67 protein-coding genes (1 of these 67 cut by a window edge) are annotated in these 83,820 nt (G+C 74.2%); 31 read left to right on the top strand and 36 right to left on the bottom strand.

Annotated elements, in window-relative coordinates; translation table 11 throughout:
- Together O2W15_RS22115 and O2W15_RS22120 are read left to right on the top strand one after the other, a co-directional pair.
- On the top strand, window positions 1-393 hold the 3' portion of the coding sequence (locus tag O2W15_RS22115; RefSeq protein ID WP_269181004.1) for a TIGR03943 family putative permease subunit. The gene continues 318 nt to the left of window position 1, outside the view; only the last 393 of its 711 coding nucleotides appear in the window; the start codon falls outside the window, past its left edge; its stop codon occupies window positions 391-393.
- 112 nt (window positions 394-505) lie between these two features.
- On the top strand, window positions 506-916 hold the full coding sequence (locus O2W15_RS22120) for a Fur family transcriptional regulator (protein WP_269181005.1): 411 nt from the start codon (window positions 506-508) through the stop codon (window positions 914-916).
- A 30-nt stretch (window positions 917-946) separates the two neighbouring features.
- Here O2W15_RS22120 and mgrA read toward each other — a convergent pair whose 3' ends face one another.
- The 10 genes from mgrA to O2W15_RS22170 form a co-directional block, all read right to left on the bottom strand.
- On the bottom strand, window positions 947-1,984 hold the full coding sequence (gene mgrA, locus O2W15_RS22125; RefSeq protein ID WP_269181006.1) for an L-glyceraldehyde 3-phosphate reductase: 1,038 nt from the start codon (window positions 1,982-1,984) through the stop codon (window positions 947-949).
- Window positions 1,985-2,012: 28 nt separating this feature from the next.
- Entirely contained in the window at window positions 2,013-2,933 is a 921-nt protein-coding gene (locus tag O2W15_RS22130) for a pentapeptide repeat-containing protein (RefSeq protein ID WP_269181007.1), read from the bottom strand.
- 69 nt (window positions 2,934-3,002) lie between these two features.
- Complete coding sequence (locus tag O2W15_RS22135; protein ID WP_269181008.1) at window positions 3,003-3,677, bottom strand: response regulator; 675 nt, start codon at window positions 3,675-3,677, stop codon at window positions 3,003-3,005.
- Entirely contained in the window at window positions 3,674-4,891 is a 1,218-nt protein-coding gene (locus O2W15_RS22140) for a sensor histidine kinase (RefSeq protein WP_269181009.1), read from the bottom strand. The genes O2W15_RS22135 and O2W15_RS22140 overlap by 4 nt, the downstream gene beginning before the upstream one ends.
- A 2-nt stretch (window positions 4,892-4,893) precedes the next feature.
- Window positions 4,894-5,652 (bottom strand): hypothetical protein, encoded by a 759-nt coding sequence (locus O2W15_RS22145; RefSeq protein WP_269181010.1) that lies wholly within the window; start codon window positions 5,650-5,652, stop codon window positions 4,894-4,896.
- On the bottom strand, window positions 5,649-6,563 hold the full coding sequence (locus O2W15_RS22150) for an ATP-binding cassette domain-containing protein (RefSeq protein WP_269181011.1): 915 nt from the start codon (window positions 6,561-6,563) through the stop codon (window positions 5,649-5,651). Before O2W15_RS22150 ends, O2W15_RS22145 begins: the two co-directional genes overlap by 4 nt.
- Window positions 6,564-6,662: 99 nt before the next feature.
- The gene (locus O2W15_RS22155) at window positions 6,663-6,851 is read right to left on the bottom strand and encodes an RGCVC family protein (RefSeq protein ID WP_269163399.1); all 189 of its coding nucleotides are present in this window, start codon (window positions 6,849-6,851) and stop codon (window positions 6,663-6,665) included.
- Between the two features lie 395 nt (window positions 6,852-7,246).
- Window positions 7,247-7,723 (bottom strand): heme-degrading domain-containing protein, encoded by a 477-nt coding sequence (locus O2W15_RS22160; protein WP_269163398.1) that lies wholly within the window; start codon window positions 7,721-7,723, stop codon window positions 7,247-7,249.
- A gap of 2 nt (window positions 7,724-7,725) precedes the next feature.
- Complete coding sequence (gene pdxY, locus O2W15_RS22165; protein ID WP_269163397.1) at window positions 7,726-8,577, bottom strand: pyridoxal kinase PdxY; 852 nt, start codon at window positions 8,575-8,577, stop codon at window positions 7,726-7,728.
- 33 nt (window positions 8,578-8,610) lie between these two features.
- Window positions 8,611-8,940, bottom strand: a complete 330-nt coding sequence (locus tag O2W15_RS22170) for a putative quinol monooxygenase (RefSeq protein ID WP_269163396.1) — start codon at window positions 8,938-8,940, stop codon at window positions 8,611-8,613.
- Window positions 8,941-9,122: 182 nt separating this feature from the next.
- Here O2W15_RS22170 and O2W15_RS22175 point away from each other — a divergent pair, with 182 nt between their 5' ends.
- Window positions 9,123-11,867, top strand: coding sequence for an endo-1,4-beta-xylanase (locus tag O2W15_RS22175; protein WP_269181012.1), 2,745 nt, complete (start codon window positions 9,123-9,125; stop codon window positions 11,865-11,867).
- 70 nt (window positions 11,868-11,937) lie between these two features.
- On the opposite strand, the gene O2W15_RS22180 is transcribed toward O2W15_RS22175, so the two are convergent.
- Complete coding sequence (locus tag O2W15_RS22180) at window positions 11,938-12,894, bottom strand: carbohydrate kinase family protein (protein WP_269181013.1); 957 nt, start codon at window positions 12,892-12,894, stop codon at window positions 11,938-11,940.
- Window positions 12,895-13,048: 154 nt separating this feature from the next.
- Between O2W15_RS22180 and O2W15_RS22185 the strand changes: the two genes are divergently transcribed.
- Window positions 13,049-13,402 carry a VOC family protein gene (locus O2W15_RS22185; protein ID WP_269163393.1) on the top strand — a complete coding sequence of 118 codons (354 nt, stop codon included), beginning with the start codon at window positions 13,049-13,051 and terminating at the stop codon, window positions 13,400-13,402.
- Window positions 13,403-13,405: 3 nt separating this feature from the next.
- On the opposite strand, the gene O2W15_RS22190 is transcribed toward O2W15_RS22185, so the two are convergent.
- The 8 genes from O2W15_RS22190 to O2W15_RS22225 form a co-directional block, all read right to left on the bottom strand.
- A complete protein-coding gene (locus O2W15_RS22190; RefSeq protein WP_269181014.1) occupies window positions 13,406-14,491 on the bottom strand; it encodes a Gfo/Idh/MocA family protein in 1,086 nt (361 codons plus the stop codon).
- Window positions 14,492-14,500: 9 nt separating this feature from the next.
- Entirely contained in the window at window positions 14,501-16,132 is a 1,632-nt protein-coding gene (locus O2W15_RS22195) for an FAD-dependent monooxygenase (protein WP_269181015.1), read from the bottom strand.
- Window positions 16,133-16,294: 162 nt separating this feature from the next.
- Window positions 16,295-17,542: a DUF3500 domain-containing protein gene (locus O2W15_RS22200; protein WP_269181016.1), complete on the bottom strand. Its 1,248-nt coding sequence runs from the start codon at window positions 17,540-17,542 to the stop codon at window positions 16,295-16,297.
- Window positions 17,532-18,383, bottom strand: a complete 852-nt coding sequence (locus O2W15_RS22205) for a fumarylacetoacetate hydrolase family protein (RefSeq protein ID WP_269181017.1) — start codon at window positions 18,381-18,383, stop codon at window positions 17,532-17,534. The genes O2W15_RS22200 and O2W15_RS22205 overlap by 11 nt, the downstream gene beginning before the upstream one ends.
- Window positions 18,380-19,303, bottom strand: a complete 924-nt coding sequence (locus O2W15_RS22210) for an alpha/beta hydrolase (RefSeq protein ID WP_269181018.1) — start codon at window positions 19,301-19,303, stop codon at window positions 18,380-18,382. Before O2W15_RS22210 ends, O2W15_RS22205 begins: the two co-directional genes overlap by 4 nt.
- An 81-nt stretch (window positions 19,304-19,384) precedes the next feature.
- On the bottom strand, window positions 19,385-19,945 hold the full coding sequence (locus O2W15_RS22215) for a quercetin 2,3-dioxygenase (RefSeq protein ID WP_269181019.1): 561 nt from the start codon (window positions 19,943-19,945) through the stop codon (window positions 19,385-19,387).
- A gap of 100 nt (window positions 19,946-20,045) precedes the next feature.
- Window positions 20,046-21,218 (bottom strand): glycoside hydrolase family 1 protein, encoded by a 1,173-nt coding sequence (locus O2W15_RS22220; RefSeq protein WP_269181020.1) that lies wholly within the window; start codon window positions 21,216-21,218, stop codon window positions 20,046-20,048.
- A gap of 94 nt (window positions 21,219-21,312) precedes the next feature.
- Window positions 21,313-22,119 (bottom strand): IclR family transcriptional regulator, encoded by an 807-nt coding sequence (locus O2W15_RS22225; RefSeq protein ID WP_269163384.1) that lies wholly within the window; start codon window positions 22,117-22,119, stop codon window positions 21,313-21,315.
- A 180-nt stretch (window positions 22,120-22,299) separates the two neighbouring features.
- Between O2W15_RS22225 and O2W15_RS22230 the strand changes: the two genes are divergently transcribed.
- The 8 genes from O2W15_RS22230 to O2W15_RS22265 all read left to right on the top strand — a co-directional run bounded on the left by O2W15_RS22230 (window position 22,300) and on the right by O2W15_RS22265 (window position 35,627).
- Complete coding sequence (locus O2W15_RS22230) at window positions 22,300-23,895, top strand: ABC transporter substrate-binding protein (RefSeq protein WP_269181021.1); 1,596 nt, start codon at window positions 22,300-22,302, stop codon at window positions 23,893-23,895.
- Window positions 23,896-23,995: 100 nt separating this feature from the next.
- A complete protein-coding gene (locus O2W15_RS22235) occupies window positions 23,996-24,937 on the top strand; it encodes an ABC transporter permease (RefSeq protein WP_269181022.1) in 942 nt (313 codons plus the stop codon).
- The gene (locus tag O2W15_RS22240; protein ID WP_269181023.1) at window positions 24,934-26,943 is read left to right on the top strand and encodes a dipeptide/oligopeptide/nickel ABC transporter permease/ATP-binding protein; all 2,010 of its coding nucleotides are present in this window, start codon (window positions 24,934-24,936) and stop codon (window positions 26,941-26,943) included. Before O2W15_RS22235 ends, O2W15_RS22240 begins: the two co-directional genes overlap by 4 nt.
- Window positions 26,940-27,962: an oligopeptide/dipeptide ABC transporter ATP-binding protein gene (locus O2W15_RS22245; protein ID WP_269163380.1), complete on the top strand. Its 1,023-nt coding sequence runs from the start codon at window positions 26,940-26,942 to the stop codon at window positions 27,960-27,962. The genes O2W15_RS22240 and O2W15_RS22245 overlap by 4 nt, the downstream gene beginning before the upstream one ends.
- Window positions 27,962-30,616, top strand: coding sequence for a family 78 glycoside hydrolase catalytic domain (locus tag O2W15_RS22250; RefSeq protein ID WP_269181024.1), 2,655 nt, complete (start codon window positions 27,962-27,964; stop codon window positions 30,614-30,616). Before O2W15_RS22245 ends, O2W15_RS22250 begins: the two co-directional genes overlap by 1 nt.
- Complete coding sequence (locus O2W15_RS22255) at window positions 30,613-33,249, top strand: alpha-L-rhamnosidase (protein WP_269181025.1); 2,637 nt, start codon at window positions 30,613-30,615, stop codon at window positions 33,247-33,249. The genes O2W15_RS22250 and O2W15_RS22255 overlap by 4 nt, the downstream gene beginning before the upstream one ends.
- An 11-nt stretch (window positions 33,250-33,260) precedes the next feature.
- The gene (locus tag O2W15_RS22260) at window positions 33,261-34,757 is read left to right on the top strand and encodes a glycoside hydrolase family 43 protein (RefSeq protein WP_269181026.1); all 1,497 of its coding nucleotides are present in this window, start codon (window positions 33,261-33,263) and stop codon (window positions 34,755-34,757) included.
- Window positions 34,758-34,772: 15 nt separating this feature from the next.
- Window positions 34,773-35,627, top strand: coding sequence for a nucleoside hydrolase (locus O2W15_RS22265; RefSeq protein ID WP_269181027.1), 855 nt, complete (start codon window positions 34,773-34,775; stop codon window positions 35,625-35,627).
- A gap of 48 nt (window positions 35,628-35,675) precedes the next feature.
- Here the strand turns inward: O2W15_RS22265 and O2W15_RS22270 are convergent, their stop codons facing one another.
- Window positions 35,676-36,428 carry an SDR family NAD(P)-dependent oxidoreductase gene (locus tag O2W15_RS22270; RefSeq protein ID WP_269181028.1) on the bottom strand — a complete coding sequence of 251 codons (753 nt, stop codon included), beginning with the start codon at window positions 36,426-36,428 and terminating at the stop codon, window positions 35,676-35,678.
- Window positions 36,429-36,715: 287 nt separating this feature from the next.
- Here O2W15_RS22270 and O2W15_RS22275 point away from each other — a divergent pair, with 287 nt between their 5' ends.
- The 5 genes from O2W15_RS22275 (at window position 36,716) to O2W15_RS22295 (ending at window position 43,950) form a co-directional block, all read left to right on the top strand.
- A complete protein-coding gene (locus O2W15_RS22275) occupies window positions 36,716-39,127 on the top strand; it encodes a glycoside hydrolase family 2 TIM barrel-domain containing protein (protein ID WP_269181029.1) in 2,412 nt (803 codons plus the stop codon).
- A gap of 63 nt (window positions 39,128-39,190) precedes the next feature.
- The gene (locus tag O2W15_RS22280; RefSeq protein ID WP_269181030.1) at window positions 39,191-39,778 is read left to right on the top strand and encodes a DUF1349 domain-containing protein; all 588 of its coding nucleotides are present in this window, start codon (window positions 39,191-39,193) and stop codon (window positions 39,776-39,778) included.
- A gap of 62 nt (window positions 39,779-39,840) precedes the next feature.
- On the top strand, window positions 39,841-42,072 hold the full coding sequence (locus O2W15_RS22285; RefSeq protein ID WP_269181031.1) for a glycoside hydrolase family 3 C-terminal domain-containing protein: 2,232 nt from the start codon (window positions 39,841-39,843) through the stop codon (window positions 42,070-42,072).
- Entirely contained in the window at window positions 42,069-42,860 is a 792-nt protein-coding gene (locus O2W15_RS22290; protein WP_269181032.1) for an SGNH/GDSL hydrolase family protein, read from the top strand. Before O2W15_RS22285 ends, O2W15_RS22290 begins: the two co-directional genes overlap by 4 nt.
- Before the next feature lie 73 nt (window positions 42,861-42,933).
- Entirely contained in the window at window positions 42,934-43,950 is a 1,017-nt protein-coding gene (locus O2W15_RS22295; protein WP_269181033.1) for a zinc-dependent alcohol dehydrogenase family protein, read from the top strand.
- Between the two features lie 4 nt (window positions 43,951-43,954).
- On the opposite strand, the gene O2W15_RS22300 is transcribed toward O2W15_RS22295, so the two are convergent.
- Genes O2W15_RS22300 through O2W15_RS22310 form a run of 3 tightly spaced genes read right to left on the bottom strand, consistent with a single transcriptional unit; the run spans window position 43,955 to window position 47,237 of the window.
- Entirely contained in the window at window positions 43,955-44,902 is a 948-nt protein-coding gene (locus O2W15_RS22300; RefSeq protein WP_269181034.1) for a nucleoside hydrolase, read from the bottom strand.
- 3 nt (window positions 44,903-44,905) lie between these two features.
- Window positions 44,906-46,597 (bottom strand): MDR family MFS transporter, encoded by a 1,692-nt coding sequence (locus O2W15_RS22305; protein ID WP_269181035.1) that lies wholly within the window; start codon window positions 46,595-46,597, stop codon window positions 44,906-44,908.
- 40 nt (window positions 46,598-46,637) lie between these two features.
- Window positions 46,638-47,237 carry an acyl-CoA-like ligand-binding transcription factor gene (locus O2W15_RS22310; RefSeq protein WP_269181036.1) on the bottom strand — a complete coding sequence of 200 codons (600 nt, stop codon included), beginning with the start codon at window positions 47,235-47,237 and terminating at the stop codon, window positions 46,638-46,640.
- Window positions 47,238-47,353: 116 nt separating this feature from the next.
- Between O2W15_RS22310 and O2W15_RS22315 the strand changes: the two genes are divergently transcribed.
- From O2W15_RS22315 to O2W15_RS22370, 9 genes are all read left to right on the top strand, one after another.
- Complete coding sequence (locus O2W15_RS22315; RefSeq protein WP_269181037.1) at window positions 47,354-48,220, top strand: SDR family oxidoreductase; 867 nt, start codon at window positions 47,354-47,356, stop codon at window positions 48,218-48,220.
- Between the two features lie 18 nt (window positions 48,221-48,238).
- Entirely contained in the window at window positions 48,239-49,441 is a 1,203-nt protein-coding gene (locus O2W15_RS22320; RefSeq protein ID WP_269181038.1) for a pyridoxal phosphate-dependent aminotransferase, read from the top strand.
- Entirely contained in the window at window positions 49,438-50,193 is a 756-nt protein-coding gene (locus tag O2W15_RS22325) for a nitrilase-related carbon-nitrogen hydrolase (protein ID WP_269181039.1), read from the top strand. Before O2W15_RS22320 ends, O2W15_RS22325 begins: the two co-directional genes overlap by 4 nt.
- 39 nt (window positions 50,194-50,232) lie before the next feature.
- Complete coding sequence (locus O2W15_RS22330; protein ID WP_269181040.1) at window positions 50,233-51,036, top strand: alpha/beta hydrolase; 804 nt, start codon at window positions 50,233-50,235, stop codon at window positions 51,034-51,036.
- A 120-nt stretch (window positions 51,037-51,156) separates the two neighbouring features.
- On the top strand, window positions 51,157-52,245 hold the full coding sequence (locus tag O2W15_RS24115; RefSeq protein WP_442928886.1) for a cold-shock protein: 1,089 nt from the start codon (window positions 51,157-51,159) through the stop codon (window positions 52,243-52,245).
- Window positions 52,246-52,337: 92 nt separating this feature from the next.
- Window positions 52,338-54,032, top strand: a complete 1,695-nt coding sequence (locus O2W15_RS22355; protein WP_269181041.1) for a long-chain-fatty-acid--CoA ligase — start codon at window positions 52,338-52,340, stop codon at window positions 54,030-54,032.
- A gap of 184 nt (window positions 54,033-54,216) precedes the next feature.
- Entirely contained in the window at window positions 54,217-54,840 is a 624-nt protein-coding gene (locus tag O2W15_RS22360; protein WP_269163361.1) for a hypothetical protein, read from the top strand.
- Window positions 54,841-55,197: 357 nt separating this feature from the next.
- A complete protein-coding gene (locus tag O2W15_RS22365) occupies window positions 55,198-55,437 on the top strand; it encodes a hypothetical protein (RefSeq protein WP_269181042.1) in 240 nt (79 codons plus the stop codon).
- A gap of 782 nt (window positions 55,438-56,219) precedes the next feature.
- Entirely contained in the window at window positions 56,220-58,790 is a 2,571-nt protein-coding gene (locus O2W15_RS22370) for a hypothetical protein (RefSeq protein WP_269181043.1), read from the top strand.
- Between the two features lie 313 nt (window positions 58,791-59,103).
- On the opposite strand, the gene hutH is transcribed toward O2W15_RS22370, so the two are convergent.
- The 10 genes from hutH to O2W15_RS22420 form a co-directional block, all read right to left on the bottom strand.
- Window positions 59,104-60,654 (bottom strand): histidine ammonia-lyase, encoded by a 1,551-nt coding sequence (gene hutH / locus O2W15_RS22375; RefSeq protein ID WP_269181044.1) that lies wholly within the window; start codon window positions 60,652-60,654, stop codon window positions 59,104-59,106.
- A 73-nt stretch (window positions 60,655-60,727) separates the two neighbouring features.
- Entirely contained in the window at window positions 60,728-61,528 is an 801-nt protein-coding gene (locus O2W15_RS22380) for an IclR family transcriptional regulator (RefSeq protein WP_206330524.1), read from the bottom strand.
- Between the two features lie 41 nt (window positions 61,529-61,569).
- The gene (locus tag O2W15_RS22385) at window positions 61,570-62,133 is read right to left on the bottom strand and encodes a dihydrofolate reductase family protein (RefSeq protein ID WP_269163356.1); all 564 of its coding nucleotides are present in this window, start codon (window positions 62,131-62,133) and stop codon (window positions 61,570-61,572) included.
- Window positions 62,134-62,218: 85 nt separating this feature from the next.
- Window positions 62,219-62,596: a nitrite reductase small subunit NirD gene (gene nirD, locus O2W15_RS22390; protein WP_269163355.1), complete on the bottom strand. Its 378-nt coding sequence runs from the start codon at window positions 62,594-62,596 to the stop codon at window positions 62,219-62,221.
- Window positions 62,593-65,226: a nitrite reductase large subunit NirB gene (gene nirB / locus O2W15_RS22395; protein ID WP_269181045.1), complete on the bottom strand. Its 2,634-nt coding sequence runs from the start codon at window positions 65,224-65,226 to the stop codon at window positions 62,593-62,595. The genes nirD and nirB overlap by 4 nt, the downstream gene beginning before the upstream one ends.
- A gap of 150 nt (window positions 65,227-65,376) precedes the next feature.
- The gene (locus O2W15_RS22400; protein WP_269181046.1) at window positions 65,377-67,251 is read right to left on the bottom strand and encodes a hypothetical protein; all 1,875 of its coding nucleotides are present in this window, start codon (window positions 67,249-67,251) and stop codon (window positions 65,377-65,379) included.
- Between the two features lie 16 nt (window positions 67,252-67,267).
- The gene (locus O2W15_RS22405) at window positions 67,268-68,236 is read right to left on the bottom strand and encodes an NAD-dependent epimerase/dehydratase family protein (RefSeq protein ID WP_269181047.1); all 969 of its coding nucleotides are present in this window, start codon (window positions 68,234-68,236) and stop codon (window positions 67,268-67,270) included.
- The gene (locus O2W15_RS22410; protein ID WP_269181048.1) at window positions 68,233-70,803 is read right to left on the bottom strand and encodes an alpha/beta fold hydrolase; all 2,571 of its coding nucleotides are present in this window, start codon (window positions 70,801-70,803) and stop codon (window positions 68,233-68,235) included. Before O2W15_RS22410 ends, O2W15_RS22405 begins: the two co-directional genes overlap by 4 nt.
- Window positions 70,800-71,825: a 3-oxoacyl-ACP synthase III gene (locus tag O2W15_RS22415; RefSeq protein WP_269163350.1), complete on the bottom strand. Its 1,026-nt coding sequence runs from the start codon at window positions 71,823-71,825 to the stop codon at window positions 70,800-70,802. The genes O2W15_RS22410 and O2W15_RS22415 overlap by 4 nt, the downstream gene beginning before the upstream one ends.
- 140 nt (window positions 71,826-71,965) lie before the next feature.
- Window positions 71,966-73,411, bottom strand: coding sequence for a cytochrome P450 (locus O2W15_RS22420; RefSeq protein ID WP_269181049.1), 1,446 nt, complete (start codon window positions 73,409-73,411; stop codon window positions 71,966-71,968).
- Window positions 73,412-73,506: 95 nt separating this feature from the next.
- On the opposite strand from O2W15_RS22420, the gene O2W15_RS22425 reads away from it, so the two are divergent.
- The 5 genes from O2W15_RS22425 (at window position 73,507) to O2W15_RS22445 (ending at window position 79,034) form a co-directional block, all read left to right on the top strand.
- A complete protein-coding gene (locus O2W15_RS22425; protein ID WP_269181050.1) occupies window positions 73,507-74,016 on the top strand; it encodes a 2Fe-2S iron-sulfur cluster-binding protein in 510 nt (169 codons plus the stop codon).
- Window positions 74,013-75,032: an FAD binding domain-containing protein gene (locus tag O2W15_RS22430; RefSeq protein ID WP_269163347.1), complete on the top strand. Its 1,020-nt coding sequence runs from the start codon at window positions 74,013-74,015 to the stop codon at window positions 75,030-75,032. The genes O2W15_RS22425 and O2W15_RS22430 overlap by 4 nt, the downstream gene beginning before the upstream one ends.
- Window positions 75,029-77,116 carry a xanthine dehydrogenase family protein molybdopterin-binding subunit gene (locus O2W15_RS22435; RefSeq protein WP_269181051.1) on the top strand — a complete coding sequence of 696 codons (2,088 nt, stop codon included), beginning with the start codon at window positions 75,029-75,031 and terminating at the stop codon, window positions 77,114-77,116. The genes O2W15_RS22430 and O2W15_RS22435 overlap by 4 nt, the downstream gene beginning before the upstream one ends.
- Before the next feature lie 191 nt (window positions 77,117-77,307).
- Complete coding sequence (locus O2W15_RS22440; protein WP_269181052.1) at window positions 77,308-77,676, top strand: hypothetical protein; 369 nt, start codon at window positions 77,308-77,310, stop codon at window positions 77,674-77,676.
- Window positions 77,677-77,927: 251 nt separating this feature from the next.
- Window positions 77,928-79,034 (top strand): LysM peptidoglycan-binding domain-containing protein, encoded by a 1,107-nt coding sequence (locus tag O2W15_RS22445; protein ID WP_269181053.1) that lies wholly within the window; start codon window positions 77,928-77,930, stop codon window positions 79,032-79,034.
- Window positions 79,035-79,048: 14 nt separating this feature from the next.
- On the opposite strand, the gene O2W15_RS22450 is transcribed toward O2W15_RS22445, so the two are convergent.
- The 3 genes from O2W15_RS22450 to O2W15_RS22460 form a co-directional block, all read right to left on the bottom strand.
- The gene (locus O2W15_RS22450; RefSeq protein WP_269181054.1) at window positions 79,049-80,488 is read right to left on the bottom strand and encodes an NADH-quinone oxidoreductase subunit N; all 1,440 of its coding nucleotides are present in this window, start codon (window positions 80,486-80,488) and stop codon (window positions 79,049-79,051) included.
- Window positions 80,488-81,975, bottom strand: coding sequence for a complex I subunit 4 family protein (locus tag O2W15_RS22455; RefSeq protein ID WP_269181055.1), 1,488 nt, complete (start codon window positions 81,973-81,975; stop codon window positions 80,488-80,490). Before O2W15_RS22455 ends, O2W15_RS22450 begins: the two co-directional genes overlap by 1 nt.
- A 4-nt stretch (window positions 81,976-81,979) precedes the next feature.
- The coding region (locus O2W15_RS22460) for a proton-conducting transporter transmembrane domain-containing protein (protein WP_269181056.1) at window positions 81,980-83,820 on the bottom strand (1,841 nt) is incomplete at its 5' end.

The raw sequence follows: 83,820 nt of genomic DNA on the forward strand, positions 1-83,820 counted from the left end.
GTGCCCGGCCAGCCGTCGTCGCCGGGCATCGGGGCGGACGACCCGGGGACCGACCACCGGACGATGACGCTGTTCGACTACCACGTCTGGTCGCAGGCGCAGGACACCAGCGCCCTGGAGGGGCGCCGGGTGCGGCTGGTCGGCTTCGTCTCGCCCCGGGCGGCCGGCGGCTGGTACGTCACCCGCTTCGACATCAACTGCTGCGCCGCCGACGCCACGGCGGTCCGGGTGGCCGTGCCGGACGGGCCCGCGGAGTTCGAGCCCGACGACTGGGTGGAGGTGGTCGGCACCCACGTCCCGCCGCAGGTCGACCCGGCGGTCGGGTACCCGGAGCCGACGATCGACGCGGCGTCGGTGGTGCCGGTGGAGGCCCCGGCCGAGCCCTACGAGTGAGCCGGCGGCAGGACCCGCAGTCGACAACAGTTCTCACATGCTCCTATCCTCATGCGAAGAACGCCGGGCTCCATCCGCAGGGCGCGGGCCGCCTCGACGAGGAGACGACCAGATGATCCGCAACACCCGCCAGCGCACCGCCGTCAACGCCGTCTTCGACGAGCTCGAGGGCTTCCACAGCGCTCAGGAGGTGCACGCCCGGATGCGCGCCTCGGGGGACTCGATCGGGCTGTCGACGGTGTACCGGGCCGTCCAGGCGCTGGTCGAGGACGGCGAGCTCGACTCGATCCGCACCGACGCCGGTGAGGCCATCTACCGGCGGTGCAGCACCCGGCACCACCACCACCTCGTCTGCCGCGCCTGCGGCCGCACCGAGGAGGTCGAGGGCCCCACGGTCGAGCGCTGGGCCGACCGCGTCGCCGCCGAGCACGGCTTCGTCGACGTCACGCACACGCTGGAGATCTTCGGCACGTGTGCGGCCTGCCACAGCGCCGGGGCGCCCTCGGCCGACCGGCCGGGCTGAACCGCCCGGCCGGTCGCGCCTCGGCGGGCGTCACATCGCACCCTCCCGGGCGGCCTGCCACAGGTCGATGCCGGCGTCGACGGCGTGCTGGTCGATGGCGGTCAGCTCCTCGGCGGAGAACTCCAGGTTCTCCAGGGCGGCGACGTTCTGCTCCAGCTGCCGCACGCTGCTCGCCCCGATCAGCACCGAGGTGACCCGCGGGTCGCGCAGTGCCCAGGCCAGCGCCAGCTGGGGCAGGCTCTGGCCGCGGGCCTGCGCGAGCACGTTCAGCGCCCGCACGTGCGTGACGTACTCGGGGGTGATCATCCCGGGGTCCAGCGACTTGGACTGACCGGCCCGCGAGCCCTCCGGCACGCCGTCGAGGTACTTGTCGGTGAGCATCCCCTGGGCCAGCGGGGAGAAGGCGATGCAACCGGCGCCCACGTCGGCGAGGGTGTCCAGCAGCCCCTCGGTCTCGATCCAGCGGTTGAGCATCGAGTACGAGGGCTGGTGGATCAGCAGCGGCGTCCCCAGGTCGGCCAGGATCTCCGCTGCCTGTGCCGTCATCTCCGGCGAGTAGGAGGAGATGCCCGCGTAGAGCGCCTTGCCCGACTGGACGGCCGTGTGCAGCGCGCCCATCGTCTCCACCAGCGGCGTCGTCGGGTCGGGTCGGTGGCTGTAGAAGACATCGACGTACTCGACGCCCATTCGTTGCAGTGACTGGTCCAAGCTGGACAGCACGTACTTGCGGGAGCCGCCGCCCTGCCCGTACGGGCCGGGCCACATGTCGTAGCCGGCCTTGGTGGAGAGGACCAGCTCGTCGCGGTACGGGCGGAAGTCGTCGGCCAGGTGCCGGCCGAAGTTGGTCTCCGCGCTGCCGTAGGGCGGGCCGTAGTTGTTGGCCAGGTCGAAGTGGGTGATCCCCAGGTCGAAGGCGCGCCGCAGGATGTCCCGCTGCCGGTCGAAGGGGACGTCGTCCCCGAAGTTGTGCCAGAGACCGAGGCTGACGGCCGGCAGGTCCAGGCCGCTGGCGCCGGTGCGCCGGTAGGTCATCGAGTCGTAGCGGGTGCTCTCCGCTGAGTAGGCCATGGGCTGATCGTGCCCGGCGGGCAGCGGGTCAGCGACGACGGGGGCGGCGGCCGCGGCGGCCGGCACCGGCCGGCGGCCCGGTCGAGGTGGCCCAGTGCGCAGGGCGGGTCAGCGACCCGGGCAGCGACGTGCCCGCGTCGCCGACGGCGGCGGTCAGCTGCGGCTGGGTGAGGAAGAGCGCGCCGGTGAGGTCGGCGCCCCGCAGGTCGGCGGCGCGCAGGTCTGCCCCCAGCAGGTCGGCGCGGCGCAGGTCCGCACCCCGCAGGTCCGCCCCGATCAGGTACGCGCCGCGCAGGCTCGCCCCGTGCAGGTCCGCCCCGCGCAGTGCGGCGCCCATCAGGGCGGCGCCGCGGCGGTCCCGGGCCCGACCGGGCACGTCGGCCCGGGCGGCGTCGCTGACCCGGCCGAGCAGCTCGCCGATCTCGCGCCGCAGCGCTGCGGCGTCCAGGCCGGCCAGTTCGTCGGCGGCCGCCCGGGTGAGCTCCTCGGTGCGGGCGTGCGCGATCGCGACCTCGGTGGCCAGTGACCCGGCCGGCAGCAGGGTCCGCGCCTCGGTGAGGTGCCACAGCAGCTCGGTGAGCTGCCGCATCACCGGGAAGACGGCGAACACCGCCGCTGCCGTCGCTGCATCGGTGCGCCAGTCCCGGCCGGGGAAGGTGTCCTCGGTGACCCGCTGGCCGGCGCCGAAGCAGTCGAAGACGACGCAGCCGGGGAAGCCGCGGTCGCGCAGCTCGCTGTGCACGCCGCAGCGGGCGTCGGGCTGCAGGTTCGGGCACGGGGTGCCGGCCGGCTTGTCGATCGCGAAGTCCGCCGAGGCGGCGAAGGCCGGCACCACGCAGCACAGCCCGCTACAGCGACTGCAGTCAGCGGTCAGGTCCCGCCGCGCGCCGGCGAGCTCCCTCGAGGCGTCGAGGACGAGGTCCACCGGGATGCCGGGACGATCGGGCACGGTGCGGTCCTCCGGACGTCGTCGTCCCCGCCGTCCGGCCGGGCGTCCCAGGCTAGGCCGGTCACCGGCTCAGCCGCGCGGCGCCAGCCCCGTCTCGTAGGCGACGATCACCGCCTGCACCCGGTCCCGCAGCTGCAGCTTGTGCAGCAGCCGGCTCACGTGGGTCTTCACGGTCGTCTCCGAGAGCACCAGGCGGGCGGCGATCTCCGCGTTGCTCAGCCCGCCGGCCAGCTCACCCAGCACCTCCCGCTCCCGATCCGTGAGCCTGGCCAGGGCGGGGTGGTCCGGCCCCCGCCGCGGCAGCTGGACCGGTCCGGTGGGGAGCCGGTGTGCGTAGGCGTCCAGCAGCCGCCGGGTCAGGGTGGGCGCCATCACCGCATCGCCCCGGGCGACCGCCCGGACGGCGCCCGCCAGCTCGGCCGGCGGCACGTCCTTCAGCAGGAAGCCGCTGGCCCCGGCGCGCAGCCCGGCGAAGGCGTGCTCGTCCAGGTCGAAGGTGGTCAGGATGAGCACCCGCACCTCCGGGACGAGCGCAGCCAGCCGCCGCGTCGCCTCGATGCCGTCCATGCCGGGCATCCGCACGTCCATCAGCACGACATCGGGCCGCAGCCGCACCGCCTGCTCCACCGCGCTCGCACCGTCGGACGCCTCGCCGACCACCGTCAGGTCGTCCTCGCCCTCCAGCACCAGGGTCATCCCGTGGCGCAGCAACGCCTGGTCGTCGACGAGCAGCAGCCGGATCACGCGACCGCCTCCGCCCGGGCGGTCAGCGGGAGCCGCAGGGCGACCCGCCAGCCTCCGCCGTCGACCGGGCCGGCCTCCAAGTCGGCACCGTGCAGCGCGGCCCGCTGGTGCATCCCCAGCAGGCCGCGCCCCGGCGCCCCCGGCCCGCCCCGGCCGGCACCCGCTGCCACCCCGTCGTCCAGCACCTCGAGCTGCACCGCGGTGGCTCCGACATCGAGCCGTACCTCGGCCCGGGTGGGGGAGGTCGCGTGCCGCAGCACGTTGGTGAGCGCTTCCTGGACCACGCGGTAGACGGTCAGCTGGGACATCGGGTCCAGCCCGTCGGCGGTGCCCTCGACCTGCAGCGAGACGTCCAGCCCGGCCACGCGCACCCGCTCGACGAGGTCGCCGATCCCGCCGATCCCCGGCTGCGGCGCCGGGCCAGGGCCGGAGCCGTCGTCCGGGGCGAGCACGCCGAGCAGGCCGCGCAGTTCCCGCAGCGCCTCGCGGCCGGTCGCGGACACCTGGGCCATCGCCTGGTGTGCGCGCTCCGGGGAGTGCCGGGCCACCACCTGAGCGCCGTCGGCCAGCGACACCATCACGGTCACCTCGTGCGCCACGACGTCGTGCAGCTCACGGGCGATCCGTGCCCGCTCGGCCGCCAGCGCCTGCGCCGTCCGCTCGGCCGCGGCCCGGTTGCGGCCGGACTCCCGCTCCGCCTCCTGTTCGGCCAGCACGAGCCGGCGCTCCCGGGCCAACCGCCCCGCGGCGCCCACGGCGACGGCGGCGACCAGGGCGGCGACGCCGGCCACCAGCCGGTCGGCGGTCACCGCCGTGTCGCTCACGCCGGCCAGACCGGCCAGCCCGAGCACCGCGACGGCCACGGGCAACGCGGTCCGCGGCCAGCTGGACGCCCCGGTGACCGCGGTGCCCAGCGCGACGAGCGCGGCCGCCTCGCCACCCATCGGGCCGATCAGCCCCACGGTGACGACCGCGGTGGCGAGCACGGCGACCAGCGTGGCCAGCGGAGCCAGGCGCCGCCAGACGAGTGGGGCGACCAGCACGAGGTTCGTCAGCGCGCCGAGCCACCGGCCGCCCGGGTGGGTGACCTCGGCGGTGGTGGTGACCGCTGCGGTGAGGACGACGTGGACCAGGGCGGCCACCGACGCGTCCACCAGCAGCGGGTGTGCGCGGGCCCAGCGGAGCAACCGGCCGGCGAACACCTCGAGCGGCACGGTCAGACGTCCCGGCGGCGCAGCACGACGGCCGCGACGAGCACGGCCACGACGGCCTCCCCGACGAGCACCGCGACCGCGGCCATCGGCGGCAACAGGTGGGCGGCCGGCGGCCGGTCGGTGAACACAAGGGCCTCGACCGCGCGGCCGGGCAGGAACGCGGTCACCCGGGGCGCAGTCACCACCACGGCCGGCAGCACGAGCAGGGCCAGGGTCACGCCCACGCCGCCGGCCGGCGAGCGGGTCAGCATCCCCGCTGCGATGCCGAGCGCGACCACGCAGACCAGGGCGAGTGCCGTGCCGGCCGCGGCGCGCAGCACCAGCGGGTCCAGCGGGCTGCCGGCGACCTCCGGCGCGGTCAGCGTCGCCAGCACCGTGCCGGCCGCGGCGCCGAGCACCAGCAGGACGAGCACCGCACCGCCGTGCACGGCGAGCTTGGCGGTGAGCACCAGGGTCCGGCGGGGGACGGCGGTGAACGTCGAGCGGGCCGTCGCCGCGCTGAACTCACCTGCGGCGGCGAGCACGGCCGTCGCGGCGACGAGGAGCTCGGCCAGCAGCAGTGCGGTGAACACCGCGCCGGCGCCGTCGCCGTCCGGCAGGGTGAGCCAGGTGCCGCCGAGCACGGCGAGGACGGCGGCGATCGCCGCGTAGCTCGCCACGGTCGACCGCAGGCTGCGCAGCTTCACCCACTCCGCACGGACGGCGCCGGACCACGCGCCGGCAGCGGTGCCCGTCCTGGCGACGGGGGTCGCGGCGGTCATCGGGACACCCGGCCCGCGTCGAACTCGACGGCGTCCTCGGTCAACGCCGCGAAGGCGTCCTCCAGCGACGGCTGCTCGGGGACCAGCTCGTGCACGGGCACACCGTGCTCCCGGGCCAGCTCGCTGATCTGCTCGGCCGTGGCGCCCTCCACCCGGAGGACGTCGTCGGCCGGGGCGCTCAGCAGCACGCCCGGTGCGGCGAGCAGCCCGCGCAGTCGGCGGGCGTCCGGGGTGCGGACCCGTACGGCCGGCCGGGACACCGACGCCAGCAGCTCGCCCAGCGGGGCATCGGCCAGCAGGCGGCCCCGGCCGAGGACGACCAGGTGATCGGCGGTCGTCGCCATCTCGGCGAGCAGGTGGCTGGAGACCAGCACCGTGCGCCCCTGGTCGGCGAGCTGACGGAGCAGGGCACGCAGCCAGCGGACGCCGTCGGGGTCCAGGCCGTTGACCGGCTCGTCGAGCAGCACCACGGCAGGGTCGCCGAGCAGCGCCGCGGCGATGCCCAGGCGCTGGCTCATGCCCAGGGAGAAGCCGCCGGACCGGCGGTGCGCGACGTCGGTCAGGCCGACCAGGTCCAGCACCTCGTCCACCCGGCGCCGGGGCAGCCGATGGGTGGCCGCCAGCACGTGGAGATGGGCGCGGGCCGTGTGTCCGGGGTGCACCCCACGCGCGTCCAGGAGCGCACCGACCCGGGTCAGCGGCCAGGGGTGGTCGGCGTACCGCCGGCCGTCCACCAGCACCCGGCCGCTCGTCGGCGCGTCCAGCCCGACCGCCATCCGCAGGGTGGAGGACTTGCCGGACCCGTTCGGTCCGAGGAGGCCGGTGACCCGCCCCGGGTGCACGGTGACGGTCAGGTCGCGGACGGCCCACCGGTCCCCGTGGCGCTTGCTCACACAGTCGACGTCGATCACGCGGTCGACGCTAGGGACGCGCGGCCCCCGCGGCGTCCTCCCTGCGGACGATCTCCGGCAGCGGCCGGTACGGCGTGCGGAGGAGGCGCCGCGCGTGGGTCAGCCGAGGCGGCAGACGCAGCCGCGGTCCAGGGCCGCGGCTGCGGTGGCCCGGCAGAAGCGCACGCCGATCGGGTCGTGGGCGTCCATCGAGTGGGCGCAGGCGGGGCAGCCGAGCTCGTCGCCGGTGCGGTCGGCGGGGGCCGCCAGCGCGGGCGCGGACGAGGGGGCGTACGTGGATGCGGTCATGGCGAGGGCCTGACTCCGCCGACGGCGCGACGAGGGTGCCCCGGGAGGGGATCGCCGTCCCGGACGGTTGTCCAGGACCGGCGAGGTGACCGTGACCCCGACGCTACGCCGCACGCGGTCCTGCTGCGTCGGACTCTCCGTCGGCACCCGGCGGAACTGCGCCTCGCCGGCCCCGGAGAGGCGTACCGTCCGGCCCCTGGAGCCGACCGGTTCCCGATGAGGGAGTGGTCATGGTCGACAAGAACGCGTCCAAGAAGTCCGGCTCGAGCATCAAGGAGAAGCGGGCGGCCAAGAAGGCGTCCGCGGAGACCAGCTCCGGCATGGAGAAGCTCACGCACGGCAAGAACTGAGCCCTCGCCCGGTTCCCCGGTCGGGGGACCGGGTGGTCAGGCGGGTCAGGCCGACTGCCGGGTGACCAGCTCGCGCAGCGCGGCGACGACCATCGCGTGGTCCTCCACCTGCGGCAGCCCGGAGACCACCACCACGCCCACCGGGCCCACGTCGCGCACCAGCAGCGGGAAGCCCCCGCCGTGGGCCACGTACTGCTGCGGGTCCAGCCCGAACTGCTCCTCGAACGTCGTCCCGGCCTCGCGGGAGCGCTGGCCGACGTAGAGCGAGCTGTGCCCGAACCGGTGCACGGTGGCGGCCTTGCGGGCGATCCAGGCGTCGTTGTCCGGGGTCGCGCCGGTCATCGCTGCGTGGAAGAGCTGGTGGGAGTGCCGCGAGATCTCGATCGCCACCGGCAGCCGGCCGTCCTGGGCACGGGCCACCAGCGCGGCGCCCAGTGCCCAGGCGTCGTCGTTGGTGAAGCTGCGCAGCTGCAGCTCCTCCTCCTGCGCGGCGAGCTCGGTCAGGGCGGGGAAGTCGCTCATGGTCAGACCTCGGTCACGTCGAAGGTGCGGGTGGGGTTGACGTACTCGTCCTGGGCGGCGACCAGCAGGATCTCGCGCGAGCCGGCGTCGGCGGTGCGCTGCAGCAGGCCGAAGACCGACGCCGCGGCCCGGGCCAGCGCCTCGCCGGCCGACCGGGTGCTCAGCCAGTGCGCCAGGAAGAGCGCGGCGATCGCGTCGCCGGCACCGTTCACCGACAGGTCCAGGCGCGGCGTCCGGACCAGGAAGTGCCGGCCGCCCTCTGACGCCAGCAGGTCCACGGCGTCGTCCGGGGTGTCCTCGGCGACCAGCGAGGTGGTCAGCACCACGCGCGGGCCGAGCGCCTGGACGGCGGCCACCGCGTCCTTGACCGAGCCCAGCGACCGGGTCTCGGTCTGGGAGAGCAGGTCCAGCTCGTAGTGGTTCGGGGTGACGATGTCGGCGGCCGGGACGGCGACCTCGCGCATGAACTCCGGGATGCCGGGCCGGACGAACACCCCGCGCCCGACGTCGCCGATCACCGGGTCGCAGCACCAGACCGCTGCCGGGTTGGCCGCCCGGACCTTGGCCACCGAGCCGAGCACGGCGTGCCCGATGTCGGCCGATCCCAGGTACCCCGAGAGCACGGCGTCGCAGCTGCCGAGCACGCCGCGGTCCTCGATTCCCTGCACGACCTCGTCGACGGCCTGGCCGTCGAACACCCGGCCGGTCCACGCGCCGTAGCCGGTGTGGTTGGAGAACTGGACGGTGTGCACCGGCCAGACCTCCACGCCCAGCCGCTGCAGCGGGAACACCGCCGAGGCGTTGCCGGCGTGGCCGTAGGCGACGTGGGACTGGATCGACAGGACGTTCACCATGCGGCAGAACATCGCACATCGACCCCGGGCGGGTCAGCCGCGGGGCTGGACCTCGCCCATCGGGCCCCAGCCGGCCAGGTCGGGGGAGTCGACGTACATGATCGACGGCGTCGCCGACACCCAGTCGGGCATCTCCGAGATCGCCTTGGTGAAGTGGTCGGAGGCGGTGTGCACCGCACCGGCCTCGGCGTCGCGGAAGCCCTCCACGAGCACCCAGGTGTGCGGCTCCTCGACGCTGCGGGACCACTCGAAGAAGACGTTGCCCGGCTCCGCGCGGACCGCCTCGGTGAACTCCCGGACCAGCTCGGGCCAGCGCTCGTCGAACTCCGGACGGACGGGCCACTTCACCACGATGAGGATCACCCGGCCAGCGTAGGGCGCGTTCGGGGGGTGCACCCGACCGGCGGCGTCCCAGTCCGCGGGACGCCGTTGACCGGTCCGACTGTGGTGGGGTTCACTCTCTCGGGCCAGTACCGGTAATTATCGGAACTGGTCAGGTCACGCAGCAGCGCTGCTCGCGCACCGACCCGAGGAGAACGGGACACATGGGACGACGACGTCTGGGAGCCGGGGCAGCGATGCTCGGCATGGTCGCCACGGCGGGGGTGGTCGCGGCGCCCGCAGCCGGTGCCGCGCCGGCGACCGTGCACACGGCCGACTTCGAGCAGGACACCGGCGGCTGGTACGGGCGCGGCGGTGCGCAGGTCGCCCCGAGCACCGTCGCCGCCCGCAGCGGCGCGCAGAGCCTGGCGGTCACCGGCCGCACGCAGGCCTGGGAGGGGCCAGGGCTGGACGCCAGTGCCCTGCTGCCGGCGGGCGCCTGGGAGGTCGAGGCATGGGTGCGGCTCGCCGACACCACGCCCGAGCCGGAGACCGACCTCGTGACGATGAGCGCCGCGCGCACGCCCACCGGGGGCTCGACCACCTACGACACCGTGGCCTGGCAGGTCGCCGTCTCCGACAGCGCCTGGACCAGGGTCAGCGGCACCTACGAGTTCGGCACCAGCAACAGCGGCCTCGAGCTCTACCTGGAGAGCCCCGACGCGACCCAGGCCTTCTTCGTCGACGACGTGACGATCACCGGCGAGGCCGCCGGTCCGGTCGAGCCGGGCACCCGGGCCGACCTGGCCACCGACTTCGAGGACGGGCTCGGCGGCTGGGTCCCCCGCGGCGAAGCGCAGCTGGCCGCCACCACCACCGACGCCCACGGCGGCAACACCAGCCTGCTGACCACCGGTCGGACGCAGGGGTGGCACGGCCCGGCCGTCGACGTCACCGACGGTCTGGCGCTGGGGGAGACCGTCCAGGTCTCGGTGTGGGCGAAGCTCGCCCCGGGTCAGGCGCCGGCCTCGCTCAACGTCTCGATCCAGCGCGACCGGGGGACGACGACGAACTACGACAACGTCGCCGGCGCCAGCGCGGTCGTCACCGCCGACGAGTGGACCGAGCTGCGCGGCACCTACACCCTCGGTGCGGCGATCGACCGGGCACAGCTCTACGTCGAGGGTGACGCCGGGGTGAGCTTCCTGATCGACGACTTCGCCCTCGCCGGCTTCGCCGAGACGCCGATCCAGGACGTCCCCGGCCTGAAGGACGTGCTCGGTGCGGACGGCTTCGAGCACGTCGGCGTGGCGGTCGACCAGCGGGAGACCGTGGGCCGCCCCGCGCAGCTGGTGCAGCGGCACTACGACGCGATCACCCCGGAGAACGACGGCAAGCCGGCCGAGATCCAGCCGGTGGAGGGCACCTTCACCTTCGGTGACCTGGACGCGCTGCTCGACTTCGCCGACGCCACCGGCACCGACGTCTACGGGCACGTGCTGGTCTGGCACAGCCAGACCCCGGACTGGTTCTTCCGCGACGGCGACCGCCCGCTGACGAACAGCCCGGCCGACCAGGCCCTGCTGCGCGCCCGGATGGATGCGCACATCAAGGCGATCGCCGACCACGTCGACGCCCGGTACCCGGACGGCGACAGCCCGATCTGGGCCATGGACGTCGTCAACGAGGTCATCGCCGACGGCGACACCGCCAACCCGCACGACATGCGGGACAGCCGCTGGTTCCAGGTCCTCGGCGAGGGCTTCGTCGACGAGGCGTTCCGGCTGGCCGACCGGTACTTCCCGGACACCGCGCTGTTCATCAACGACTACAACACCGAGATGCCGACCAAGCGGGTCGACTACCTCGACCTGGTCTCCGCCCTGGTCGAGCGCGGCGTGCCGATCGACGGGGTGGGCCACCAGGCGCACGTCGACTTCGCCCGCCCGGTCGAGTGGCTGGACGACTCGCTGACCGCCGTGGAGGAGCTCAGCGCCCGCACCGGGACGCCGCTGCTGCAGGCGATCACCGAGCTGGACGTGAGCAGCTCGAAGGAGAACAACGGCGCCGACGTCAGCAACGGCACCGTGCCGCAGCACTCGCCGGCGATGGCCGACCAGGACGCCGCCGAGACCGAGCTCGGGTACTACTACCGGGACCTGTTCGACATGCTGCGGGGCCACTCCGACTCCATCGAGGCGGTCACCTTCTGGGGGATCAGCAACGGCCGCAGCTGGCTGCGCACCTGGCCGGCGGCCCGGCCGTGGGAGTCGCCGCTGCCCTTCGACGACGACCTGCAGGTCATGCCCGCCTACTGGGGCATCGTCGACCCGACGCAGCTGGCGCCGCGTCCGGCCGACCAGCTCCCGCCGCGGATCGCCGGCACCGACGACGTGGCCGCCGACTCCACCAGCCCCGCCGGCGCCCGGGTGCAGTACCCGCTGCCGGAGGCCGGGGACACCCGGGACGGCACCGTGACGGCCACCTGCGCGCCCGCACCGGGGTCGCTCTTCCCGATCGGCACGACCGAGGTGAGCTGCACGGCCACCGACGCGGCGGGCAACACGTCGAACCCGAGCACCTTCGACGTGGTCGTCACCCCGCCCGCAACGGAGACCGAGCTGTACCAGCAGATCAACAACGGGCCGGTCGTGCGGGCGAACGCCAAGCAGACCGTCCAGCTGGTCGTGCAGTTCGGCAACCGGGGCGCGGGCGTGCTGCTGGGGGACTCGTTCGAGTACGCCTGCACCCAGACGGCAGGCCCGGCCCTGGCGCTGGACCTGGCGCCGGGGTCGGCCCGGCAGGTGAGCAATCGGGACTACCCGGCCGGCCAGAACGGCAACTTCACGCTGCGGGCCCGCCCCACGCAGGTCGGGCAGGCGACCTTCGACTGCACGATGGAGATGACCGACACCCGGGGTGCCCCGGTGAGCAGCACGACGACGGTCACGATCGACGTCCGACGCTGACCACCGGCTGACCGCACGCACAGAGCCCCCGCTCACCATCTGGTGAGCGGGGGCTCTCTGCGTCCCGGCCTCAGCGGCGCGCGGACGCCAGCTCGGCGAAGGTCGGCGGGTTCGCCCCGGCGCGGGTGCAGGCGAGGGCGGCGACCAGCGCCGCGTCGTCCAGCAGGGCGGTCAGCTCGGGCTCGGGCAGGTCGCGCAGCTGGGCGGACGTGAGCACGCCGGTGCGGGCCAGCCCGGCGAACAGCCCGGCGGCCAGGCTGTCGCCGGCGCCCACGGTGTCGACCACGGTCACCGACGGGGGCTGCACCCGCAGCACTGCGCCGCCGGGGCGGGCCGCCCGCAGGGTGTCACCGCCGTCGGTGACGACCACCAGGGCGGGGCCCTCGGCGGCCCACCGGGCGGCGGCCTCGTCCAGGTCCGCGCCGGGCTCCAGCCACGCCAGGTCCTCGGCGCTCACCTTCACCACGTCGGCGACCCGGCGCAGCTCGGTCACCTGGGCGCGCACCGCCTCGTCGTCGTCGATGAGGGTGGGGCGCACGTTCGGGTCGAAGCTGACCAGCGCGGTGCCCTCGGCGCGCACCCGGCGCACCAGGTCGGCGATGGCCAGCGAGCCGGGCGGGGTCCAGCTGGAGATCGATCCGATGTGCACGATCCGGGTGTCGGCCGGCCAGGCCGCCGCCAGCTCCGCCGCCGTCCACTGCCAGTCGGCGGCACCCACGGTGTGGAAGGAGTAGCTCGCCGACCCCTGCTCGGCCAGCTCGACCACCGCCAGGCTGACCGGTTCGGGGGCGGTGAGCATCGCGTCGGTGGCCACGCCGTTGCCGGCCGCGTGCTCGCGCAGCAGCGCACCGAACGGGCCCGGGCCCACCCGGGACATCAGGTGCGTCGTCGCGCCGAGCCGGGCGGCCGCCACCGCGACGTTGAGCGCGTTGCCGCCGGGGAAGGCGGTGTACTGCGGCGGTGCGCCCGGAGTCGGGTCCCCGGAGGGGATCAGGTCGATGACGAGCTCGCCGCAGACGGTGATCACCGCCACACGGTAGCGGGACGAGCAGGAGCATCCGCCCGGTCACGGAACACCTGACGAGCTCCCGGGGACTCGCCGCCGCTGTTGGCCCTCCGACGAACTCGTGGTCTGCTCACCCTGGGCCGAGCAGCGCACGAACCGTCATCAGGAGGACCGCATGCGGGTCGTCCGCATCCTGACCAACCTCAGCGTGCCCGACCTCGAGGAGGCCACGGGCTTCTACACCGGCTTCCTCGGACTGAGCACCGAGGAGTTCTCCCTCGGCTGGGTCGCCCGGTACACCTCGCCCGACACGGGGGAGAGCGTCCAGCTGGTGACCCGGGACGCCACGGCACCGGAGGACTCCGCGATCTCGGTGCAGACCGACGACGTCGAGGCCGCGTACGCGGAGGCGCAGCGCCTCGGCTACGACATCGTGCACCCGCTGACCACCGAACCCTGGGGCGTGCGGCGGTTCTTCGTCCGCGCGCCGGACGGCACCGTGGTCAACGTCGCCCGCCACGTGACCTGACGGTCAGCGCTCGTCGTTCGGGTAGACCACCCCGAGCTGCTCGCGGGCCCCGTCGAGCAGCCGCATGGTGGCCAGCGAGTGCTCCAGCGGCATCACCGGGCTCTCGGTCAGGCCCTGCTGGAGGCAGCGGGTGACCTCCCGCAGCTCGTGCACGTAGCCCGAGCCGATCAGCGGGAACTCCTCGGTGCGGACGGCGGCATCGCCGACCTGCACGTCCAGCCGGGTGGGCCGGTAGACCGCGTCGGCGCCGTCGGTGCGGATCCAGCCGTCGCTGCCGCAGATCAGCGCGGTGTGCGGTGAACGGGCCAGCAGGGACGTCGTCAGCTGGGCCTGGGCGCCGGAGTCCCAGCCGAGGGTGAGGGCGTTCTGCGCGTCGACCCCCTCGGGGGTGCGCGCGCCGGTGGCCCGCACCGAGTCGGGCAGCCCGAGGGTGCCCCAGGCCCACAGCAGCGGGTAGACGGCGAGGTCGAGCAGTGCGCCGCCGCCGTCGGCCAGGGCCCAGATCCGGGCCGTGAGGTCCAGCGGCGCGGGGAAGCCCACCTCTGCGGCGACCCAGTGCACCGTGCCGATCTCCCCGGACGCGGCGATCTGCAGGGCGCGCTGGTACGCCGGCAGGAACCGGGTCCAGACCGCCTCCATCAGGAACAGCCCCCGCTCCCGGGCCAGGTCGACGAGCTCCTGGGCCTCCCGGGCGTTGATCGTGACCGGCTTCTCGCAGAGCACCGACTTGCCGGCGCTGAGCGCCGCGTGGACCACGGCGGCGTGCTGGGCGTGCGGGGTGGCGACGTAGACGACCTCGACGGCCGGGTCGGCGAGCAGGGCGTCCAGCCCCGACCGCGCCTCGTCGTCGGCGTACCAGGACGCGAAGCCGAGCTGCTCGGCGAAGGCCTGGGCCCGCGCCGGCTCCCGGGAGCTGACCGCCTGCAGCACGGCGTCGGGCAGCAGCGCCAGGTCGGCGGTGACGGTGGCGGCGATCGCGCCGGTGGCCACCACGCCCCACCCGACCGGCCGCCCGGTCGGGGCCAGCGGGTCGGCGTCGAGGAGCTCCGGCCGGGCGATGAACGGCGAGGTGGGAGGCGCGAGGGTCATGCGTTCACGCTAGGGGAGGAGCAGATCGGCCATCTCCCCGGCGCCCACGACCCGGGCGAGCAGCGCCTCGGCGTCCGCCGGCTCCGCGCCGCGCCAGGCGACGTGCTGGTCCGGGCGCACCAGCAGCAGGTCGGCCCCGTAGCGCTCCCGCAGCCCGGGTACGTGCTCGAGGTCCACCACCCGGAACGGCACGTTGCGCCGCGCGGCGGCCGCGGCCAGCCCCTCGGTGGCCGCCGCGCGGTCCAGCCGCAGCAGGGTGAACTCCGCGCCGAGCAGGTCGTACAGCGAACGGCCGTCCGGCAGCCAGGTGTGCGGCAGCCGTGCGCCCGGGTGCGCCGACGGCCGGTACGTGACCAGCTCCGGCTCGGGCACGGGCAGGCCGTCGGGGACGACGACCGGTGAGCCGGGGTAGTCGTAGCCGAGCACCAGCCCGAGGCTGTGGAACTCCGGGTCCTTGACCTGCAGCGCGCGGGCGACCGCGGCGCGCAGGGCGACGCCGTCGGCGGACTCGGCGTCCAGGTCGCCGGTGGCGAAGGACGGCGCGAGGAAGGCCTCCTGCGCACCGGCCGCGGCGATGGTCCGCTCGGCCACCGGCCGGCGCTCGGCCTGGTAGCTGTCCAGCAGGCACTCCGGGGCCCAGCCGCGCAGCACCGCGGCGAGCTTCCAGCCCAGGTTGACCGCGTCGCCGACGCAGGTGTTGAAGCCGTGCCCGCCCCACGGGGGGTTCAGGTGGGCGGCGTCCCCGACCAGGAACACCCGTTCGCCCCGGTAGCGGTCGACCAGCAGCATCCGGGCCGACCAGGGGTCGGTGGCCAGCACCTCCACGTCGACCTCCGCGCCGACCAGCGCCTGCACCAGCCGGACCGGGTCCACCTGCTCGGTCTCCGCGTCGACGCCCTGGACGATCGCCCACCAGGTGCCGTCGAGGTCCAGCCGGCCCATCAGGCCGCCGTGCTCCGCGCCGATCACCCAGTAGTGGACGCCGACCGCGCACAGCTCCCGCTGCTCCAGCTGCGGGGAGCGGAAGGCGATGCTCACGTTCGGCAGGGTCCCCGAGGAGCCGGCGTACCGGGCGCCGATCGCCCGCCGGGTGACCCCGCTGCTGCCGTCGCAGCCCAGCAACCAGTCGGCGGTGACCTGCTCCCGCTCGCCGTCCGCGCCCTCCAGGACGGCCGAGGCCGCGGTGGGGCCGTCGGTGACCTCGACGACGCGCGAGCCGATGAGGACGGTGACCGACGGCAGCTCGGCGACGGCATCCCGGAGGAGCTGCTCGACCAGCGGCTGCGGGGCCTGCTGGCCCGGCTCGGCGTAGTCGTCCCGGCGCTCCGTGGTGAGCCCGAAGGCCTCGGGGAACCGGGTGATCTCGTGCCCGAACAGGCCGGTGCAGAAGACGACGTCCTGCGCGTGGTCCACCGGCAGCGGCGCCAGGGCGCGCAGCCGGTCGGCCAGGCCCCAGCGGCGCAGGTGCTCCATCGTGCGCACGCTGGTGGTCTTGGCGCGCGGGCGGAGCGGGTCGAGGGCGGTGCGCGGTTCGACGACGAGCACCTCGATGCCGCGCCGGCCGAGCTCGAGCGCGGCAGCCAGGCCACTGGGCCCCCCGCCGGCGATCAACACCGGGACGCGGGCTGGCACGGCGGTCATGGGTTCTCCTGTCGTGGGCTGCGGTGCCCGGAGGCTGAGCGGTGCAGGGAAGTGGCGGCGTCCGGCCAGGTCAGCGGCGCGGGACGCACGTCCAGCATCGTGGCGGCCGTCACGTCGCCGTACCCCGATGTCATTGAGTGGCAGAGCGAGACGGGACCGTCGTCAGGACCCGTGCGCGGCCTGCCACTGCCGGACCCAGGCCCGGCCGTAGTCGTTGCCGTGCGGGGTGCGCAGCACGGTGTGCACGTGGAAGGGCTTCGGCGTCCGGTAGTCCAGGAACACGCCGCAGTGGTGGTCGAGCTCGGCGATCAGCACCGGCGACTGGACGCGGTAGTAGAAGACGTCGCCGGGCTCGCAGCCGCCGATCCAGCTGAACCAGGTCTCGTCCAGGTGCGCGGTCACCTCGCGCAGCCGGGCCCGGCGGGGGCCCTCGGGGAGCAGGCCGAGGAACTGCTCGACGACCGCCAGCACCAGCCGCTGCGCCGCCGGTGGCATCTCCGCGACCGGGACGCCCTCGACCGGGATCACCCGGTTGTCCTGGAAGGCGCCGGCCAGGTGCCGCTCGTCGCCGGGGTGCACCCGACCCGGTGGCATGGCCGGGTCGACCATCTGCGCGTAGACGGTCGCCGCCTGCCGTTGCTCCGGTGGCAGGGCGGCCATCACGGCCAGGCCGGCGGCGATCCGTTCGGTGAAGGACTCGGTGCCGGCGTGCGGGCCCGCGTCGATCTCGTTGGGCTCGGCGCCGAGGAAGACCGGGGACAGCTGCATCCGGCCGTCGACGACCAGGCAGTTCAGCGCGCAGTGGTGCCCGAACAGCTGCCACCCCCAGGGGCTGCGCAGGTCGGGGGTGCCGTAGACGGCGATGTTGTAGCTGAACTCGTTGAGCACGTTCGCCAGCCCCACGACCTCACCGAGGAAGCCGTTGATCAGCATCATCGCGTGGGTCAGCTCGAAGCCCTCCGGGGACAGCGAGGCGCGGACCAGCGCCAGCGCCTTCTCCCGCACCTCCGGCGGCTGGAACTCCAGCCGCAGACCGGTGTCGAACTGCATGAACTCCGGGTTGGCCCAGGTCTGCCACTCGGGTGCGTCCACCGGGAAGGCGATCCGGCCCCGGCCGTCGTCGTCCAGGGCGGCGAGCAGGTCCTGCGCCGCGGCCACCATGGCCGCGACCGGCGCCTCCTCGCCCGGCTCGGCCGGGGTGAGCGGGTACAGCCCCTCGCGGAGGGTGCCGTCGGAGGTGACCCCGCGGAACTCCTCCAGGTACAGCGGCGTCCAGCCCTCGACCAGCCCGCCGGTGAAGGTGCCCGGGGTCCGGGCGTGCTCCCGGTAGGCGTAGGGGTCCAGGCCGCGGACCTCGGCCAGCCGGGGGTGGTCGTGCGGGAAGAGGTACTGCCGGAACTCACCGGCCACGGCGCACCTCGTTGCCCACGACCGTGTTGGTCAGCACGCCGAGCTTCTCGACCTCGACCTCGACGACGTCCCCGGGCTCCAGCAGCCACGGGGGCGTCCGGGCGTAGCCGACACCGGACGGGGTGCCGGTGGCGAGCAGGTCGCCGGGCCGCAGGGTGAACGTCCGGGAGATCAGGGAGAGGGTGTCGCCGACGGTGTAGACCATCTCGTCGGTGCGCCCGTCCTGGACGGTCTCGCCGTTGACCCGGGTCTGCACCCGCAGCCCGTCGCGCAGGTCGCCGACCTCGGCGGCACCGACCAGCGGCCCCAGTGGGCCGGAGTTGTCGCCGTTCTTGCCGAGGATCCACTGGCTGGTGAGCTTCTGCGCCCGGCGGGAGGTCAGGTCGTTGAAGGTCGAGTAGCCGACGACGGCGGCCAGCGCCTCCTCGGGGGTGGCGTCGACCAGCGTGCTGCCGACGTAGGCCGCCACCTCGCCCTCCCAGTCCAGCCCGTCCTCGTCGGCCGGCACCGGCACCTCCGCGCCGCCCACGGTCAGCGACTGGGTCCAGCGGGCGAACAACGTCGGGTACGGCGGCACCTCCTGGTCGCGGAAGCTGCCCTCGGCCACGTGCTTCAGGTAGTTCAGCCCGATGCAGATGACCCGGGCGCCGGGCAGCACCGGTGGCACGAACTCGACGTCGGCGGCGGCGAGCGTCTCCCCGCGGGGCTCGCGGGACAGGTGCCCGGCGGCGTCGGTCCAGAAGTCGTCCAGCCCGGCGACCACGGTGACCGAGGTGCCGTCGTCGGACAGTGCGGCGACCTGCACCTCTCCGCCGTCCCGGCGGATGCCGACTGTCCTCATGCCCGGTCTCCTTCGTCGATCAGGTGGCGCCGCAGGAAGGTGATCGTGCGGTCGAGTGCGTCGGTGGCGGCGTCGGGCGCCCCCAGCCACATGTGGTCGGCGCCGTCGTAGGTGTGCAGCTCCACGTCCGTCCCCGCGGCGGTCAGGGCGTCGTACAGCCGCTGGCTCTGCACGGTCGCGACGAACCGGTCGGCCCGGCCGTGCAGCAGCAGGACCGGCGGCGCAGCGGGGGAGACGTGCGTGATCGGGCTGGCCTGGGCGGCCAGGTCGGCGGCCCCGGACACCGGGGCGCCGATCAGCTGGGCCTCGCGACTGGCCGGGTCCGCCGGGTCGTTGCCGATGTCGGTCGCCACCGCCGCGACGTCGCTGGGGGCGTACCAGCCGACGACGGCGGAGACCGCGGACGACGGACCGGTGGCGCCCACCTCGCCCTCCAGCGCGGCGTCGGTGGTGAGACCGAGCAGCTCGGCCAGGTGGCCACCGGCCGACTCGCCCCAGGCGGCGATCCGGTCGGCGTCGACGCCCAGCTCACCGGCGCGTGAGCGCAGCCAGCGGACGGCGGCCTTCGCGTCGTGCAGCTGCGCCGGCCACACCGCCTCACCCGACAGCCGGTAGTCGAGGCTGGCCACCGCGATGCCCGCCGCGGCCACCTGCTCGAACGGCGTGGGGTCGGCGTCCCGGTACATCGGGCCGGCAGTGCGCCGGCTGCCCAGCCGCCACCCGCCACCGTGCAGGAACAGCGCGACCGGATGTGGTCCGTCCCCGGCCGGCAGGTACAGGTCCAGCTCCAGCGGCCGGGCGCCGGGCAGCGCCGCGTACGGCACGCCGCAGAGCACCCGGACGCCGGCGGCGCCGGTACGAGCAGGCGGCAGCGGTGCCTCGTGGGCGGGCGGGGGGAGTGGGAGGGTGGGCGCGGGCACGGGTCTCCTCAGGACACACCTCCGGCGCCGGGAGTGCAGCCACTCTCGGCGCCGGAGGGGACGGCGGTGGGGGAGCGCAGGTCAGGCGGTGGGCTCAGGCCACTGGAAGTCGGGCTTGAACTGCATGTTGTGCTGCTGCGCGGCTGCCTGCATGCGCGGGAAGTCCGGGATGAACGGCGGCTGGTCGGGGCGGGTGGAGTCGGTCGGGGTGCCCATGTGCTGGAAGAACCGCTCGAAGCCGCCGGAGAGCGTGCCCATCATCCGGGCGTGCTCGACGACCTGGTAGGCGTGCGCGAAGCCGGCCGGCACGTAGCCGAAGTCGCCGGGGGTGAGCAGCTGGGACTGCTTGGCGCCGTCGCCGTCCTCGAAGAAGAGCCGGACCTTGCCCTCGAGCACGTAGAAGGTCTCGTGGGTCTCGTTGTGCGAGTGGGTCGGGATGACGTCGCCGGCCGGGGAGTCGGCGGTGACGATGCCGAACTGGCCCTGCGTCTCGTCGCCGGAGAGCAGCACGGTGAACACGTCGCCGAAGAGCTTGGCGTGCTCGCCCTCGCCCTTGCGGAGCACGTAGGGCTGCGGCTTGCCGGGCAGCAGCCCCTGCCACTGCGGGCCCTTGGCGGGGTCGATCAGGTACTCGAAGCTCATGGGTGCTCCCGGTTCAGGTCGGCGTTGACTGGTCGAGCATCGGTGACCGCCGTCACCTTCGTCCCCGGCCGTTCCATTGGCCGGCACGGGGATCGGAGGGTCAGGCCAGGCCGTTGCGCTTCGCGACCTCGCCCAGCCAGGCCAGGCTGGGCTTCGGCGTGCGGGCGAACGTCGCGCGGTCGACGGCGACCAGACCGAAGGTGGGGGCGAAGCCGAGCATCCACTCGAAGTTGTCCAGCAGGCTCCAGTGCACGTAGCCCCGGACGTCGGCGCCCGCGGCGATCGCCTCGGCCAGGCCGCGCAGCGCGTCGGTGGTGAAGGCGATCCGGTCGGCGTCGTCGGCGGTGGCGATGCCGTTCTCGGTGACCAGGATCGGGGTCTCCGGCAGCACGGAGGACGCGTACCGGATCGCGGCGCCAAGGGCCTCCGGCCGGCGCTCCATGCCGTGCGCCAGCGTCTGTCGGTCGGCCGGCGGGGCGATCAGCCCTTGGGCGCCGAACCGCTGGGCGGTGTAGACCTGCAGCCCCACGACGTCGTCGCCGGCCGCGGCCCGGAGGAACTGGTCCATCATCGCCGCGCGCGCGGCCTGCAGGTGTTCTTGCCCGCCGCCCTCGTCGATGTACTCCAGGCCGACCAGCGACATGCCGGACGGAGGAGCACCGGCACCCCGCAGCACCTCCGCGCTGCGGCCGTGCAACCCGATCAGCGCCTCGGCGACACCCTGGTCGGGCACGGGCAGGCCGTGGATCGGCTCGCCGCGCCGGGCCATCGCGCCGATCACCGGCTGGACCGCCATCAGGTTCGGCTCGTTGAGCGTGAGCACGTACTCGGCGTGCTCGACCGCCGGCAGGGCCAGCTCGGTGAACCGGGCGACCCGGTCGCCGGCCTTCGGCCCGGTCCAGCCGCCGTCGTGCATCATCCAGCGCGGCATCGTGAAGTGGACCAGCGTGACGATCGGGGTCAGCCCGCGGTCGCGACAACCGTCGGTGATGCGCCGGTAGTGGTCCAGGGCCGAGCGGGAGAGCTCGCCCTCGGCCGGTTCGATCCGGCTCCACTCCAGGCTGAACCGGTAGGTGTCCAGCCCGGCCCCGGCCAGCAGGTCGAGGTCGGCCTCCCACCGGTTCCAGGAGTCGCAGGCGTCGCCGCTGGACTCGGCGAACGGGGAGTGCTCGGCGTGCTCCATCTCCCAGTGGTCGTTGTTGACGTTGCCGCCCTCGACCTGGTGCGCGGCGGTGGCCGTGCCCCAGCGGAAGCCTTCGGGGAACTGGGTCATGCGGGAGCCTCCGGGTGATCGACGTGGCCGCGAGCATGCGTGACGCCGCTCACCGTGCTCAGCACCGCTGCCGGTCAATGGCAGACGAGTCGGATCAGGGTGTGCCGGGTGACCGCCAGGCGCCGAGTCCACGCGAGATGCCGCGCGCGGCCGTGCGCACCGCGGGGCCGAGCAGCCGCGGCTCGGCGTTCTCCGCGGGCACCAGCACCGACAGTGCGGCGACGACGGTGCCCTGCGCGTCGTGCACCGGCGCGGCGACCGAGACGATCGGCCGGGGCGCGCCTCGACGGAACGTGGCCAGCCCGTCCCGCCGGATCTCCGCCAGCGTCCGCCGCAGAGCGGCGGAGGAGACCGGCACCTGCTCCGGCTGGTGCACCAGCGGCTGGGCGAGCACCTCCTCCTGGAACCCGGACTCGGCGAACGCGAGCAGCACCAGCCCGACCCCGGTGGAGTGCAGCGGCATCCGCCCGCCCGGCCGGTAGAGGGCGGCGACGGCCCCGTGCGAGGAGAGCCGCTCCACCATCAGCGCCTCCTCGCCCTCCCGGACGGCGAGCAGCACGTGCTGCCGGGTCACCTCCTCCAGGTCGCCCATGAACGGCAGCGCCACCTGCCGCAGCTCGTGGCTGCGGGGCGTCAGGGACGCCACCTCCCACAGCCGGAGACCGATCGAGAAGCGGCCGTCGGCGCCACGCTCCAGCGCTCCCCACTCCAGCAACCGGCCGGCCAGTCGCAGCGCCGAGCTGGCCGGGATGCCGGTGCGCCGGCTGAGCTCGCTGAGGCTCAGGTACGGCCGGCTGCTGTCGAAGGCACCGAGCAGCGCGAGCGCCCGGTCGACGACGGGATCGCCCTGCGGCGGGCGCCGGCCGCGGATCCGCGCGGGGGAGGAGTCGTCGTCCGTCATGCACGAGCCTCCGGGGTCGTCGCGGTGAGGCGCAGGCCACAGTTGTCTTCCATTGGTCGGCATTGTGCCTGACGTCACGGCGAGGCCCGCCGCATGGTTGCCGCCAAGCCGGTTCCCCGGCGCGGCCGATCCCCGGCCGACATGACCCCTCCGTAACGAAGCGAAGGAGCCAGACCGGCGATGAACCGATCCAGGACCCGCAACCCCTTGGCGCTGCGCCGCCCCACCCTGATGCGGGCCGGCGTCGCCGTCCTGGCCACCGGCGCGCTCACCTCGCTCGCCGCGTGCGGTGGTGGCGGTGAGGGCGGCGGAGGCACGAGCAGCCAGAGCCCCAGCGACACGCTGACCTTCGCCTACGACGCGGACGCCGCGCCGACCGGCTACGACCCGCTGGAGTACTCGCAGGGTCAGTTCACCTTCTTCAGCACCCTCTACGACTCGCTGTTCGTGACCCAGCCGGACGGCACCGTGGCACCCAGCCTGGTCACCGAGTTCAGCAACAACGAGGACGACACGCAGACGACGCTGACCCTGCGCGACGGCGTCACCTTCGCCGACGGCTCGGAGCTGACCGCCGAGGTCGTCAAGGCCAACCTGGACCGGCGCAACGACGCCGACCTGGAGGCATACGGCGCGCTCGCCTCCGGCGGTGCCAGCGAGATCGTCGACGTCGCGGCGCCCGACCCGCAGACCGTCGTGATCACCTGGGCCCAGCCGCAGGCCAGCCCGGAGAACAACCTCACCGACACCGCAGGGGTCGTCGTCGGGCCCGACGGGCTCGCCGACCCCGCCTCCCTGGAGACCACCCCGGACGGCTCCGGGGCTTACACGCTCAACGCGGGGGAGACCACGCGGGCGAGCACGTACACGCTGGACAAGAACGACGAGGCGTGGAACGCCGACGAGTGGGCCTACGACAGCGTGGTGTTCAACGTGATCACCGACTCCCAGGCGCTGGCCAACGCGGTCATCTCCGGGCAGGCCGACATCGCCACCATCCTCAAGCCGACCACCATCGACATGGTCGAGCAGCGGTCGAGCCTGGCGAAGGTCGGCGGCACGATCGTCGGCTTCCCGGTCATCGACAAGACCGGTGCCACCAACCCCGCCTTCGCCGACGAGCGGGTCCGGCAGGCGATCAGCCACGCCATCGACCGCGAGGCGATCGTCGAGCAGTTGCACCCCGGCGCCCAGCCGACGGCCCAGCTCTTCCCCGCCGAGGCCGAGGGCTTCGACCCCACGCTCAACGAGGAGTTCGGGTACGACCCAGAGCGCGCCCGCGAGCTGCTCGCCGAGGCCGGCCTGCCCGACGGGTTCGCCTTCGACATCACGGTGCTCGGCCAGCCGTCGGAGGACCAGGTGGTCATCCAGCAGCAGCTGGCCGAGGTCGGCATCACGATGAACTTCGTGACGGCCACCTCGACCGACCAGGTGTTCGCCGCGGTGCGCACCGACCCGCTGATCTTCGGGCCGATGGCGATCGGTGGTCAGCCGGCCGGCTGGGTCGCCGGGGTGCTCTACGGCGGCTTCATGAACATGCAGGGCGCGACCGAGCCGGAGATCCAGAGCGCGCTGGGCGCTGCCCTCGGCGCGACCGGCGACGCCAGGGAGCAGGCGCTCGGCGACCTGAACCGGGCCATCGCGGAGAACGGCTGGTACATCCCGGTCTACGAGGACTACGCCTACACCGGCTACAACGCCGAGAAGGTCGCCGAGCCCTCCTACGCGGGGACGAACAACTACCTGGTCCTCTCCGAGGTCGAGCCGGCGGCCTGAGCCGCCCGGCACCGGCCGGTGGCCGCGGGACGTCCCGCGGTCACCGGCCCCTCCTGCACCGTTCCCTGGCCCGTGCACCCGTACGCCGAAGGACCCCGTGATGCTCGCTTTCCTCGCCCGGCGGATGGCCATGGCCATCGGCACGGTGCTCGCCGCGGTGGTGATCAGCTTCCTGCTGGTGCACGCCACCGGCACCTCCCCGGGCGCGGTCCGGCTGGGCACGAACGCGACCCCGGAGCGGATCGTCGCGGAGAACGAGGCGCTGGGCTGGAACCGCCCGCTGCCCACCCAGTTCCTCGACTACCTCGGTGACCTGGTGCGCGGCGACCTGGGCACCTCGCTCATCGACGGCCGGTCGATCGCCGCCGACCTGGCCGACCGGGTCCCGGTGACGGCGTCGATCGCGCTGTTCGCCACCGTCCTGTCCGGCGTCCTCGGCATCGTCCTGGGCGTCACTGCGGCGGTGCGCGGGGGCCGGCTCGCCCGGTTCATCACCACCGGCAGCGGGGTGGCACTGTCGCTGCCGGTCTTCTGGGTCGGCATCCTGCTGGTCTACGTGCTCGCGCTCCAGCTGGGGTGGCTGCCGGCCACCGGGTACGTGCCGTTCACCGTCGACCCGGTCGGGTGGTTCACCAGCCTGCTCATCCCGGTGATCACGCTGACCATCGGCGGCGCGGCGATCGTCGCGCGGACGGCGAACGCCGGCCTGCGGCAGGCGCTGGCCCAGGAGCACGTCCGGACGCTGCGCGCGATGGGCACCCCGGAGTGGCGGATCCGCTACGTGCACGCGCTGCGCTTCGCCAGCCTCCCCGTGGTCTCGGTGCTCGGCATCCAGTTCATCGCGCTGTTCGGCGGCTCGGTGATCATCGAGAACCTCTTCGCGCTGCCCGGACTGGGGCAGGCCGGCCAGGCCGCCGCGGCCTCCAGTGACTTCCCGGCCCTGGTCGGCGTGGTCGTGGTGGCCACCCTGGTCGTCGTCGTCATCAACCTGCTGCTCGACCTGGTCGTGGCGGCACTCGACCCGAAGGTGCGTGCCGCATGAGCGTGCTCCCGCTGGACGCCGCCGACGACGTCGCTGCCGAGCCGGGGCCGCCGGCCCGCCGGCAGGGCCTGTCCGAGGTGCTCCGCCGGCCCGGTGGCCTGCTGGCCGCCGGCTGGCTGCTCTTCATCGTCGTGGCGTCGCTGACCGCACCGTGGTGGCGGCCCTACGGTGTCGCCGAGCAGGACCTCGCCAACCGGCTGGCGCTGCCGTCGGCCGACCACTGGCTGGGCACCGACCCGCTCGGCCGCGACCTGCTCAGCCGGATCTTCACCGCCGGCACCGAGCCGCTGCTCTCCTCCGCGGTGACCGTGCTGGTCGCCTTCGGGATCGGCCTGCCGCTGGCGCTGATCGCCGCCGAGCGCGGACCCCGCGTGGAGCGGGTGATCAGCCGGGTGACCGAGGTGTTCCTGGCCCTTCCCTCGACGATCCTGCTGCTCGCCGTCATCGGCGTGATCGGGGTCCGGACCTTCATCATCATGGCCGTCCTCGGCGTGCTCATCTCCGCCGCGGTCTACCGGGTGATGCTCGGCGTGGCCCAGTCGGTCCGCACCCGGCTCTACGTCGACGCCGCGCGGGTGAACGGCCTGGGCTCGCTGCGGGTGAACGTGGTGCACGTGCTGCCGTCGATGGCCACCGTCATCGCCGTCCAGGCCGCCCAGCTGTACGGCATCGGCCTGCTGATCGTCGCGGGCCTGGCCTTCCTCGGCTTCGGTCCGGCCGAACCCGACCCCAGCTGGGGGTTCATGATCCAGGACGCGTCGTCCTACGTGTTCAACGCGCCGTGGCTCATGGTGCCGACCGGGCTGGTCCTCGCGCTCACCGTGATCGCTGCTAACGAGCTGGCCGACGCCATCGCCGGCAAGGCCGCGGGGGAGGCCGCCCCGGTCCGCCGGCGGCGCCGGTCGCCGGCGCGGACCGCCCCGCTCGACGGCGCGGCGGAGCTCGCCCCGGCCGACCCGGACGCCGTCCTGGAGGTCCGGGACCTGACGATCGCCGTCGACGACGGCGCGGACCTGGTCACCGGTGTCTCGTTCGCGTTGCGGCCGGGCCGGGTGCTCGGTCTGGTCGGTGAGTCCGGGTGCGGCAAGACGATGACCGCGCGGTCTCTGCTCGGTCTGCTGCCCGACGGGGTGTCGGTGCGCGGCGGGGCGATCCACTGGCGGGGCCAGGACCTGGTCGGCCGCTCCGAGAAGGAGCTGACCGCCGTCCGGGGGCGGGAGATCGCGCTGATCTCCCAGGAGCCGATGGTGGCGCTGGACCCGATGTTCTCCGTCGCCTACCAGCTCACCCAGCCGATCCGCCGGTTCCGCGGCGTCGGCCGGGGCGAGGCGCGGCGGATCGCCGCGGAGCTGCTGCGCAACGTGGGCATCGTCGACGCCGAGCGGGTGCTGCGGAGCTACCCGCACCAGCTCTCCGGCGGCATGGCCCAGCGCGTGTGCATCGCGCTGGCGCTGACCGGTGAACCGGAGCTGCTGATCGCCGACGAGCCGACGACCGCGCTGGACGTCACCGTGCAGGCGGAGATCCTCACCCTGCTGCGGGCGCTGGTCCGGGACACCGGGCTGTCGGTGGTGGTCGTCAGCCACGACCTCGGGGTCGTCGCCGACATCTGCGACGACGTGGCCGTGATGTACGCCGGCACGGTGGTCGAGTCCGGCACCGCGGCCGCCGTCCTCGACGCGCCGGAACACCCGTACACGCAGGCGCTGCTGGCGGCCAACCCGCACGTGCCCGACGGCGTCGCGGTGCCGGTGCGGCTGGCGTCGATCCCCGGGACGGTGCCGCCGCCCGGCTCATGGCCGGCCGGCTGCCGGTTCGCCTCCCGCTGCCAGTTCGCCCAGGACCAGTGCCGGTCACCGTTCCCGGCCCGGCCCGCCCACGCCACCGGCTCGGTGCTCTGCGTCCGGGCCGACGAGCTCGCCGACGCCCACGTCAGCTGGGACGCCGACCCCGTCGGCGCGGCGCACGCCCCCGCCACCACCCCGACCGCAGGAGCGTCCCGATGACCGCCCTCGCCGACCCCGCCCGCGAGGTCCACCCGGAGGAGCAGGCACCCGCACTCCGGGTGCGTGACCTGGTCGTCCGCTACGGCTCGGGTCGCCGGGCGCGCAGCACCCCGCCGGCGGTGGACGGCGTCAGCTTCGACATCGCGCCCGGGGAGACGCTGGGCCTGGTCGGCGAGTCCGGGTCGGGCAAGTCCACGATCGGCAAGGCGGTCCTGGGTCTCCAGCGGCCCACCGCCGGCACGGTCGAGGTGGCCGGGCAGGACGTCACCGGGATGTCGCTCAAGCAGCGCAGCCGCCAGGTGGCCGACCTGCGGGTGGTCTTCCAGGACCCGTACTCGTCGCTGAACCCCGCCCGCACCATCGGCCAGACGTTGGTGGAGCCGCTGCGGCTGATGGGCGTGACCGGCGCCGAGGCGCTGGCGCGGGCCCGGTCGGGGCTGGAGTCCGTGGGCCTCCCGGCCGACGCCGTCGACCGCCGCCCGGCGCAGTTCTCCGGCGGCCAGCGGCAGCGCATCGCCATCGCCCGGGCGCTGGTCTGCGACCCGAAGGTGGTCGTGCTGGACGAGCCGGTGTCCGCCCTGGACCTGTCCACCCAGGCGCAGGTGCTCAACCTGCTGGCCGACCTGCGGGACCAGCGCGGGCTGTCCTTCCTCTTCATCGCCCACGACCTGGGTGTGGTGCGCTTCCTGTCCCAGCGCACCGTCGTGCTCTACCGCGGCCAGGTCATGGAGACCGGCCCGGCCGAGCAGGTGGCCCAGCGGCCGCGGCACCCGTACACCCTCGCGCTGACCGCTGCGGCCCCGGTGCCGCGCCCCGCCGAGCAGGCCGCGCGCCGCGCGGCCCGGGAGGCCGCCGGCTTCGGCACCGCGGGCGCCGCCTCCCCCTCGGCCACCGGCTGCCCCTTCGTGCCGCGCTGCCCGTTCTCCACCGACGTCTGCGTGGAGCAGCGGCCGCCGCTCCGGCTGCTCGACGGCTCGCTCACCGCCTGCCACCACGCCGAGCGGGTCCCGGGACCGTGATGGAGGACCCCGCTGCGCCCCACCACCTGCGGGTCGAGCACCTCGACGGACCACTCGGCATCTGCACCACCGCCCCGCGGCTGTCCTGGCGGCTGCCGGCCGGCGCCCGTGAGCAGCTGGCCTCCCGGCTCACCGCGGACAACGGCTGGGACACCGGCTGGGTGGAGAGCGCGCAGCACCTGCTGGTGCCCTATGCCGGCCCGCCGCTGGCCTCGGGCGAGCGGCTGCAGTGGTGGGTGCAGGTGCGCACCGACCTCGGGGAGAGCGGACCGTCCGCGGCGGGGTGGTTCGAGACCGGGCTGCTGTGGGCCGAGGACTGGCAGGCCTCCTGGGTCGAGCCGGGGGAGATGCCCGGCGGCCCGGCGGGGGAGCGGCCGGCCGCGCTGCTGCGGTACGAGTTCGACGTCGACCGGCCGGTGGCCGCCGCCCGGCTGCACGCCACCGCGCAGGGCGTCTACGAGGCCTTCCTGAACGGGGCGCGCGCCGGGGACGCCGAGCTGACTCCCGGCTTCACCCAGTACGACGTCCGGCTGCAGGTGCAGACCCTCGACGTCACCGCCGCGGTCCGGTCCGGCCGCAACGCGCTGGCCGTCGTGCTGGCCGACGGCTGGTTCCGCGGCCAGATCGGCATCCTGCGCGCCGCCGATCAGTGGGGCGACCGGCTCGCGCTGCTCGCCCAGCTGCAGCTGGTGCACGCCGACGGCAGCGTCACCGTCGTCGGCACCGGGCCGGGCTGGCGCAGCGCCGAGGGCCACGTGGTGGCCGCCGACCTGATCGCCGGCGAGCGGGTGGACCTGCGGCGGCTGCCGCGCGGCTGGGACGTCCCGGGCTTCGACGACGCCGGCTGGGCGCCGGTGGCCGTCGTCCAGCACGGCTACGCCGGCCTGGTCGACTCCCCGGCCCCGCCGGTTCGCCGGGTGGAGGAGCTCACCCCGGTGTCGGTCACCCGGCTGCCGGGCGGGGCGCACGTCGTCGACCTCGGCCAGAACGTCAACGGCTGGCTGCGGCTGACCGACCTGGGGCCGGCGAACACCACCCTCACGCTGACCCACGGCGAGTGGCTCGGCCCCGACGGCGACGTCACCACCGACCACCTCCGCCCGGCCGTGCCGTTCCTGCCGGAGCCGCTGCCGGCCGGGCAGGTGGACCAGGTGGTGTCCGCCGGCGTGCCGGGGGAGGTGTTCGAACCGCGGCGGACGACGCACGGCTTCCGGTACGTGCGGATCGAGGGCCACCCCGGCGAGCTGACCGCCGACGACGTCCGTGGCGTCGTCGTGCACACCGACCTGCGCCGCACCGGCTGGTTCTCCTGCAGCGACGAGCGGGTGACCCGCTTCCACGAGGCCGCCGTCTGGAGCCTGCGCGGCAACGCCTGCGACATCCCCACCGACTGCCCGCACCGGGAGCGCGCCGGCTGGACCGGCGACTGGCAGCTCTACGTGCCCACGGCTGCGTTCCTCTACGACGTCGCCGGGTTCTCCACCAAGTGGCTGCGCGACGTCGCCGCCGACCAGTGGCCCGACGGCACGATCGCCAACATCAGCCCGTCCTCCCGCAGCGAAGGTCGGGAGGGCCCGGTCGCCGCGATGAACGGCTCGGCCGGCTGGGGCGACGCCGCGGTCGTCGTGCCCTGGGAGCTCTACTGCGCCTACGGCGACCAGCAGGTGCTGGCCGAGCTCTGGCCGACGATGGTCGGCTGGCTCGACCGGGTCGAGCGGATGGCCCGGGACCAGCGACACCCTGCTCGGGTCGCCCGCCGGCCGGAGCCTGCGCCGCACGAGCAGTTCCTCTGGGACACCGGCTTCCACTGGGGCGAGTGGCTGGTGCCCGGGGAGGACGTCGGCGACTTCGCCGCCTTCGCGGCGGCAGACAAGGGCGAGGTGGCGACGGCGTACTACGCGCACAGCGCCGGACTGATGAGCCGGATCGCCGCGGTGCTGGGGAGGGACGACGACGCCGACCGGTACGCGGGGCTGGCCGCCGAGGTCCGGGCCGCCTGGCAGGCGGAGTACCTGGACGACGAGGGACGGCTGACCTGCGACACCCAGGCCGACCACGTGCGCGCGCTCGCCTTCGACCTGGTCCCCGCGGAGCTGCGGCCCGCCGTCGCCGAGCGGCTGGTCGAGCTGGTCCGCAAGGCCGACACCCACCTGGCCACCGGGTTCCTGGCCACCCCGTGCCTGCTGCCGGTGCTCGCCGACACCGGGCACCTCGACGTCGCCTACGAGCTGTTGTTCACCGACACCGAGCCGTCCTGGCTGACGATGATCGACCGCGGGGCGACCACGGTGTGGGAGCGGTGGGACGGCGTGGACGCCGACGGCGTGCCGCACGAGTCGCTGAACCACTACAGCAAGGGCGCGGTCGTCTCCTTCCTGCACCGGTACACCGCGGGCATCGAGCCGCTGGAGCCCGCGTACCGGCGGTTCCGCGTCCAGCCCCGGCCCGGTGGCGGCCTGACCTCTGCCGAGGCCGCGCACGAGTCGCCGTACGGCCGGATCTCCTCCGCCTGGGCCATCACCGACGGCGTGCTCTCGCTGCGCGTCGTCGTCCCGGCCGGCACCGAGGCGACGGTCGTCCTGCCCGAGGGCACCACGTCATCCGCCGGACCCGGCGAGCACACGTTCACGACCACCCTGGAGCTGCCCGCATGAGCGACCTGACCGTCCTGCCCGTGACCGTCGAGCACCACCGCGAGCCGCTGGGCATCGGTGACACCCGGCCGCGGCTGTCCTGGGTGTCCCGGACCGACCTCGACGGCTGGCGGCAGGTCGCGTACGAGCTGGAGATCGCGCCCGAGGACGGCCCGGTCTGGTCGTCGGGCCGGGTGGAGTCCGACGAGTCGGTGCTCGCGCCCTGGGGAGCGCCGCCGTTGACCAGCCGTGACCGTCGCACGGTCCGCGTGCGGGTGTGGGGTGAGGGGGCCGTCGAGCCGTCGGCGTGGAGCGAGGACACCGTCGTCGAGGCCGGCCTGCTGGCGCCGGCCGACTGGACCGCGACGCTGGTCCAGCCGGTGCTGCCCGCCGACTCCGGCGACGAGCCGGCCGCGCTGCTGCGCCGGGAGTTCACCCTCGACCAGCCGGTGGTCCGGGCCCGGCTGTACGCCACCGCGCAGGGGGTCTACGAGGCCGAGCTGAACGGGTCGGTCGTCGGCGACCACGTGCTGGCGCCGGGCTGGACCAGCTACACGCACCGGCTGCGCTACCAGACCCACGACGTCACGGCGCTGCTCACCGAGGGCGCCAACGCGCTCGGCGTGCACCTCGCGCAGGGGTGGTTCGCCGGCCCGCTGGGCTTCACCGGCACGCGGGCCTTCTACGGCGACCGGACCGGCGCCTTCGTCCAGCTCGAGGTCGAGCACCCCGACGGCAGCCGCACCGTGGTCACCACCGACGGCTCCTGGCGGTCGGCGCCCAGCCCGCTCACCCGGGCCGGCCTCTACGCCGGCGAGACCTTCGACGCCCGCCGCGAGCTCCCCGGCTGGTCGCAGCCGGCGTTCGACGACAGCGCCTGGACGCCGGTGGAGACCGGGACGCTGGACGTCGGCACCCTCGTCGCCCCGACCGGTCCGCCGGTGCGCCGCACCCAGACCCTGCCGGTGCGGGAGATCAGCACCTCGCCGTCGGGGAGGACGCTGGTCGACTTCGGCCAGAACCTGGTCGGCCGGCTCCGGCTGTCGCTGCCGGACGCGCCGGCCGGCACCGAGGTCACCGTCCGGCACGCGGAGGTGCTCGAGGACGGCGAGCTGGGCACCCGCCCGCTGCGCGGTGCCGACGCCACCGACGTCGTCGTGTTGGACGGCAACGGCCCACGCACCCGGGAGCCGCGCTTCACCTTCCACGGCTTCCGGTACGCCGAGGTCAGCGGCTGGCCGGGGGAGCTGACCGCCGATGACCTCGAGGCCGTCGTCGTGCACACCGACCTGCGCCGCACCGGCACCTTCACGTGCTCCGACCCCGACGTGAGCCGGCTGCACGAGAACGTCGTCTGGGGGATGCGCGGCAACTTCCTCGACGTCCCCACCGACTGCCCGCAGCGCGACGAGCGGCTGGGCTGGACCGGCGACCTGCAGGTCTTCGCGCCGTCCGCGTCGTTCCTCTACGACACCACCGGGATGCTCCGCTCCTGGCTGGCCGACCTCGCGGTCGAGCAGCTGGTCGACCACGACGGCATCGTGCCGATGTACGTACCGTTCCTGCCGCTGCTGCCGTTCCCGCAGCAGGCGGAGGTGGGCTGGGGCGACGCCGCCGTCGTCGTCCCGTGGGTGCTGTACCAGCGCACCGGGGACGCCGGGCTGCTCGCCGACCAGTGGCCGTCCATGACCGCCTGGATCGACGCCTTCGCCGCGCGGGCGGGGGAGGCCCTGGACTTCCCCGAGGGCGGGTTCTCCTTCGGCGACTGGCTGGACACCGCGGCGCCGCCGGACAACCCCGCCGCGGCGCGCACCCCGTGGCAGTGCGTCGCCACCGCCTACCTCGCCCGCTCGGCCCGCACGGTCGCGCAGGTCGCCGAGGTGCTCGGTCGGGACGGCGCCCGGTTCGCCGACCTCGCCGAGCGCGCGGCCGAGCGGTTCCGCGCCGAGTACGTCTCCCCGAACGGCCGGGTGGCCTACCCGTCGCAGACGGCGTACGCCCTGGCCCTGGAGTTCGACCTGCTCACCCCCGAGCAGCGGACCCACGCCGGCCGGCAGCTCGCCGACCAGGTGCTCAAGGACGGGTTCCACATCGCCAGCGGCTTCCTCGGCACCCCGCTGGTCACCGATGCGCTCACGAACGCCGGGGAACTGGCCACCGCCTACGAGCTGCTGCTGCAGCGGGAGAACCCGTCGTGGCTGTACCCGGTGACCATGGGCGCGACGACGATCTGGGAACGCTGGGACTCCATGCTCCCCGACGGGTCGATCAACCCCGGGGACATGACCTCGTTCAACCACTACGCCCTCGGGGCGGTGGCCGACTGGCTGCACCGCACCGTCGCGGGCCTGGCCCCGGCCGAACCCGGCTACCGGCGGCTGCGGGTCGCCCCCCGCCCCGGCCCCGGCCTCACCTCCGCCGCCGCGACCCACGAGACGCCGTACGGGACGGCGGCGGTCTCCTGGATCCTCGACGGCGCCGAGCTGACGCTGGAGCTGACCGTGCCGCCGAACACGGCCGCCGAGGTGTCACTGCCCGACGGCAGCGCACCGGTCCAGGTGGCGGCCGGGCGGCACTCGTTCACCCGCACGGTCACCGTCCCGCCGCCGGTGGAGAAGCCCGCGCTGTTCTTCGACCCGGACGCCCACCAGTGACGTCAGCGCCCGTGACCCCGGCGCCCGTCGTCCCCGGCTTCCACCCGGACCCCAGCGTCTGCCGGGTCGACGACACGTACTGGATGGTGCACTCGAGCTTCGAGTACGCCCCGGGCGTGCCGCTGTTCCGCTCGACCGACCTGGTGTCCTGGGAGCAGGTCGGGCACGTGCTGGCCCGCCCGTCGCAGCTGGACGTCTCGGCAGCCCCCGGCTCCGGCGGCATCACCGCACCGACGCTGCGCCACCACGAGGGCCGGTTCTGGATGATCACCACCAACCTGGCCGACGGTGGCTGGCAGACGCTGGTCACCGCCGAGGACCCGCTGGGCGAGTGGTCGGAGCCGGTCCGGATGGACGAGGTCCGCGGGATCGACCCGGACCTGGCCTGGGACGCCGACGGCACGCTGCTGGTCACCTACGCGGGCTTCGGCGCCGGCGGGCCGGCCGGGGTCGTGCAGCAGGCCGTCGACCCGGTCACCGGGTGGGCGCTGACCGAGCGGCGGCACGTGTGGCAGGGCACCGGAGGCCGGTTCCCGGAGGGCCCGCACCTGTACCGGGTCGGCGGGTACTGGTACCTGCTGATCGCCGAGGGCGGCACCGAGCGCGGCCACGCGGTCACCATCGCCCGCGGCCCGTCGCCGTCCGGGCCGTGGGAGGCGTGCCCGGACAACCCGCTGCTCACCCATCGGGGCGTCGAGCACCCGGTACAGAACACCGGGCACTCGGACCTGGTGCAGCGGCCCGATGGGAGCTGGGCGATCGTCTTCCACGGCGTCCGGCCGCGCGGGGCGAGCCCGCAGTTCCACGTCCTGGGTCGGGAGACCTTCGCCGCCGAGGTGGTGTGGGAGGACGGCTGGCCCCGGCTGGGGGAGTGGCTGACCCCGGCCGCCCGGCCGGTCGAGGTCGAGGAGCTGGCCGGCGCCGGGCTGCCGGTCTCCTGGGTGTCGCCGCGCCGGTTCCCCGGCGACGTGCTCACCCGGGGCGAGGGCGGCTGGCGGCTCACCGCCGGGGCCGCGGACCCGGCCTCGGACGACGCCGCCTTCGCCGGCCGTCGGCAGGAGCACCTGTACTGCCGGGCCCGCGCGGTCGTCGCGGCGGACGGCGACGGGGTCGGTGGCCTGTCCGTGCGGATGGACCCCCGCCATCGCCTCGACCTCCAGGTGGCCGGGGACGTCGTGCGCGCGGTCGCGCAGGTCGGACCGCTGCGATCGCTGCTCGGTGAGGTCGCCGTCCCGGGCGGGGACGTCGTGCTGGAGGTCCGGGCCGTCCCGTCGGAGGGGCACTTCTCCTCGACCGCGCTCGGCCCGGACCAGCTGGTCGCCGGGGTCGTGGACGCCGATGGCGGGGTCACCGAGCTCGGCCGGATCGACGGCCGCTACGTCTCCACCGAGGTGGCCGGTGGGATGACCGGCCGGATGCTCGGCGTCTGGTGCTCCTCCGGGTCGGTCGTCGTCCGCTCGTTCCGCTACGCCGGTGCCGACGACCCGGCCGCCGTCCCCACCGCCTGACTGCTGGAGGAGAACGTGTCCCTGCGCATCACCGAACGGTGCCGTGTCGTTGTCGACAACGACTGGGCCGGTGACCCGGACGGGCTGGTTGCGCTGGCCCACCACCTGCTCAGCTCCGCCAACCGGGTGGACGCGGTGACCAGCTCGCACCTGAACGCGGTCTTCGGGTCGCCCGAGGGCACCGCGGAGCGAGGCGCCCGGTTCGCCCAGGAGCTCGTCGACCTGGTCGACGGCCCCCGGCCGGTGATCGCCGCCGGCTGCGACGTGCTCCTGGACGCAGGCGACACCGGCTCGGCCGCGGCGGACCTCATCGTCGCCGAGGCCCGGCGGGACGACCCGTTGCCGCTGCTGCTCGTCTGCGCCGGGCCGCTCACCAACGTCTCGCAGGCGCTGCGGCAGGCGCCGGAGATCGCGTCACGGCTCACGCTCGTCTGGGTCGGCGGGGCACTGGACCCGGACGCCTTCGAGTACAACCGGGAGACCGACGCCGGGGCAGCCCGGGAGGTGCTGGCCTGCACCGACCTCGCCGTCTCCCAGTTCCCGCTGGAGACCTACCGGCGGTGCGAGTACTCCGTCGCCGAACTGGAGCAGGACCTGAGCGGGGCGGGCCGGGTGGGGGCGTGGCTGTGGCAGCGGTACGTCGAGCTGCCGATCCCCGACTTCGTGGAGCAGGGCGAGACCTGGCCGCTGGGCGACACCCCGCCGTTGCTGCTGACGGCACTCAGCGATGCCTCCAGCGCGTGGACCGAGACCGCGTCCGCGCCCGGAGGTGCGGCCCGGCGCGTGTACACCGACGTCGACGTCCGGCTGCTCGTCGCCGACCTGTACGCCAAGCTGCGCCGGCATGAGCGGCAGGCGGCCGGGGCCTGACGGCCCGAGTGACCCGTGGGTGGGGCGCCCGCCCCACAGGTCACGCGCTCAGAGGGTGGTCATGCCGCCGTCCACGGCGAACGTCGCACCGGTCGCGAACGCGGACTCGTCGCTGGCGAGGAACACCATCACGCCCTCGAGGTCGCAGGTCGTGCCGGCGCGGCCCATCGGGATCCGGCCGACGATCGCGGCCCGGGCCTCGGGGTCGGCGGTCAGGGTGCTGACCAGCCCGGTCTCGGTGTACGGCGGGACGACGGTGTTCACCCGGATGCCCCGGCGGGCGTAGGCGGCGGCGACCGTGCGGGCCAGGCCGTGCATGCCAGCTTTGGACGAGGCGTAGGCGGTGAACTCCGCACCCTCGCCGCGGACGGCGGTGGGGCTGCCGGTGAACACGATCGAGCCGCCGCCGGCGCCCAGCATCCCGCGGACGGCGTGCTTCACGGTCAGGAACGCCCCGGTCAGGTTCACCTCGTGGGTGCGGCGCCAGACGTCGAGGTCCAGGTCGGCCACCTCGGCGTCCTGCCCGAACAGCTGCACGCCGGCGTTGACGACGACGACGTCGGGCACCCAGCCGTCCGCGGCCAGTGCGGCGAAGCCACCGGCGACGCTGCCCTCGTCGGTGACGTCCATCGGCACCGCCCGCCCGCCCGATGCCGCGGCGGCCGCCTCGGCGCCCGCGACGTCCCGGTCGGCGTAGGCCACGCGCGCCCCCTCGGCGGCGAACCGGTCGGCCACCGCCCGCCCGATGCCCGCCGCAGCCCCGGTCACCAACGCCGTCTTCCCTGCCAGTCGCCCGTTCATGAGACGAGTCTGCCCAGCGCCGGCACTGCCGGGGCCCCCAGTGCCGATCACCGGCAGCCCGGTTCCACCGGCCGCCCGACCGCGCGGACGACGGCTCGCTCTGCTGCCCAATGGCAAGGAGCTCGCAGTGGCGACGGCGGTCACCGACGATCGACGGTGCGCGGGTGCCCGCGGCGATCCAGCAGACGGCCGATCGCCGGGAACACCGGCCCCGCGCGGGCATGGGGCGCTCCAGCCAGGACGCCATCCGTCGCGTGCTGCCTCGTTCCCCACTCGAGAGGGCAGCCATGCGCCGCACCCCGTTCACCACCGGCTGGCACGTCCGGCCGCACGCCAACTCCTTCGCCGAGATGGTCGGGGCCGCCGCACCCTGGCAGCCGGTCACGCTGCCGCACGACGCGACGCTGGCCCAGCCGCGCGACGCCGCGCACGGTGCCGGGTCGGGGTACTTCCCGGGCGGCGTGTACGAGTACCGGCGGACGTTCGACGTCCCCGCCGACGCCGCCGAGCAGCGCTGGCTGCTGGAGTTCGAGGGCGTCTACCGCCGGGCGATGGTCTACGTGAACGGCAGCCTCGCCGGGCACTGGGCGTCGGGGTACACCGGCTTCACCGTGCCGCTGGACGACCATCTCCGGTACGGCGCGGAGAACGAGGTGCGCGTGGTCTGCCGCGCCGGCGCCGACTCCCGCTGGTACGCCGGCGCCGGCATCCACCGCCCGGTGCACCTGCTGTCCGGCCCGCTGCTGCGCGTCGCCCCGGACGGCGTCCGGGTGACCACGCTGGACGCCGACCGCGACCTGGCGGTCGTCGAGGTGGCCACCACCGTCGTCAACGACCGGCTGCGGTTGGCCACCGTCGCGGCGGTCACCGAGCTGCGCGACGCCGAGGGCACCGTCGTCGCCGCCGACCGGGTGCCGGTCAGCGTGCGCCCCGGGGAGCCGGCGGTGGTGCGGCAGCGGCTCGCCGTCCGCGACCCGGCGCTGTGGGGGCCGGACTCCCCGGCGCTGCACACTGCGACGGTCGCCCTGGTCGAGGAGGACGCCGTGCTGGACACCGAGACGGTGACCACCGGCATCCGCACCCTCTCCGTCGACCCGGTCCGCGGCCTGCGGGTCAACGGCGAGCCGGTGCTGCTGCGTGGGGCGTGCGTCCACTCCGACAACGGGGTGCTCGGCGCGGCGGCGATCGACCGGGCCGACGAGCGCCGGGTGGAGCTGCTGCGCGCCGCCGGGTTCAACGCCCTGCGCAGCGCGCACAACCCGATGAGCCGGGCTGTGCTCGAGGCATGCGACCGGCTCGGCGTCCTGGTGATGGACGAGCTGACCGACATGTGGACGGAGAGCAAGTCCGACTTCGACGCCGCGCTGGACTTCCCCGAGTGGTGGGAGCGCGACGTCGCCGCGATGGTGGTCAAGGACGTCAACCACCCCAGCGTGGTCATGTACTCGATCGGCAACGAGATCCCCGAGCTCGGCACCCCGCACGGCGCGCTGTGGTCCCGCCGCCTGGCCGAGGAGGTCCGGCGCCTGGACCCGACCAGGCCGGTGACGAACGGGGTCAACGGCATGCTGGCGGTGATCGGTGAGGCGATGGCCGACCTGGCGGACGCTGAGGGCGGCATCAACACGATGCTCGCCGACATGGGCGGCTTCATGCGCGAGCTCTCGCGGTCCGAACTCGTCGGACGGCGGACCGCGGAGGCGTTCGGCGTGCTCGACGTCGCCGGGCTGAACTACATGGACGCCCGGTACGAGAGCGACCGCGAGGTCTTCCCGAACCGGGTGGTCGTCGGGAGCGAGACCTTCGCGACCGAGATCGACCGGCTCTGGCGGCTGGTGCAGGACCACCCGCACGTCATCGGTGACTTCACCTGGACCGGCTGGGACTACCTGGGCGAGGTGGGCATCGGACGCACCGCCGACGCCGAGGAGCCGGGGGCCCGCGGGCTCAACGGGCCCTTCCCGTGGCTGCTCGCCTGGTGCGGTGACATCGACGTGACCGCGCACCGCCGGCCGGCGTCGTACTACCGGGAGATCGTCTTCGGGCTCCGCGCCGACCCCTACCTCGCCGTCCAGCGGCCGGAACGGTCCGGCCGGGAGACGGTGTCCCCGCCGTGGGCGTGGACCGACTCGGTGGGCAGCTGGAGCTTCACCGGCGCCGAGGGCACCCCGCTCACCGTCGAGGTCTACAGCGACGCCGACACCGTCGAGCTGCTGCTGGACGGCCGCTCGCTGGGCACCGCGGCGGCGGGTGAGGCGCACCGGTTCCGCGCCGAGTTCACCGTGCCCTGGGCCCCGGGCGAGCTGACCGCGGTCGCCCGCACCGGCGGGGCGGAGACCGGCCGGTGCGCGCTGCGCTCGGCGGACGGGCCGGTGCAGCTGGCCGCCACCGCCGACCGCCCGGTGGTCCGGGCCGCGGACACCGACCTGGCGTTCGTCGACCTGGCGCTGACCGACGCCGCCGGCACGGTCGCGCTGGGCGTCGACCGCGAGGTGACCGTGACGGTGGCGGGTCCGGGCATGCTCGCCGGGTTCGGCAGCGCCGCGCCGGTGACCGAGGAGTCCTACTGCGACGACGTGCACACCACCTTCGACGGCCGGGCGCTCGCCGTCGTCCGCCCGACCGGCGCGGGGACCATCACCGTGACGGCGACGGCCGACGGCTGCGACCCGGTCACCGCGACCGTCGAGGCCCGCTGACGCGGTGTCCCGTCCGGTGACACCGCGACGGGACGTGCCTCGACGCGCGGCTACCGTGCCGGCATGACGGACGACGGCAGCCGGGTCCAGCCCTGGGGTGCGGGCACGTGGACGACACCGCCGGTCGCGGCGACCGAGGACGGCACCGACCTGCTGGTCACCGCAGCGAAGGGCAGCGACGCCTGGCGGCACACCTCCTACGGTTTCGTCCACGACGACGCCCACGCACTGCTGGGCCCGCTGGACGGTGCGGTCGAGGTGACCTTCGGCGTCGACTTCGACCAGCAGTTCGACCAGGCCGGGCTGATGCTGCGGTCCGACGCGGACACCTGGCTCAAGGCCGGCGTCGAGTTCTCCGACGGGGCGCCGCAGCTCGGCGCCGTCGTCACCCTCGGCCACTCGGACTGGTCGGTCGCCCCGGTGCCGGACTGGGCCGGCCGCCGGGTCACCGTCCGGGCCAGCCGGGCCGGTGATGCGGTGACCGTCCGGGCGCGGGTGGACGACGAGCCGTTCCGGCTGGTCCGGGTCGCCTGGTTCCCCCCGGACGCCGAGGTGCAGGCCGGGCCGTACTGCTGCGCCCCCACCCGCTCCGGCCTCGTCGTCCGCTTCCGGCGCTGGGCCACCGGCCCGGCCGACACCGCCCTGCACTGAACCCCTCCCGCTGGATGGCATGTGCGGCGACGCGGGCGGCCGGCGGTCGGCAGGATCGGGGAGTGACTGCCACCACCCCGTCCGACCCGACCGCGCTGCCGCTGGAGCAGAAGGCGGCCCTCCTCTCCGGCCAGGACTTCTGGTCCACCCCGCCGGTCGAGGCGGCCGGGCTGCCCTCGGTGGTGCTCACCGATGGGCCGCACGGGGTGCGCCGTCAGGTGGGCGACCTCGACCAGATCGGCCTCATCGAGAGCGTGCCGGCCACCTGCTTCCCGCCGGCCGTCGCCGTGGGGTCCAGCTGGGACCCGGAGACCGCCGAGCGGATCGGGGCGGCGATCGGGGTGGAGGCACGCGCGATCGGCGTCCCCGTCGTCCTCGGGCCGGGGGTGAACATCAAGCGGTCGCCGCTGTGCGGCCGCAACTTCGAGTACTACTCCGAGGACCCGCTGCTGGCCGGGGTGCTCGGCGCGGCGCACGTCCGCGGCCAGCAGGGCGCGGGTGTGGGCGCGTCGGTCAAGCACTTCGCGGCGAACAACCAGGAGACGCAGCGCATGCAGGTCAGCGCCGACGTCGACGAGCGCACGCTGCGGGAGATCTACCTGCCGGCCTTCGAGCGGGTCGTCACCGAGGCCCAGCCGGCCACGGTGATGTGCGCCTACAACAAGGTGAACGGGGTCTACGCCTCGCAGCACCGCTGGCTGCTCACCGAGGTGCTGCGCGAGGAGTGGGGCTTCACCGGGGCCGTCGTCTCCGACTGGGGTGCGGTCGACGACCGGGTCGCCGCCCTCGAGGCCGGCCTGGACCTGCAGATGCCCGGTGACCACGGGGCCGGCAACGCCCTGGTGGTGGACGCCGTGCGCAGCGGCCGGCTGGAGGAGTCCGTCGTCGACCGCAGCGTCCGCCGGGTGGCGGCGCTCGCCGGGTACGTCGGCGAGCCGACCGACGGCTTCGACGCCGACGCCCACCACGCGCTCGCCCGCGAGCTCGCGACCGGCTGCGCGGTGCTGCTGAAGAACGACGGCGGCGCGCTGCCGCTGGCGCCCGGGCAGCGGGTCGCCGTGGTCGGCGAGTTCGCCCGGACGCCGCGGTTCCAGGGCGGCGGCAGCTCGCACGTCAATGCCACCCGGGTCGACGACGCGCTCACCGCGCTGCAGGCCGTGCACCCGGACCTCGCCTTCGCGCCCGGCTACGCCCTCGACGGCGCCGGTGACGCCACCGCGCTGCGGGAGGAGGCCGTCGGCCTGGCCCGGGACGCCGGCGTCACCGTGGTCTTCGCCGGGCTGGCCGAGGCCGACGAGACCGAGGGCGTCGACCGCACCCACCTCGACCTGCCCGCGGCCCAGGTGGAGCTGATCCGTGCGGTGGCCGCGGTCAGCGCCCGCACGGTCGTCGTCCTCTCCTCGGGCAGCGTGGTCTCCCTGGAGGGCTGGCACGACGACGTCGACGCCGTGCTCGCCGGCTTCCTGCTCGGCCAGGCCGGCGGCAGTGCGCTGGCCGACCTGCTCACCGGCGTCGCCGACCCGTCGGGCCGGCTGGCCGAGACCATTCCGCTGCGGCTGGCGGACACCCCCAGCTTCCTGGACTTCCCGGGGGAGCAGGGCCACGTCCGCTACGCCGAGGGCGTGATGGTCGGCTACCGCCAGTTCGTCACCGTCGACCGCCCGGTGCGGTACCCCTTCGGTCACGGGCTGAGCTACACGACGTTCACCACCAGCGACCTGGAGGTGCGGACCGTCGGCGACGACGCGGCCACGGTGACCCTGACGGTGACCAACACCGGCGCGCGGGCCGGCCGGCACGTCGTGCAGGTCTACGTCGCGACCACCGCCGGACCGGTGCGGCGGCCGGCCCGCGAGCTGCGTGCCTTCACCAAGGTCTCGCTGGCGGCGGGGGAGTCGACGACGGTGGCGTTCGAGCTGGGCCGCCGGGCGTTCGCGTACTGGGACGTCCGGGAGCACGCCTGGGTCGTGGCGCCGGGGGAGCACACCGTGCAGATCGGCCGCAGCGCCACCGACGTCGTCGACGAGCGGACGATCGACCTCGCCGGGGACGTCGTCGTGCGGGAGCTGACCCTGCAGTCGTCGGTCGCCGAGTGGTTCGAGCACCCGGTCGCCGGCCCGCAGCTGCTGGAGGGCTTCCTGGCGACGATGCCCGAGGGCGCCGGTGAGATGCACGCCGGGATGCTGCAGATGATCGGCTCGATGCCGATGCGACGGTTCGCCGCGGACTTCGGTGGGGCGATCCCCGCCGAGGAGCTCGAGCGGCTCATGGCGGCGGCCCGGGCCGCCCGGTGACCCGCTACGTCGCCCTGGGCAGCTCCTTCGCCGCCGGCCCGGGCATCGACCCGATCCTCCACCCGGGGTGCGCGCGGTCGGGCCGCAACTACGCACACCTGCTCGCCGAGCGGCTCGGGTACGACCTGGTCGACGTCACCTCCGGCGGGGCCACGATCGACGACGTCCTCACCCGGCCGCAGGCGCTGCTGATCGGCGGGACGATGCCGCCGCAGATCGACGCCGTCGGCCCGGACACCGACCTGGTGACCGTCACCGTCGGCGGCAACGACGTCGAGTACCTGCTCACCCTGCTGCGTTGCTCCTTCCAGGCCGACCCGGAGGGCACGCCGCTGCCGGCCCGGGCGTTCTTCGGCACCCCGGTCGACCCCGGGGCGGTGAGCACGGCACTGGCCGCGCTGCCGGACCGGCTGGCCCGGCTGGTCGAGGAGGTCAGCCGGCGGGCGCCCCGGGCGAGGGTGGTGCTGGTCGACTACCTGACCGTGGTGCCGGCCGAGCCCACGGCCGCCTTCCCGATGCACGAGGAGCACCGCCGGCTCTGCGCGGACGTCGGCCGGCGGCTGGAGGTGGCCACCGCGGCGGCCGCGCGCGACAGCGGGGCGGATCTGGTGGCGGCCTCGGCGATCTCCCGCGACCACGCCGTCGGCTCGCGGGACCCGTGGGTGACCGGTTGGGTGTTCGGTGACCTGCTGGGCGGCGGGGTCGCGCCGTACCACCCGAACGCGGCCGGCATGCGGGCCGTCGCGGACCTGCTGGTCGAACAGCTGTCGGCCGACCGGGCGCGCTGACCGGCGGTTCGTCCCGGCGGGGGCGGGCAAGGAGGACGGGTCCGACCCGAACCCCGAGAGGAACACCGCCCCCATGCGCGGAGCAGTCCTGCACGCCCCCGGCGACGTCCGCGTCGAGCAGCTCGAGGACCCGCGGGTCGTGGAGCCCACCGACGCCGTGGTCCGGGCCTCCGCCACCTGCGTGTGCGGCTCGGACCTGTGGCCCTACCGCGGCATCAACGAGGTGACCGAGCCGACGCCGATCGGTCACGAGTACTGCGGGATCGTCGAGCAGGTCGGGAGCGACGTCACCACCGTCCGGCCCGGCCAGTTCGTCATCGTGCCGTTCATCGCCTCCGACGGCACCTGCGCGCACTGCCGGGCCGGTTACCAGAGCGCCTGCGCGCACCGGGTGGGCATCACCGGGGCCCAGGCCGAGCTGCTGCGGGTGCCGCACGCCGACGGCACCCTGGTCGCCACGCCCGAGGTCCCCGCCCCCGAGCTGCTGCCGAGCCTGCTCACCCTGTCCGACGTCATGGCCACCGGCTGGTTCGCCGCCGTCGCCGCCGGGGTGCAGCCGGGGATGACCGTCGCGGTGGTGGGGGACGGCGCCGTCGGACTGCTCGGCGTGCTGTCGGCCGCTCAGCTGGGAGCCGAGCGGATCATCGCCATGAGCCGGCACGAACCGCGGCAGCGGTTGGCAACCGGGTTCGGTGCCACCGACATCGTGACCGAGCGCGGCGACGAGGGGGTGGCGCGGATCCGGGACCTCACCGACGGGGTGGGGGCCGACGCCGTCCTGGAGTGCGTGGGCACCGCTGAGTCGATGGACCAGGCGATCCGCTCCACCCGCCCCGGTGGCGGCGTCGGGTTCGTCGGCGTCCCGCACGGCGTGGAGATCACCGGGCGGCAGTTGTTCTCCATGATGGTGCGGCTGCACGGCGGCCCCGCCCCGGTGCGCCGCTTCCTGCCCGACCTGATCGACCGGGTCTGGTCCGGGGCGATCGACCCGGGACGGGTGTTCGACCTGACCCTGCCCCTGGACCAGGCCGCCGAGGGCTACCGGGCGATGGACGAGCGCCGCGCGGTCAAGGCGCTGCTGACGCCCTGACCGGTCAGGAGCTCCCCTCGGCTCGGGCGTGCAGCTGCACCTTGGCGAACAGGTCCTCGATCATCAGCCGGCAGTCGAGGTGGGTGTAGACGCGCATCGGCCGCGCACCGGGAACGTCGGTGTACTGCCCGTCCGCAGAGATCCCCGGTGTGTCCCGGACGACGTGCCGACTCGAGGAGGGGTCCGGCTCGAACGCCGACTGCAGCGCGGTGAGCAGCACCAGCGGGCTGTCGCCGAGGATGTAGGTCTCGCCGAGGTTGAACGCGTGCTGGATGGCCTCCGTACGGAGGCCGTCCAGCGCGGCGAACAGCCGCGCACCCAGGGGACCCTGCTCGGCCATCCGCAGCTGCAGCTCGGCGAAGGTGGCCAGCGTCTGCCGGTAGGCGTCGCGTGGCACCTGCCAGATCGGGACGGCGGAGTCGCCGAACACGACCGATCCGGCCAGCACGTCGATGAGCAGGTTGTACTCGATCGGCATCGCGCCCGCTGGCGGCTCGGCCAGGTCGGGGTGTTCGGGCCCGCCGATCCAGACCAGCGTGAGCCGCTCGGCGATCCGCGGGTCGATCAGCCAGGCACTGGCGACCTCGGTGAGTCCGGCACCCGCGCAGACGTACAGCGGGCTGTCGACGTCGGTGCGCATGGCCTCGGCGATCAGCGCCTCGGCGGCAGCGGACCGGATCGGCGTCACCCGGTCGGTCAGACCGACGTTGGACCCGGCGAGGACGGGGACGTCAGGGCGGCCGGCCAGCGCGAGCACCTCGCGGGCGAGCTCGGCGGCGTTGTCGGCGGTGGTGTCCGAGGGATCGAAGTGATCACCGGGCCGCAGGTGCGAACCGATGACCAGCCGCAGGTCGACCGACGGTGAGAGCGCGTGGTGCGCCAGCTGGACGAGGCCGTCGGGGTCGCCGCTGAAGTCGTTGTCGACGACGACGCGGATGCGGGGCTGGTTCATCGGTCAGGCCTCCACGTGAGAAGCGCCCTGGGCGCGGCGTGACGAGTCGTCGTCCTGGCTGCCGCCCTGCTCGACCACCAGGACGGGCTCGTCGGTCCCGGGGTCGGTGCGCAGGGCAGCCAGCTCCTCCTCCGACGACACCGCCTCACCGCGGGCCACCATCCCGGCGACGTCGGACAGCGGCACCTCGCGCAGCGCCAGGGCCAGCAGCAGCGCGAGGACGAGGATCGGCACCAGGTACCAGAACACCGGCGCCAGGGCGTCGGCGTAGGCGTCGACGATCGCGGTGCGCAGCGGCTCACCCGCGGCCTCGACCGCCGTCGGCACCAGCGTGTCCGGGGAGGTGATCCCCGCCTGCACCGCCTGCTCGGGGTTGCCGGCCAGGGCCTCGCCGAGCCGGTCGCCCAGCCGGCTGGTGAACAGCGTGCCGAAGACGGCGACGCCCAGCACCGCGCCCACCTCGCGGAAGTAGTTGTTCGTCGAGGTGGCGGTGCCGATCTGCGCCGCCGGGACCGCGTTCTGCGCGGCCAGGACGACGTTCTGCATGATCAGCCCGAGCCCGGCGCCGAGCAGGAAGAACATCGCGCCGACGGTCCACAGCGCGGTGTCCCCGGCCAGCGTGGTCATCCAGAGCATCGCGGCCAGGATCAGCGCGACCCCGGCGACCGTGAACACCTTGTAGCGGCCGGTGCGCATGATGACCGCGGCAGAGCTCTGGATGGTCAGGATGATCCCGGCGGTCATCGGCAGCATGAGCAGGCCGGAGTTCGCCGCCGACAGGCCCGAGCTCATCTGCAGGTAGGTGGGCATGAAGGCGATCGCGGAGAACATGCCCAGGCCCACGGCCATGCCCAGCGCGGTGGCGACCACGAAGGTGGGGTTGCCGAACAGCGTCAACGGGACGATCGGCTCGACCGCCCGCCGCTCCACCAGCACGAACGCCGCGATCGAGCAGGCGAGCACGCCCAGCAGCGCCAGCACCTGCCAGGAGCCCCAGCCCTCGCTGCCGCCGATGTCGGTGGCGAGCACCAGCGACGTGGTGGCGATCGACAGGGTGAGGATGCCGGCGAGGTCCAACGGTGTGGTGTTCCGCTTGCGCGGCAGGGCGAGGGCGGCCCAGCCGACGGCGAAGGCCGCCAGCCCGATCGGGACGTTGACCCAGAAGCACCAGCGCCAGCCCAGTGCCGCCGAGTCGGTGAAGAACCCGCCGACCAGCGGCCCAGCCACGGCGGAGAGCCCGAACAGCGCACCGATCGGGCCCATGTACTTCGCCCGCTCCCGGGCCGGCACGATGTCGGCGATGATCGCCTGCGACAGGATCATCAGCCCACCGCCGCCGAGGCCCTGCACGCCGCGCCAGAACACCAGCCAGCCGAAGTCCGGGGCCAGCGCGGCCCCCAGGCTCGCGGCGGTGAACAGCCCGATGGCGACCAGGAACAGCGTGCGGCGGCCGAACAGGTCGCCGAACTTGCCGTAGACCGGCATGACCAGGGTGGTCGCCAGCAGGTAGGCGGTGGTCATCCAGGCCATGTGCGACACGCCGCCGAGCTCGCCGACGATCGTCGGCATCGCGGTCGAGATGATCGTCTGGTCCAGCGCGGCCATCAGCATGCCGGCCAGCAGCGCGCCGAAGATGGTGTTGATCCGCCGGCGGGTCAGGACGATGGGCGGCGCGGCGGTGGGCGCGCTGGACATGGAGCTCCTCAGGGGTGGTGCGGGGGGAAGGTCGGTCGGGTCAGTGGCGCGGGGCGGGGAAGCCCGCCTCGACCTGGTCCCAGCCCTCGGCGACGAGGGCGGGCAGCGAGGCGGTGTAGTCGCCGGCCCGCCAGCGGTGCAGCGCGCTGCGCATCACCGAGCCCTGGACGGCGGCGAGCAGGCTGGGCTGGACGTCGAGCTCGGCCCGGGTGCCGGTGCGGGCGGCCAGCCACTCGGCCAGCACCTGCTCGCTCCGGGCGAAGGAGGCGGTGAGCCGGGCGGCCAGCGCCGGGTGCGCGTCGACGACCTGCAGCCGCAGTGGCCACAGCTCGGTCTCCGCGGCCATCCGCGCGGCCTCGGCCGCCTGCACTGCGCGCAGCGCCTGGACGGGCGTCTCGCTCGCCGGCCGGGCGGACAGTGCCTCGACCAGGCGGAGTGGGTGCTCCGGGTCCAGGCCGATGACCGCGTCGTCCTTGGAGGGGAAGTAGTTGAAGAAGGTGCGGGGGGAGACGTCGGCGTCGGCGGCGATGTCGTCGACCGACACCCGGTCCAGCCCGCGCTCGGCGACCAGCCGCAGCGCCGATTCGTGCAGCGCCGCGCGGGTGGCCTGCTTCTTGCGCTCGCGCAGGCCCGTGGTCACGTCGCGAGCATGACAGCAAAGTGCAGAGACTGCAAACATGCGCTCCCTGCACGGCGAGTCCCGGCCCGATGGTCGTCGGGTGGGCGGCACCGGCGGCCATCGGCGAGGATCGGCCGGTGACCGACTCGGAGCTCCCGCCCCTCGCCGTGACCGGGTCGACCGGGCGGCTCGGCGGCCGGGTCGCCCGGCTGCTCGCCGACGCCGGGGTGCGCCAGCGGCTGCTGGTCCGCGACCCGGCGCGCGCCCCGCAGCTGCCCGGCACGACCGTGGCGGTGGCGCCCTACGCCGACCGGTCGGCCGTGCGCGAGGCGCTGGCGGGAGTCGACACGGTGCTGATGGTGTCGGGGAGTGAGTCCGCCGACCGGGTCGAGCAGCACCGCAGCTTCCTCGACGCGGCGGCCGACGCCGGCGTCGGGCACCTGGTCTACGTGTCCTTCCTCGGCGCCGCACCGGACGCGACGTTCCTCCTGGCCCGCGACCACTGGGCGACCGAGCAGCACGCCCGGGCCCTGGGCCTGACCACGACGTTCCTCCGCGACGGGCTCTACGCCGACGACATGCCGGAGATGGTCGGCGAGGACGGCGTGCTCCGCGGACCCGCCGGCGAGGGTCGGGCGTCGGTCGTGGCGATCGACGACATCGCCGCCGTCGCCGCGCTCGTGCTGCAGGACCCGGCGCCGCACGCCGGGGCGAGCTACGACCTGACCGGCCCGGCAGCGCTCACCCTCACCGAGGTCACCGAGACGATCGCCGCCGTCACCGGCCGGCCGGCGCGGTACCAGGAGGAGACGGTCGAGGAGGCGTACGCCTCGCGGGCCTCCTACGAGGCGCCCCGCTGGCTGGTCGACGCCTGGGTCTCCACCTACACGGCGATCGCCGCGGGGGAGATGGCCGCCATCAGCACCGCCGTCCCGGACCTGCTGGGGCGCCCGGCCACCCCGCTCGCCGAGGTGCTGCGGCGGATGGCGACCACAACAGGATGAGCACGGCAGGATGAGCCGGTGACCTCCGCGCCGTACCTCGCCTCCCGGCTGCAGGGCTTCGGGACGACGGTCTTCGCCGAGATGAGCGCACTGGCCGTCGCCACCGGTGCGATCAACCTGGGCCAGGGCTTCCCCGACGAGCCCGGCCCGGCCGAGGTGCTCGACGTCGCCCGGGCGGCGATCGGCAGCGGGCACGACCAGTACCCGCCGGGCCCCGGACAGCCCGACCTGCGGGCCGCGATCGCCGAGCACCAGCAGCGGTTCCGCGGCCTGACCTACGACCCGGTCGACGAGGTGCTGGTCACCGCCGGGGCGACCGAGGCGCTGACCGCCGCGCTGCTCGGGCTGCTCGAGCCCGGCGACGAGGTGGTGCTCTTCGAGCCGATGTACGACAGCTACGCGGCCGCCGTCGCCATGGCCGGCGGCGTGCTCCGGCCGGTGCCGCTCCGCCCGCCGCCGGCCTCCTCCGGCGAGGTCGCCACCGGACCGTGGACCTTCGACGAGGCCGAGCTGCGCGCGGCGGTCACCCCGCGAGCGCGGCTGCTGCTGCTCAACACCCCGCACAACCCGACCGGGAAGGTGTTCACCCGGGCCGAACTGGCGGTGCTGGCCGAGGTGGCCGACGCCGCCGACCTGCTGGTGCTCACCGACGAGGTCTACGAGCACCTGGTGTTCGCCCGCGCCGAGCACGTCTCGATCGCCACCCTGCCCGGCATGCGCGAGCGCACGCTGGTGGTCAGCAGCGGCGGCAAGACGTTCAACACCACCGGCTGGAAGACCGGCTGGGTCTGCGGCCCGGCGGCGCTGGTGTCCGCGGTCCGCACCGCGAAGCAGTACCTCACCTTCGTCAACGGCGGGCCGTTCCAGCCGGCGATCGCCGCCGGGCTCCGGCTGCCGGACACGTACTTCACCGGGATGGCTGCCGAGCTCCAGCGCCGGCGGGACCTGCTGGTGGCCGGGCTGGCCGACGCCGGGCTGCCGGTGGTCAGCCCCGAGGCCACCTACTTCGCCACCGTCGACGTCCGCCCACGGCAGCCCGACGGCGACGGCATCGCCTTCTGCCGGGCACTGCCCGGGCGCGCCGGGGTGGTCGCCGTCCCGACCGTGGTCTTCTACTCACCGGAGCACGCCGAGCTGGGACGGCACCTGGTGCGGTTCGCGTTCTGCAAGCGGGACGAGGTGCTGGCCGAGGCGGCGCAGCGGTTGAGGAGGCTCACATGAAGATCGCCGCAGTGCAGCACGACATCGTCTGGGAGGACCGGGACGCGAACTTCGCGCGGCTGGCCCCGCAGGTGGCCCGTGCGGTGGGCGCCGGGGCGGAGCTGGTGCTGCTCACCGAGACCTTCTCCACCGGGTTCTCGATGACCCCGGGGATCGGCGAGCCGGAAGGTGGGCCGTCGTCGGAGTTCCTCGCCGCGCAGGCCGCCGAGCACGGCGTCTGGGTGGCCGGCACCTGCCCGGAGACCGACGTCGAGGGCGAGCTGCCCTACAACACGTTCGTGCTCGCCGGCCCGGACGGCACCACCCACCGCTACCGCAAGCTGCACCCCTTCGCCGACGAGCGGACCCGGTTCCGGTCCGGCACCGGCCCGGTCACCGTCGAGGTCGGCGGCCTGCGGATCACCCCGTTCATCTGCTACGACCTGCGCTTCGCCGACGTGTTCTGGGCCGCCGCCGCGGAGACCGACGTCTACCTGGTGCCGGCGAACTGGCCCAGCCCGCGCCGGCACCACTGGTCGGCCCTGCTGCAGGCCCGGGCGATCGAGAACCAGGCGTACGTGGTCGGCTGCAACCGGGTCGGCACGGCCGGCGACGGCACCGAGCACGCCGGGGACAGTCGGGTCATCAGCCCGATGGGCGAGCTGCTGGCGACCGCCTCCGGGGTGGAGACGATCGTGCTGGCCGACGTCGACGCCGCCGAGGTCACCGCCACCCGCGACCGGTTCCGGTTCATCGCCGACCGCCGGAGCTGAGCCGGTGGTGCCCGGGCTGATCCGGGGTACCTGCCTGCCGTGCCCACCCGTCGAGCGTTCCTCGCCGCCTGCGGCCAGCTGACCGGGGCCGCCCTGCTGGCGGCCTGCGGCCGGCCCGACCCAGGCGGCGGTGGGGCCGCGCCGGAGGGTGGGGAGGGGGGACCGGACCCCGCCGTCCTGACCGTGCGTCCGGGCAGCATCTCGCCGACCGGGCCACCGCCGGCCCCCGGCACCCACCCGCTGGGCCTGGCCGACGACCGGGACGCCCTGCTGTACGTGCCCCCGACCCTGCCCGCGGAGGGGCCAGCACCGCTCCTGGTCACCCTGCACGGCGCGGGTGGGGACGCCGAGGGCGGGCTGGCCCTGCTCCGCGGCCTCGCCGACGAGCACGGTCTGCTCCTGCTGTCCCCGGCCTCCCGCGGGAGCACGTGGGACGCGATCAGGAGCGACTGGGGCCCCGACGTCGAGCTGATCGACCGCGCGCTGCGCGAGGTGTTCGGGCTGCTGCCGGTCGACCCCGGGCGGATCGCGGTCGCCGGGTTCTCCGACGGTGCCTCCTACGCACTCGGCCTGGGGCTGGCCAACGGCGACCTGTTCAGCTCCGTGGTCGCCTTCTCGCCGGGCTTCGTCCCGCCGGCACCTCGTACCGGCCGGCCCGCGATCTTCGTCTCCCACGGAGTGGCGGACGAGGTGCTGCCGGTGGAGCGGACCAGCCGGCGGATCGTGCCGGCGCTGCAGGAGGACGGCTACACGGTGACCTACCGTGAGTTCGACGGGCCGCACACCGTGCCGCCGGAGATCGCCGGCGAGGCCGTCGAGAGGCTCGGCCGGGCCGGCGGCTGACCGCCCGGCGAAGCCGCTCGGCACCCCGGTGAGGAGGCCGGGTCGTCAGAGCAGGCAGGCTGGAGGACCCTGGTACAGGTAGGTACCAGCTGGGACGACGAGATGTGCAGGAGCTAGAGGATGCCGCAGGGCACGGTCAAGTGGTTCAACGCCGAGAAGGGATTCGGGTTCATCGAGCCCGACGACGGCGGGCAGGACGTGTTCGCGCACTTCTCGGCGATCGCCGACGACGGGGGCTTCCGCAGCCTGGACGAGGGGCAGCGGGTCGAGTACACCGCCAGCTCCGGCGACCGGGGCATGCAGGCCGACTCCATCCAGCCGCTGGGCGGCGGCGGTGGCCGGCCCGCCCGCGAGGAGCGCGGGCACCGTGACGACCCGCGTCAGGTCCGCGCACCGCGGGCGCCCCGCGGCGGCGGGGGCGGGTCCGAGGGCACCGTGCGCTGGTTCAACGCCGAGAAGGGCTTCGGGTTCATCGAGCCCGACGAGGGCGGGGACGACGTGTTCGTGCACTTCTCCGCGATCGCCGACGACGGTGGCTACCGCAGCCTGGACGAGGGTCAGCGGGTCGAGTACACCGCGAGCCCCGGCCAGCGTGGGATGCAGGCCGACACCGTCCAGCCGCTCGGCGGCGGCCGGGCGCCCCAGCGCGAGGAGCGCGGCCGCCGGGACGCGCCCGCCCCGCGCGGTGGGCGCGCTTCCGAGGGCACCGTGCGGTTCTTCAACGCTGAGAAGGGCTTCGGGTTCATCGAGCCCGACGAGGGCGGGGACGACGTGTTCGTGCACTTCTCCGCCATCGAGGACGACGGTGGCTACCGCAGCCTGGACGAGGGTCAGCGGGTCGAGTACACCGCCAGCCCCGGCCAGCGCGGCATGCAGGCCGACTCGGTCCGCCCGTCGGGCGGCGGGCGTCCGCCGGCCCGGTACGACGACCGACGCGACGACCGGCCCCGCCGGGACGACCGCAGCGCGCGCGCTCCGCGGGCTCCCCGCGGCGGCGGTGCTGGCGGCCAGGGCACCGTGCGGTTCTTCAACGCCGAGAAGGGCTTCGGGTTCATCGAGCCCGACGAGGGCGGGGACGACGTGTTCGTGCACTTCTCCGCGATCGCCGACGACGGTGGCTACCGCAGCCTGGACGAGGGCCAGCGGGTCGAGTACACCGCCAGCGCCGGCGACCGCGGCATGCAGGCCGACTCCGTCCAGCCGCTCTGACACCCTCCCGCTGACCGCCGGGCACCCGCGGCGGTCAGCGGGACGGACGGCCCGCTGCCGACCCCGGGTGCGCCGTCGCGAACGAGGAGCACATGGTCACCGAGCCGGACCGCGGGACGCCGGAGGCACCGGCCTGGACCCGGAGCTACGCCGACGGCGTGCCGGCCGAGGTCGACATCCCCCGGGAGACCGTGCCGGACCTGCTGACCGCGGCGGCGCAACGGTTCCCCGACCGGCCGGCGCTGGAGTTCTTCGGCGCCGCGACCAGCTATGCCGAGCTCCGGGACGCCGTCGCCCGGGCCGCGACGGTGCTGCACGACCTGGGGGTGCGGCCTGGTGACCGGGTGGCCCTGGTGCTGCCCAACTGCCCGCAGCACGTGGTCGCGTTCAACGCCGTCCTGCGGCTGGGTGCGATCGTGGTCGAGCACAACCCGCTCTACACCCCCGAGGAGCTCGGCTCCCAGTTCCGCGACCACGGGGCTGCCGTCGCGGTCGCCTGGAACGTGGTCGCCCCCGTCGTCCAGGGCCTGGACGCCGCCGAGCTGCGCGAGGTGCTCGCGGTCGACCTCAGCCGGGCGCTGCCGCTGGTCAAGCGGCTGGCGCTGCGGCTTCCGGTGCCCAAGGCCCGGGCCACCCGGGCGGCGATGACGAAGCCCGCCCCCGGGACGACGTCCTGGGACGCCGCGGTGGCCGGCGCGACCCCGCTGGACGACGCCCACCCCGGCCCGGCGCACGAGGACGTGGCGCTGCTGCAGTACACCGGCGGTACCACCGGCGTCCCCAAGGCGGCGGTGCTCACCCACCGGAACCTGATCGCCAACGTGACCCAGTCCCTCGCCTGGGTGCCGCAGTTGCGGGCGGGCGAGGAGGTCCTCTACGGCGTCCTCCCGATGTTCCACGCCTACGGCGTGCTGCTCTGCCTGGCCGCGGCCGTGCGGCTGGGCGCGGTGCTGGTGCTGTTCCCGCGCTTCGACGTCGACCAGGTGCTGGCCGCAGCCAAGAAGCGGCCGCCGACGTTCTTCCCCGGCGTGCCGCCGATGTACCAGCGGCTGGCGGCCGCGGCCGAGGAGCGCGGCGTGGACCTGTCCGGCACCCGGGTGGCGATCTCCGGGGCGATGCCGCTGCCGCTGGAGACCGCCGAGCTGTGGGAGCGGGTGACCGGCGGGCTGGTCGTGGAGGGCTACGGGATGACCGAGGCATCGCCCATCGTGATCGGCAACCCGGTGGGGCCGACCCGCCGGACCGGCACCGTCGGGCTGCCCTTCCCGTCGACCCGGATGCGGGTGGTCGACCCGGAGGACCCGACCGTCGACCGGGCGCCGGGGGAGCGCGGCGAGCTGCTGGTGCAGGGCCCGCAGGTGTTCTCCGGCTACTGGAACCGGCCGGAGGAGACCGCCGCCGTGCTGCTGCCCGGCGGCTGGCTGCGCACCGGCGACGTGGTCGAGGTGGACGACGACGGGTTCGTCCGGATCGTCGACCGGATCAAGGAGCTGATCATCACCGGCGGCTTCAACGTCTACCCCTCCGAGGTCGAGGACGTGCTGAAGGCAGTCGACGGCATCACCGACGCCGCCGTCGTCGGCCTGCCCGGCAAGAACGGGGAGGACGTCGTCGCCGCGGTGGTGCTGGAGCGTGAACTGGACCTGGACGCCGTCCGGGAGTCCACCCGTGCGTCCCTGGCCGGCTACAAGGTGCCGCGACGGATCGTGGCGGTCGAGGACCTGCCCCGCTCGCAGATCGGCAAGGTCCTCCGCCGCGAGGTCCGCGACCAACTGCTCGCCGACTGATCCCCGGCCCCCGCACGGGCGGGCCCGCTTGACTGTGCCTGCCGGCGGTCAACCCGACCCGGCGGCGTCACGTCCCCGCACGAGACTCCTAGCGCGTCGCCCGGAGCGCCGCGCTCCCTGACCGGTCACGGCGGGACAGGCATCCAGCCAGTCGCCAACCGCTACAGGCTGCCAAGATCACCTCATGGACGTCCTGGACACGGTCACCGCGGGGCTGGCGGGCGCATGTGTGGATGAGCGGGGACGCCTCGTCGATCACTTCCTGCTCGACTACGCCAGTCGCGCAGCCCGGATCGTCGATCTCGTCCGGTTGGGAAGGCTCCACAACGACAGTGACGCGATCCATGTAGACGCGGATCCGGTCGGCTGGGCGCCGCTGGACGACGCTGCCCGGGCCCTGACCGAGCGATCGCTGACCCTGGACGCGTGGATCGTCACTGGGTCCTCGGGGCAGCTTGTAGTGGTCGAGGACTTGGTGAGAACTGGTGCGTGGAGCCGGAGCGTGACCCCACTACGTCGACGACGCAGGTATGAGACTGGTCGGCCGCGCGACAGCTGGGGTCGAACCACCGAACGCCGACTGATCCGTCCATTGGCGACGGCGCCGGCCTCGGAGCGGAATGCGGCGGTGTCGCTCCTGGCTGGAGCGGCTGGCCTCAGCGACGGTGACTACGACGCGGATGCACTTCTCGGGCGCACCGGAGGAGCTCAATGGGTCTGTGAGTTGGTATGGCAGCTGATCAGCCAAGAGCGGGCCAAGAACTTGGACGCCTTCGGCGCCATGCGCGCTGGAAGGATCACAGGATGACTCCCCTCCACACCTGGTGAATCGAGACGGCGCTGACCTCCCGCCGATGAGTCCCGTTCGTTGGGTCAGCTCAAGTGGTGAGGCTCTACGGCGTCATACGTCGAGGCGGTCGGCTCCAGGGGTCGCGTCATCGGGGATGTCGTTCGTGTCCATGGCTTCCATCAGGTGGATTGTGGCGTACTCGGGTGGGGCTTGGCGGCCGAGCTCGTCGAACAGGGGGACAATCCGGCGGAGCCGTCGTCCGGGACTGGCCCACTATGGGACAGGCGTCCAACTACCTCCCGGCCGTCGCCCGGCGGGATGATCTTCGGCAGCGGGAGGGGCCGGTACGGTCCGGCCGGCACTACCTTCGGCCGCATGGATCAGCGTGACCAGCAGGGCCCCAGGCCGACGTACGCCAGGCAGCCCTTCATGCCGATCTTCTGGTTCCGTTGGCGCTGGGACATCCCCTCGTTCGTCCTGTTCCTGGGCCTGGCCGGCTTCACGTTTGGGCGAGGTTCGTCATTCTCGGGCGTCATGGCCGTGCTGCTGGCCGGGTCCGTACTGCTGCAAGGGCACTACGCCGCTGGCCGGGTTCGTAGAGGCGAGTCGCCCTAGAAGTAGGCACTTCCAAGCACAACGGGCGAACCGGGTAGGCGGAGGAGCACCTGGTGGATCCCAGGCCGTCGTCGGCGCGAGCCCGGCGTCGCTGTCCCTGAGCGGCCCACTATGGGCGTGAGGAGGGTTCGCCAGCCGGACGCAGGCTCCACTCCGGCATGCCCGGAGTTGACGGCCCTGAAAGCCTGGCACAGAGACGCCGACCCGTGGTCGTACAGACGACCGGGGGCGCTATCGTCCGCGACACGCGGGGGAGGTGGCAGGTGCGACGGTACACGTTCCTGTCGATCTTGAGAATCGCAGTTTGTGGTTCCCTGTCCGTGGTCTCCATGGCCGTCTTGGCGGTGGCGTTATACGCGGAAGAAGTCTTTCCCTCGGGTGATACCCGAAGCAGCCTGATTGCCCTTACCTCGGTCTTGGTCGCAGTTTTCCTCGCTATCGCCATCCTTCCACCAAGGAGGCTCACCGCCATCCGAGGGGCGTCTGAGGTAAACACCCACACTAGATTATGGGAAACAGGCGGTCTAGTCACCGGTGGCTCCGCTCATGACATAACGTCACTGACGGCTGCTCTGTCTGAGCGACCATCTATTCTGTGGCTAGCCTCCGCGAATGGGCAGTATGCTGTTGATTGCGCCTCCACGGTGACCAATCGCTTAGGAATACCTACCATCGTGATTTGCGCCTGGGGCGGTGGCACAGCCGCCACCGAAATCGAGAAATCTTGGCTCGCCATCCACCAACTTCCTCGAAGCAGATCTACCCCTCTGGCATTCGACGGCGTGGCCATCATTCGCTCCGAAGGGCACTTAGCTTGCGAAAGTCTTGCGAGCATCGATCGGTGGCTCAGGGGCTCCAGGGAGCGGACCGCCATCGTCATCAACGCTGGCGGATGCGCCGATCAGTCCTCGCTTGACTCAGCGACGGACGCACTAAGGGCTTCATCCCTGGAGCTTCGTCACGCGCCCGACGAACCCGGCGGCCCGGAGCACGGGCTGGCACTAAAGACGATTATGGAGTCGTCGGTCGACTCGGATGCCTCGAATCGCTCGGTGGCCATGGTTAAGGCAGTGACGGCAATGCGCGAGCGCGCGGTGGAGCCGACTCACATGTTTGCGGCACCCATAATATGCTCCCGCTTTCGGGATATGGTGGGCCTGGTTGCCCGACTCATCAGGAACCGCTGGCCGTTCTTCTCATCGATACTTGCCCTCTTGGCGTTGCCAGTATTACTGGCAATTCTGTCAGGCTCAGCGGACGGGATGAGTGGTTATGTCGTCCAAGCCCTTTCGCTCGTAGTCGGCACCCCAGTCCTCCTCTTCTTGCTGTGTCACGGAACGTATGCCATAACCGGCCGACGGCCCGGTGTGGGTGTTTCCCTCGCTCTAGCCGCGTCCTATGCGACTGGCAGCTTTCTGATATGGGGCCCCGAAGCCACCCCAGCAATCCTATTTGGAGCCGTGATCTTCGGCGCCCTGTGTCGCCTGGGCGGCTCTGCGGAGTTGGGGCGCACGCTCATCAGGCACCAGGGCCGCTTGGCGGTCGCTGGTTGCGTTACGTGGCTATGGTTGCTAGTCGTCGACACAAGCTTTTGGGCGGCCCTTGCAGGAGCAGTGGCATTCATGGCCGCGCGTAGGCCGGCCTTCGTGGCAGTGTCTCCTTTGATCTTCTCCGCAATGGTTGGAGTTGATCTGGCGATGGAGGTCTACGACTCTAGCATTCTGGGTCTCCCGTTGGATCCCGCTTTCACGGCTGCGCAATTGATGCCTGGGTTCGCGCCACCCACACCTGTGCAGAATGCCGCCAAGTACATCGCTATGTGCGCCCTGCTCGTTGGCGCGGTGCTGAGCGCCGTTATCTGTGTGGCATGCCGCCTTATGGATGCTCATGCTGCTGTCACAGCGCGGTCTGCGGCAGCGGTCCAAGTTCTTGGCATGGTGGCTGCCAGTCTGGCACTCTACGTTGATATCGGGCGCGGGCGGACGCGCTTTGAACTTTATTTGTCGGGACTGTCCGGCATAGGTGCATGCTTATTCGCTCTGGGGCTATGTGTTTGCATGTTTGGCCCCTTCAATCTTCTGCGACTGAGATCCCTGGAGGAATCATCTGTAACGGTGGTCCTCATTGGTATCTCCGTTGTTGCTTCTGGTGGCGCAGGGACGTGGATGCCGAGCGTCGTATGTGTGTGGTTGGCGCTCGGAATCGGTCTCGCCTTGCTGGCCCGCCAGAACTTCCACCTCGGAGCCCAAGTCGGATGGCGCTCACTCCTCTGGTTACGGGCGCCGGCACGACTGGCGGCAGCGTGCCTGATCTGCATTATGCTCATCGACGGTGTGGCTTACGCAATCTTCAACCTGCAGTATGGTGCTTTCCAGGCTATCGACGCCCAAGCGACGGCTTATCTGCTGCTCCCTGCTGTGAGTGTGGCCGTCGCTATCCCTGCGGTTCTCGCCGTCCTACGGTTCGTGCCAAGCGTCCGTTTCGGTCTAGTCCCTGAAACTCCAGTCAGGGTCGGTCGGCACATACTGGCATGGGGACTCTTGGCGGTCCTATTCGTGTTTCTCACGGGCAGTGCCCGGAGACACTTCTTTGAAGACCACCTCTACGGGGCAGCACTGCTCGCCCTTGTCGCGGCACCCCTGGTTCCGAGCCTGGCTAGGCGATACGGGCCGAGCCTCCGCGATAGCGGAGTATTCGTCGCCTGCCTGTTATTGATAACGCAGGCAGGAGTCTTCGGCTTCAGCGTCGCGCTGGGCGCGCTAGCCATCGGACCTCCCGAAAGCTACTTTGAGAGACGGTTCAAGATGGTGGACCGCGAGGCTTTCGTTCAAGCCGCACTCGTCATGCTGGTGTTGTTGGCCCTCAGCGTGGCGTCGAATGCTTTCGGCCCATGGTCCTTGGGCACCCTTGCATCTCTAGTTCCTGGGGCTCTCCTATTAAGTCCCATTGCACTTCTTGTCGCGACGGCTGGCGCGGCGACTATTCCAACATCAATCTCAGTTGGCCTGGTTCTGTCGATGCGCCTGCGTCGCCTGTACAGGATGGTGGTCTGTGTCGGGGGCGTTCCCTTGGCGGTGGGTGCGGTTATCGCCTCCGTCTTCGGGACTTCAGAGTGGGGGGTAGTCCTGGGCACTACGTCAGCGTTGATCGCTCTCCAAGTTGTCTTGTTGTGGTACGACTTAGCGCCGATGGCGTTAGCGCACCAACTTCGTTGCGAGCCCGTACGAGACGTGCACGCGAACCTAGCGGCATCGACGAGAGTGCTTCGCAATCTAGAAGTGGGTCAGCACGTCACCTTCACAGGACCAGCTGACGTTCTAGGGGCGAATACTTCGTCCTACATCGGTCGCTGAAACAACACCGAAACTGTCTTAAATCGGTCGCTGGAGCAACGCGGAAATCTTGGTAAGCTGCGAAGGGCCTCGCTTCGGGTGGGGATATGTACCCAGGAAAGCAATCTAAAGACCGCCTGTCGGTGGCAGCTCAGGAGCTGCCACGGTTCAAGAAGGATGGTGGCGGCCGTCCACCCCGGTAGACCGTGGCTTACGCCGCGCGGACGCAGGATGGCGACGCGCTGTGTCCCATAGGCCGCCCTAAGGGCGTACTTGCCGGGCGCGGCACCAAGTCATCACGAGGCCCTTCTCACCTCACCGATGGGGTGCCGGCTCAGTGCAGGGGCAGCCCCGTGGCGGTGAGCACGGCGCCGTCGGCGACGAGCTGGACGGCGACCTCGATCTCCGGGGCCAGGTGCCGGTCGGGGCCGGGGCCGGGCACGCCGGCGGCTCGGACGGCGTCCCGGACCGCGCCGGTGGCCGTTGCCGGCTGCAGCGGGGCGCGCAGGTCGATCGCCCGGGCTGCGGTGAGCACCTCGATGGCCAGCACCCGGGTCAGCCCGTCCAGCGCCCGGCGCAGCTTGCGGGCGGCGGCCCAGCCCATCGAGACGTGGTCCTCCTGCATCGCCGAGGAGGGGATCGAGTCGACGCTGGCCGGCACCGCGAGCCGCTTCAGCTCGCTGACGATCCCGGCGGCGGTGTACTGGGCGATCATGTGGCCGGAGTCGACCCCGGCGTCGGCGGCCAGGAACGGCGGGAGCCCGTTGCTGCGGGCGGCGTCCAGCATCCGGTCGGTGCGCCGCTCGCTCATGCTGGCCACGTCGGCGACCGCGATCGCCAGGAAGTCGAGCACGTAGCCGACCGGGGCGCCGTGGAAGTTGCCGTTGGACTCGACCCGCCCGTCCACGGTGACCACCGGGTTGTCGATGGCCGCGGCGAGCTCCCGCTCGGCGACCGTGGCGGCGTGTACCGCGGTGTCCCGGGCGGCGCCGTGCACCTGCGGGGCGCAGCGCAGCGAGTAGGCGTCCTGCACCCGGGTGCATTCCGGGCCGCGGTGGCTGGCCATCACGCCGCTGCCGGCCAGCAGCGCCCGCAGGTTGGCCGCCGAGTCGGCCTGCCCGGGGTGCGGGCGCAGCCCCTGCAGGTCGGCGGCGAACACGGCGTCGCTGCCCAGCAGCGCCTCCACGCTCATCGCCGCGGAGACGTCGGCGCTGCTCAGCAGCCGGCGCAGGTCGGCCAGCGCGAGCAGCAGCATGCCGAGCATCCCGTCGGTGCCGTTGACCAGCGCCAGGCCCTCCTTCTCCGCCAGCTGCACCGGCGCGAGCCCGGCGTCGGCCAGCGCCTCGGCGGCCGGGCGCAGGACCCCGGCGGCGTCCCGGACGGTGCCCTCGCCCATCAGCGCCAGCGCGATCGACGACAGCGGCGCGAGGTCGCCGGAGCAGCCCAGCGAGCCGTACTCGTGCACGGTCGGGGTGATCCCGGCATCCAGCATCGCCGCGTAGCTGCGGGCGGTCTCCGGCCGGACGCCGGTGCGCCCGGTCGCCAGCGTCGACAGCCGTAGCAGCATCAGTGCCCGCACCACCTCGCGTTCCACCTCCGGGCCGGAGCCGGCGGCGTGCGAGCGGATCAGGCTGCGCTGCAGCTGGGCCCGCTGGGCGACCGGGATGTGCCGGGTGGCCAGCGCACCGAACCCGGTGGAGACACCGTAGTGCGGGCGGTCGTCGTCGGCCAGCCGCTCGATGACCGCCCGGGTGGCGGCGATCCCGGCCAGCGCCTCCTCCGACAGCCGCACGCCGCAGCCGTCCCGGGCCACCCGGACGACGTCCTCCGGGGAGACCGGTCCGCTGCCGACGATGACCTGCTGGGTGTCCACCGCTGTGCTCATGGGTCCATCCGACCTGGCCCGCGGTCGGGGATCCAGGCTCGCCAGCCGAGTGCTGTCCGGGATCCCAGACGTTTCAGTCGGGGCGGCGGCCGTTGATCCGGCGGGTCAGCTCGGCGGCCGCCCGGGCCACCCGCTGCGCCAGCTCCGTCCGCCCCGGGGCGTCGACGTCCTCGGTGGGGAAGGTGACCGCGACCGCCGCCGCCGGCCGGCCGGCGTGGTCGTGCACCGCCGCGGCGACCGAGGCGAAGCCCGGGGTGACCTCGCCGTCCTCGTCGGCGTACCCGGCCCGGCGCACCTCGCCCAGCAGCCGGCGCAGCTCCGAGAGCCGGCGGGGACCCAGGTCGTGCCGGTCGACGAACGCGGTCGCGTCGGGGAACAGCGCCCGCACCTGGGCCGGCGGCAGACCGGACAGCAGCGCCCGGCCACTGGCGGTCAGCTGGGCCGGCAGCCGGACGCCGACGTCGGTCACCAGCGGCGGCCGACCCGGCGCCCGCTGCTCGACGACGTAGAGCACCTCCCGGCCGTGCAGCACCGCCAGGTGCGCGGAGTGGCCGACCGCGTCGACCAGCCGGGCCAGCACCGGGCGGGCCAGCCGGGCCAGCGGCTCCTGCCGGGAGTAGGCGCTGCCGATCTCGAAGGCGCTCACCCCGAGCCCGTACCGGCGTTCCTCGGGCAGGTGGACGACGAAGCCGGCGTCGACCAGTTCGGCGAGCAGGTGGTAGGTCGTCGACCGCGGCAGGCCCAGGTCGCGGGCGAGCGCAGCGGCCGGGACGGCGCCGGGGGAGCGGGCCAGCGCCTGGAGCAGCGCCAGGGCCTGCCGGGCGGCGGGCACCCCGCCCCGCGGCGTCCGGGGTGAGGGGACCGGCTCCGGCACCGGGGGAGCCTACGGCGCGATCGACCCCGCGCTGCCCGCGGTCAGCGGGCCCGTTCGTGCCGCAACAGGACGACGCCGTTGCCGAAGGTGCGGGTCTCGACCAGGCGCAGGTCCATGGGCTTCTCGCCGGGACCGAAGAGCAGGCGCCCGGCCCCCAGCAGGACCGGGTTCACGTAGAGCCGGTACTCGTCGATGAGGTCGTGCCGCCGGAAGGCCGCGCCCAGCCGCGCCCCGCCCAGCACCATGTCGCCCCCGGGCTGCGCCTGGAGCGCCCGCACCTCGTCGGGCACGACCTTGCGCACCAGGGTGGCATTCTCACCCGGGGCGGCGAGGCTGCTCGAGTAGACCACCTTGGGCATCTCCCGCCAGATGCCGGCGAACTCCGCCTCGGTGGGCGAGCTGTCGGGGTCCTGGTCAGCCGCCGGCCAGTACTCCTCCATCAGCTGGTAGGTCACCCGGCCGAAGAGGAAGGCGCTCATCGTCGCGAGCTGCCGGTTGAAGTGGTCGTGCAGCTCCTCGTCGACGTGGTGCCAGCCGATGTCGCCGTCCGGGCCCTCGAAGTACCCGTCGAGCGACACCGCCATCTGGGCCACGACTCTGCGCATGGTGTTCTCCGTCCCGGTCGCCTGCTCTACCGGAGACAGGACCGCCGAGCAGCGCTCAACTCATCGGTCCCGGGCAGGGCGCTGCTCAGCCGCCCGAGCCGATCTCCACCCAGTCGTCGCGCAGCCGCACCGGGTGGACCGGCAGCCGCAGCGCCAGGTCCTCGGGGGCGTCCAGGCAGACCCCGGTGCGCAGGTCGAACACCTGCTTGTACATCGGGGAGGCGACCGTCGGCGCGTCGCCGCGGGTGCCGACGAGGCCCCGGGCGATCACGTACGCACCGCTCACCGGGTCGCGGTGCCCGACGGCGTGCAGCGATCCGTCGAAGAGCCGGAACACCGCGATCTGCTGGCCATCGACCAGCGCGGCCACCCCGCGCTCGGGTTGCAGCTGGTCGTACCGGCAGACCGCCGTCCAGCCGGTCGGGGCCGGCACGGCGGTGTCCGGCGGCAGGGTCGCGGTCATCGGGAGAACACCTCCAGTCGGGGGCCGGCCACCAGCACGGCGCCGGTGGCCTCGCCGGCCGTCCGTTCCGCCGCGGTGCTCGGCCGGGGCTGACCCCGCTCCACGACGTAGGACAGCGACGGGTCGGGGGAGTCGGGGGCGTTGACGAAGGAGGCGAACCGGCGCAGCTTCTCCGGGTCCTCCAGGGTGGCGCGCCACTCGTCGGTGTAGCCCTCGACGTGGTCGGCCATCGCCGCGTCCAGGTCGCCGGCGATGCCCAGGCTGTCGTCCAGGACGACGGCGCGCACGTGGTCCAGTCCGCCCTCGATCTCCTCCAGCCACGGCGCGGTGCGCTGCAGCCGGTCGGCGGTGCGCACGTAGTAGACGAGGAAGCGGTCGATGGTGCGCACCAGCGTCTCGGTGTCCAGGTCCTCGGCCAGCAGCTTCGCGTGCCGCGGGGTGAAGCCGCCGTTGCCGCCGACGTAGAGGTTCCACCCGTTGTCGGTGGCGATGACCCCGACGTCCTTGCCGCGGGCCTCGGCGCACTCCCGCGCGCAGCCGGACACCCCGAGCTTGATCTTGTGCGGTGAGCGGAGCCCGCGGTAGCGCAGCTCCAGCGCGATCGCCAGGGCGACCGAGTCCTGCACGCCGTACCGGCACCAGGTCGAGCCCACGCAGGACTTCACCGTGCGCAGCGACTTGCCGTACGCGTGCCCGGACTCGAAGCCGGCCGCGACCAGCCGCTCCCAGATCGCCGGCAGCAGCTCCATCCGGGCGCCGAACAGGTCGATCCGCTGACCACCGGTGATCTTGGTGTAGAGCCCGAAGTCGCGGGCCACCTCGCCGATCGCGATCAGCCCCTCCGGCGTGACCTCCCCGCCGGGGATGCGCGGGACGACCGAGTAGGTGCCGTCCTTCTGGATGTTGGCCATCACGTGGTCGTTGGTGTCCTGCAGCGTGGCCCGCTCGCCGTCGAGCACGTGGCCGGAGTCGAGGCTGGCCAGGATGGAGGCGACGACCGGCTTGCAGATGTCGCAGCCACGGCCGCGGCCGTGCCGGCCGACCAGCTCGCTGAAGCTGGTGATCCCGGTGACCCGGACGACGTCGAACAGCTGCGCCCGGCTGACGTCGAAGTGCTCGCACAGCGCCGAGCTCACCGACACCCCGGCGGCCGCCAGCTCGGTGGTGACCAGCTTCTTCACCAGCGGCAGGCAGGAGCCGCAGCTCGTGCCGGCCTTGGTGCAGGCCTTCACCGCGCCCAGGTCGGTGCAGCCGTCGCAGCGGACGGCGTCCCGGATCGACCCGGCGGTGACGTTGTTGCACGAGCAGACCGCGGCGTCGTCGGGCAGCTCGGCCGAGGCCGGCCCGCCCTCGGCGCCCTCGGGCAGCAGCCAGGCGGCCGGGTCACCGCCCAGCTCGCGGCCGACCAGCGGCCGCAGCCCGGCGTAGGCGCCGGCGTCCCCGACCAGGATCCCGCCGAGCAGCGTGCGCGCGTCGTCGGAGAGCACCAGCTTCTTGTAGACCCCGGCCACCGGGTCGCCGTAGACGACCGACAGCGCGCCTGGGGAGGTCCCGAACGCGTCGCCGAAGCTGGCGACGTCCACCCCCAGCAGCTTCAGCTTGGTCGACAGGTCCGCACCCGGGAACTCCGCGGCGCCGCCGAGCAGCTGGTCGGCGACGATCTCGGCCATCGTGTACCCGGGGGCGACCAGTCCGTAGGTGCGGCCCTCGACCGCGGCGACCTCGCCGATCGCCCAGACGGCCGGGTCCTCGGTGCGGCAGGTCGGGTCGACCGCCACCCCGCCGCGCGGGCCCACCGGCAGCTCACACGCCCGGGCCAGCTCGTCCCGCGGCCGCACGCCGGCGGCGAACACCACGACGTCCACGTCCAGGTGGGTCAGCCCCGCCGCGGACCCCTCGGCGGCGTGCATCCGGGCGACCCGACCGTCCCGACCGGCGGTGAGCTTGGCCGTCGCGGTGCCCGCGTGCACCTGCACGCCCAGCGCGCCGACCAGCCGCTGCAGCGCCTCGCCGCCGCCCTCGTCGACCTGCAGCGGCATCAGGCGAGGGGCGAACTCGACGACGTGGGTCTGCACGCCCAGCGCGGTCAGCGCGCCGGCGGCCTCCAGCCCGAGCAGCCCACCGCCGACGACGGCGCCGGTGACCGGGCGGGGGCTGCCGTCCTCCTGCCGCCGGGTGTCGACCTCGGTCACGTACTGGCGGAGCGCGGCGACGTCGTCGATCGTGCGGTAGACGAAGCAGCCGGGGAGGTCCTTGCCCTCGACCGGGGGGACGAACGGCGCGGACCCGGTGGCCAGCACCAGCGCGTCGTAGCCGTGCTCCCGGCCGCCCGCCGTCCGCACCACGCGGGCCGCGCGGTCGACCTCGGTCACCTGCTCACCGCGGCGCAGCTGCACACCGGGGGTGTCCCAGAGGGCCGGGTCGCCGAGCGCCAGGTCCTGCGGATCCCGGCCGGAGAAGTACGAGGTCAGGGCCACCCGGTCGTAGGGGGCGCGCGGCTCCTCGGCCAGCACGGTCACCTGCCAGCCGCCGTCGGCGACCCCGCCCCGGTCGACGAGAGCCTCGACCAGCCGGTGGGCGACCATCCCGCCGCCGACGACGACGAGCTGACGAGGTGCGGGGGTGCTCATGCGCAGGGTGCTCCTTCGACGGCGGCGGTGCGGCGGGACGGCGGCCCACTGCCGAGCGAAGTTATGTACGCGGTGTTTCCGTCGCCGTCGCGACGCGTTACGGAGCGGGAAGGTCGAGCGCACACCGCCGTCGGTGCCGGCGTGAGCCGCTCAGCCCTGCGGCCCGGACCCGAAGTCGCCGAACGGCTCGCCGGTCATCGGCGCCACCGGGACCTGCCTCAGCGGCTGGCCCGCGGCGTCCAGGGTGCGCACGGTCCGGGCGCCGTCGGGGAGGGGGACGACCGTGCCGCCCCCGGTCAGCGGCAGCCGGGCGATCGCCCGGTCGGTGGCGCCCAGCACCTCGACGGCGGTCGCGTCCGGTGGCGCGGTGACGACCAGCCAGCTCCCGTCACCGGACTGACCGAGCCCCGGCAGGTCGACCGTGCACGTCCGGGCCACGGTCAGGGACGCCACCGGGGTGTTGCCGGCCGGGGTGACGGTGCCGCAGGCGAGGGCTCCGCCGCCGCCCCCGGCCCACGTGGTGACGACCAGCGCACCGCCGGGGCTGCGGCCGACGACGACGGCGACGGTGCCCGGCCCCCGGCTCAGCGGCAGGGTGCCCGACCACAGCAACTCCGGCTGCAGCCCCGCCGGCTCGACCCCCAGCGGCACGGCCAGCCCCACCAGCGCGGCCGCGACCACCCGCGCGTCGGGTTCCTGGGTCACCGGGCGGATCGGCTCCAGCGCCGGGAGGGGGGTGGTGCGGCCGGGCCGGTCGCCGGGCCAGTCGACGGCCGACCGGTGCACCAGCCGCCCCTCCCGGGTGACCCGGACGCTCAGCGCTGGGCCGTCCTCGGTCGTGGTGGCCGGGACGACGGCCACGCCGTCCGTTGCGTCCACCGCCGTGTAGCTGCGGGCGACGGTGCCGCGGGGGCCGACCATCAGCCGGTCGGAGACCTCGATCGTGTCGCCCCGGCCGGCGACCACCACCAGCGACGCCGGGCCCGGTCCGCCCAGCAGCAGGGTGACCGGCCGGCTGCGGCCCAGCCCCGGCGGCAGGTGCGGCACGAGCGCGTCCGCCGGTGCCCCGGCCGGCCCGATCAGCCAGGTGCCGCGGAAGTCCTCGTCGACCGTGCCGACGACCAGCGCCGCGCGCCCGGAGGGCGTGTCCCCGGCGAAGACCACGGTCCGGTCCCCGACCGGTGGGGCCACCAGCCCACCCCAGTCGGCCTGCTGGACGGCGGTGAGGAACGCCGGGTCGTCCGCCAGCGAGCCCCGGGCCGGACCGGTGAGCACGGGCGCGGTGCGGACCGACGGCCCGGCCTCGGCGGGAGCGACGGCCGACGGCGCCGCGGTGGGGCGCGGTTCGTCCGTCGCCGGCCGGGTCAGCGCGCCGACCGCACCGGCGAGGACGACGGCGGCCACCGTCGCGGCGGCGAGCACCCGCCGCCGCAGCCCCGTCCGGCGGTGCCCGACGTCGGCGACGGCCTGGGCGGCGTCCAGCCGCCACCGGACCGGGGCCCCGGCCAGCCGGGTCAGCCCGTCGCGCAGCCGCTCGTCGTCCGTCGCGGGCTGTGCGCGCCGGTAGGGGTCCGGCCGCGCCGCCGGTCGCAGCCGTCCGGCCCCCGCCGCAGCAGCCGCCTCTGCTTCCGCCGGCGGGCGGCCGAGCGCGGCGGCGAGGGCGGCCGGGTCCAGCTCGTCGGCGTGGCGCAGCACCGTGGCGGCCCGGACGCGCGGGGGGAGGGCGCGCAGCGCGCGGGACAGCTCGTCGTCCACCGCCGGGGCGAGCGGATCAGGCAGCTCCTCGATGACCTGCTCACCGCGCAGCCCCCGGCGGCCGGCGCCGGCCACCATCGCCCGGCGCGCGGTGGCCAGCGGGTCGGCCGTCGGCCAGGAGCGCCGGGTGCGGGTGAGCGCCCGCTGCACCAGCTCCTCGGCGGTGGCCCGGTCGCCGGTCAGCAGCAGCGCGGTGCGCAGCAGGCCCGGACGCCGGTCGGCGACGAACCGCGCGAAGTCCGCGTCCTCGCCCGCCCCGTCGTCCTGCACCGTGCGCCTCCTCGGCTCAGGTCGCAGCGTAGGCCTGGGTCAGCCGGGCGAAGCCGTCGTCCAGGGAGACCCGGGGCGTCCAGCGCAGCGCCTCGCGGGTGCGACGCTGGTCGAACCAGTGCGCGGTCGCGAGCTGCTCGGCGAGGAACCGGGTCAGCGGGGGAGTGCTCCGGCGCCGGGTCGCGGCCCAGAACGCCTCGACCAGACCCCCGGCGGCCCAGGCCGCCGCGAACGGCACGCGGCGGCTCGGTCCGGGGACCCCGGCGGCGTGGCACAACCGGTCGATCACCTCGGCGACCGGCCGGGGCTCGCCGTTGGAGACGACCAGCGCCTCCCCGTGCACCGGCCCGCAGGCGTCGACCGCGGCGAGCAGCGCGTCGGCGGCGTTGTCCACGTAGGTGGTGTCGATCAGCGCGGCACCGGAGCCGATCAGGGGCAGTCGCCCGGTCCGGGCCCGCTCGACGATCCGCGCGACCAGCTGGGTGTCCCCGGGGCCCCAGACCAGGTGCGGGCGGACCACGAGCACGGCGAGTGCGGCGTCGTCCGCGGCCAGTGCCTCCTGCTCGGCGACGGCCTTGGAACGGGAGTAGTGCCCGCGGGTGCGCGCCGGGTCGGCCGGCTGCGCGCCGACCCCGACCAGCGCCGAGCCGCCGTGCGCGACCGAGGGCGAGGAGACGTGCACCAGCCGGCCCACCCCCGCCTGCCGGCAGGCATCGACCACGGTGCGGGTGCCGTCGATGTTGGCCCGGGCGTACTCCGCCCACCGTCCGGTGACGTCGACCTTGGCGGCCAGGTGCACCACGGCGTCCTGCCCGGCCACCGCGTCGGCCACGACCGCCGGGTCGGCGACGTCCCCGCGCACCTCCCGGCAGGGCAGCCCGGCCGGGCGGCGCTGCAGCACGGTCACCTCGTCGCCCCGGTCGAGCAGGCCCTGCACCGTGGCCCGGCCGAGCATGCCGCTGGCCCCGGTGACCAGCACCTTCATCGGGTGCGTGCCCGCGCTCCGGCGAGCGTGCGGGTCGCGCGCCGGGCCACCTCCCGCCGGTCGACCTTCGACTGGTGCCGGATGTCGACCGGCAGCCGGCCGGTGACCAGGACGGCGGCGACCTCGGTGCCGGCGGCCCCACGGACTGCGTCGGACAAGGCGGGGTCGGCGAGCTCGAACCCGGCGCGACGGCGCGCACCGTCGGCGGGGACGACGACGACCACCACGACCTGGGCGCCGACCGGCCCCACGCCGACGACCGCGGCGGCGCTGACGTCGTCCAGCAGCTGGACCCGCTGCTCGACGCCGACTGGGGTGACGACCCCGGCGGCGGTGGTCACCGCGTGCGGCAGCCGGCCCTCGATCCAGAGCCGGCCCTCGGCGTCCAGGTGCCCGACGTCGCCGGTCCGGTGCCAGCCCGGGTCGCGGGACGACGCGCGCTCGGTGGCCCACAGGGCGTCGTAGCGGTCCTTGACGTGCGCGGCCCGCACGGCGACCTCCCCGGTCGTCCCGGGGGCGTCGGTGAGGTCACCGTCGGCCGACCCGGTCGGGGACAGCGGGCTGACCCGGACCTCGACCCCGGGCAGCGGCCGGCCGACGCACACGCCGTCCCCGGGGCCGGCGGCCTCGATCTCGGTCGCGGAGACGTCGGTGACCGGCAGCACCTCGGTCATCCCGTACGGGGTGTGCGCAGCTGCCGCGGGCAGCACCTGGCGCAGTTCCCGCAGCAACGGCAGCGGCACCGGCGCCCCGGCGGACATGAGCAGACGCACTCGGCTCAGTGCGTCACGCTGCGGCTCGGTCAGCTCGCCGGCGGTGGCGACGACCCGGCGCAGCGCGGCCGGCGAGGCGAACACGACCGTGCCGTCGATCGCCGCCGTGGCGTCGGCCAGGGCCGCCGCGGTCAGCGAGCCCGGCGCGGTCACGTCGACGTCGGGCACCGCAGAGCCGATGCCGAGCGCCGGGCCGAACAGGGCGAACGGCGCGAAGCCGGCGACCAGGCGGTCGTCGGGGGACAGCCCGTACGTGGCACCGACCAGGTCCAGCTGGGCCAGCGCCTGGCGCCGGGTGTAGACGACGCCCTTGGCCGGGCCGGTGGCGCCGGAGGTGAACAGGACGGCGCAGTCGGTGTCCGGGTCGGCCTCGGGGGGCAGCGGCGCGGTGCTGCCCGCGCGCTCCAGCCCCTCGAGCGTGCGGGCCACGCCCAGGGCGCGCGCCGCGGCTGCGGGCAGCGGGGTGGCGGCGATCCGGGTCGCGGACAGCCGCATGGCCCGGGCGGCGGCGAGCCCGGGGGCACCGCCGATGACCGCGTCGACCCGGGCGCTGTGCAGCGCGCGGCGCATGCCGCGCAGGCCCAGGCCCTTGTCGGCCACGACGATGACCGCGCCGGCCCGCCAGACGGCGTAGACCGCGGCGGTGAGGTCGGCGGAGGGCTCGACCAGCAGGGCGACCCGCTGCCCGGGGAGGATGCCGGCGTCGGCCAGCCCGGCTGCCAGGTGCTCGACCCGACGGTGCAGCTGCGCCCAGCTGACCGTGCTGCCACCGACCTCGACCACGGCGGGGGAGTCGTCGGCGGCCCGGTCGGCCAGCGCCGAGCCGAGGCCCCGCGGCTGGGGCTGCGTGCTGCGCGGGCGGTCGGCGGTGTCGGCGGTGTACCGGCCGGTGGACAGGTCGGTGACCCACTGGGCGACCGCATCGGCGTACTGCGGCGCGTCCTCGGGGAGCAGGTGCGAGGCGCCCTCGTAGCGGTGCAGCTGGGCCTGGGGCATCCGCTCGCGCAGGTCGGCCAGGTACCGCTCGCCGAAGACCGGGTCGCGCGGGCCCCACAGCAGCAGCGCCGGGACGTCGAGGGAACGGATGCCCTCGGCGATCGCCTCCTGCGCGGCGCGGGAGGGGTGGCCGGGGGAGAAGGGGATGTCGGCCACGAAGTCCCCGACCGACCGCCGGCGGGCCGCCGTCCGGTAGGGCGCGGCGAAGGCGTTGCGGACGTCGGCGGGCAGCGGGGGGCGGGAGAGCGCCGTCGTCGCCCGGACGAACACCGGGGTGCCGACGGTGACCGCCGACCGGACCCCGGGGGCGTGCGCCATCCGGATCAGCGCCGGGCCGAGGTCGCCCTCGGGCATCGAGACGGCGGTGTTGCCCAGGACGACGCCGCGCAGCTGGTCGCGGTGCGCCAGCGCCCAGCCCAGCGAGATGACCCCGCCCCAGTCGTGCCCGACGGTGATCACCGGGCCGGTGAGGCCCAGCGCGGCCGTCAGGTCACCGAGGTCGGCGACCCGCTGCTCCAGTGGCCGGGGCCCGGGGAGCCGCGCCGAGAAGCCCATGCCCAGCTGGTCGGGGGCGATCACCCGCCACCCGGGCGGCGCGGCGGCGAGGAGCCGGCGCCAGAGGTAGGACCAGGTGGGGTTGCCGTGCACGCAGAGCAACGTGCCCACCGGGTCGGGAACGCCGTTGTCCAGCAGGTGCCACTCGTGCTTGGTGCCGGTGGCGTCGGCCACGGTGACCCGGCGGGACCAGGCCGGGTCGAGCCCGGGGAGCCCGGCCGGGAGGTCGATCGGCGCCGTCACCAGGCGATCTCGAGGCAGGAGGCGTTGAGGCCCGAGCCGATGCCCATCAGCAGCACCCGGTCGCCGTCGACCAGCTCGTGCTGGGCGTGGGCCAGGGTGAACGGCACCGAGGCGGGGCCCAGGTTGCCGCGGGTGGGGAAGGTCTTGGGCACCCGGGACTCGTCGATGCCGAACCGCTCGCACATGGCGGCGGTGTGCACCTTGGAGACCTGGTGGATCACGTAGCGGTCCATGCCGCGCTGCCAGTCGAAGTCCGCGGCGGCCTCCTCCCACATGTCCATCGACAGGTCCAGGCCGGCCTCCAGCAGACCCTTGAGGTCGGTGCGCATCTCGTTGTTGTCGCCGATGCACAGCTCGTGGTGCTCGGTGCCGGCCCGGCTGACCGAGCCGACCAGCCGGTGGCCCTCCGGGTGCTGGTCGGACCGGCCGAGCACCATGGCGACGGCTCCCGAGCCCAGGGTCAGCGTCGCGAACTGGGCGATCACGTCGCGGGCGGTGGTGTCGGGCTGGTTCAACCGGTCGATGGTGCGGTCCTGGACCGTCTGGGCGTCCTCCCCGTTGACGATCACGGCGTGCTCGATCATCCCGGAGTCGATCATCGCCGCGGCCAGCTCCATGCCGTTGACGAAGCCGAGGCAGGCGTTGGTCACGTCGAAGTTCTGCGCCGAGCGGGGCAGCCCGAGCGCGTGGTGCACGGCGACGGCCGTCGAGGGCTCCAGGTACCGGCGGCTGACCGAGGTGTTGACCATCAGGCCGATGCCGGCCGGGTCGACGCCGCTCTCGCTGATCGCCTTGGCGCCGGCCATGGCCGCGCCGTCGACGAACGTCACGCCGTCCTCCCACCACCGGCGCTCGCGGATGCCGGCCAGCCGTTCGAGCAGGCCAGGGCGCAGCCCGACCCGCTTGTAGGTGTCGGCGAGCCGCTCGTCGATGGCGTCGGAGGTGACGACGCGGGAGGCATCGGCCGTCTGCACCGTCAGGATGCTGGTGTTGCTGAAGCGGTGCGTGGCGTTTCCACTCATGGGCGGGGTCCAGTCCTCGAGAAGGGCCGACTCTCCCACGGATGTCGCCGGCGTTCCGTTGGGCACTACCCGACGAGGACGGCGGTATGCCGCCCGACGGCCACCCGCGGTGCAGCTCACAGCCGCCTGGTGGCCGTCTCTCAGAAGCGGACGGGCAGCTCGTCCAGGCCGTAGACGAAGGACAGCTCGCGGAAGGACAGCTCCCGCTGCGGGACGGCCAGCGCCAGGTCGGGGAAGCGGCGGAACAACGCGGGCAGCACGACCCGCAGCTCCATCCGGGCCAGCTCCGCGCCGATGCACCGGTGGATGCCGTGGCCGAAGGCCAGGTGGCCGGAGGTCGGTCGCCGCAGGGGGTCGAAGACCTCCGGCTGGTCCCCGGCGGACCGGGGGTCGCGGTTCGCGCCGCTGAGCGAGGCCAGCACGACGTCCCCGGCCTGCAGGGGCACGCCGAAGAGGTCCAGGTCGTGCTTGGCGAACCGGGGGAACGCCATCTGCACGACCGACAGGTGCCGCAGCAACTCCTCGACCACCCGGTCGACGTCCGCGCGTGACCCGTCGCGCACCAGGGCGGCGTGCGCCGGGTCGCGCAGCAGCACCATGGTGCTCAGCGAGATCATCCCGGCGGTGGTCTCGTAGCCGCCGGTGAAGACGCCGTCGGCCAGGCCGGCGAGGTCGACGTCGGAGATCCGGTCGCCCTCGTCCCGGATGATCTGGCCGATCAACCCGGGGCCGGGCTCCGCGCGCTGCCGGGCGACGGCGTCGAAGAGGAACTCGCGCTGCGCCGAGACCGCACCGAAGGCCGCGGCGGCGCCGGCGGTCGCGTCGAAGCGCTGGACACCGAGTCGGGCGAACGCGTCCCGGTCCTCCAGCTCCAGGCCCAGCAGCGCACAGATGGTCTGGAACGGCACCGGGAAGGAGACCAGCTTCGCCAGGTCGGCCGGAGGGCCCGCGGCGGCCAGCGCGTCGAGCCGCTGCGCCACGATCGTCTCGATCATCGGCTCGAGCCGGGCCAGCCGGCGCATCGTGAACTCCGGCGTGATGATCTTGCGCAGCCGGGTGTGCAGCGGCGGGTCGGTGAAGCCCAGGCCGCCGACCTCGTCGGCGCTGCTCGGGCCGGGGCCCGGCAGCAGGTGCCGGATGTCGTTGCTCCAGCTGTCCCGGTCGGCCAGCACCGCCTTGACGTGCTCTGCGCCGGTGACCAGGTAGACGGAGAAGGCGAACGGCAGCTTCAGCCGGTGCACCGGGTCGTGCTCCCGCAGCTGTGCCAGCCGGGGGACGGGGTCGATGCCGTCCCGCTGCAACGGCACCTTCGTCCGTTCGGGGATGAAGGTCAGGCTGGAGAGGTCGATGCCGCGCTTCTGGATGCGGCGCGCCAGCAGCTTGCCGGTCCAGGCGCGCGCCCGGGCCCGCACCCCCGTACCTGCCCGCCCGCCGACGGGTGGCCGCGGCGTGGGGACGGGGTACTTCGGCAGAGCTGCGATCCGGGACGCGGGGACACGGGGTGCGGGGTCGGTGACCCCTCCCGCTGGCTGGTGGTCGATGTCGTCTTCGTACTGCAGGACGGCGTTGTCGATCAAGGCCGCCACGCGCCGTCGGTGCACCGTTCACCTGGCCGCCCACTCCACCCGGCGCGCGGGCCGGTGGGTTTGCCGGGCCGGGACGGCCGGGCACCAGCGGCCCCATGGACGCCGAGATCACCCTGCGGGTCGACGGCGAGGCCCACCGCCTCACCGTCGACACCCGCACCTCCCTGCTGGACGCGCTGCGCGAGCGGCTGGCGAACACCAGCCCGAAGAAGGGCTGCGACCACGGCCAGTGCGGCGCCTGCACCGTGCTGCTGGACGGCGATCGCGCGCTGACCTGCCTGGCGCTGGCGGTGGCGCACGACGGGGCGGAGATCACCACGGCCGACGGCCTGGCTCCGGCCGGAGAGCTGCATCCCGTGCAGCAGGCGTTCCTGGACTTCGACGCGTTCCAGTGCGGCTACTGCACCCCCGGGCAGGTCTGCTCGGCGGTCGGGGTGCTCGACGAGTTCGAGCGCGGCTGGCCCAGCCACGTCACCGAGGACCTCACCGGCCGGCCGGAGTTGACCTCCGACGAGGTGGCCGAGCGGATGAGCGGCAACCTCTGCCGCTGCGCCGCCTACGTGAACATCACCCCCGCGGTGCAGCAGGCCGGCGGTGCCCGGTGAAGCCGTTCGCCTACGCCCGGCCGGGCGACGTGGCCGAGGCTGTGCGGGACGTCGTCGCCGAGCCGAACGCGGTCTTCCTGGCCGGCGGCACGAACCTGGTCGACCACCTCCGGCTCGGCGTCGCCCGGCCCGACCTGGTGGTCGACGTCCGCACCCTCACCTCCCGCGAGGTGACCGACGTCCCCGATGGCGGGCTGCGGCTGGGGGCGGCCTCGACCAACAGCCAGGTCGCCGCGGACCCGCGTGTCCGGGAGCGCTGGCCGGTGCTGGCCCAGGCGCTGCTCGCCGGGGCGACCGGGCAGCTGCGCAACATGGCGACCACCGGCGGCAACCCGCTGCAGCGCACCCGCTGCGTGTACTTCCAGGACGTGACCACCCCCTGCAACAAGCGCGAGCCGGGCAGCGGCTGCAGCGCGGTCGGGGGCTACACCCGTTACCACGCCGTCCTCGGGACGCCGGCCGCGCTGCCGGACCCGGCCGCGCCGGAGACCTGCATCGCCACCCACCCCTCGGACATGGCAGTCGCGCTGGCCGTGCTCGACGCCCGGGTGCAGGTGCTCGGTCCGAACGGTGAACGGACGATCCCGTTCACCGAGCTGCACCGGCTGCCCGGGGACGACCCGTCCCGGGACACCGTGCTCGAGCACGGCGAGCTGATCACCGCCATCGACCTGCCCGCGCTGCCGGCCGGCACCCGGTCGGCCTACCGCAAGGTCCGCGACCGGGCCTCCTACGCCTTCGCCCTGGTCTCGGTGGCCGCCGTTGTCCCCCCGGACGGCGAGCTGCGGTTGGCCCTGGGCGGCGTCGCGCACAAGCCGTGGCGGGCCACCCGGGCCGAGGAGGTGCTCCGCGGGCAGCAGCTGACCGAGGACGCCGTCCGGGCCGCCATCGCCGCCGAGCTGGCGGACGCCCAGCCGCAGCCGGGGATCGACAGCGGCAACGGCTTCAAGATCCCGCTCGTGGCCCGCACCGTGCTCGCCACCGTGCGGGGCCTCCTCCCGGAGGAGCAGTCATGACCGACCTGCTGGAGCCGCGCGCCATCGGCCAGGACCTGGTGCGCCGGGACGGCGAGCTCAAGGTCCGCGGCACCGCCACCTACGCCTACGAGACGCCGGTCGAGCACCCGGCGTACGCCCACCCGGTGCAGGCCACGATCGCCCGGGGGCGGGTCACCGCGATGGACACCGCCGCGGCCGAGGCCCTGGACGGCGTGCTGGCCGTGCTCACCCCGTTCAACGCCGAACGGCTGGCTGATGCCTCCGACGCCGAGTACGCCGTCCTGCAGGGTCAGGACGTCGGTTTCCGCGGCCAGCTGATCGGGGTGGTGGTCGCCGAGACCTCCGAGCTGGCCCGGGAGGTGGCCGACGGCATCGCGGTTCGCTACGACGAGCAGCCGCACGACGCGGAGCTGTCCGCCGACCGGCCGGACCTCTACGCGCCGGAGCAGGTGAACGCCGGGCACGAGACCGACACCGCCGAGGGCGACGTCGCCGCTGCCATGGCCGCCGCCGAGGTGACGCTCGAGCGCACCTACTCGACTGCGATGTACCACAACAACCCGCTCGAACCGCACGCCACGACGGCGCTGTGGGAGCCGGCCGGCGACGGGTTCCTGACCTTGTGGGACTCCACCCAGGGCGTGCACCCCGACCGGGCCGCGGTGTGCCAGGTGTTCGGGCTGGACCAGGAACAGGTGCGCGTCGTCTGCCCCTACGTCGGCGGCGGGTTCGGCTCCAAGGGGCTGCCGCACGCGAACGTGATGCTCACCGCGCTGGCCGCTCGGGCACTACCCGGCCGGCCGGTGAAACTCGCGCTCACCCGCCAGCAGATGTTCTTCCTGGCCGGGTACCGCACGCCGACCATCCAGCGGATGCAGCTGGCCGCCGACTCCCGCGGGCGGCTGTCCGCGATCGCCATCGACGTGGTCGAGCAGACCTCGAAGGTCAAGGAGTTCGCCGAGCAGACCGGCGTGCCCACCCGGATGATGTACGCCTCGCCGAGCCGGCGCTCGACCCACCGGCTGGCCGCCCTGGACGTGCCGATCCCGTCGTGGATGCGGGCGCCGGGGGAGTGTCCGGGCATGTTCGGCCCCGAGGTCGCGATGGATGAGCTGGCCGAGGAGCTCGGCATCGACCCGATCGAGCTGCGCGTCCGCAACGAGCCGGAGGTCGACCCGGAGACCGGGAAGCCGTGGTCCAGCCGGAACCTGGTGCGGTGCCTGCGCGAGGGCGCCGAGCGGTTCGGCTGGTCCGGGCCGCTGGCGCGCCGGGACGGCAACTGGCTGGTGGGCGCCGGTGTCGCGTCCTCGGTCTACCCGACGATGCGGCAGGCCACCTCGACGGCGAACGTGCGGTACGAGGACGGGCGGTACGTCGCCGAGATCGGGGCCGCGGACCTCGGCACCGGGGCCTGGACGATCCTGCCGCAGATCACCGCCGACGCCCTGGGCGTGGACGTCGCCGACGTCGACGTGCGGATCGGCGACACCCGCTACCCGGTCGCCTCGGTGGCCGGCGGCTCCTCGGGGACCAACACCTGGGGTTCCGCGCTGGTCGTCGCGGCCCGCGAGTTCCGCACCAAGTTCGGCGCCGACCCGCGGGACGGCGACGAGGCCAGCGGGGACGTCGACCAGGCCGGGCAGGACGACACCCACTCTCCGTACGCGTTCGGCGCCCAGTTCGTCGAGGCCCGGGTCAACGCCGACACCGGGGAGATCCGGGTGCCGCGGCTGCTCGGCGTCTTCGGCGTCGGCCGGGTGGTCAACCCCCGCACCGCCCGGTCCCAGCTCATCGGCGGGATGACCATGGGGCTGTCGATGGCGCTGCACGAGAACAGCGCCTGGGACCCACGGATCGGGCAGGTGGCCAACCACGACCTGGCCGAGTACCACATCACGGTCAACGCCGACGTCGGTGAGATCGAAGCCCACTGGATCGACGAGCACGACCCCTACGTGAACGCCATGGGGTCCAAGGGGATCGGCGAGATCGGCATCGTCGGCACGGCGGCGGCGGTGGTCAACGCCGTCCACTCCGCCACCGGGGTGCGGGTGCGCGACCTGCCGGTGACCCTGGACAAGTTGCTGCCCGGGCTGCCCTAGCTGCGGGCGGCGGGCCGATGGCCGGGACGCTCTGAGGGGCACGTGCTGCCACCGGCAGCGGTCTGGACAGTGCAACAGGCGAGTGAGGAGAGGGACATGAGCGGGCAGTTCGTCGTCACGTTCGCGCGTGCAGGGACCGGGCGGGCCGCCGTGGCGGCCGGCCTGGGCAGCGCACCCGTGCGGGGCCGGCGGTGAGCGCCCACCGCCGGCGCCGGGCCCTGACCCGGGTGGTCGCCGCCCCGCTGGCCCTGGGAGGCGCCGTGCTGCTGGTGCGTCCGGAACAGGTCGCCCGGGCGGTCCGCGGGGACGGGCGCGAGCCGAGCGCCTGGGTGGTCCGGCTGCTCGGTGGCCGGGTGCTCGCCCAGCAGGCCGCCGTGCTCCTCCACCCGAGCCGGGGTCTGGTGCTGGCGGGTGTGGCCGCCGATGCGCTCCACGCGGCCAGCATGGTGCCCACCGCGCTGGCCTGGATGGCCTACCGCCGCCCGGCCTGGGTCAGCGGTGCCGTCGCGGCGGGTGCTGCCATCGCCGCAGCCCTGGCCGCCCCCCGGCCCGAGGACTGACCCGCACCGGGGTGCTTTTCGGCAGGGTCCGTCCTCCCGGCCCCCAGTAGCCGTGCCCAGCGCCTACCGACCCTCGATGTGTGCCAGGCCACATCGGACGCGGTCCAGCTCGCGCCCGCGGTCGCGCACCGTGTGCGCCGCGCCGGATCGAGGCAGCGAGGCGGTCGGCGCCGTGGCGCAGCCGACGGGCCGCCCCTGGGATGAGCCCGACGCCGTCCCCCTGCCTTGGAGTCCCGTTGCCCGGAGTCGTCGTGCCCTCCTCGTCCCGGTGGGTGCGTCGGCACCCGGTCGGCCACCGTCCGGCCACGCGCCGTCCCGCCGGCGTGCGCCGCGCGGCCGTGCTCGTCCTGGTCGGCGCCTGTGGGGCGCTGGTCCCTGCGACGGCACAGGCGTCCGGACCCGGCGACCCGACCGCGCCCGTCGCTGCGCCGCCGGTGGTCGAGCAGCCCGCCCCCTACGTCGGCCAGACGGTCTGCGACCCCGCGGCGAAACCGGGCACCGCGGACCTGGCCGCCCTGGTGCTCGCCGCGTACGCCGCCGGGAGCAACGGGGGGATCAGCCGTGACTGCGCGGCCGGCGGCACCAGCGAGCACAAGGAGGGGCGCGCCTGGGACTGGCTGGTGCGGGCGGACGTCCCGGAGGAGCGCGCCGCCGCCGACCGCTTCCTCGGCTGGCTGACCGCCGACGGCCCCGGTGGGGAGTCGGCCTACCAGGCCCGGCGACTCGGGGTCATGTACGTCATCTGGGACGGCCGGACGTGGTCGGCCGACCGCGCCTCGGCCGGCTGGCTGCCCTACACCGGAGCCGACCCGCACACCGGGCACGTGCACCTCTCGCAGTCCTGGAGCGGCGCCCTGGGCCAGACCTCGTGGTGGACCGGGGTGGCCTCCCGGGTGGACCACCGGACCTGCGCCGAGGTGGTCGACGGGCTGGCCGACCCCGGGGCGCTGGCGACCGTCTGCGCGCCGATCCCCATGCCGGAGCCGGCCCCGTCACCTGTCCCGGAGCCGGGGGCGACGTACACGGTCGTCGCGGGGGACACGCTGGGGCAGATCGCGCTGGACCACGGGACGACGGTGGCCGAGCTGGTGGCCGTCAACGAGCTGAGCAGCACCGTGATCATGGTCGGGCAGGTGCTCGCCGTCCCGGGCCCGCCGGCCCCGGCCCCCGAGCCGACGCCGGTCCCTGTCCCTGCTCCGGAGCCGGTGACGGAGGCGACGTACACGGTCGTCGCGGGGGACACGCTGGGGCAGATCGCGCTGGACCACGGGACGACGGTGGCCGAGCTGGTGGCCGTCAACGGGCTGAGCAGCACCGTGATCATGGTCGGGCAGGTGCTCCTCCTCCCGCCGGCCTGAGACCGGACCCGTGTTCAGCCGAGGGTGCCGTCCCCGACCAGCGCGGTCACCAGGCCGGCACCCAGCCCGACCGCCAGCACGCCCAGCGCCCCGGCCACGGCCGCCGCGTGGGCCCAGCGGGCGGTGGGAGCGGGCTCGCCGGGCCGGAACGCCTCGACCAGCCACCGCAGGTAGTAGAAGAGGCTGACCAGGGTGTTCAGCGCGGCGACCACCACCAGCCAGGCCAGGCCGCCGTCCCACGCGGCGGTGAAGACGGTCAGCTTGCCCAGGAAGACCGCCGTCGGCGGGGTGCCGACCAGGCTCAGCAGGCTGATCACCAGCGCGGCCGCCAGGCCCGGCCGCTGCCGGGCCAGGCCACGGAAGTCGGTCAGCGACCGGGCGGTGGGCACCGCGGCGAGCACCGCGAAGGCGGTCAGGTTGGTGACCGCGTAGCCGGCCAGGTAGACCAGCAGCGCCGGCACCGCGGCCGAGGTGCTGGCCACCACGGCCACCGGCATGAGCAGGTAGCCGACCTGGCTGACCGTCGACCAGCCGAGCAGCCGGCGGGCGTCGGTCTGGGCGAGTGCGGCCAGGTTGGCCAGCGTCATGGTGGCGGCGGCGAGCAGCCCGACCAGCAGCGGCCAGGGCAGCGAGCCCGGCAGCACGTCGACCAGCCGCGCGGCGGCGACCAGCGCGCCGATCTTCGGCACGGTGGTGAGGAACGCCGCCGCGGCGGTGCCGGCGCCCTGGGTCGCGTCGGGCACCCACTGGTGCAGTGGCACCCCGCCGGCCTCGAACAGCAACCCGGCCAGCACCGCCAGCGCACCGACCGCCACCGCGGCGGCCGGTGCCACCGCCAGCCCGGTGGCCAGGTCGACGTACGCGGTGCCACCGGCGATGCCGGACAGCACCGTGGCGCCGAGCAGCAGCAGGATCCCGGACAGCGCGCCGAGCAGGTAGGTCTTCAGTGCGGCCTCGGCTGCGCCCGGGGTGCGGACCATCCCGACCAGCGCGTACACCGGGATGCTGGCCAGCAGGAAGCCGACGGCGAGCACCAGCAGGTCGTCGGTAGCGGCCAGCACGATCGCACCCAGCCCGCCGAGCAGCAGCAGCGTGTAGGTCTCGCTCTCCCGCGCCGTCCCGGCCAGCTCGTCGACGCCCAGGCCGATCACCAGCAGCACCGCCGCGACCACCACCAGCCGGGTGACCCCGGTCGCGGTGTCCAGCACGAACGCCCCGAACACCGTCTCCGCGTCCCCACCACCAAAATGGCCATTTTGGTGGCTTGGAAAGGCGAGGGCGGCGGAGACGGCGGCGGCGAGGAGGGCGGCGACCGCGATCAGCCGGGCGACCCACTGCCGCTGCCGGGGCAGGAAGGAGCCGGCCAGCAGGGTGGCCACCGCGCCCGCGAGGAGGCAGAGCTCGGGGAGCAGCGCCAGCGGCGACTGGTCCATCACCATCGGCGACTGCTCCATCACCTGCCCACCAGGTCGACGAGGACGGCGGACGCCGGGGTGATCAGGTCCAGCAGCAGCCAGGGCAGGACGCCGATCGCCAGGGACAGCAGCAGCAGCCCGGTGACCGGCAGCGCCTCGACCGCCCGCACGTCGGTGAAGCCGATCGACCGGCCGCCGGGCAGCCCGGTGACCAGCAGCTGCAGCGCGCGGAGGAACAGCGCGGCGGTGATCAGGATCCCGGGCAGCGCGATCGCCGCCCACGCGGTGGTGCCGATGCTCCCGGCGAACACCTGGAACTCGGCGATGAAGCCGCTGAACGCCGGGATGCCCAGCGAGGCGAACGCGCCGACCGCGAACAGGCCCGACCAGACCGGAGCGCTGCGGGCCAGGCCGCCGTAGTCACGCATCGCGTAGCTGCCGGTGCGGTCGTGCAGCACCCCCGCCAGCAGGAACAGTGCACCGGTGATCAGGCCGTGGCTGACCATCTGGGTGACGGCGCCGGTCACGGCCAGCTCGCGGGCCGCCGTCCCCCCGCCGAGCAGGCCCGCCGCACCGACCGCGAGCACCACGTAGCCCATGTGGTTGATCGAGGTGTAGGCGATCATCCGCTTGACGTCGGTCTGGGCCAGGGCGACCAGCGCGCCGTAGAGCACCGAGGCGATCCCGACCCCGAGCACCACCCAGGCCGCCCCGCGCCAGGCGTCCGGCATGGCGGGCATGGCGATCCGGACGAAGCCGTAGGTGCCCATCTTCAGCAGCACCGCGGCCAGCACGGCCGAGCCGATCGCCGAGGCGTCGGTGTGCGCCGGGGGCAGCCAGGTGTGGAACGGGATCGTCGGCGTCTTCACCGCCAGCCCCAGCAGCAGCGCGGCGAGCACGAACCCGCCGGCGACCGGGTGGTCCTGCAGCGGCGCGGCGGCGACCAGCTCGGGGATGTCGAAGGTGTGCGGGTCGGCGGCCAGGTAGAGGCCGATGAAGCCCAGCAGCAGCGCCAGGCTGCCCAGGAACGTGTAGAGGAAGAACTGCAGCGCCGAGCGGCCGGCGTCCCGGCCGTGCCCCCAGCCGGCGATCGCGGCGTACATGCCGACGATCGACAGGTCGAAGAAGACGAAGAAGACGATCAGGTCCTGGGCGGCGAACAGCCCCATGCAGGTGGCCTGGAGCGCGAGGAAGAGGGCGGCGTGCTGGCGTGGGCGCCGGTCCTCGCGCAGCCCGTAGACCGCGCAGGCGCAGAACACCACTGCGGTCAGCGCCAGCAGCGGCACCGAGAGCCCGTCGACACCGACGTGCCAGCTGCTGTTGACCGACGGGATCCAGCGGGCGCGCTCCTCGAAGGCGAGACCGCCGTCGGCGGGCGTCTCGTACCGGGCGATGAGCACCCCGACCAGCACGACCTCGGCGGCGGTGACCGCGATCCAGGTCCAGCGGGCGACCTGGTCGGGCACCCGGGGCACGGCCAGCACGGCTGCCGCCACCAGGGGCAGGAAGATGATCGAACTGAGCACGGAGCTACCTCACTGCCAGGAGGAGGGCCAGCGCGGCGGCGAGCACCACGGCGGCCGAGACGTAGTACTGGTGCAGCTGGCCGGTCTGGGTGCGCCGGGCCCAGCCCCCCAGCCAGCGGGTGCCGGCGGCCAGCGACCGCACGGCGGCGTCCGGTCCGGCGAGGTCGGCCCGGCCCGTGGCGTCGGCCAGCCGCACGCTGGCGGTCGCCGAGCCGGCGACCGCCCGGTCAAGCACCCCGTCGTCGAACCGGGCCGCGGCGCGTGCGGTCCGCAGCGTCCCCCGGCCGGCGCCGGTCACCGCACGGGCGAGCACCCGGTCGTCGAACCGGGCCAGCGCCTCCGCCGTGCGCAGCACCGGCCGGACGACGACCACGTCGGTTGCCCGGGCCAGCCCCAGCCAGCCCTCGAGCCAGCCGGGCAGCGGCTGCAGCGGCCGGATCCGCACGACCAGGAGCACCACCACGGCGACGAACGCGGAGACGGCCAGCTCCACCAGGCCCGGTGTTGGCGCGCTGCCCGCGCCGAGGGCACGGCGCAGGGTGTCGGCGACCGGGGGGAGGGCCAGCAGGCCGAGGACGGCAGCGCCGACGGCCAGCACGACCAGCGGCGCCTGCTGCAGCACCCGCACCCGACGGGTGCCCTCCTCCTCGGTGTCGTAGTGCGCGTCGGCGTCCGCGGGGAGCCGCTGCCAGACCAGCCACAGCACCTTGCCGGCGTAGCCCGCCGACAGCGCCGCGGCGGCCAGCCCGACCAGGTACAGCGCCAGGGACTCCTCGTGGGCCCCGGCCAGCACGGCGTCCTTGGTCGCCCACAGCGACAGCGGCGCCACCCCGGCCAGCGCCAGTGCCCCGACCCCCGCGCAGACCCCGACCAGCGGCCAGCGTCGGGCGGCGCCGCGCAGCGCCGGCAGCTGCTTGGTGCCCAGCGCGGTCAGCCACGCCCCGGCGGCCAGGAACAGCAGGGCCTTGGTGGCCGCGTGAGCGACCAGGTGCGCGGTGCCGCCGGCCACCGCCGCGACCCCGGCGCCCAGCACCACGAACCCGAGCTGCGCTGCGGTGGAGGCGGCGAGCAGCTGCTTGAGGTCCCGCTGGGCGAGCGCCACGGCGCCGAGCAGCAGCGCGGTCAGCGCACCCACCCAGGCCGCCGTCGGCCCGGCCCAGCTCGTCGCGCCCAGCAGCGGCGCCACCCGCAGCAGCAGGTAGCCGCCCATCGCGACCATCGCCGCGGAGTGCAGCAGCGCGCTGACCGGGCTGGGGCCCTGCATCGCCGCGGAGAGCCAGGCGGTGAACGGCAGCTGGGCGGCCTTGCCGAGCGCGGCGACCAGCAGCCCGGCCGCGGCGACGTCGCGCCACGGCGCCGGCAGCCCGGGCAGGTCGGTGAGCGCCAGGCCCGACCCCGCGGCCAGCGCCGCCCCGGCGGCCAGGTACAGCCCGAGGTCGGCGGTGCGGGTGGTGAGGAAGGCGGTCAGCCCGGCGCCGACCCGGTGCCGCTCCTGCCAGCGGAAGCCGATCAACGCGTACGACGTCGCGCCCATCACCTCCCAGGCGAACAGCAGCGTCGGCAGCGTGGTGGCGCAGACGGTGACCACCACGGCCGCGGCGAACAGCAGCAGCAGGCCGGTGAACCGGGCCCGGGCGCCGGTGACGTCGGCGGCGGAGAAGACCAGCACCAGCAGGGTGACCGCGGCGACCGCGGGCAGCACGACGGCGGCCAGGGCGTCGACCGCGAGCCCGAACGGGGCGCCGGGCAGGAAGGGCGCCGTGGCGCTGCCTGGGTGCTGCCCGGACTGGTGCTGGCCGCCGGTCTGGCGGTCGTCACGGTCGTGGCGGCCCGCCGGCTTCCGCC

Source organism: Modestobacter sp. VKM Ac-2979 (assembly GCF_026967995.1).
In the GTDB taxonomy this organism is placed as follows: domain Bacteria; phylum Actinomycetota; class Actinomycetes; order Mycobacteriales; family Geodermatophilaceae; genus Modestobacter.

Bases quoted from the DNA above. Each gene is read 5' to 3' on its own strand.
- O2W15_RS22280 (WP_269181030.1), top strand. From the start codon at position 39,191: ATGACGGACGACGGCAGCCGGGTCCAGCCCTGGGGTGCGGGCACGTGG.
- O2W15_RS22225 (WP_269163384.1), bottom strand. From the start codon at position 22,119: ATGACGGACGACGACTCCTCCCCCGCGCGGATCCGCGGCCGGCGCCCG.
- O2W15_RS22190 (WP_269181014.1), bottom strand. From the start codon at position 14,491: ATGACCCTCGCGCCTCCCACCTCGCCGTTCATCGCCCGGCCGGAGCTC.
- O2W15_RS22160 (WP_269163398.1), bottom strand. From the start codon at position 7,723: ATGAGCGACTTCCCCGCCCTGACCGAGCTCGCCGCGCAGGAGGAGGAG.
- O2W15_RS22295 (WP_269181033.1), top strand. From the start codon at position 42,934: ATGCGCGGAGCAGTCCTGCACGCCCCCGGCGACGTCCGCGTCGAGCAG.
- mgrA (WP_269181006.1), bottom strand. From the start codon at position 1,984: ATGGCCTACTCAGCGGAGAGCACCCGCTACGACTCGATGACCTACCGG.
- O2W15_RS22305 (WP_269181035.1), bottom strand. From the start codon at position 46,597: ATGTCCAGCGCGCCCACCGCCGCGCCGCCCATCGTCCTGACCCGCCGG.
- O2W15_RS22245 (WP_269163380.1), top strand. From the start codon at position 26,940: ATGACCGCCCTCGCCGACCCCGCCCGCGAGGTCCACCCGGAGGAGCAG.
- O2W15_RS22300 (WP_269181034.1), bottom strand. From the start codon at position 44,902: ATGAACCAGCCCCGCATCCGCGTCGTCGTCGACAACGACTTCAGCGGC.
- O2W15_RS22120 (WP_269181005.1), top strand. From the start codon at position 506: ATGATCCGCAACACCCGCCAGCGCACCGCCGTCAACGCCGTCTTCGAC.
- O2W15_RS22255 (WP_269181025.1), top strand. From the start codon at position 30,613: ATGAGCGACCTGACCGTCCTGCCCGTGACCGTCGAGCACCACCGCGAG.
- O2W15_RS22230 (WP_269181021.1), top strand. From the start codon at position 22,300: ATGAACCGATCCAGGACCCGCAACCCCTTGGCGCTGCGCCGCCCCACC.
- nirD (WP_269163355.1), bottom strand. From the start codon at position 62,596: ATGACCGCGACCCTGCCGCCGGACACCGCCGTGCCGGCCCCGACCGGC.
- O2W15_RS22220 (WP_269181020.1), bottom strand. From the start codon at position 21,218: ATGACCCAGTTCCCCGAAGGCTTCCGCTGGGGCACGGCCACCGCCGCG.
- O2W15_RS22385 (WP_269163356.1), bottom strand. From the start codon at position 62,133: ATGCGCAGAGTCGTGGCCCAGATGGCGGTGTCGCTCGACGGGTACTTC.
- O2W15_RS22155 (WP_269163399.1), bottom strand. From the start codon at position 6,851: ATGACCGCATCCACGTACGCCCCCTCGTCCGCGCCCGCGCTGGCGGCC.
- O2W15_RS22145 (WP_269181010.1), bottom strand. From the start codon at position 5,652: ATGACCGCCGCGACCCCCGTCGCCAGGACGGGCACCGCTGCCGGCGCG.
- O2W15_RS22365 (WP_269181042.1), top strand. From the start codon at position 55,198: ATGGATCAGCGTGACCAGCAGGGCCCCAGGCCGACGTACGCCAGGCAG.
- O2W15_RS22425 (WP_269181050.1), top strand. From the start codon at position 73,507: ATGGACGCCGAGATCACCCTGCGGGTCGACGGCGAGGCCCACCGCCTC.
- O2W15_RS22275 (WP_269181029.1), top strand. From the start codon at position 36,716: ATGCGCCGCACCCCGTTCACCACCGGCTGGCACGTCCGGCCGCACGCC.
- O2W15_RS22355 (WP_269181041.1), top strand. From the start codon at position 52,338: ATGGTCACCGAGCCGGACCGCGGGACGCCGGAGGCACCGGCCTGGACC.
- O2W15_RS22205 (WP_269181017.1), bottom strand. From the start codon at position 18,383: ATGAGGACAGTCGGCATCCGCCGGGACGGCGGAGAGGTGCAGGTCGCC.
- O2W15_RS22240 (WP_269181023.1), top strand. From the start codon at position 24,934: ATGAGCGTGCTCCCGCTGGACGCCGCCGACGACGTCGCTGCCGAGCCG.
- nirB (WP_269181045.1), bottom strand. From the start codon at position 65,226: ATGAGCACCCCCGCACCTCGTCAGCTCGTCGTCGTCGGCGGCGGGATG.
- pdxY (WP_269163397.1), bottom strand. From the start codon at position 8,577: ATGGTGAACGTCCTGTCGATCCAGTCCCACGTCGCCTACGGCCACGCC.
- O2W15_RS22235 (WP_269181022.1), top strand. From the start codon at position 23,996: ATGCTCGCTTTCCTCGCCCGGCGGATGGCCATGGCCATCGGCACGGTG.
- O2W15_RS22325 (WP_269181039.1), top strand. From the start codon at position 49,438: ATGAAGATCGCCGCAGTGCAGCACGACATCGTCTGGGAGGACCGGGAC.
- O2W15_RS24115 (WP_442928886.1), top strand. From the start codon at position 51,157: ATGCCGCAGGGCACGGTCAAGTGGTTCAACGCCGAGAAGGGATTCGGG.
- O2W15_RS22175 (WP_269181012.1), top strand. From the start codon at position 9,123: ATGGGACGACGACGTCTGGGAGCCGGGGCAGCGATGCTCGGCATGGTC.
- O2W15_RS22215 (WP_269181019.1), bottom strand. From the start codon at position 19,945: ATGAGCTTCGAGTACCTGATCGACCCCGCCAAGGGCCCGCAGTGGCAG.
- O2W15_RS22185 (WP_269163393.1), top strand. From the start codon at position 13,049: ATGCGGGTCGTCCGCATCCTGACCAACCTCAGCGTGCCCGACCTCGAG.
- O2W15_RS22270 (WP_269181028.1), bottom strand. From the start codon at position 36,428: ATGAACGGGCGACTGGCAGGGAAGACGGCGTTGGTGACCGGGGCTGCG.
- O2W15_RS22360 (WP_269163361.1), top strand. From the start codon at position 54,217: ATGGACGTCCTGGACACGGTCACCGCGGGGCTGGCGGGCGCATGTGTG.
- O2W15_RS22405 (WP_269181047.1), bottom strand. From the start codon at position 68,236: ATGAAGGTGCTGGTCACCGGGGCCAGCGGCATGCTCGGCCGGGCCACG.
- O2W15_RS22435 (WP_269181051.1), top strand. From the start codon at position 75,029: ATGACCGACCTGCTGGAGCCGCGCGCCATCGGCCAGGACCTGGTGCGC.
- O2W15_RS22250 (WP_269181024.1), top strand. From the start codon at position 27,962: ATGGAGGACCCCGCTGCGCCCCACCACCTGCGGGTCGAGCACCTCGAC.
- O2W15_RS22450 (WP_269181054.1), bottom strand. From the start codon at position 80,488: ATGGAGCAGTCGCCGATGGTGATGGACCAGTCGCCGCTGGCGCTGCTC.
- O2W15_RS22415 (WP_269163350.1), bottom strand. From the start codon at position 71,825: ATGAGTGGAAACGCCACGCACCGCTTCAGCAACACCAGCATCCTGACG.
- hutH (WP_269181044.1), bottom strand. From the start codon at position 60,654: ATGAGCACAGCGGTGGACACCCAGCAGGTCATCGTCGGCAGCGGACCG.
- O2W15_RS22195 (WP_269181015.1), bottom strand. From the start codon at position 16,132: ATGACCGCCGTGCCAGCCCGCGTCCCGGTGTTGATCGCCGGCGGGGGG.